The organism is Dechloromonas hankyongensis, from assembly GCF_022012295.1.
GTDB classification, from domain to species: Bacteria; Pseudomonadota; Gammaproteobacteria; order Burkholderiales; family Rhodocyclaceae; genus Azonexus; species Azonexus hankyongensis.
This window is the reverse complement of the sequence record NZ_JAKLTN010000001.1, coordinates 169998-281663: the sequence shown is the minus strand read 5'-3', so window position 1 is coordinate 281663 and position 111666 is coordinate 169998. Positions and strand designations below refer to the sequence as shown.

Genomic DNA, 111666 nt, shown 5'->3' with positions numbered 1-111666 from the left:
GGGGGTGACGATCCAGTCGGCGCCCCGGCCGATCGCCTCGCCGATGCCGGCCTCGATGCGGGCGCGGTTGCCGGCGATGTCGCCGGGCACGGCATCGAGATGCAGCAGGGCGAGACGCAGGGATTCCGGCGCCTTGGGCGGCGTTTCGGTGGTCGCCGCGAAGCGCTGGCTGCCGGGCAGGAACAGGCCGTTCTGCTTGCCGAGCGCGGCGATCACAGCCTCATGGCTGGCCTTGCCGATCAGTTCGCCGATCCGGCTGTGGCCGCCGGTGTAGCTGGCCTGCGGGCCCTGGATGCCGGAGACGACGATGATGCTGTCGGTGCCGGTCCCCGTCGCCTGCACCGCCGGGGTGTAGGTGCTCGCCACCTGGAGGTCCTGCAGGGCGGCGGTCTTGCCTTCGGTGACGGTGATCAGGGCGCGGGCCAGCGCGGCGTCGGTGAGCCGGATGTTGGTCAGGACCAGGATGTTGATGGTGCCGGCCGGCTCGCTGCCCTCGATGTAAGTGCCGGCGTCGACGCCGGTGCGGATGGCGTTGGATTTGGCCCCCGCGGTGGCCAGTACGGTCACCGTCAGCAGGCCGTGGCGCTTGGTGACCACTGCCAGGTTGTCCATGTCGGCGGCGGTGGCCATGTGGGCAACCGCCGATTTGGCGAGTTGCAGCTCGCGGGCCGTCCCGGTATGGATGTATTCGCCATAGGCCTTGCCGCCGCGGCCATCCCGGCCCATGAACTCGATCCCTAGCTTGTGCCAGAGCTGCGGGTGGCCGGCGTGGTTCAGCGCGGCCCGGGCGTCGAGCAGGCCGTCGGAGGTCGACAGCGTGCGCCGTGCCTCGGGGAAGCGGACGACCAGCCGCTTTTCCCAGTAGCTGTCGCGTTCGCCGCGCAGGATCTGCGCTTCGGCCCGGACGTCGGCTGGCAGGTCGATTTCGCCGGCGTGGGCGATGGCCGATAGCAGGAGGAGGCCGCACAGGGCCAGGCGGCGGAGGGCGTTCACCGGGAGCGGTCTCAGAATTCGAGGCCGGGCATGGCCTTGATGCCGCCCTGGAAGGCGTGCTTTTCCATGCCGATGTCGCTCACCGTGTCGGCGGCATCGCGCAGGGCTTGCGGCGCGGCGCGACCGGTGACGATGACGTGCTGCATGTGCGGCCGGGAGAGCAGCTTGGCGATGACGGTATCGAGATCGAGCCAGCCGTACTTGAAGGCGTAGGTCATTTCGTCGAGCACGACGAGGCCGATGTCCGGGTTGCTCAAATGGCCGCAAGCGACTTCCCAGGCGGCCTGCGCCGCCTTGGCATCGCGCTCCTTGTCCTGCGTTTCCCAGGTGAAGCCTTCGCCGCCGACGTGCCAGGCGACGTTCGGCTGCTGGCGGAAGAAGGCTTCTTCGCCGGTGTCCGAGCGGCCCTTGACGAACTGCACGACGCCGACCTTCAGGCCGTGGCCGAGCGCCCGGGCGACAACGCCGAATGCGGCGCTCGACTTGCCCTTGCCGTTGCCGGTGTTGATCACCAGCACACCGCGCTCTTCCTGCGAGGCGGCGATCTTGCTGTCGACGACGGCTTTCTTCTTCTGCATGCGTTGTTCGTGGGTAACGGTCATTGTTCTACTCCGGGATGAAACAGCGATGGCCACGGTCTTCGATCTGCCGCAGGCCGTAGCCGTAGAGTTCGGACAGCGTTGCCGCCGTCAGGATGTCGTCGACCGAGCCCATTTCGGTCCGGCCGTCGCCATGGACGAGCAGGGCGCGGTCGCAGAAACGGTGAGCCAGCGCCGGGTCGTGCAAGACCATGACGACGCCGGCGCCACAGTCGCGGGCCGCGCCGGCGAACAGTTCGAGGGCGGCCATCTGGTGGTTGAGGTCGAGATGGGACAGCGGCTCGTCGAGCAGGTAGAGCGGCGCCGCCTGGGTGAGCAGCGTGGCGATGGCCAGCCGCTGGCGCTCGCCGCCGGACAGGGTGTGGATCTGCCGCGCCTCCATGCCGGCCAGACCGACCGCCTGCAGGGCGCTGCAGGCCAGATCGGCGTCCTTGGTGCTTTCCCAGTCCCAGCGGCCGAGATGTGGGTGGCGCCCGGTCAGCGCGGTTTCCAGTACGGTCGAGCCGAAGGGGTCGTTCTGGAACTGCCCGAGCCAGGCTCGGCGCAAGGCAGCCTGGCGCGGGTGCAACAGGGCAGCATCTTCGCCATCCAGCAGGACGGCGCCAGCGGCAGGCTTGCGCAGGCCGGCCAGCACCGAGAGCAGCGTCGATTTGCCGGCACCGTTACGGCCGAGGATGGCCAAGCGTTCGCCGGCGGCCAGGCTGAGGTCGAGGCGGTCGATGATCGTTTTGTCGCCGATGGTGACGCGTAGTTGCCGGGCTTCGAGCAGGCTCATTTCGGTTGCCTCGACAGCAGGAAGAGGAAGACCGGCACGCCGATCAGCGCGGTCAGCACACCGACCGGCAACTGTTGCGGCGCGATCAGGATGCGGGCCAGCGTGTCGGCCACTACCAGAAGCGAACCGCCTGCGAGGACAGAGGCTGGCAGCAGCAGGCGCTGGTCGTTGCCGGTGGCGAGGCGCACCAGGTGCGGTACCACCAGCCCGACAAAGCCGATCGAGCCGGCCGTCGTCACCGACGCCGCCGTGGCCAGCGAGGCGAGCAGGTAGATCGCATAGCGCAGCCGGTCCACCGCCACGCCCAGTGCCTGGGCCTGCATCATGCCGCGCGACAGCAGGTTCAGCTCGCGGGCGAAGGGCATGGCCAGGGCCAGCGCCACGCCGAGGGCGAGCAGGGCCGGCCACCACTGGCTGCTCTGCCCGAGGTCGCCCATCAGCCAGAACAGCATGCCGCGCAACTTGTGCTCATCGGCGATGGCCAGCATCAAGGCGACCAGCGCGCCGCAGCCGGCGGCGACGATGACGCCGGTGAGCAGCAGGCGGGTCTGCGTCCAGCTGCCGTCGCCGTGCGCCAGCCCAAAGACGATGAACATGGCGCCGAGCGCCCCGACGAAGGCCAGCCCGTCGATGCCGAGCACCGGCAGGCCGATCAGGATGGCGAACATCGCCCCCACCCCGGCGCCGCCGGAAATGCCCAGCACGTAAGGATCGGCCAGCGGGTTGCGCAACAGCACCTGCATCAGCGCACCGGCCAGCGCCAGCAGGCCGCCGCAGGCAAAACCGGCGATGGCACGCGGCAGGCGCAGCTGGAGGACGATCTCGCCACCCCCGCCGTCGCGCCCGAGCAGTGAGGTGAATACATCGATGTAGGAAACCTTGAAGCTGCCGACCGTCAACGCGAACCCGAAGCTCGCCAGGGTGAGCAGGACGAGGCTGGCGAGGATCAGGAAGGCGCGGTGACGGGTGGGCATGGGGCTTATTTCGGGCTGTAACGAATACCGACGAAGGCGTTGAAGCCCGGTGTGCCAAAGTCGCCAACCAGTTCGTAATTCTTGTCGAACAGGTTGTTGACGCGGGCGAAGGCACTCCAGTCCTTGGCGAAATGATACGCGCCATAGAGGTTGGTCAGGCTGTAGCCGCCCAGTTTACGGGTGTTGGCATCCGTGTCGTAGCTGTGGTCGCGAGCTTGCCATTCAACACGCCATTCCCAGGGGCCGATTAGCTGTCCGACGTTTACGCCGCCGTAATTCTGGGCGCGGCGGGCCAACTGATTTCCGGTCGCTTTGTCGCGCGGGTCCAGATAGTTGTAGTTAGCACCCAAAATAAAGGAATCAACCTGCCCTTCGTAGGCCAACGTGTAACCTTCCAATTCCGCAGTGCCAACGTTCCCCGGCGTGGTGACGCCCGACCAGGAAATCAGGTTGGAGACCCGGTTCAGGAAGTAGGTTAATGACACATGGTGGCTGCCTGTTTCGAAGTGGATCGCCGCCTCCCGGTTATGGGCGAATTCCGGACGCAGGTTGGGGTTGCCCTGGAAGCCGAAGCTCAGGGGATAGTATAGGTCGTTGAACGACGGTGCCTTGAAGGCGGTGCCGTAGCCGATGTTGGCGCGCCAGTTTTGGGTAAAGCGATAGCCATAGGCTGCCGAACCGGTCGTCTTGCCGCCAAATTGCGAGTTGTCGTCGTAGCGCACATTGGTTTGCAGGCTGTGGCCTTGGAAGCTTGCATTCCAGCCGGCCAGAACGGAGTCGATGCTTCGGCTGCTGACGCGGAAATTGCCTGTCCCGCTGACATTCTGGTCCAGACGCTCGACGCCGAGCAGGAAATTGCCCACGCCGGTTTTCAGGTCGTTTTGCCAGAGATACTGGTCCTGGTCAGTACGGAACAGGCTGCTCTGTACGCCATTGGTCAGGTTCTTCGAGTCATCGGTGCTGTGGCCGAGACGTACGGTACTGGTCCAGTTTGAGTTGAACTGGTTCTTCAGGTAAGTGCTGAAGCTCGATAGGGAGAGCTGATTGCGATAATCCTTGGCAGCCGTAGCTCTTGATGAGCCGCTGTCGTACAGGTTCGTTCCATCGCTGTGAAAGAACTGCGCACCGATTTCATGCCCCTTGGCGATGTCGTAGGACAGGGCGCCGCTGACTGTCTGGAAATTGTAACCGTCACGATCGGGGTTGTAGGACGAATTGCGCGGATTGCGGATATTGCTGAAGCCGTCGGTGGTGTAGGCCGACACATCCAGCGCGTAGTGGAATCTGGCGACGCCGCCGGAAAAGCCGACGTTTCCTGCATAAGTGTCGTAGGTGCCGCTGCCGACTTCGGCATGGACGCGCATGGGGCCATCACCACGCCGGGTGAAAATCTGGATAACACCGCCGATGGCGTCGCTGCCATAGAGCGACGAGGCGGGACCACGCAAAATCTCAATCCGGTCGATCAGGCTGGCCGGAATCCGTGACCAGGAGGACATTTGGCCGAGGGACGCAGAACCGACTCGCATCCCGTCGATCAGGACCAGTGTGTGGCCGGAACTGGTGCCTCGCATCAGCACGCTGCCTGTGGCACCGTTGCTGCCGCTGGTCGAGAATTCGATGCCCGGCTGGCGCGACAGGATATCGCCGACAGTCGATTGGCCTGCCTGGCGGAGCTCTTCGCTTTCAATAACCGAGATATCGGAAAGCAGTTCGGAAGCCCGCATTGGTTGGCGCGTGGCGGTCACCATTACCGGGTCGAGACTGGCTAATTGCTGAGCGGTTGCGGAAATCGAAAAACAGAGGGGCAGCAGGGCTGCGAGAGGCTTGAGATGCGAATGCATGGCTTTCCTTCGTCCGGCAGGCGTCCCCGCATGCCGGTGGTTCAATGACAAGGAAGCGATGGGGAGAAAAAGGCCAAGATACAGGCGCCACCACCCCGTGGCACTTCCACTATTTGTCCCAGGCCGGTATCCGGGCTCGCAAGTCTTGACGTATCGCCTTCCCAGGTGAAAACCCAGTGGCTGTGTGATACGCCCGCACTTGCTTACCGTTGCGGGGGCAGCAGCGGAATGGTCTTGTTGGAGACGCACCGCTTTCCCGTTTAACTGCGCTTGGAGAGTCCGCACGCAGCACCTGACACGGCGCGCATTCTACATTCATCCGTGCTGCACTGCATCAGGGAACTGACGGCGAACTGCTATAAACCACTTTGAGAATAAAGGCTTAGTCCTTGACCATGCGGCGTTTTTGACTCTATAGTGCGCGCCATGAACGTCGAATTAGAATCGCTCGAAGCCAAGATCGAACAGGTCGTTGCCCTGGTGCACCAGTTGCGTGCCGAGAACGAGGTTTTGCGCAACCAGATGGCGGCGGCTGAGGCCGAACGCCTGCATCTGCGCCAGACGATGACCGCCGCGCGCGAGCGTCTCGAGGGCCTGATGGACAAGATCCCCGAGGATGCCTGAGATGAGCCTGGAGCCGAATTTTCTCGACGTGAAGATCATGGGCCGCGAATACCGCGTCGCCTGCGCGCCGGAAGAGCGTGATGCCCTGCTCGCCGCGGTCGATCTGGTCGACGGCAAGATGCGCGACATCGCCCAGCGCACCAAGAACACTATCGCCGAGCGCGTTGCCGTCATGGCCGCGCTCAATATCGCGCACGAACACCTGTCGGCCGCCGGCGAGGGGTTGCCGACAGAATTTGCGGAAGCGGTTGATACTTCCGAAACGAAGCGTAGAATCGGTGACATGGGAGCGCGGCTGGATGCCGTGCTGGCACCTCAGCAACGCTTGGACATCTGACCGGTCGTTGCGGGCGTCACCCGCCGAGTGTTCCCTGCGGTGTTTGTTAAGGCCATACATTCCTTGAACCAATGCTGATTGGCATCGGTTGCGGACCGTTGAAACCGTTGTTGTGCGCACTCTTCGCGAGCGTGCCTGAAGCGGGAGGAACGCAGCCACTCTGAACCCAGGTTCAGGATGCCGGCCTGACGGCACTTGCGGGGACCTTTGTTGTAAGCAACGGGTGGCAGATTCGTCTGCCACCCGTTTTTATTTCGAGAGGTACGGCGATGCACTACTGGCTGATGAAATCGGAACCCGACGAGGTATCGATCGACGATCTGGAAAAGGCCGGGACGGTGCCGTGGTTCGGCGTGCGCAACTACCAGGCGCGCAATTTCATGCGCGATGCGATGAACATCGGCGATCTGGCTTTCTTCTACCATTCCGGTTGCGCGGAGCCGGGCATCGCCGGCATCTGCGAGGTCTGTTCGGAGCCTTATCCGGACGCCACGCAGTTCGATCCGGCCAGCCCCTACCACGACCCGAACTCCACGCCGGAGCAGCCGCGCTGGCTGTTGCGAGACGTTCGCTTCGTCAGTAAAGGGCGTTATGTGGCGCTGGCCGAACTGCGCAGCCGGCCGGAACTTGCTAACATGCGCCTCCTCGCTCGCGGCAACCGGTTGTCGATCACCCCGGTGACGGCCGACGAGTGGGCTTCGATCAACCGCCTCATGGCAGAGAATTCATGACGATCTGGTGGCTTACCTACCCCTTGCTGGGCATTTTCGGCGGCTTCGTGGCCGGCCTGTTCGGGGTCGGCGGCGGCCTGACCCTGGTGCCCTTCCTGTACATGCTGTTCGTGGCCCAGGGCTTTCCGGCCGAACACGTCATGCACCTGGCGCTGGGGACTTCGATGGCCACCATCGTCTTTACGTCGATTTCCAGCATGCGTGCCCACCATGCCCACGGCGCAGTGCGCTGGGACATCGTGCGCAGCATGGCGCCGGGCCTCGTGCTCGGCACTTTCGGCGGTTCGCTGGTCGTCGGCCAGGTGCCGACCGGGCCGATGACGGCCATTTTCGTGATCATCGTCTACTACGCCTCGCTGCAGATGATGCTTGATTTCAAGCCCAAGGCGCATCGCCAGATGCCGGGCGATGTCGGGCGCTTCGCCGTCGGCGGCCTGATCGGCGTGGTGTCCAGCCTGGTGGCGGCGGGCGGCGGCTTCCTGTCGGTGCCCTTCATGCTGTTCTGCAACGTGGCGATCCACCAGGCCGTCGGCACCTCGTCGGCGCTCGGCTTTCCCATCGCGGTGGCCGGCGCCATCGGCTACATCGTCGCCGGCTGGAACGACGCCGGCCTGCCGGCCCATACCTTCGGCTACATCTACCTGCCGGCCTTCGTCGGCATCGTGGTGATGAGCATCACGCTGGCCCCGGTCGGTGCCAAGCTGGCGCACCGCCTGCCAGTGAAGAAGCTGAAGCGGATGTTCGGCGCCTTCCTGGCTTTCCTCGCCACCAAGATGCTGTTCAGCCTGCTCGGCTGAAATCGCTGACTACGCCGGCTCAGGCGCCGGCGTTGAAATCGCGCAGGGTGGCGACCAGGTCGGCGAAGCGTTCGCCCTGCACCGTCACGTGTGAGCGCAGCAGGGCGGAGGCCAGTTCGCTGTCGCCCTTGATAATGGCATCGACGATGGCCTGATGCTCGTTGAACGACGTGTTCATCCGGTTGCGCACGCGTAGCTGCAGGCGCCGGTAGGGGCGCAGCCGCCGATGCAGGGCGGTGGCCTGCTCGACGAGGAAGCTGTTGTGGCTGGCCTCGTAGATGCGCTGGTGGAAAACCTCGTTCAATTGGTAGTAGACATCCGGCTGGCCGGCATCCCGCGCCGTTTCGCAGGCGCGGTGGGCTTCCTGCAATTCGTGCTGTTCCGTCGGGGTGATTCGGCGGGCGGCCAGGCGGCCGCACATGGCCTCCATTTCGGCCATCAACTCAAACATTTCGCACACCCGATCGGCGCCCACTTCCGGCACCGTCGCGCCGCGCCGCGGCCGGATTTCGATCAGGCCGGCCGAGGCCAGCTGGATCAGCGCTTCGCGGACCGGGGTCCGCGAGACCCCGAAAGTGTTGGCCAATTCCTGCTCGTCGAGGCGAGTGCCTGGCGGATAGACCCCGGTGACGATGCGTTCCTCGATCTGCTCGCCCAGCCTTTCGGACTGGCGGGTGGCGGGGGGAAGTTCGGCGGGGTTGTTCATGATCGGAAATCCTGCAACGGGCGTTGATTGAATTATACGAAATTAGTTGACGAGTATTCAACAATTCCATATCTTGTATACACAACGGTGATATTTGAACACAAACAAGATGAGTCCTGTATTCCGCTTGCCCGGATGAGCAGACCAGCGAGGGTCACCGACGATTGCAGTGTCTATCCATCTGGAGGAGAAACCATGAATGAGACTCGCCGCAACATCCTGAAGGGCTTGGCAGCCGCCCCTGCCCTGGCCATGTCCCCCAACCCGCTGTGGGCGCAAGCCGCCGGCGAACTGAAGATTTCCCACCAATTCCCGGGCGGCACGGCGACCGAAGGCGACTTCCGCGACCGCCTGTGCCGCCGTTTCTCGGCCGAAATCGCCAAGCGCAGCAACGGCGCGCTGAAAGGCACGGTCTATCCCGGCTCCTCACTGATGAAGACCAACGCCCAGTTCAGCGCCGTGCGCAAGGGCGCCCTGGACATGACCCTGGTTCCCCTGTCCTACGCCGGCGGCGAAGTGCCGGAAACCAATATCGGCCTGATGCCGGGTATCGTCACCTCCTATGAGCAGGCGGTGAGCTGGAAGAAGGCCGAAATCGGCAAGGCGCTGAGCAACATCCTAGCTGACAAGGGCGTGCTGGTCGTCAGCTGGATCTGGCAGGCCGGCGGTGTCGCCAGCCGGGTCAAGCCCATCGTTGAGCCGGAAGACGCCAAGGGCCTCAAGGTCCGTGGCGGCAGCCGCGAAATGGACATGGTGCTGAAGGCAGCCGGCTCCACCGTGCTGACCCTGCCCTCCAACGAAATCTACGCCGCCATGCAGACCGGCGCCCTCGACGCAGCGATGACCTCGTCCACCAGCCTGATCTCCTTCCGCCTGGAAGAAGTCGGCAAGGCGCTGACCACCGGCCGCGGCAAGACCTATTGGTTCATGTTCGAGCCGCTGCTCATTTCGCGCGCCGTCTTCGAGCGCATGCCCAAGGCCCAGCAGGACCTGATCATGACCGTCGGCGCCGAGATGGAAGCCTTTGCGCTGGAAGGCGCCAAGGCCGACGACCAGGCGGTCGCCGCGGTGTACCAGAAGGCCGGCGGCAAGGCCTACGACATGACCGACGCCACCGTGAAGAAATGGCAGGCCATCGCCCGCGACACGGCGTGGAAGGACTTCGCCGGCAAGAACGAAAGCTGCGCCCGCATCCTGAAGCTGGCCGAGGCGACGCTATGAGCCACGGTTTCGAACTGGAAGGCGCCGTCAAGGCGCCCGAACTCCCGGTCGCCGGCCTCCTCGGCGGCATCAACCGCCTGCTGCAGGGCCTCAACACGGCGATCATGTTCCTGTCGTCGATCGCCCTGCTCGCCGCTTCGCTGATCCTGTGCAGCAGCGTCTTCCTGCGCTATTTCCTCAAAATCCCGACCGACTGGCAGGACGAAATGTCGGTCTTTCTCTTGGTCGGCGCCACCTTCATGTGCGCCGCCTATGTCCAGTCGCAACGCGGCCATATCGGCATCGAGGCGATCGCCAGCCTGTTGCCGCCGCTGGTCAACCGCATTCGCCTGATCTTCTGCGACCTGGTGTCCTTCCTGTTCTGCAGCTTCTTCTCGTGGAAATCGATGCTGCTGCTGCACGAAGCCTGGGTCGATGGCCAGACCACCTCGTCCGCCTGGGCGCCTCCGCTGTGGATTCCCTACGGCTTCATGACCCTCGGCATGACCCTGTTGTCGCTGCAGCTCCTGCTCCAGCTGGTCGCCGGCATCGTTCGCAAGGAGAACTGAGATGGCCGAATCCACCATCGGTATTTTGTACGGGCTGGGCACCCTGGTCGTGATGTTCTCCGGCATCCCGATCGCCTTCGCCCTCGGCACCATCGCCGTGCTGTTCATGTTGATGTTCATGCCTGCCGCCGCCACCGACACGATCACCCAGAACGTGTTCGAGGAAATGGCCAACATCACGCTGCTCTCCATTCCGCTGTTCATCCTCAAGGGCGCCGCCATCGGCCGCTCAAGGGCCGGCGCCGACCTCTACCTGGCGATCCACGCCTGGATGCACAAGATTCCGGGCGGCCTGGGCATCGCCAACGTCTTCGCCTGCGCCCTGTTCGCGGCCATGGCCGGCTCCAGCCCGGCGACCTGCTCCGCCATCGGCGGCGCCGGCATCCCGGAAATGCGCTCACGCGGCTATTCGCCGGGCTTCGCGGCGGGCATCATCGCCGCCGGCGGCACGCTGGGCATCCTGCTACCGCCGTCGATCACCATGATCCTCTTCGCAGTCGCCGCCGAGCAGTCGCTGGGCCGCCTGTTCCTCGCCGGCATCGGTCCCGGCCTGCTGCTCGTCGTCCTCTTCGCCGGCTATGCCGTGGTCCGTTTCCGCCAGGAATACAGCGAGGCGCTCGACGTCTGGCATTCGGGCGGCGCCAAGTCGGCCTACCTCGACGAAATGCGCATGACCCGCGCTGACAAGACCCGCATGCTGCCGCGCGTCATTCCCTTCGTGCTGCTGCTGATCGGCGTCATGGCCGCGCTCTACGGCGGCTACGCGACGCCGTCGGAAACCGCCGGTCTCGGCGGCATCCTGGCCCTCGCCCTGATCGCCGGCATCTACGGCGTGTGGCGGCCGAGCCAGCTGAAGCCGATCCTCAACAGCACGCTCAAGGAATCGACCATGTTGATGTTCATCATCGGCATGTCGCTGCTCTATTCCTACGTGATGAGCTACCTGCACATCAGCCAGTCGGCGGCCGAATGGATCGTCGCCATGCACCTGTCGAAGTGGCTGCTGCTCGCCGCCATCCTGGTCTTTGTCGTCGTGCTCGGCTTCTTCCTGCCGCCGGTGTCGATCATCCTGATGACCGCGCCGATCATCCTGCCGCCGCTCAAGGATGCCGGTTTCGACCTGATCTGGTTCGGCATCGTGATGACGGTAGTCATGGAAATGGGCCTCATCCACCCGCCGGTCGGCCTCAATATCTTCGTCATCAAGAACGTCGCGCCGGACATCCCGTTGAAGGACATCGTGTGGGGCGTCATGCCCTTCCTCGCCCTGATGTTCCTCGCTGTGCTGCTGCTCTGCATCTTCCCCGGCATCGCCACCTGGCTGCCCGACCTGATCATGGGCGCCGCGAGCACCTGAAAGGCCGAAGATCATGAACGCACCTCTCCATCGCGAATGGGACACCTTGCGCCAAAGCCGGGCGCGCCGCCTCGAACGGGCGGCGAGCCTGGGCTGCGGACGCGAAATCCCGGCCGACCGCATCATCGACCTGCTCGAAGCCGTCATCCAGCCCGGCGACCGCGTCTGCCTCGAAGGCAACAACCAGAAGCAGGCCGATTTCCTCGCCGAGTCGCTGGCCGACTGCGACCCGGCGCGTCTCCATCACCTCAGTCTGGTCCAGTCAGTCCTGGCTCTCCCCAGCCATGTGGACCTTTTCGAGCGCGGCCTGGCAAACCGCCTCGACTTTTCTTTCAGCGGCCCGCAAGGCGCCCGGCTGGCCAAGCTGGTCCAGGAGCAGCGCATCGAGATCGGCGCCATCCACACCTATCTCGAACTGTTCGGCCGCTACTTCCTCGACCTGACGCCCAACGTCGCGCTGATCGCGGCGCAGGCGGCGGATGCCGAGGGCAACCTCTACCTAGGGCCGAACACCGAGGACACGCCGGCCATCGTCGAGCCCACCGCCTTCAAGGGCGGCATCGTCATCGCCCAGGTCAATGAGCGCCTCGACAGGCTGCCGCGTGTCGACGTGCCGGCCGACTGGGTCGATTTCACGGTCAAGGCACCGCGCCCGAATTACATCGAGCCGCTCTTCACCCGCGACCCGGCACAGATCACCGAGGTCCAGGTGCTGATGGCGATGATGGCGATCAAGGGCATCTACGCCGAGTACGGCGTGACGCGCCTGAACCACGGCATCGGCTTCGACACGGCGGCGATCGAGCTGCTGCTGCCGACCTACGCCGCCGATCTCGGCCTGAAGGGCAAGATCTGCACGCATTGGGCGCTGAACCCGCACCCGACGCTGATTCCGGCCATCGAATCCGGCTTCGTCCAGTCGGTGCACAGCTTCGGTTCGGAAGTCGGCATGGAAGCCTATGTCGCCGCCCGCTCCGACGTCTTCTTCACCGGTGCCGACGGCAGCATGCGCTCCAACCGGGCATTCAGCCAGACGGCCGGCCTCTACGCCTGCGACATGTTCATCGGCTCGACCCTGCAGATGGACCTCGCCGGCAACAGCTCGACGGCGACGCTGGGCCGGATCACCGGCTTCGGCGGCGCGCCGAACATGGGTTCCGACCCGCATGGCCGCCGCCACGCCAGCCCGGCCTGGCTCAAGGCCGGGCGCGAGGCGGCCGGGCCGAACGCCATTCGCGGCCGCAAGCTGGTCGTGCAGATGGTCGAGACCTTCCGCGAGCACATGGCGCCGGTCTTCGTCGAGGAACTCGACGCCTGGAAGCTGCAGAAAACGATGGGTGCCGAATTGCCGCCGATCATGATCTACGGTGACGACGTCAGCCACATCGTGACCGAGGAAGGCATCGCCAACCTCTTGCTCTGCCGCACCCCGGAAGAGCGCGAACAAGCGATCCGAGGCGTCGCCGGCTTTACGCCGGTCGGCATGGCCCGCGACAAGGCGATGGTCGAGAACCTGCGCGACCGCGGCATCGTTCGCCGCCCCGAAGACCTCGGCATCGACCCGCGCCAAGCCAGCCGCGACCTGCTCGCCGCCCGTTCCGTCAAGGACCTGGTGCGCTGGTCGGGCGGCCTGTACGCCCCTCCTTCCCGCTTCCGCAACTGGTGACCGCCATGGAAACTCTTCAATTCCGTTTCGCTTCCCGACCGGGGGTCCGGCCTGCTGATCCCGCGCTATGCGGTGTGGTCGGCTCCGGCAACCTGGAAATCCTCGTCCAACCCGGCGCGCAAGCCGACCACTGCGAGGTGAACATCAAGACCTCGGCGCGCGGTTTCGCCACGACCTGGCAGGCCGTCATCGGCGACTTCGCTGCCAGCCACCCGGCCGGCGGGACCGCCATCGCCATCAACGACATGGGAGCGACGCCGGCCGTCGTCACGCTGCGCCTCGCCCAGGCGCTGGCCGAATACCAGGGAGGTGCCCGATGAGCCTGTCGCTTGCCAATCGCCATAGCTGGTTCGAGGCCACGGCCCGGGCCCGTATCGCCGGGCTGGTCGATGCCGGCAGCTTCGCCGAAATCCTGCCACCGGCCGCCTCGCAGCCCAGCCCGCACCTGGCACAGCTCGATTTGCCCGGCGCCTTCGACGACGGTGTCGTGATCGGCCGCGCCAAGCTCAGTGGTCAGCCAGTGCTGATTGCCGCCCAGGAAGGGCTGTTCATGGGCGGCGCCGTCGGCGAAATCCATGGCGCCAAGATCGTCGGCCTGCTACGTCGCGCCGTTGCTGAAAAGCCGGCCGCCGTGCTGTTCCTGATCGACTCTGGCGGCGTCCGTCTGCACGAGGCCAACGCCGGGCTGATCGCCATTTCCGAAATCATGCGCGCCGTGCTCGACGCCCGTGCTGCTGGCGTCCCGGTGCTCGCCCTGGTTGGCGGCAGCTGTGGCGCCTTTGGCGGCATGGGCATCGTCGCCAAGCTGTGCTCGGCGGTGATCATTTCCGAGGAAGGACGGCTGGCGCTGTCCGGTCCCGAAGTGATCGAAACGGTCGCCGGCGTTGAGGAATTCGACGCCAAGGACCGTGCCTTGGTCTGGCGTGTGACCGGCGGCAAGCATCGCTACCTGATGGGCGACTGCGCAGCGCTGGTCGACGACGACATCGCCGCCTTCCGCAACGGCACGATGGAATTCCTCGCTGCTTGGAGCGAGCCTGCCCCGGATGTCGCTACGCTGCGCGCTCGGCAACGGGTTCTGGAAAACCGCCTCGCCGCCCATGGCGCGCTGCGCGACGGCCTCGAGGTGTGGGCGGCGCTCGGCGTCGCCCGGCCGGAAAGCGTGCCGCTGCTCGACCGCGATAGCCTGGTCGCCCTCAAGGAAGGATTGCCGACATGAGCCTCAACGACATACTCGACGCGCTGTTTCCGGCCGGTCATACGGTCGCGGTTGCCGGCCAGGTGATTACCGGCGAAGCGCAGACCGCGCACGGCCCGGTCGCCGTGCTGGGCACCACCGACGCGGCGGCCATTGATCACGCCATGGCGCTGGCGCTGGCCGATTTCGTCCTCGACACCGTCGAGCAGCATCCCGGCCGGCCGCTGGTCTTTCTGGTCGACACCTGCGGCCAGGCCCTGTCGCGCAGCCAGGAACTGCTCTGCCTTAACGGCTCCCTGGCCCATCTTGCCAGTTGCGTCGACCTGGCGCGCCGCCAGGGACACGCCTCGCTCAGCCTGGTCACCGCCAACGCGGTCAGCGGCGGTTTCCTGTCGTTCGGGTTGATGGCCGACCGTGCCTATGCCCTGGCCGACGCCCAGGTCCGCGTCATGGACCTGCGCGCCATGGCGCGGGTGACCAAGATCGCCCACGAACGCCTGGTCGAACTGGCCGCCACCTCGCCGATCTTCGCGCCGGGTGCCGAGAGCTACGTGCGGATGGGCGGTATCGAGGCGATCTGGCCGGAACCGTCGGCGGCCCTGCTCGATGCGGCGCTCGTCGCCGCCCGGCAAGCTGCACCGGCGACCGACCGACGTATGGCGAGCGGGTTGGAGCGTGGCGGCCGCCTGCTGGCTGCCGGCATCATGCAAGCGGTCGGCGCCTAACACGATGCGCCGCCACGACCTCGTCTATCTCCAGCGCGATGCCGCGTTCGCGACGCCTTGTGCCGCACCGGGCGATGCGTCATGGCAGGCCGCGCGGGACTGGATTGCCGCTGGTCGGCCGCTGGTCGCCGCCCGCCAGCCGCCGGGCAGCGAGCGCCTGCATCTTGGCCTGAGTCTGCCGCTGACCCAGCAACGCAAAAGGCTGTCCATCGACGTCGAAGCCAAGGCCATCGCCCGCATCGAGCAGCCCTTGTCCGTCGCGCGCTGCTGCTCCCGGCTGCCCGCTGCTCAGGCCGCCGTGCTGACCCGCCTGGCTGAGCAAGCGACGGCCTGCGGTGCCGGCCTCGGCGTTTTCGGCTCGCTGGCCTGGGAGGTGCTGAGTGGCGAGGCTTACCGCCATGCCGATTCCGACATCGACCTGATCTGCGACGTGGCGACGGTGGAGCAGTTCGACACCATGCTCGCCGCGCTGCAACAGGCGGCCGGCGAACTGCCCTGCCGGCTGGACGGCGAATTGCGCTTTCCCGACGGTAATGCCGTCGCCTGGCGGGAAATGGCCGCCCAATACCGGCAGCCGTCGGCGCCGGTGCTGATCAAGGGGGAGCATGGCGTCGACCTGCAACCCGTGCAGGCCGTGCTCGCCGCCCTGGCGGAGGCGTGCTGCCATGCTTGAGCGCCGTCTCCCACGCTACCGGCCGGCGGCACCGGCCATCCCGGCCGACCAGGCCGCCGCCGAGCGTATCGGCCGGCTGGCCTTGCGCAGCCTGTATCGCGAAGTGGCGCTCGCTCCGAAGCCCGGCCTGGTCACGCCGGCCAGCCAGGGCAGCCATGGCGACATGGATTTCACGACCTTCCAGCGCAGCTTGCACTCCCTGCGCCCCTATTTCCCAGAGATCACCGTCTGCGGCCTGCGAGGTCCGGACTTCGCCACGCTGCAGAGCCTCGGCATCGCGGCGGAAGCCGAGATGCTGGCGGCGACCGGCGGCATCAACACCCATCGCGGCGCCATTTTCAATCTCGGCCTACTCTGCGCCGCCGCCGGCTGGCTGATCGCCGCCGGTGAAACGCCGGAAGCGGCGCGGGTCTGCCAGGTGGTCGCCGACAGCTGGGGAGACGACATTCGTGCCGGTCTGGCCAGCGTGCCGGCCACGGCGCCGCTCAGCCACGGCCTGGCCGTCGCCCGCCGCTACGGCAGCGGCGGTGCCCGGGCCGAAGCGGCGGCCGGCTTTCCGGCCGCGCGCGAGGTCGGTTTGCCGGCCTATCGTGCGGCGCTGGCCGCCACCGGCGATGAGGAACTGGCTGAAGTGCAGGCCTTGTTCGCGCTGATCGCCGAAGTCGACGATACCAACCTGCTGTGGCGCGGCGGCCCGGCCGGGCTGGCCCACGGGCGGCATGCCGCGGCGCAGTTCCTCGCCGCCGGCGGCGTGCTGTCCGATGACTGGCGGGCGCACGCCGCCGCCATCGACCGCGATTTCGTCGCCCGTCGCCTGAGTCCCGGCGGCAGCGCCGACCTGCTCGGCGTGACGCTCTTCCTGGCCGGACTAGGGGGGTAAGACAACCATGCGCCTCGCGCTCCTCTTCAGCGGCCAGGGCGGGCAAACGCCGGCTCACTGGCAGCAGGTGCGCGAGGGGGCCGACGGCGAGCTGGGCGCAGCGCTGGCCCGGGTGCTGCCCGCCTTCGCCGACCCGCTGTCCGCGCCGGCCCCGGAGCAACTGGCCACCAACAGAATTGCCCAGCCGCTGATCTTCGCCCAGCAGATGCTGCTTTGGGGCCGCTTGCAAAGCAGCCTGCCGAAGCCGATCTGCGCCGCCGGCTATTCGCTGGGTGAAATGGCGGCATGCAGCGCCGCCGGCGCCTTTGGCGCGGCCGAGGGCGTCGCCCTGTGTGCCGAGCGGGCGGCGGCGATGGATGGTGCGGCGCCCGGCGAACACGGCATGTTGGCCGTGCTCGGGCTAGACGATGAGCTGGTCTCGACGCTGGCCGCCGAAAACAGACTGGCCGTGGCCATCCGCAACGCGCCGCGCCACCTGGTGGTGGCCGGGCCGCGCGCCGGTATCGCCGCCGTGGTGCCGCGCTACGAGGCGGCCGGGGCGAGCCGCCTGGTCCATCTGGCGGTGCGCACGCCGTCGCACACTGCCTTGCTGACCGGGGCGGTGGCCGCTTTCAAACAGCGGCTGGACGTGCTGTCCGACCGCCGCCTGGCCTTTCCGGTGTTCAGCGCCATCGACGCCAGCGCGGCGCGGATGGCCCGTCCGGCGCTCGATGCGCTGGCCCGCCAGATCTGCACGCCGCTCGACTGGGCTGCCTGTCTGCAAGCGGTACGCGAGATGCAGCCCGACGCCGTGCTCGAAATCGGCCCCGGCAACGCGCTGGCACGCCTGTTCGGCGAACTGGCACCGGAGATTCCGGTCCGCGCCTGCGACGATTTCCGCAGCCCTGACGGCATCGTGCGCTGGCTCACCGCCGATAGCTGATAAAATTCAGCACTTGCTAATATTTAAGCCGTTCCCTCGCGCGTGATTCCCCTTGCAGCCATCGCGGCCTATTTGCTGACCGGCGCCGTCGCCGGTTTTTTTGCCGGCCTGCTCGGTGTCGGCGGCGGGGTCGTCGTGGTGCCGGTGCTGACCATGGTGTTCGCCGCGCAGGGCTTTCCTGCCAACGAGGTACTGCATCTGGCGCTCGGCACCTCGATGGCGACCATCCTGTTCACGTCGCTTTCCAGCCTGCGCGCCCATCATGCCCACCAAGCGGTACTGTGGCCGGTGATGCGCCGGCTGACGCCGGGCATCCTGGCCGGCACCCTGCTCGGCGCCCAACTCGCCGCCCGGATTTCGTCGCGCGCGCTGTCCATTTTCTTCGTTGCCTTCATGCTGATGGTCGCCTTCCAGATGGTCGCCAACCTGCGCCCGAAACCCACGCGCAGCCTGCCCGGTCGGGCCGGACTGGGCGTTGTCGGCGGATTGATCGGCGCCATCGCCAGCCTGGCCGCCATGGGTGGCGGGGCGCTGACCGTGCCCTACCTGATCTGGTGCAATGTGCGTCCGCATCAGGCGATCGGCACCTCGGCCGCGGTCGGCCTGCCCATCGCGCTGGGCGGCACCGTGGGCTATGTCTGGAACGGCTGGCCCCATCCCGAATTGCCGGCCGGCAGCCTGGGTTTTGTCTACCTGCCGGCGCTGGCCGTCATCCTGCTAGCCAGCGTGATGATGGCGCCGATGGGAGCGCGTCTGGCCCACCGTCTGCCGATCAAGGTCCTCAAGCGCATCTTTGCCGGCCTGTTGCTGCTGCTTTCCGCCAAGATGTTGTGGAGCCTGTACGGCTAAGGCCTTGCCCCGCGCTCAGCGCGCCTTGAAAACCGGTTTGCGCTTTTCGAGGAAGGCGGCCAGCCCCTCCTTGTAGTCCTCGGTGTCGAGGAAGGCGAAGGAGGCGGCTTTTTCGTCGTCAGTGAGCGGCCGGCCGTCGAGCAGGCGGGCGATCCACTGCTTGTGCCAGCCGGCAACCAGCGGTGCGCCGGCGCAGATGCGGCGGGCGGTGGCGTAGGCTTCGTCGGCGACCTGGGCATCGGCCACAACGCGGGTGAGCAGGCCTTTTTCGTAGGCTTCGCGGGCGTTCAGGATGCGCCCCTCGAGCAGGATTTCCTTGACCACCGCCGGCCCGACCAGGCGCAGCAGGCCTTCCATTTCGCCCGGGTACATCGAGAAGCCGAGGCGGTTGATCGGCGCGCCGAAACGCGAACTTTCGCCGGCGATGCGGAAATCGCAGACGCCGGCAATCTCCAGTCCGCCGCCGATGCAGGCGCCGCTGATCAGCGCCACGGTCGGGTGCGGGCAGTCGGCAATGGCGTTGAGCGCCTTGGCGACTTCGCCGTGGTAGTCCAGGGCCTGGGCCAGCGTGGCGCGGCCGGTGACGAATTCCTCGAGGTCGCCGCCGGCGGCGAAGGCCTGGTCGCCGGCGCCGCGCACGATGACGCAGCGGATGGCCGGGTCGGCGCTGAGTTGTCCGACTAGTGCCGACAACTGCTGCCACATGGCGCGATTGATGGCGTTCAGCTTGTCCGGGTTGTTCAGCGTCAGGGTGGCGATTTCGCCCTGCACGGCGAGGTCGATGTTGCTCATGTGCTTGCTTTCTTTCGGTTTAATACCAATTTTGTATGGCGTCGTTGTAGGTCTAATGTCTTCTATAAGATATAATTATGAATGCAGTTTGTACTAATTATTAATAAGGGAGATAAGCCATGAGCAGCGCGATGTATGAGCGGATGCGGGCAAATCCGAAGTTCCAGGACCTGGTTGCCCGCCGGGGGCGGTTCGCATGGACTTTGGCCTTCATTGTCTTGGCCATGTTCTATGGCTTCGTGATGGTGGTTGCCTTCAACCCGATGTCCCTGGGGCAAGCGATTGCCGAGGGGTCCAAATTGACGGTGGGGGTCGCCGTCGAACTATTCATGTTCATTTTCTTCTGGGTGCTGACCGCAGTCTACGTCAAGCGCGCCAACGGCGAATTCGATGCCTTGACGCAGGAAATCGTCAAGGAAGCCTGGAAGGAGAACAAATAATGAACCGTCTGACTCGCATCGCCTCGGTGGCCGGTCTTCTCGCCCTTGCCGCGACGGCCTTCGCCGGCGGTCCGCTCGAAGGCATCACCGAAAAGCAGGCCACCAACTGGCACGCCATCATCATGTTCTGCCTGTTCGTCGCCATGACCATGGGCATCACCTACTGGGCGGCTTCCCGCACCAAGTCGACGGCTGACTTCTACACCGCCGGCGGCGGCATCACCGGCTTCCAGAACGGTCTGGCGATTGCCGGCGACTACATGTCCGCCGCCACGCTGCTCGGCCTGACTGCCATGGTGTACACCCAGGGTTACGATGGCTACATCTACATGCTGTGCTTCTTCGCCGGCTGGCCGGTGATCCTGTTCCTGATGGCCGAACGCCTGCGCAACCTGGGCAAGTTCACCTTCTCGGACATCACCGCCTATCGCCTCGACCAGGGCAAGGTGCGCACCATGGCCGCGATCTCGTCGCTGACCGTGGTCTGCTTCTACCTGATCGCCCAGATGGTCGGCGCCGGCCAGCTGATCAAGCTGCTCTTCGGCCTCGACTACAACACGGCGATCTTCGCCGTCGGCATCCTGATGATGGTCTATGTCACCTTCGGCGGCATGGTCGCCACCACCTGGGTGCAGATCATCAAGGCCTGCATGCTGCTCTGCGGCGGCACGCTGGTCATGTTCCTGGCCTTCAGCGAGTTTGGCTTCTCCTTCAGCGCCCTGATGGAAAAGGCGACCAGCGTCCACAAACTGGGCGACAAGCTGATGTACCCGGGCGCCCTGCTCAAGGATCCGGTCACCGCCATTTCGCTCGGTCTCGGCCTGATGTTCGGCACCGCCGGCCTGCCGCACATCCTGATGCGCTTCTTCACCGTGACCGATGCCAAGGAAGCCCGCAAGTCGGTGCTCTACGCCTCCGGTTTCGTCGCCTACTTCTTCAATGTCATCTTCCTGATGGGCCTCGCCGGCATCCTGATCGTCGGCCAGAACCCGGAATTCTTCGAAGGCGGCACGGTCGGCGGCAAGCTGGTCGGCGGCGGCAACATGGTCGCCATGCACCTGGCCAAGGCAGTCGGCGGCAACATGCTGCTCGGTTTCCTGGCGGCCGTGGCCTTCGCCACCATCCTGGCCGTCGTTTCCGGCTTGGCACTGGCCGGCGCCTCGGCGATCTCGCATGACATCTACGCCCGCGTCATCATGAAGGGCCAGGCGTCCGAAGCCAGCGAAATCCGCGTCTCCAAGATCGCCACCATCTGCCTCGGCGCCGTGGCCATCGTGCTCGGCATCCTGTTCGAAAAGCAGAACATCGCCTTCATGGTCGGCCTGGCCTTCGGCGTGGCGGCTGCCGCCAACTTCCCGGTGCTCATCCTGTCCATGTACTGGAAGGGCCTGACGACGCGCGGTGCGCTGTGCGGCGGCTACGGCGGCCTGGTTTCCGCCGTGCTCTTCGTGCTGTTCTCGAAGTCGGTGTGGGTCGATGTGCTGGGCAACGCTGCCCCGCTGTTCCCGTACACCCAGCCGGCGCTGTTCGCCATGCCGATCGCCTTCCTGCTCGCCTACATCTTCTCGAAGACCGATTCCAGCGTCCGTGCCGGACAGGAAATCGAAGCCTACGAAGACCAGTATGTGCGTGCCCAGACCGGGTACGGCGCGGCATCGGCCAGTAATCACTAAAAAGTCTGACGCAAGCAGACCAAACCCCGGCAGCCAAAACTGCCGGGGTTTTTCTTTGTCTACCTTCCGTGCCACCGGTTTGCAAAAGTAACATTTGTGTTAAATTTGTAAATACAAGGAGACATTAATGAAAAGAGCGATTCAGCCGACCCAGGTTGAACGGAAAATGCGTGAAGACGACTTCATCGTTTCCAAAACCGACCCCAAAGGCATCATCACTTACGGCAATCCGATCTTCATCGAGTTTTCCGGCTATTCGGAAGAAGAATTGCTCGGCGTCCAGCACAACATCATCCGCCATCCGGACATGCCGCGTTCGGCCTTCAAACTGGCGTGGGATACCATACAGTCGGGGAAGGAGTTCTTCGCCTATGTCAAGAACATGTCCAAGGACGGCGGCTTCTACTGGGTATTCACCCATATCTCGCCCGACTTCGATGCCAGCGGGAAAATCGTCGGCTACACCTCGGTGCGGCGCTGCCCGCGTGCGGGAGCGGTAGCCAAGATCGAACCGGTCTATCGGGCGATGCTCGAAGCGGAAAGGGCGGCCGGCGCACGTACGGCGATCGAGGCCGGCACCGCGGTGCTGGTCGATATCATGAACCAGACCGGAATGGGCTATGAAGAACTCATCTTTTCACTTTAAGCGCCAGTGGCTGGTGGCGGTCCTGCTGCTGGTCGCGGCAGGGCTGGCCTTCGTCTCCCCGTGGGCGGTGGCCGGTGTGCTGGCCGGCGCGCTGCTCGTCCTGTTGTGGCCCGGTTCGGCAGCCAGTAGCGACCTCGGCAAGCTCGACGCCCTGCTGAAAAAGGTGGTCGGTGGAGAATTGGTCGCCCGCTTGCCGCATGCCATGGCCGACCCGACGCTGGAGTCGATCCGGGTCAATGTCAATTCGGTGCTCGACCAGACCGAGACGGCTTTTCGCGAAATCCTCGGCGCCCTCGAAGCCTCGTCGGCCGGGCGTTCGGGGCGTCGCCTGCAGTTGCCCGGCCTGCATGGCACCTTCCGTAACGTGCTCGAGCAGATGCAGGTCATCCTCGACCGCCTCGAAGGCGCCCAGGAATCGATCGCCCGCGAAGCCCTGCTATCGCGCATCTTCCTGCGCTCCGAGCGCGGCCTGTCGATGGCGATCGAGCACGTCAAGAACGCGCTGGGTGACGTCGGCGGCAATTCCCGAAGCTCGCAGCAATTGGCCGGCCATTTTGGGCAGTCGGCGACCGGGATGTCCAGTGCCGCCGAGCGCATGTCCGACGCCTTGGGCGGCGCGCAGCAGGCAGCCGAGGGCGGCGTCGTGGCGCTCGACGATCTGAATGCCAAGGCGGCAGACATCCAGTTGCTCACCGCGCGCATTGACGGGGTCGCCAAACAGACCAATCTGCTCGCCCTCAATGCGGCCATCGAAGCGGCGCGGGCGGGCGAGGCCGGGCGCGGTTTCGCCATCGTCGCTGACGAGGTGCGCAAGCTGGCTGATCAGGCGCAGGGCTCGGCCGAGGAAATCTCTGCGGCAATATCGGCCATGGCGGCGGCGATGCAGTCGGCCACGCAGCAGATTGGCCATTTGAAGCACTCGGTTGCCGAGGCGCGGCAAACGGCCCATGAATTCAGTGGCGAACTAGCCAGTTCGGCCGATCGGGCCAATCAGGTCTGCGAACTGGCGACGACTATAGAAAGCGGCGCCGGGTCGATGGAGTCGTCGATGCGCCTGGTTGCCACGGCGCAGAAGGCGCGTGCCGATGCGACGGCCATCCTGCATGGTGAGGTGATCAACGTGGACTCCTTGTCCGGGATGGAACAGGAAGTCGTGAAAATCGCCCGCTCGCGCAAATGGATCAAGGGCAGCGCCGACCGCGAGGCCCTGGTCTCGATCTACGACAGCCTGTTTGCCAACATCGAGAGCCAGATGCGCTAGCTTGGTGCTGCGCAACGTTGGTCAGCTAAAGGAACCCCCTCGCAATGGGGGCCTTGTCGCTATGCCGCCGGGCGCCGCACGCTGGATAATTGCATCACGACCAGAGTGCCCGGCGTGGTGTCTCAGGCTGCTTTGGCCGTCTTGGCGTCCATCCGGGCTAGCGCTTCGCGTCCCGACAACAGGTGGTCGTGCATCAGTTTCTCGGCCTTGGCGGCGTCGTTGGCAGCCAGCGACGCCATGATCAGGCGGTGCTCGTCGAGCGACTGCTGCAGCCGTCCCTCGAGGGACAGCGAGTGCAGGCGGGACAGCTTCAGAACCTTGCGCAAATCCTGAATGACCGACAGCAACCAGCGGTTGCCGGACAATTCCTGGATTCGCTTGTGGAATTCCTGATTGGCTTCAAAGAAAGCATCGATCCGGCCGTCGCGGGCAGCTGCCTCGAGGCGGCCATGAATGTCCTGCAGGCCGGCGATGTCGGCAGCCTTGGCATTGCGCACCGCCTCGGCGGCGCAGCGGCCTTCGAGCATCGCCATCAGCGGGAAGATGTCGTCGAGGTCCTGCCGGGAAATTTCGGTGACGTAGCAGCCGCGGCGTGGGCGCAGTTCGACCAGTCCTTCCGAGGCCAGCACTTTGAGGGCTTCGCGCAGCGGCGTACGCGAAATGCCGTACTCTTCGGCGAGCTTCTGCTCGTCGATCCAGGTGCCGGGAGTGAGTTCGTGGGCGAAGATGCGCTGGCGCAGTCGTTCGGCAACTTCCTGGTACAGCGCGGTGGGTGCGATACGGTTCATGATTTAGAGGTGTGGTCTCGGCGGGGCAAGATCAGTGCTTAGCTGACTTGCTTCCATAATTATGGATACAGTATTATGTGCGCCTTGGTATGTCAAGCTAGGTCCAAAAGCGTAGAATTTTGAATTCTGCATCATCGGCCTGAAAAAATCGAATTGTCGAGGGGTGTGCGTCATGTCTGAAAAGTTCTTTGATTCCAATAACCTGGATGCCTGGGAAAAGGCAGCCGCCAAGCAGTCTCCGGGCGGCGACGTCAATAATCTGGTGTGGAACACCCCCGAGGGGCTGGCCGTCAAGGCGCTGTATACGAAGAAGGACACCGAAAACCTCGAGTTCGCCGATACCCTGCCCGGCGTTGCGCCCTTCCTGCGCGGTCCGCAGCCGACCATGTATGCCGTCAAGCCTTGGACCATCCGCCAGTATGCCGGGTTCTCCACCGCCGAGGCTTCCAACGCCTTCTACCGCAAGGCGCTGGCTGCCGGCGGCCAGGGCGTGTCGGTCGCCTTCGACCTGGCAACGCACCGCGGCTACGACTCCGATAACGCCCGCGTCACCGGTGACGTCGGCAAGGCCGGCGTGGCGATCGACTCGGTCGAGGACATGAAGATCCTGTTCGACGGCATTCCGCTCGACAAGATTTCCGTGTCGATGACCATGAACGGCGCCGTGCTGCCCATCCTCGCCGGCTACATCGTCGCCGCCGAGGAGCAGGGCGTGGCGCAGCCCCAGCTGTCGGGCACCATCCAGAACGACATCCTCAAAGAGTTCATGGTGCGGAATACCTATATCTATCCGCCCAAGCCGTCGATGAAGATCATCGCCGACATCTTCGCCTACACGGCGCAGAACATGCCGAAGTTCAACTCGATCTCGATTTCGGGTTACCACATCCAGGAAGCCGGCGCCAACCAGGCGATCGAACTGGCCTTCACGCTGGCCGACGGCATGGAATACGTGCGCACCGGCATTGCCTCGGGTATGGACGTCGATACCTTCGCCGGCCGCCTGTCCTTCTTCTGGGCGGTGGGCATGAACTTCTACCTCGAAATCGCCAAGATGCGCGCCGCCCGTCTGCTCTGGCACCGCATCATGTCCGGCTTCAACGCCAAGAGCCCGAAGTCGATGATGCTGCGTACGCACAGCCAGACCTCCGGCTGGTCGCTGACCGAGCAGGACCCGTACAACAACGTCGTGCGCACCACCATCGAGGCGATGGCGGCGGTCTTCGGCGGCACCCAGTCGCTGCACACCAACGCGCTCGACGAAGCCATCGCGCTGCCGACCGAGTTCTCGGCCCGTATCGCCCGCAACACCCAGCTGATCATCCAGGAAGAAACCCACATCACCAACGTGATCGACCCGTGGGCCGGTTCCTACATGATGGAAAAGCTGACCCAGGACATGGCCGACAAGGCCTGGGGGATCATCCAGGAAATCGAAGCGATGGGCGGCATGACCAAGGCCGTCGAATCGGGCTGGGCCAAGATGCAGGTCGAAACCTGCGCCGCCGACAAGCAGGCGCGCATCGACTCGGGCAAGGACGTCATCGTCGGCGTCAACAAGTACAAGCTGGCCAAGGAAGACGCGATCGACATCCTCGATATCGACAACCACGCCGTGCGCGACGCCCAGGTCGCCCGCCTCAAGCAGATTCGCGCCACCCGCGACAGCGCGGCGGTCAATGCTGCGCTGGACGCCCTGACCAAGGCCGCCGAAAGCGGCGAAGGCAACCTGCTCGACCTGACCGTCAAGGCCATCCGCCTGCGCGCCACGGTCGGCGAGGTGTCGGATGCCATGGAAAAGGTGTTTGGCCGTTTCCGTGCCAACAACCAGACCATTTCCGGCGTCTATGGTGGCGTCGTCGAAGGTCAGGAAAGCTGGGAACAGATCAAGGCAGATGTCGCCAAATTCGCCGAAGAAGAAGGCCGCCGTCCGCGCATCATGATCGCCAAGCTCGGCCAGGACGGCCACGACCGCGGTGCCAAGGTTGTCGCCACCGCTTACGCCGACCTCGGCTTCGATATCGACATGGGGCCGCTGTTCCAGACCCCGGAAGAAGCCGCCCGCCAGGCCGTCGAGAACGACGTGCATGCCATCGGTTGCTCGTCGCTGGCCGCCGGTCACAAGACCCTGGTGCCGCAGATCATCCAGTCGCTGAAGGCGCAAGGCGCCGACGACATCATCGTCTTTGCCGGTGGCGTCATCCCTGCACAGGACTACGATGCACTCTATGCAGCCGGTGCCAAGGCCATTTTCGGCCCGGGCACCCGCATCGAGGATTCGGCCAAGCGCGTGCTGGAAGAGATCCGCAAGGCCCGCGCCTAAGCCCGGATGAAGTTGGACGAAGCGCCGGTGCGTGCCAATCTCCTGTCTGAAGTCGACCGGCAACTGGCCGACGGCGTGCTCGCCGGTCAGCGCCGTGCGCTGGCCAAGGCCATCACGCTGATCGAATCGACCCGCGCCGATCATCAGCAGCGGGCGCAGCAGCTATTGACCGCGCTGTTGCCGAACACCGGCAACGCCATCCGCATCGGTATCTCCGGCGTGCCGGGGGCGGGCAAGTCCACCTTCATCGAAGCGCTCGGCGTCTGGCTGATTGAACAGGGCAAGAAGCTGGCCGTGCTGGCCATCGACCCGTCGTCGTCGGTTACCGGCGGTTCCATCCTCGGCGACAAGACGCGCATGGAACTGCTCAGCCAGCGCGAGGAAGCCTTCATCCGCCCCAGTCCGTCGGCCGGTTCGCTCGGCGGCGTCGCCGAAAAGACGCGCGAAGCCATGCTGCTCTGTGAGGCGGCCGGCTACGACGTGATCATTATCGAGACAGTCGGCGTCGGCCAGTCGGAGACGACGGTGGCCGGCATGGTCGACATGTTCTGCCTGCTTCAGTTGCCGAACGCCGGCGACGATCTGCAGGCCATCAAGAAGGGCATCGTCGAAATCGCCGACCTGGTGGTCATCAACAAGGCCGACATCGACAAGCAGGCGACCGCCGTGGTCCGCGCCCAGTGGCGCAACGCGCTGCACATGCTGCGCCCGGCTTCGCCCAACTGGTCGCCGCCGGTCATCGCGCTGTCCGCCCTGCACAAGGAAGGCATCGTCGATTTCTGGGACCAGGTCGAAAAGTACCAGGCCGCTCTCAAGCCGACCGGCGAATTCTCTGCCAAGCGCCAGCACCAGGCCTTGTCCTGGATGTGGCAATTGATCGAATCCGGCTTGCACCAGTATTTCCGTCATCACCCCCGCGTGCAGGAAAGCCTGCCCGCCTTCACCCGTTCCGTCGAGGAAGGGCATACGACTCCGGCTGCTGCCGCGTATGCACTGCTCGACTACCTCAAACACCAGGCTTCAAATTAGTCGTAACTCAGAGGGAGTTTTTTTATGCACGACATCATTCGCCAGCTTGAAAAAAAGCGTGAACTGGCCCGCCTCGGCGGTGGCCAGAAGCGCATCGACAGCCAGCACAAGAAGGGCAAGCTGACGGCCCGTGAACGCATCGAACTGCTGCTCGATCCGGGCTCGTTCGAAGAATGGGACATGTTCAAGGAGCACCGCTGCGTCGATTTCGGCATGGACCAGGCCGAAAAGACCCCGGGCGACGGCGTCGTGATCGGCTATGGCACCATCAACGGCCGTCTGGTCTTCGTTTTCTCGCAGGACTTCACCGTGTTCGGCGGCTCGCTGTCGGAAACCCACGCCGAGAAGATCTGCAAGGTCATGGACCAGGCAATGAAGGTCGGCGCTCCGGTGATCGGTCTTAACGACTCGGGCGGTGCGCGTATCCAGGAAGGCGTTGCTTCTCTGGGCGGCTACGCCGACGTGTTCCAGCGCAACGTGATGGCCTCCGGCGTCGTGCCGCAGATTTCCATGATCATGGGCCCCTGCGCCGGCGGTGCGGTGTATAGCCCGTCGATGACCGACTTCATTTTCATGGTCAAGGACTCGTCCTACATGTTCGTGACCGGCCCGGAAGTGGTGAAGACCGTGACCCACGAAGACGTGACCGCCGAGGAACTGGGCGGTGCCGTGACCCACACCAGCAAGTCCGGCGTCGCCGACCTGGCCTTCGAGAACGATGTCGAAGCGCTGTCCATGCTGCGCCGCTTCATGAACTTCGTGCCGGCCAACAACAAGGAAAAGCCGCCGGTCACCCCGACCAACGATCCGGCCGACCGCATGGACCATTCGCTCGACACCCTGGTTCCGGACAACGCCAACAAGCCGTACGACATGAAGGAACTGCTGATCAAGGTCGTCGACGACAGCGACTTCTTCGAACTGCAGCCGGACTACGCCAAGAACATCATCATCGGTTTTGGCCGCATCGACGGCCATCCGGTCGGCATCGTCGCCAACCAGCCGCTGGTGCTGGCCGGCTGCCTGGACATCAAGTCCTCGATCAAGGCTGCCCGCTTCGTCCGCTTCTGCGACGCCTTCAACATTCCGGTCGTCACCTTCGTCGATGTGCCGGGCTTCATGCCGGGTACCACCCAGGAATACGGCGGCATCATCAAGCACGGCGCCAAGCTGCTCTACGCCTACGCCGAATGCACCGTGCCCAAGGTCACCGTGATTACCCGCAAGGCCTACGGCGGCGCCTATGACGTGATGTCCTCCAAGCACCTGCGCGGCGACGTCAACCTCGCCTGGCCGTCGGCTGAAATCGCCGTCATGGGCCCGAAGGGAGCAGTGGAAATCATCTTCCGCGAAGAGAAGAACGATCCGGAAAAGCTGGCCCAGCGCGAAGCCGAGTACAAGGAAAAGTTCGCCAACCCGTTCGTCGCCGGCGCCCGCGGCTTCATCGACGACGTCATCATGCCGCACGCCACCCGCAAGCGGATCGCCCGCTCGCTGGCCATGCTGCGCGACAAGAAACTCGACAATCCGTGGCGCAAGCACGGCAACATTCCTCTGTAAGCGTCAGGGAGAAAAAGGAATATGTTCACCAAGATTCTGATCGCAAACCGCGGCGAAATCGCCTGCCGCGTCATCAAGACCGCCCGCAAGATGGGCATCAAGACCGTTGCTGTTTACTCAGAGGCTGACAAGGATGCCTTGTTCGTCGATCTGGCCGACGAAGCCGTCTGCATCGGTCCGGCTGCGTCGAAAGAGTCCTATCTGGTTGCCGACAAGATCATCGCTGCTTGCAAGCAGACCGGTGCTCAGGCCGTCCATCCGGGTTACGGCTTCCTGTCGGAAAACGCCGCGTTCTCGCGTCGTCTGGAAGAAGAAGGCATCAAGTTCATTGGTCCGAAGCACTACTCCATCGCCAAGATGGGCGACAAGATCGAGTCCAAGAAGCTGGCCATCGAAGCCAAGGTCAACACCATCCCCGGCTACAACGATGCCATTGACGGCCCCGACGCCGCCGTGGAAATCGCCAGGAAGATTGGTTATCCGGTCATGATCAAGGCTTCCGCTGGCGGTGGCGGCAAGGGTCTGCGCGTTGCCTACAACGATGCCGAAGCGCACGAGGGCTTCTCGTCCTGCGTCAATGAAGCGCGCAACTCCTTCGGCGACGATCGCGTCTTCATCGAAAAATACGTGCTGGAACCGCGCCACATCGAAATCCAGGTACTCGGCGATTCGCACGGTAACTACGTGTATCTGAACGAGCGCGACTGCTCGATCCAGCGCCGTCACCAGAAGGTCATCGAAGAGGCGCCGAGCCCCTTCGTCGATCCCGAAATGCGCAAGGCGATGGGCGAACAGGCCGTGGCCCTGGCCCGTGCGGTGAATTACGAATCGGCCGGTACGGTCGAGTTCGTCGTCTCCGGCGCGACCAAGGAGTTCTACTTCCTGGAAATGAACACCCGCCTGCAGGTCGAACACCCGGTCACCGAACTGATCACCGGCCTCGACCTGGTCGAGCAGATGATCCGTGTTGCCTACGGTGAAAAGCTGCCGCTGACCCAGGCTGACGTCAAGATCGACGGCTGGGCCATGGAATGCCGGATCAATGCCGAAGACCCGTTCCGCGGCTTCCTGCCCTCCACCGGCCGTCTGGTCAAATTCCAGCCGCCGAAGGAAATTCCCGGCCAGGTGCGCGTCGATACCGGCGTCTACGACGGCGGCGAGATCTCGATGTTCTACGACTCGATGATCGCCAAGCTGATCGTGCACGGTGCGACCCGTGAGCAGGCGATTTCCCGCATGCGCGATGCGCTGAACGGCTTCGTGATTCGCGGCATTTCGTCGAACATCCCGTTCCAGGCCGCGCTGATGCAGCATCCGGTCTTCCATTCCGGTATTTTCGACACCGGCTTCATCCCCAAGCACTACCCGACCGGCTTCGACGCCTCGATGGTGCCGCACGATGACCCGGCCCTGCTGGTTTCCGTCGCCGCCTACGTCTATCGCGCCTTCACCGACCGTTCCGCCTCGATCACCGGCCAGTTGCAGGGCCACGAGCGTATCGTCGGCGACAACTGGTGCGTGGTTCGCCTGAGCCCGAACGGCAACGAGAACCACTCGGTTGTCGCCCGCCCGATTGACGGCGGCTATCACGTCGAATACCAGGGCAAGACCTACGAAATCCTGTCCGACTGGAAGCTGGGTGAATCGCTGTTCACCGGCACCTGCAATGGCGAGGAATTTACGCTGCAGGTCGAACGGCACAAGACCAAGTACAGCCTGTTCCACTGGGGCACCCGGGCCGATTTCATGGTCATGAGCGCCCGTGCCGCCGAACTGCTCGCGCTGATGCCCGAGAAGCCCGCGCCCGACCTGTCCAAGTTCCTGCTGTCACCGATGCCCGGCCTGCTCCGCGAAATCGCGGTCAAGGTCGGCCAGGACGTGAAGGCCGGCGAGAAGCTGGCGGTCATCGAAGCCATGAAGATGGAAAACATCCTCAAGGCCGAGCAGGACTGCAAGGTCAAGAAGATCTCGGCGGCGGTCGGCGAAAGCCTGTCGGTCGATCAGGTCATCATCGACTTCGAGTGATCGATACGGCCGCCTTCGGTGGCCCATCAATCCCCGGAAAGCCCGCCGCTCGGCGGGCTTTTTATTGCCGATTTATTGCCAGCTAACGGCGTAGCGCACGAAATCGACGCCGCGTTCGAGCACTTCGGTCGGCAGCAGATGGGCCAGGGCGGTGCCCTGGAAGCTGAGCCCGATGTCCAGGCGGACCGCCGCGTTGGCCGGCACCAGCAGCGAGTACTGCTTGCCCTCATGCATCAGGAACGCCGGAGTGACCGGCTGATTGCGCTCCTGGCCAGGCTTGCGTACCAAGCGGCCGGCTTCGACCGGATCGGCATACCATTTCAGGCTGGCGCTCAAGGTGCCGCTGGTCGTCGCCTGCAGGCCGAGCAGGACGCCCAGGCGCGGCTTGTCGCCGGCTATCGTCGCCACCAGGCAGGGGGCGAGGCGGCGGGCGCCCTCGGCATCGGCGGCGCGCACCGCCTTGCCATCGACCAGTATCCATTTCTCGCTCGGCACGTCCAGCCGCTTGACGCTGGTCGGCATGGTCGACACCCGGTCGAAGCCGAACATGGCAACGCGCTGGTGGGCCAGCGAGGCGCTGCCGGCTTCCAGGGAGGCCGCAGGGCCTAGTGCTTCACCGGTCAGCACATTGAAGGCATGCTCCGGGCCGAAGGCCAATTCGATTTCGCCTACTTCGGTCGACGGGGACTCGCTATGGATTTCCAGGCTGGCCTCAAGGTCGCGGAGCAGGCGAATACAGGCGGCACCGGACAGTTCGCGTCCGAGCTTGAGGGATTCGGGGGATTCGCCGGACTGCAGGGCGGCAATGCGCTGGTCGATCTTGCGCACCACCTTGCGCACTTCCAGCCAGCGCGGCACGCCTTCCGGCAGCGGGCCGCCGAACAGCGGTGTCAGGTCCACCGAATGCGCCTTCGGATCGTCGTCGGGCATGGACTGGAAACCGGTCAGTTCGCGCCAGCGGCTGATCGCCCGGTTGGCGACGGTGAGTTGCGCCGCCGACAGACGATAGGGGTCGATCAGGCGCAGCATGAAGGCCCAGGCCAGATGCCCGGCAATATTGGATTCGCCGAGGTGGCGAAAGTCCGGGTCGGGCAGGGCCTGGCGCAGCACGCCGCTGCTCTCGGCCTGATCGAGCACGCTGAACAGCAGGCGATCGATCAGCACCGGGCATTCGCGCGCTGCCTGGAAATGGCAATACTGGGCCATGCGGAAGGCGCAGGCGGCGCGATGCAGGGGCAGGCATTTGTCGGCCGGCGGAAAATGCGGGGCCAGGCGCAGATAGGCGACGCCGAGGCGCAGCCACAACTTCTGGGCGAGTTCGAAACAGCGTTCGTCGTCGGCGGGCATCGGCAAGGCTTTGCGGACGTAGCGCGATTCGATGGCGTTCTGGCCGGGAACGGCGGCCGTGCGCAACAGATTGAGCAGCTCGACGGCCAGCGCCGGGGGTAACATGGCGCCTTCGATGGCGTCGATCTGCTCGCCGATGGCGTTCAGCATGTGCGTCGGCTGCGTCTGTGGCTGGACGGCCAGCCAGGCTTTGGCCGAGGGCCGGTCATGGAAGGCCGGGGCGACGTCGGTGCGGGGCTCGGGCAGGGTTAACCATTGCATGTGAACATTCTCCGGGATAGCGGAAAAAATGAGCGGTTTCGAACATTATGATCGCGAATTACGCGAGTTAGACAACGAGATTCGTCACTATGCTGCGCTCTGTCGCGTCGATCTAGCCAACCGGCCCGAAGTCGAGGCCTGTCTGCGTCGGCATCACGACAATTGGGTCAACGACAAGGCACGCGAATCCCTGCACGGATTGCTGGTCCTGCGTATCAAGCTGGAAACGGAAATGGTCGAACTGGGGTTCGCGCCGCCGCCGCTGGTGCCGCCTGCTGCGACTACGCCCTAACTCTGAGCTGGCTGGCTGATGGTGATCGCCACCGTCGGGCAGGGCGCAACGCAGGCGCCGCAGCCGGTGCATTTGTCCGCATCGATTTCCGGTAGCGGGCTGCCGCCCAGGCGCGGCGCAAAGCGGATGGCCCGGGCATCGCAGAAATCGCCGCACACCCGGCATTCGACACCCTGGCGCGGCAGGCAGTCCTCGCCGATGGCGGCCTTGTAGGGCCATGCCGGCTGCCCGTCGTGGCGAACCAGCGCCTTGGGCTGGCAGGCCGTGACGCAGTCGCCGCAGAAGGTGCATTCGCCTTCGCGGAAATCGACGGTCGGGTAGCCGCCGTCGCCCGCGATCAGAATATGGGTCGGGCAGGCCGCGATGCACGCGTTGCAGCGCGTGCAGGCATCGATGAAGCCGGCTTCCGGCAAGGCCCAGGGCGGCCGTTTTTCGGCCTTCGGGCGCGGTCGGCCGCGAAAGAAGGCGCGGCGGGAAAGGTCGACCACGCGCCCGCTCCTTACTTCTCGGCCTTCATCTTGTCGATGCCGCTGCGCAGCATCTGGTCGATTTCCGAGCCGGGTTCGACCTGCGGCAGCAAGGCCTCCCAGTAGGCGATGCCCTTCTTCTTGTCGCCGCTTTCCATGGCGGCGGCGCCGGCCAGGAACAGGCTGTGGGCATGCTTGGGATCGATCTTCAGGGCTTTTTCGACCAGCTGCGCCGGCTTGCCCTTCAAACCCTTGCCTTCGGCCATGGCCACGGTTTCGGCGTAGTTCGCCAGCACGTCGGGGTTCTCGTCGACCAGCGGGCCACTGGCCTTGCCGTAGGCATCCGCCGCTTCGGCGTAGCGGCCCATGGACTTGTAGGAACGGGCCAGCATCAGCCAGCCTTTCGGGTCGTCAGGATTGGCTTTCAGGCGCTCGGCCAGCTTGGCGACCATGCCTTCGATCTGCTCCGGCGTGACTTGCGGTTGGGCGACCGTTTGCGTCGGGTCGAGGGCACGCGGATTGCCGAGGATGCCATAGCCGAGCAGGCCGATGATGGGCAGCAGGAGCAGCAGGGCAATGGCGGTCTTGCGGGTCGGTGCATGCGAGGCCGGCGTCGCTTCATCGGGGGCCGGCTCCACTTCCTCGAGCAGGCGGCGCTGCAGTTCGCGCTTGGCCTGGTCGAAATCGGCGTCGGCCAGCGACCCTTCGGTCTTTTCGCGTTCCAGTTCGGCCAGCTGGTCGCGCAGGATGGCCAGGTTGGCCGTCTTGCGATCGGCCAGGGCCTTTGGCGCACGCAGGCCGAGCCACAACGGCGGCAAGACGAAGGCGGCAACCACCACGATAAGCAGGGTGGCAAAAATGGCGAACTGGGTCATTTGTTATCGAGTTCCTTGAGCAGCGCCTCGGCGCGGCTGGCCTCATCGGCGGACAGCGGCTGGTCCTGGGCGGCGACGCGCTCCGCGCGGCGGCGCTGGTAGGCGACCAGGGCGACGATGCCGAAGATCAGTAGGGCGACCGGGCCGCCCCACAGCAGCAGGGTATTGCCCTGCACCGGCGGCCGGTAGAGGACGAAATCGCCGTAGCGGGTGACCATGAAGTCGATGATTTCCTTGTCGCTCTTGCCGGCCTTGATCATGCCGCGGATTTCGCGGCGCAGATCCTGGGCCAGTTCGGCGTTGGAGTCGGCGATGTTCTGGTTCTGGCAGACCAGGCAGCGAAGTTCCTCGGACAGGCCCTGCAGGCGCTTTTCGGCGACCGGGTCGTCGGCCAGCGCGGCTTCCGTGGCGGTGGAGGCGAAGGAGGGAGCGTTCAGTGCCAGTCCGAGCAGCAGGGCTACGGCCAGGCGCTTCATTTGTTCAGCTCCGCGAGCAGCGGCAGGATCTTCTGGGTCAGTGCTTCCGGCGTGATCGGGCCGGTGTGCTTCATGCGGATGATGCCAGCCTTGTCGATGACGTAGGTTTCCGGCACGCCATAGACGCCGTAGTCGATGCCGACGCGGCCGTCGATGTCCATGACGGTCAGCTTGTACGGATTGCCATGCTGTCCGAGCCATTGATTGGCGCGCTGGAAGGCGAGTTTCTTTTCGGCGTCGGCCGGCATCTTGCTCATGTCGAATTCGCCGTCGCCGCGCACTTCCTTGTAATTGAGGCCGATTAGCGGCACGTCCACCTTTTTGGAGAATTCGACGAGGACAGGGTGTTCCTGCCGGCAGGAAACGCACCACGAGGACCAGACGTTGAACAGCCAGACTTTGCCCTGCATGTCCTTGGGGCTCAGCGTCTTGTCCGCTTCGGCCAGCTGGTTCAGCGTGAATTCGGGAGCCGGCTTGCCGACCAGCGGCGACGGTACGTCGCGCGGGTTCAGGTTGAGGCCGACGGCGAGCAGCGCAACGAGGGCGGCAAAGCCGCCGAGGATCCAGTAATAACGGTTCATGCTTGTTGGGTTCCGGTGGGCAGGGTGGCGGCGGCGCGCGCCTTGACGCGGTAGCGACGGTCGAGCATGGCCAGCAGGCCGCCGAATGCCATCAGCACGCAGCCGCCCCAGATCCAGTCGACGTAGGGTTTGTAATAGACGCGGACGGCCCATTCGGCTTCCGGCTTGTCGCGATCAATCGGTTCGCCGAGCGAGACATAGACGTCGCGCAGGAAACCGGCATCGATCGAGGCTTCGGTCATCGGCATGGCCGACGAGTGGTAGTTGCGCTTCTCGGGATTCATCTTGCGCAGGAATTTGCCGTCCTTCGCCAGGTCGAAGTCGCCTTGGGCGGCAACGTAGTTCGGACCCTCGACCGCCTTCACGCCGTTGAAGGTGAAGTGGTAGCCGGCGACATCGACCGACTGGCCGGGGGCCAGCTTGATGTCCTTTTCGTCCTGATAGCTACCGACCATGGTGACGCCGACGACGAACACGGCGATGCCGATGTGCGCCAGGTGCATGCCGATGAAAGTGCGCGGCTGGCTGAGGACGGTAGCCATCAGGCCGCGACCGGCCCGGGTGTGCTGGACGCGTTCGATGAAATTGAGGGCGGCGGTGGCGACAACCCAGCCGGCGAGCAGCAGGCCGAGGGCGGTCATCGCATGCCAGGTGCCGTAGATCATTGGCAGGGCGACGGCGACGACGGCACCGACGGCGAGCGCCCATTTGACGGCCTTGGCGATTTCCGGAATCGACGCCTCCTTCCAGCGGGCGAAGGGACCGACCCCCATCAGGAACAGAATGGGCGTCATGACCGGCACGAAGACGGCGTTGAAGTACGGCGGGCCGACCGAAATCTTGCCGACGCCCAGTGCGTCGATCAGCAGCGGGTACAGCGTGCCGAGCAGCACGGTGGCGCAGGCGACGACGAGCAGCACGTTATTGGTGAGCAGCAGCGATTCGCGCGAAATCAGGCCGAAACGCCCGCCCAGGCCGACCTTCGGGGCACGGGCGGCGAACAGCGCGAGCGACGAGCCGATCACGGCGACCAGGAAGAGCAGGATGAAGATGCCGCGCCGCGGGTCGGTGGCGAAGGCATGCACCGAGGTCAGAACGCCGGAACGGACCAGGAAAGTGCCGAGCAGCGACAGCGAGAAGGCGGCGATGGCCAGCAGCACGGTCCAGTTCTTGAAGCTGCCGCGCTTTTCGGTGACGGCCAGCGAGTGGATCAGCGCCGTGCCAACCAGCCAGGGCATGAACGAGGCGTTCTCGACCGGGTCCCAGAACCACCAGCCGCCCCAGCCCAGCTCGTAATAGGCCCACCACGAGCCCATGGCGATACCCAGGGTCAGGAAAATCCAGGCGGCCATGGTCCACGGCCGCGACCAGCGCGCCCAGGCCGCGTCGAGCTTGCCGGAAAGAAGGGCGGCAATGGCGAAGGCGAAGGCCACCGAGAAGCCGACGTAGCCCATGTAGAGCAGCGGCGGATGGATGACCAGGCCCGGGTCCTGGAGCAGCGGATTGAGGTCGCGGCCTTCGGCGGCGCCCGGCAGCAGGCGCTCGAACGGGTTGGAGGTGACCAGGATGAAGAGCAGGAAACCGAAACCGACCAGACCCAGGGTGCCGAGGACGCGGGCGACCATGTTTTCCGGCAGCTGGCGCGACAGCATGGCGACCATGAAGGCCCACCAGCTGAGCATCAGGATCCACAGCAGCAGCGAGCCTTCGTGGCCGCCCCAGACGCCGGCGACGCGGTACTGGATGGGGAGCAGCGAATTGGAGTGCTGGGCGACGTAGACCACCGAGAAGTCATTGGCGACGAAGGCCTGAGTCAGGCAGGCGAAGGAAAAAGTGATCAGCAGCGCCATCGCCGTGGCCGCCGGGCGGGCGACGGCGACCCAGGTCATGCGGTTCTGGTGGGCGCCGATCAGCGGCAGGGTACCGAGGACCAGGGCGACCAGTGCGGCGAGGATGAGGGCGAAATGGCCAAGTTCGGGAATCATGCTCAGTAGCTCGCTTTCGGTTGGCTGACCGACGACGGCGAGACGTGCTTGGTCGCCGCTTTCTGGGCGTCGTCCACCGCCTTGGCAGCTTCCGGCGGCATGTAGTTCTCGTCGTGCTTGGCCAGCACTTCGCTGGCCGTGAAGCTGCCGTCGGCTGCCATCTTGCCTTGGGCGACGACGCCTTTGCCTTCCTTGAACAGGTCGGGGAGGATGCCCTTGTAATGGACGGTCATGTCCTTGGCGGTGTCGGTGACGACGAAGGCGATGGTGACGCCGTCGGCTTGCCGCGCCAGGCTGCCTTCCTTGACCAGGCCGCCGATGCGGAAGGCCTTGCCCTGCGGCGCCTTGCCTTCGGCGACGTCGGTCGGCGAAATGTAGAGGGCGATGTTGCTGTTCAGCGCATTGAGGACGAGCGCGGCGATGATGCCGACGATGGCCAGGGCGCCGCCGATCAGGGCGAGTTTCTTGTGACGTGATTTCATTCGCTGCTTCTGCTTTCTGCGCGGATCTGGCGCTTCAGACGGGCCTTGGTGGCCTTTTGATTGCGGGCGACGACGATCGGTTCAACGGCCATGATCAGCACATTGACGCCGAAGGAGCCCCAGACGTAAAGACCATAGCCGCCCATGGCCAGGAAGTCGGACAAACTGTTCCAGTAGATCATCGGGCGGCCCCTTCCAGTTCGGCCTTGACCCAGTCGGTGTGCCGCTCGCGGTCGAGCATGATGGTGCGCACACGCATGAAGGCGACAGCGACCGAATACATCCAGAAGCACAGGGCCATGAGCAGCATGCCGTAGAGCATGGTGGTGGCCATCGACGACTTGGTCAGGTTGACGCTGGAGCCCTGGTGCAGGGTGTTCCACCACTTGACCGAAAAATAGATGATGGGGACATTGACCACGCCGACCAGCAGAAGCAGGCCGCCGGCCTTGTCGGCCCGGCGCGGGTCGTCGATGGCGGCAGTCAGCGCCATGTAGCCGATGTACAGGAAGAGCAGGATCAGTTCGGAGGTGAGACGGGCATCCCACACCCACCAGGCACCCCACATCGGCTTCCCCCACAGGGCGCCGGTCCAGAGCGACAGGAAGGCCATCAGGGCGCCGGTCGGCGCCAGGGCCTGGGCCATCATGCCCGATAGCCGGGTGTTGAAAGCGAGTCCGATGGCAGCCCAGAAGGCCATGACCAGGTAGATGAACATCGACATCCAGGAAGCCGGGACGTGGATGAAGATGATGCGGTAGCCCTCGCCCTGCTGGAAGTCGGTAGGGGCGACCAGCATGCCGAGGTAGAGGCCGGCCAGGCCGAAGACGAGCGATGCGGCGGCGAACCAGGGAATCAGCTTGCCGGCCAGCGGGTAGAAGGTGGCCGGCGCGGCGTATTTGTAGAGATTGAAGCGGTCAGTCATTCGAGGGCGATCTTCAAGGCGGCGGCCGAGGCCCAGGGGGCGAAGCCGAGTGAAGCGAAAGTCATGGCGGCCAGCAACGACAGGTGTCCTTCCCCCCCGAGCCCGGACATCGTCGCGTCAACCGCGCCAGCGCCGAATATTAGCACCGGGATGTACAAGGGCAGCACGAGCAGCGACAGCAGCACGCCGCCGCCGCGCAGGCCGAGGGTCAGCGCGGCACCGATGGCACCGATGCCGGACAGCGCCGGGGTGCCGAGCAGGATGGCGCCGGTCAGCACCAGCAGCGCATCGTTCGACAAGTCGAACTGGATGCCGAGTACCGGTGCGATCAGGGCCAGTGGCAGGCCGGACACCAGCCAGTGGGCGATCACCTTGCCGGTGACCACCAGGCCGAGCGGGTGTGGCGCCAGGGCCAGTTGTTCGAGCGTGCCGTCGCGATGGTCGTCGGCAAACAGACGGGGCAGCGACAACATCGTCGCCAACAGGGCGGCCACCCACAGCACGCCGGGGGCCAGCTTGCGCAGCAGGTCGGCTTCCGGGCCGATGCCAAGCGGGAACAGGCTGACGACGATGACGAAGAAGAACAGGGCCGAAACGATGTCGGCCTGGCGGCGCATGGCCAGCTTGAGGTCGCGGCCGATGACGGCCAGGATGATTTTCAGCATGGCGGCGGCCTCAACTGAGCTTCAGTTCGCGCACGGTGCCGGCGGCGATGCCGACCAGCTGGTGCGTGGTCATCACGGCCAGGCCGCCGCGCTGCAGGTGGCCCGAAATGATGCCGGCCAGCCAGTCGACGGCGGCGACGTCGAGGGCGACGAAAGGCTCGTCGAGCACCCACAGGGGGCGGCGCTCCTTGACCAGGCGGGCCAGCGCGACGCGGCGCTTCTGGCCTTGCGACAGGTATTTGCAGGCAAGATCCTCGCGGCCGGCCAGGCCGACCTGCTCCAGCGCGTCGAGCGCGTCGTCCTCGGACAGCGTTTCGTCGGCGAGATGGGCCGCGGCGAGCAGGTTCTCGAGCGGAGTCAATTCTTCCTTGATGGCGTTCAGGTGGCCGAGGTAGCACAGGTCGGCGCGGAAATCCTCGCCGCTACTGCGGATGGACTGGCCCTTCCAGCGGATTTCGCCGGCTTCCGGCGGCAGCAGGCCGATGATCATGCGCAGCAAGCTGGTCTTGCCGGCGCCGTTGCGGCCTTGCAAATAGAGCAGTTCACCTGCGTCCAGCTTGAAGCCGAGGCCGGCGAACAGGCGGCGCTCGCCACGCACGCATTCCAGATTGTCAGCTTCGAGCATCAGGGAAAAACCGAAAGAAATCAGGCGCAAATTATGAACGCGCAAGTGTACCGGCAGATTGATGATCATCAAACAAAAACGGGCGAGAAAAACCGCCCCTTAGCGCCGACGGACCGGGGCGGCGATTAGCACTTCGGCCTGTATCTGCTGGAAGCATTCGGTCAGCTGGTCATTGGCGCTGCGCAGCGCCAGTTCCAGCGCCAGCAGGTCGGCGGTGCCGCCGATGCGCCGGCGATGCAGCAATTCGCGGGCGCTGTCGTGCACCTGGGCGTGCAGGGCGGGAATCTGCTGGAAGGCCGCGATGGCGGCGTAGCGCTGGTTGCCGGCATCGTTCAGCCAGTGGGCAAAACGGCAGGCGTCGGCGGCGACCGGCGGCGGGCTGGCGGTTCCCGTCGTATAGTCGAGGTAGGCGTACAGCGCGCGGGTCCACCGCTTGTGATCGACTTCGGCGATCAGCATGGGCAGGTCGTCGCGCGACCAGTTGAAGGCGGTCGCCAGGTTCCACAGCTCGTCGGGCTGGAACTGGCGCATCCAGGCCGGGATGTCGTCGGCCGGCATGGGCCGGGCGATGCCGAAGCCCTGTGCCATGTCGCAGCCGAGCAGGAGCAGCACCAGGCCGTGCTCGACGGTCTCCACTCCTTCGGCGATGACCGAGCGGCGGAAAGCCTGGGTCAGGCCGATGACGCCTTCGACGATGGCCAGGTCGTCCGGATTGTCCAGCATGTCGCGGACGAAGGACTGGTCGATCTTGAGCAGGTCTGCCGGCAGGCGGCGGAAATAGGTCAGCGACGAATAACCGGTGCCGAAGTCGTCGAGCGCGAAACTGACGCCCAGGGCGCGGCATTCGGCGAACAGGGCGGCGCTGGTGTCGATGTCCTCGAGGGCCGCCGTTTCGAGCACTTCCAGTTCGATCCGTTGCGGCGACACGCCGGGGTAGCGGGCGAGCAGCTCGCCCAGGCGTCGGCAGAAGTCCGGATGCTGCAGGTGATTGCCGGAAATGTTGATGCTGACCGCCAGATCGATGCCGTGCTGGTGCCGCCAGGTGTCGATCTGGCGCAGCGCTTCGTTGATCACCCAGTCGCCGATTTCGACGGCTGTCTCAGCGCCGTCCAGGAAAGGCAGGAAGGCATCGGGCAGGAGCAGGCCGCGCTCCGGATGTTGCCAGCGAATCAGGGCCTCGGCGCCGATGACGGTGCCCTGGCGCATATTGACCTTGGGCTGGTAGAACAGGCGGAATTCGCCGGCGGCGAGGCCCTGGCGGATGCGTCCGATTTCGTCGCGGCGGGCCTTGGCCCGCCGGTCGCTTTCCGGGTCAAACAGGTGGTAGCGGTTGCGCCCGGCCTGCTTGGCGGCGTACATCGCCTGGTCGGCGTGGCGGAGCAGGGTGTCGGAATCCGAGCCGTCATGCGGATAGAGGGTGACCCCGATGCTGGCCGAAATGGTCAGTTGCCGCTGCGACACGAGGAAAGGCTTGGCCAGGGTGCCGAGAACGCGGGCCATGGCATGCTCGCATTCGCGCAGGTCCTCGAGGTCGGACAGCAGCAGCACGAATTCGTCGCCGCCCAGGCGGGCGACCGTATCGCCCGCCCGCACGCAGCTCTTCAGGCGCTGGGCGACGTCGATCAACAGGTAGTCGCCGACGCCGTGGCCGTATTCGTCATTGATCGGCTTGAAATTGTCGAGGTCGAGGTAGCAGACGGCCAGCATCTTGCCGCTGCGCTCGGTCTGCGCCTTGGCCAGCTGCAGCCGGTCGCCGAGCAGCATGCGGTTCGGCAGCTGGGTCAGGGCGTCGAAATGGGCCAGGTGTTCGAGGCGTTGCTGGTGCTGCTTGATCAGCGTGATGTCGGAAAAGATGGCGACGAAGTGTGAAATGGCCCCTTCCCGATTGCGTACGCTGGAGATGTTGAGTTGTTCGACGAAAATCTCGCCCGATTTCTTGCGATTCCAGATTTCGCCGCGCCAGTAGCCGTCACGCCGAATCTGCTGCCACATGTCGTCGTAGAAGTTGGCTTCATGATGCCCGGATTTGAGCAGGTCCGGCGTCTGGCCAATGGCTTCGGCCCGCGAGTAGCCGGTCAGTTCGGTGAAAGTGCTGTTGACCTCGACGATCTTGCCGGCCTCGTCGGTGATCATGATGCCTTCGTGGGCATTGTCGAAGACGCTGGCCGCCAGGCGCTGCCGCTCTTCGGCCTGCAGGCGTTCGCTGATGTCCTGGGCGATGGCGATCAGCGCGGGTTTCTCGTCCCAGTAGCCGTTGGCGATCCGGATTTCGACCATGATCTGCTCGCCGTTGGCGCGCAGGATGGGCAGCGGACAGCTCAGGCGGCGGTCGGCGATCAGGTCGGCCATACTGTCTTCGGCCAGCTGGCGCAGATTTTCCGGGTGCACCGCGACAATCGGCTTGCCCTTCAGGATGTCCGGACCGTAGCCCAGCGTTTCGGCGGCGGCGCGGTTGTAGTAGAGGACGGTGCCGTCTACGTCGAGGATGAAGATGAAATCGGTCAGCGTATCGAAAATGCCGCTCAGGTTCTGCTGCAGGCGGCGGGATTCCGCCTGCGCCGCCAGGCGGTGCAGGGTTTGCCCGAAGTAGCTGCTGAGGATTTCCAGCGAGCGCAGGGTGGCCGGCGAAGTATGCGCAGTGAGCCTGCTGGCGAGGAGCAGGCAGGTGTCCGGCTGGCCGTCGCGCAGGATGGGCAGTTGCACGACGCTGCGGAAACCGTCCTGGTGCAGGGGCGAGGCGTCGATCAGGCCGCTGCCGGTCGGCAGGGCCTCGTCTTCGGCCGACAAGCAGGCCGGCCGGCCCAGGCTGGCCTGGCGGGCGAACGGGCTGTCGGCGGCAAAGAGCAGTGCCTGGTGGACGAATTCGGGCGACAGCCCTTCGTGGCTTAGCAGGCCGTAGCTGCCGTCGGGCAGGGCGCGATAGATGCCGCCGGCGCTGAATTCCGGAAAGCGCAGCATGGCCTTGAGCAGGACGCTGGTCAGGTGCTCGCGGTCGAGCCCGATGGCCAGGCTTTGCGCCAGGTCGTGCTCGATTTCCAGGCGCAGGGCCGTGTTCTTGCGTTCCGAAATGTCCTGTGCGAAGCCGACGGTGCCCAGCAGGTTGCCGGCCTCGTCGATGACGGGGGCCTTGTAGGTCTCGTGCCAGACGGCCTGATCGCCGACGACGATGGGTTCGACGACGATCTTGTTCTGGCGCGTCGCCATCACCTCCGTGTCGTCGCGGCGATAACGGGTGGCCAGGTCGAGCGGCCAGACGTCGAGGTCGGTCTTGCCGATCAGTTCGTCGGTGGTCGGCCGGCCCGAGGCTTCGGCATAGGCCCGGTTGGCGGTCAGGATGCGCGATTCGGTGTCCTTGAGCCAGACCAGGAAAGGGAAGTTGTCGAGTAGTGCGCGCTGGTAGCGCTCGCGGAGCGCCGTTTCTTCCAGTAGCTGCTCGCGAGACAGAGCCAGGGATTTGCGCTCGCTCAGCGCGCCATCGATCAGGTCGAGCTTGAGCGGGCTCATCAGGGCGTGTTCGGAGAGCAGGCCGACCAACTGGCCCTGGTCATCCACCACGGTCAGGTGGCGGATGCCGTGGTCGAGCATGCGCTGGGCGGCTTCGGACAGCGGCTGGTCGGCCCCGATGCTGACGGTCGGGCTGGTCATCACGGCGGCCAGCGACGGATTGTCGTCGCCGCTCAGGAAGAGGCGCACCACGTCGTGCTCGGTGACGACGCCCAGCGGCCGGCGGCCGTCGACGACCACGGCACAGCTGCCGTGCACGGCTTCCATGGCGATCAGCGCGTCGTCGAGCGCCGCGTCGGCCGGCAGGCGCGGGAAAGACTGCTCCATCAGGCTGTCGACATTGTTCAGGTGCATGAAGAAGTCGGGGCCGAGGTGCTTGCGGAAGTCCGATTCGTTGACGATGCCGAGCGGCCGGCCGGCTGGGTCGGTGACGACGATGCGCCGGATGTCGAGGCTGGCGGCCTGGCGGTAGGCTTCGCGGAAATCGGTATCGGCAGTGACGCTGTGCACCGGCCGGCTCATCAGGTCGCCGACGCTTTGTTCAGGCGAACCGTGCTGACGCATGACACGCAGCAGGTCGCGTTCGGTGATGATGCCGGCGGCGACCCCGCCGTCGACCACGATGACCGATGACGTGCCGGTCTGCAGCATGCGCGCCGCCACCTCGCGCAGGCTGACGCCGGGCGACACCTGGTCACTGTGGTTGCTGAGCAGCGCGATTATCTTGGGCACGCATTCCCTCCTCGAGGGGCATTCTAGAACCCCTGCCCCAGCCACGCGCTGACGCCGATCAAAGAAGCATGCGTGCCGGTGTCGGGGTGCTGGTGGAATGCTGGTTTGCAGGTTGGAAGGATGCTTTTCAGGCGCGGTCCTGGCGCGTCCTTCGCCATTGGTTGGTCTGTGTGTCGAATGCGCATTGATTTATATCAACAAATCTGCAGTTGGCGCGGGCGTGGCACACGCCTTGCGTTAGCGCTTCCCACCACGCGACAAAACGAACGGGGGAAAGACAAGTGACCGAGACATTCTATGAAGTGCTGCGCCGCCAGGGCATCACCCGGCGCAGTTTCCTGAAATTCTGCAGCCTGACGGCGACTTCGCTCGGCCTGGGCTCCGCCGCCGCACCGCGCATCGCCCATGCGCTGGAAACCAAGGCCCGCACGCCGGTCATCTGGCTGCATGGCCTGGAATGCACCTGCTGCTCCGAATCCTTCATCCGCTCGGCGCACCCGCTGACCAAGGATGTCGTGCTCTCCATGCTCTCCCTCGACTACGACGACACGCTGATGGCGGCCGCCGGCCACCAGGCCGAGGCGATCATCGAAGAGGTCAAGAAGAAGTACAAGGGCAACTACATCGTCGCCGTCGAGGGCAACCCGCCGCTCAACGAGGACGGCATGTTCTGCATCCACGGCGGCCGCCCATTCGTCGAAGTGCTGAAGGAAACCTGTGCCGACGCCAAGGCCATCATCAGCTGGGGGGCCTGTGCCTCCTACGGCTGCGTGCAGGCCGCCAAGCCCAACCCGACCCGCGCCACGCCGGTGCACAAGGTCATTTCCGGCAAGCCGATCATCAACGTGCCGGGCTGCCCGCCGATCGCCGAAGTCATGACCGGCGTCGTCACCTACATGCTGACCTTCGACCGCATTCCCGAACTCGACCGTCAGGGCCGGCCCAAGATGTTCTACGGCCAGCGCATCCACGACAAGTGCTATCGCCGCGGCCACTTCGACGCCGGCCAGTTCGCTGAAGCCTGGGACGACGAGGGGGCGCGCAAGGGTTACTGCCTGTACAAGATGGGCTGCAAGGGGCCGACCACCTACAACGCCTGTTCGTCGATGCGCTGGAACGGCGGCGTCAGCTGGCCGGTGCAGTCCGGCCACGGCTGTATCGGCTGTTCCGAGGAAGGCTTCTGGGACAAGGGCAGCTTCTACGACCGCGTGACCTCGATCACGCCGTTCGGTGCCGAAGCGAACGCCGACTCCATCGGCAAGGCCGCCGCCGGCACCGTCGGCGCCGCGATTGCCGCCCATGCCGCCGTGACGGCACTGGCCCGCGCCCGCCAGAAGGCCGGTGAGACAGAAGAAAAGAAGGGGGAATAATTCATGGCAGCTTACGAAACCCAAGGCTTCAAGCTCGACAACTCCGGCAAGCGCGTCGTCGTCGACCCGGTCTGCCGCATCGAGGGCCACCTGAGGGTGGAAGTGAACCTCGACGACAAGAACGTCATCCGCAACGCCGTATCGACCGGCACCATGTGGCGCGGTCTGGAAGTGATTCTCAAGGGCCGCGATCCGCGCGACGCCTGGGCCTTCACCGAACGCATCTGCGGCGTGTGCACAGGCACCCATGCGCTGACCTCGGTGCGCGCCGTCGAGGATGCGCTGAAGATCCAGATTCCGGAAAACGCCAACAGCATCCGCAACATCATGCAGCTCAACTTGCAGGTGCATGATCATCTGGTGCACTTCTACCATCTGCACGCGCTCGACTGGGTCGATGTGGTGTCGGCGCTGAAGGCCGATCCGAAAGCCACCTCAACGCTGGCCCAGAGCATCTCTAAGTGGCCGCTGTCGTCGCCGGGCTATTTCCGCGACATCCAGAACCGCCTGAAGAAGTTCGTCGAATCCGGCCAGCTCGGCCCCTTCATGAACGGCTACTGGGGTAACCCGGCCTACAAGCTGCCGCCGGAAGCCAACCTGATGGCTGTCGCCCACTACCTCGAAGCGCTCGATTTCCAGAAGGACATCGTCAAGGTCCATACCATTTTCGGCGGCAAGAACCCGCACCCGAACTGGTTGGTCGGCGGCGTGCCCTGCGCCATCAACCTGGAAGGTGTCGGTGCCGTCGGTGCCGTCAACATGGAGCGGCTGAACCTGGTCAAGAGCATCATCGACCGCTGCATCGAATTCACCGAGCAAGTCTACATCCCCGATCTGATCGCCATCGCCAAGTTCTACAAAGGCTGGCTGTACGGCGGCGGCCTGTCGTCGAAGAACGTCATGTCCTACGGCGACATCCCGGACAAGGCCAACGATTACTCGGCCGGCAACCTGATGCTGCCGCGCGGCGCCATCATCAACGGCGACCTCTCCAAGGTGCATGACGTCGATCTGCGCGACGTCGAGCAGGTACAGGAATTCGTCGCCCACTCCTGGTACAAGTACCCGGACGAGACCAAGGGCCTGCACCCGTGGGACGGCGTCACCGAGCCGAGTTTCGTACTCGGCCCGAACACCAAGGGGACCAAGACCAACATCAAGGAACTCGACGAAGGCGGCAAGTATTCGTGGATCAAGGCGCCGCGCTGGCGCGGTCACGCCATGGAAGTCGGCCCGCTGGCCCGCTACATCATCGGCTACGCCCAGAAGAATCCGGAGTTCAAGGAGCCAGTTGACGCCCTGCTCAAGGAACTCGACGTGCCGGTCACCGCGCTGTTCTCGACCCTCGGCCGCACTGCGGCGCGCGGTCTGGAATGCGGCTGGGCGGCGCACAAGATGTCCTACTTCTTCGACAAGTTGATGGCCAACCTGAAGGCCGGCGATCTGAATACGGCGAACATCGAGAAGTGGGAGCCGAGCACCTGGCCGAAGGAAGCCAAGGGCGTCGGCTTCACCGAAGCGCCGCGCGGTGCGCTGGGCCACTGGATCAAGATCAAGGACACCAAGATCGACAACTACCAGTGCGTCGTGCCGACCACCTGGAACGGCGGTCCGCGCGACCACAAGGGCCAGATCGGCGCCTTCGAGGCTTCGCTGATGGACACCCCGGTGGCCAAGGCCGACGAGCCGCTGGAAATCCTGCGCACCCTGCATTCCTTCGATCCCTGCCTGGCCTGCTCGACGCACGTGATGAGCCCGGACGGCCAGGAAATGACGTCGGTCAAGGTCCGCTGAGCGGTCCGGAAAGGAGGCTGAAATGCTCTCTCAACAGGACATGCTGGAGGCCGAACGGCACGGTAAACAGGTCCGTTCGATCTATGTCTACGAAGCCCCGGTGCGCTTGTGGCACTGGATCAACGCGCTGTGCATGGTGGTCCTGGCGGTGACCGGCTACTTCATCGGCAAGCCCCTGCCGACGGTGCCCGGCGAGGCGGCGGAAAATTTTCTGATGGGCTACATCCGTTTCGCCCATTTCGCCGCCGCCTACATCTTCGCCGTCGGGCTGCTCGGCCGCATTTACTGGGCCTTCGTCGGCAACCACCACGCCAAGCAGATCTTCAAGCTGCCGATCACCAATCCGCAGTGGTGGAGCGAGGTTTTCTTCGAGTTGCGCTGGTATCTCTTCCTAGAAAAGACTCCGAAGAAATACGTCGGCCACAACCCGATGGCGCAGCTGATGATGTTTTTCTTCTTCACGGTACTCGCTGTCGGCATGGTGTTCACCGGCTTCGCGCTGTACAGCGAAGGCGCAGGTGTCGGCAGCTGGCAGGACGCGCTGTTCGGCTGGGTGATTCCGGCGCTCGGCGGCTCCATGCAGACGCACAATTTCCACCGTCTGGGCATGTGGATCATGATGACTTTCGTGCTGGTGCATGTCTACGCGGCGATCCGCGAGGACATCATGAGTCGGCAGTCGCTGATCTCGACGATGGTCTCCGGCTGGCGGATGTTCAAGGAATGATGGCCATGCCTGTCGTGCGGTTGTCGCGCCGTCTGCGCCTGGCGTCAGGACGGGATTAAAGGTTTACCTTGCGTTTGCCCCGGCGTGCATTCCCATGTGCCCGGGGCGTTTTTTTCAGAGGTTGCGAATGAATACCAAACGCATACTGGTTCTCGGCATCGGCAACATCCTGTGGGCCGACGAGGGTTTTGGCGTGCGCTGCGTCGAGGCGCTCAATGCCGGCTGGTCGTTTCCGGACAACGTGACGCTGATGGACGGCGGCACGCAGGGCCTGTATTTGCTGCCCTACGTGCAGGAGGCCGACTGCCTGCTCGTCTTCGACGCCGTCGACTACGGCGATGCGCCGGGCGACCTGCGCGAGGTGGTCGGCGATCAGGTGCCGCGCTTCATGGGCGCCAAGAAAATGAGCCTGCACCAGACCGGCTTCCAGGAAGTGCTGATGGCGGCCGAGCTGACCGGCAAGCTGCCGAAAGAACTGGTGCTCATCGGCGTCCAGCCGGAAGAACTGGAAGACTACGGCGGCAGCCTGCGCGACATCGTCAAGGCGCAAATGGTGCCGTCTTTGAATCTGGCGCTCGACTGGCTGGAACGTTGGGGGGCCGAGGGGCGGATACGCCACGACATCGCCGCCGACCTGACCGACCGCGCCCTGGCCATCGACGTCTACGAAGGCGAGCGGCCGCCGGCCGATCAGGCCTACCGTCTCGGCGACGCCCGCTTCCTGAATCTCGAGGCCGCCTGATGTGCCTCGGTATCCCTGCCCGGGTCGTCGAATCCGGCGAACACTTCGCCCGCTGCGCCAGCCGCAACGGCGAGCTGCGCGTCGATCTCAGCCTGGTCGGCATCCAGTCGCCGGGCGCCTGGCTGCTGGTCTTTCTCGGTGCCGCTCGCGAAGTCATTGCGGATGAGCGGGCCGCCGCCATCAATGCCGCGCTCGATGCGCTCGACGCGGCCCAGTCCGGTGCCACCGATTTTTCCGCCTTCTTCGCCGATCTCGACCGCGAACCCCAACTGCCCGAATTTTTAAGGAGCCAAACATCATGAGCCTCCAACTGTCTCCCGGCCCGACCTCCCTCGATCGCCTGTACACCGCCATCGGCCGCATGCAGGTCAAACACAATTTCCGCTGCCTGACCGAAACCGATTCCGAATTTCCGGCTGGTCTGGCTGCCCTGCTGGTCACTGAAGATCCCCAGCGCAACCTTGAAGTCCTCGACGCTTGCGTGATCCTGCCCGAGGCGCTCAAGCCGCTCGGCGACCGGATTTCCCGCCTGGTCGCCGGGCCCGAAACGGCACCGGCCCTGATGCAGAAATACGGTATCGCCCGGGCGCCGGCCGTCGTCTTTCTGCGCGATGGCGAGTATGTCGGTTCGCTGAACGGCATCCGCGACTGGAACGAGTATCAGGTCGAGGTCGACCGCCTGCTCTCCGGGCCGGCCCAGCCGAAACCCATCGGCATTCCCGTTCGCGTCGCCACACAACAAGGAGCCTGCGCATGAACCCGTCCACGATGCGTCCTTTCCCGATTTCCGTCGTCGCCATGGGTCCCGGCTCGCAAGGCGAGGAAGCGCCCGATTACCTGCCCATGCCCAAGGGCATGGATACCTTCCACCAGCCGCGTCTGCCGGACAATGCGTCGCCCGAAGCCATCGCCCAGGCCGCCCGCCTGCTCGGCCTCTTCCTCGAAGGTGCTAGCCAGGCCGGCATGGCCGGCGGTGCTCGGCTCGACCTGCTCGGGCTGGAGGCCGGCGTGCGCGACGTCATCAACCAATCCATGGGTTTCGGCGAGGTGAGTGCCTTCACCACGGCCCCGGAGCACTGGCGCGTGCAGGAAACGGCCTTTGCCGGCATCTGGCGCGTGCTGAAGGTGGCCGACGACGGTGCGATGATCGTTGACCGACTGGAAACCGGCGCCATTCCCGAGGTGCTGACCGATGCCATGCAGCGCACAGCGGCCGGCGAGTTGCCGGCCCCGGACTACCCGGCCGGTTGCATGAACGCCCAGGCCCTGGTCGAGGAAATCCGCATGCAGGCGGCGGCTTACCGCGCCGGTCAGTCGGCACACATCATCAACCTGAGCCTGCTGCCGGTGTCCGACGCCGACCTCGATACCCTGTACGGCTGGCTCGGCCACCGCGAGGTTTCGCTGCTGTCGCGCGGCTACGGCAATTGCCGGATTACCAGCACGCGCCTGAAGAACGTGTGGTGGGTGCAGTACTTCAACAGCATGGATGCGCTGATCCTCAATTCGATCGAAGTTATCGGCATGCCTGACGTGGCGCTGGCCGCCGACGAGGATTTCGCTGACTCCGTTGAGCGCCTGAACGAATACCTCGACATGATGGCGGAGCCCGCCTAAGCTTCGTCTATGCGATTCGAAGGTTCACATCTCGGGGTCAAACCGGACGACCGGCTTGAATGCGGCATCTGCTGGTGGGTTTACGACCCAGAGCAGGGCGATGACGTGCGCGGCATTCCGCCGGGCACCTCGTTCGCCGACTTGCCGGACGACTGGTGTTGTCCGGGTTGCGATGCGCCTAAGCATAAATTCATGGTGACCGAATGAGCAGGGAGCAAGGCTCCAAGGCCTGCCTTGGAGTGCGACCGCCCGCGAATGAGGTCCGAGCCCTCCTGGGACCGTATTCTCCGATAGCTGATTCGCCGGAGATGTCGCGTGTTCATTGTGAGTGGAGGGCGGAATGAGCAGGAAGCAAGGCTCCAAGGCCGCTTGGCGTCCCGCAGCGAGGATAGCCGCATGAAAATCTGGACGGCCGACCCATCGTCCGAACTGGTCGCCGTGTTTTCCGATATTGCCCAAACCCGCATGCATGACGTGCCGATCTGCAATCCTGCCTTATGCGTCGAGGCTGTCGGGTTCCAGCGCACGCCGCACGGACATTGGGCTGGCGTGATGATCACGCCGTGGGCCATCAACCTGCTCTGTCTGCCTAGCGAAGCTGATGCTTGGCCAGCTCTGCTGGCCTGCGCCAAGTACGACTGGCATTTTGCGTCGGGCGATTACGAATTCACCGTCGCCGACGAAGAGCGCCTTGGCAACTACCACCTGTGTTCGCTGTTTTCGCCGGCCTTCGAGTTCCCGACCCAGGAGCAGGCGCGGCTGACGGCGCTGGCCGTTGCCCATGCCCTGCACGCCGAGCCCATGGCCGTGCCGGAACAAGTGCCTGCCGCTGCGGCACCCAGCCGCCGCGCTTTTCTCGGATTGGGACGATGACCTCGGCCGGCCAACTGCTCGTGCGCGCTACCTACGCCGACGAGGCCCTGCGCGATATCGTCGTCGACCTGCAGCGGCCGTCGGTAACCCGCCTGTTCATCGGGCAGCTGCCCGACGTGGTGATCAAGACGGTGCCCTACCTGTTCACGCTGTGCGCCCATGCCCAGCGGGTGGCGGCGCAGGCGGCGGTGAATGTGGCGCTGGGCGAGACGCCGCGCACCCCGGACCATGCCGAACTGTGGATCGAGGTGCTGCATGAGAACCTGTGGCGCCTGCTGCTTGACTGGCCGCCGGCCGTCGGCTTGCCGCCGGCCAAGGATGCTTTCATCGCCTGGCGGGGGAGCCGCAATGGCGACGAGGTGGTCGCCACTACTCGCCGTCTGACCGACGAGGTCGTCAAGCCGTTGGCCGCCGACTGCCTGGCCCTCCTGGAGGTGGCGGCGGGTGATGGCGATCAGCGTACCCAGCGGCCGGCGGTCCTGGCGCCGGAATCCTGGCTCGACTACTGGCAGGGCATGCGGGCGCAGATGCCTGCCCTGCCTTTGCCGGACTCCATTCCGGCCCTCTATCGGGCGCGCTTGGCCGAGGTCGATGGCGCGCTGGCCGCGCTGGTCGAGCATCGGCCCTTCCCCATTGCTTCCGCCGGCGGCGCCGGCTGGGGTGTCGGTCAGACCCTGACGGCGCGCGGTGTGCTCACTCATGCCGTTCATGTCGTCGATGGCGAAGTGGTCCGTTACCGGGTCCAGGCACCGACCGACAGCCTGTTCGCCGATGCCCGGCCGCTGGCGGGACTGCTCGCCAATCGCCGATTTGTTACGCTGGATCAAGCACGGCAGGGGATGGATCAGGCGATACTGGCGCTTGATCCTTGTCTGCCTTATACCGTGGAACTGCAAGATGCATGAAATGTCGCTCGCCGAAGGCGTGCTGCAACTGGTCGAAGATACCGCCAAGCGGGAGAGTGCCCGGCGGGTGAAGCTGGTGGTGCTGGAAATAGGCCGCATGTCGTCGGTCCAGCCCGAGGCCCTGCGCTTTTGTTTCGATGCCGTGACCCGCGACAGCATCGCCCAAGGGGCCGTGCTGGAAATCGTCGATGTGCCGGGGGTGGGCTGGTGCATGCCGTGCGCCGAGACGGTGCCGATGACCGAGCTGTATGGCGCCTGCCCGAAGTGCGGCAGCCATCAGGTGCAGGCGACCGGCGGGACCGAGATGCGGGTCAAGGAAATCGAGATCGAATAATCAGGAGACGGATATGTGTACGGTTTGCGGCTGCGGGGCGGGGGAAGTGAAAATCGAGGGCGGGGCGCACGAGCATACCCACGTCCATGAAGACGGCACGGTGCATACGCACAGCCACGGGCACGAACATGAGCACGCGCATAGCCACGATGGCGCGGCGCTGGCCGGCGCCCATGCCCACAGCCACACCCACGCCGATGGCACAGTCCATGTTCATGAGCACGTGCATCAGGGCGAACATGGCCATGTCCACGGCCATCAGCATGATCATGTGCACGCCGACGGCAGCACGCACAGCCATCCGCATGACCATGGCCACGAGCACGATCACCACCATCATCACCACGAGCACGCTGTCGGCGGCGACCTCGACTATGGCACCGGCCCGGCCCGTGCCCATGTGCCGGGCATGTCGCAGGCACGCATGGTGCAGATCGAGCAGGACATCCTGTCCAAGAACAACGCCTACGCCGATGCCAACCGTCAGTCGTTCGACGAGCGTGGCATCTTCGCGCTGAATCTGGTGTCCAGTCCCGGTTCGGGCAAGACCACGCTACTCTGCAAGACTATCGAATTGCTGAAGGGCAAGGTCGCCATCAACGTCGTCGAAGGCGACCAGCAGACGGCCAACGACGCTGAGCGCATTCGCGCCACCGGCGTCGCCGCGCTGCAGATCAACACCGGCAAGGGCTGCCATCTCGACGGCCACATGGTCGGCCACGCCATGCAGCGTCTGCAACCGGCCGACGAATCGCTGTTCCTGATCGAGAACGTCGGCAACCTGGTCTGCCCGGCCGCCTTCGACCTTGGCGAACACCACAAGGTCGCCATCCTGTCGGTCACTGAAGGCGAGGACAAGCCGCTCAAGTACCCAGACATGTTCGCCGCCGCCGACGTCATGCTGCTCAACAAGTGCGACCTGCTGCCCTACCTCGACTTCGATGCCGACCTGGCCGAAGCCAACGCCCGCCGCGTGAATCCCAACCTGACCGTTTTCCGCGTCTCGGCGACCAGCGGCGACGGTCTTTCCGCCTGGCTGGACTGGATTCAATCCGGCCTCGAGGCCCAGCGCGCCAAGCGCTCGGAATCCGTCGACGCCCTGAAGCGCCGCGTCGCCGAACTGGAACGTCAGCTGGCAGCACGGTAAGCAGCCGATGACCGGCCGTCTGCTCCGCATCCAGGGTCTGGTGCAGGGGGTCGGCTTTCGTCCCTACGTCTGGCGGCTGGCCAGCGAACTCGGCTTGCGGGGTTGGGTGCGCAACGATGCAGCGGGTGTGGTGGTGGCAATCGACGGTGAAAATGTGTCCATTTTCGTCGAACGTTTACCGATCGAGCTGCCTCGTCTGGCGCGCATCGATGCCATCGAGATTGAGTCAGCCGAGGTGCCGGACGCAGGCTTTGCCATCCTCGATAGCGCGGCTGGCGAGGTCAGGACGGCTATCGGTCCCGATGCCGCGCTCTGTCCGGAGTGCATCGCCGACCTGTGCAACCCGCAGGGCCGGCGCTGGCGCTATGCGTTCACTACCTGCACCCATTGTGGCCCGCGCTACACGGTCAGCCGGAAGATTCCCTACGACCGGGCGCACACCAGCCTCGCCGCTTTCCCGCTGTGCGCTCCGTGTGCCGGCGAATACGCCTACCCGGCTGACCGCCGCTTCCATGCCGAAACCACCTGCTGTCCGGATTGCGGTCCGCAGTTAAGCCTGCTTGATGCCGACGGTTTGCCTCTCGATGGCGACCCAATCGCTGCAACTTTGCAGCTGTTGCGTGCCGGTAGAATCGTCGCCATCAAAGGCCTGGGCGGCTTTCATCTGGCCTGCGATGCGCGCAATGCCGACGCCGTGGCCGCGCTGCGCGAACGCAAGCAGCGCGAGGAAAAACCGTTTGCCGTGATGGGCCTGAATGCCTTGTCGCTGGCCGCTTACGCCCGCATCGGCGACGCCGAGCAGGCGCTGCTCGCCAGCACGGCGGCGCCCATCGTGCTGTGCCCGAAGGCAGCTGCGGAGCTGCCGGGCGTGGCGCCCAAGCTGGCCTGGCTGGGGGCGATGCTGCCGGCCACCCCGGTGCATCTGCTGCTCTGGCACGAAGCCGCCGGCCGTCCGGCCGGCACGGCCTGGCTGGCTGAACACTCCGACCTGCTGTTGGTGATGACCAGCGCCAATCCGTACGGCGAGCCGCTGGTCATTGGCAACGACGAGGCGCTGGCCCGCCTGGTCGGTATCGCCGATGCGTATCTGGTGCACAACCGCGACATCGTCATCCGCTGCGACGATTCGGTAGTGCGCGCCGGCCCCGCCTTCGTCCGCCGGGCGCGCGGCTATGTGCCGGTGCCGATCCCGCTGGCCGATGACGGGCCGACTGTGCTGGCGCTCGGCGGCTATCTGAAAAATACGGTGTGCGTTCTGAAGGGGCGGCAAGCCTTCCTGTCGCAGCACATCGGGGGTCTCGACAATGTCGCCGCCATGGGTTTCCTCGACGAGGTGGTCGGCCATATGCTCGATATTCTCGAGGTGAAACCGGCGCTGATTGCGCATGATCTGCATCCCGATTTCCCGTCCTCCCAGCTGGCTCTGCGCCTGGCCGAAGAGCTGGGCGTTCCGGCGCTGGCGATCGGGCATCACCAGGCACATATTGCGGCGATCTGCGCCGAACATGGCGTCAACGAGCCGATTTTCGGCTTGGCGCTGGATGGGGTCGGCCTGGGGCCGGACGGCGCCGCCTGGGGTGGTGAACTGCTGCATCTGGCCGGCGGTGCCTGCCAACGCATCGGCCATCTCCAACCGCTGGCCATGCCCGGCGGCGACCGGGCGGCGAAAGAACCGTGGCGGATGGCGGTCGCCGCCCTGCATGGGGCTGGACTGGGCTATCGGGTCGGAGCATGGATCGAGCAATGCTGGCCGCAGCGCGATCCGGGGCCGCTGCTCACCATGCTTGCCCGCAATCTGCGTTGCCCGCCGACGACCAGCCTGGGGCGCTGGTTCGATGCCGCAGCCGGGCTGCTCGGCGTGCGCGATGCCATGTATTTCGAGGGGCAGGCGGCCATGGAACTGGAAGGCCTGGCCGCCGGCCACGGTCCGGTCGAGCCTTTGGCCGGCGGCTATGCCTTGCGCGACAACGGCCGGGTACTCGACCTGTCGCCCATCCTGCCGAGCTTGATCGAATGCCGGGACGCCGCCGCCTATGGCGCATCCTTGTTCCACGCGACGCTGGCCGCCGGCCTGGCCGAGTGGGCGATTGCCGTGGGCCAGCTGAGGCCCGGCGCCCGGCTGGCCGTCGGCGGCGGCTGCGCGATGAATGCGGTGTTGATGGCGGCGCTGCGCCAGCATCTGGCGGCAGCCGGGCTGGACCTGCTCGAAGCCCGCCAGGCGCCGCCCAACGACGGCGGTCTGGCGCTCGGCCAGGCCTGGGTGGCCCGCCGCCTGGCGACGGACGGCTGAAAAGGGGGGGCGGAGCGTCGGATGCCCCGCAGCGACCGAGGCTCCGCGCCGCGCCCGGTTCGTGGCTGGATCACACAGGGGTGGAATTAATTCTCCTCGCCGGCCCTTTACCCATACAGGATTGTTTTCGATTCGGTATGATCGGGTAAAAAAAGCATCAACCCTCTCCCAACGGGGCCGCAATGATCACCCGCTATCTTCTGGTGTTGTTGGTCGTCTTCGGCAATCTCGGCGCTGCCCGTGCAGCCGGCCCGGATTGTTCGCGCCCCTTTACGCTGGCGCTCCACGATCACGGCCTGCTCTATTCGGCGACCACCGATACCGGCATCGACAAGGATGTGGCCGACGAACTGATCCGCCGCTCGGGGTGCAAGGTGGTCGTCAGCCTGATGGCCCGGGCGCGCATCTGGCAACTGATCGAATCGGGCGCTCTCGATTTCAGCCTGTCCGGGATCAGCAATGCCGAGCGTGATCGCTTCGCGGCTTTTGCATGGTATTTCAGCAACAAATACTACCTGCTGATGCGCAAGGATACCGGGGCGGCCAGTCTGGCCGATTTCGAGCGCAATGAAAAACTCCAGCTCGGGGTAATTCGCGGCTTCCGTTACAGCGACAAGGCCAATCGTCTGGTCGACACCTTGCAGGCAGGCAATCGCGTTAGCCAGGCGAGCGGGTTGGCGCCCCTGTATCAGGCGCTGATGCTCAATCACATTCAGGGCATGATTATCGAGCCCTTCGATTATCCGACCTTGGACGAGAAGAAGATTCGTGACCAGACGGCGATCATCGAATTCAACGATCCGCCGGTTCCGCACGGCCTGATCATGTCGAAAAAAGCCTTGCCGCCGGCCGAACAGGAGCGCTGGCGAGTTCTGCTCAATGACATGCGGGCCGATGGCACCATGCGCCGCATTTTCGAGAAATATTTCAAGCTCGAGCTGGCTACGGCGCTCGTCGATTTTCCCACAGCACCGTGACGACCGAGCGGCAGCCCTTTTCCATGTCCCGGCTGCCCATGCTGCTGCCCTGGCTGATCCTGGTCATTACCCTGGGGGTGACGTGGCTGCTCTGGGATCATGAACGTCAGGTCAGCCGCAAAGAACTGCGGGCGCAATTCGATTTTGCGTTGCGCGACACGGTCAGCCGGGTCGAGCAGCGGGTCGCCGCGCACGAGCAGATGCTGCGCGGCGTACAGGGGCTGCTGGCGGCGACCGGCCTGTTCGACCGCCGGGCCATCCGGGAATACGTCGAGACCCTGCAACTGGATGCCAATTTCTCCGGCGTCCAGGCCATCGGTGTCGTCGAACTGGTCCCCGCCGGGCGCAAGGCGACGCATGAGGCGGCGATGCGCCGGCTCGGTTTTGCCGACTACGCCATTTATCCGGCCGGCGAGCGTCCGTTCTACGGGACGGTGATCCAGCGCGAACCGGGCGGCTGGCGTGACCCCTTGCCACTCGGACTCGATGCCCTGGCCGACCCGGCGCGTCGGCTGGCGCTGGAAACCGCGCGCGATTCGGGGATGGCGGCGATTACCGCCAAGGTGCGCCTGGCGGTCGATAAAAAGCCCGAAGCGCAGCCCGGATTCATCATGTACCTGCCCATTTTTTCCCCCGGCCAGGCGCGCGACAGCCTCGCCCAGCGCCGGGCCCATATCGTCGGCTGGGTATATGCCTCCTTCTACATGGACGACTTCATGGCCGGCCTGTACGGCAAGCAGGTGCCGGGCGTCGAACTGGCCATTTACGACGGTGCCGATCCGGTCGCCGGCGCCCTGATGTACCGCTCGGCAACGGCCGACAAAGCGACGCCGGCCGAACCCGACGAGATCCTCAGCGCCAACGAGTACATGGTCGTTGCCGGCAGCTCGTGGACGCTGCGGCTGACGACGCAAAGCGAATTCGCCGACCGCTTCGGGCGGGATGCGGCGCCCCTCATTGCCCTCGCCGGCATCAGCGTCAGCCTGACCCTGGCCCTGCTCGCCTGGTTCATGGTCACCGGCCGGGCTCGCGCCTTGCGTCTGGCTGCCGTGATGACCTCCGAGTTGCGCCACATGGCCCAGCACGACCCGCTGACCGGATTGCCCAATCGCGCCCTGTTCAGCGACCGCCTGCAGAACGAACTGGCGCGGGCCAAGCGGCACGGCGACCATTTCGCGATGATTTTCCTCGACCTCGATCGCTTCAAGCCGATCAACGACAGCTATGGCCATGCCGTCGGCGATCTGCTGCTCAAGCAGGTCGCCATGCGCCTGCAGCAGAGCGTGCGCGCCTCCGATACGGTCGGGCGCATCGGCGGCGATGAGTTCGTCGTGCTGATGCCGGCGCTGGCCGAAGGCGAGGCGGCGCGCGGACTGGCCGAAAAGCTGCGACACGCCATCGGCCAGCCGTTCATGGTCGATGGCCGCGAATTGAATATTTCGTGCAGCCTCGGCGTCGCCGTCTATCCGGACGACGGCGGTGACGATCTGGCCCTGAGCAACAGCGCCGACGCGGCGATGTACCGGGCCAAGGCCGGCGGCCGCGACAAGGTGCAGACGGCCCGCTGAATCCGGCCGCCAGTTGCCGTTGGCGCAGCGCTTTTTCCAAGTGACTAGTTCCTAGGTCTGATAAGCAGCTGACCAGCTAGCAGCGGAAAGTGGAAAGCCAGTGCCGTTGTTTTCGCCTGCTGCTGTTCGTTAATTTTCCGTAAGTGACGGTATTTAATGGGTTTTCAATTCTGGCCCGGCTGTTGCTATAGAACGGCGATAAAACTATTTCCAAAAAAGCAAGGCCCTCCCAGCAGAGAGAGGTTGTCGGTCATCGGTGACCGGCAATGAACAAACAAGGGGGATATAAATGGCCAACCAAAACCTGATTACGCTGGAACAGGACGAGCGCATCGAGGCTGCAGCCGCGCGCTTGTCGATGGATAGGCGCGAATTCCTGCAATTCTGCGCCGCGCTGGCGACGACACTGGGGCTGCCGCAAGGAGCGGACGCTGCGGTCGCCGAGGCGGTCGCCACCAAGAAGCGGCCGAGCGTCATCTGGCTGCATTTCCAGGAATGCACCGGCTGCACCGAGTCCATCCTGCGCGCCGAACATCCGACGCTCGAGAAGCTAATTCTCGACGTCATTTCGCTCGACTACCACGAAACGCTGTTCGCCGCCGCCGGCCACCAGGTCGAAGCGGCACGCAAGACGGCGATGGCCGAGAACAAGGGCAAGTACATCCTGGTCGTCGAAGGGGCGATTCCGACCAAGGATGGCGGCGTCTACTGCAAGATCGGCGGCAAGACGGCGATCGAACTGCTCAAGGAATGCGCGGCCGACGCGGCGGCGGTGATCGCCATCGGTTCCTGCGCCTCGTGGGGCGGCATGCCGTCGACGATTCCGTCGATTCCCGGGGCGACCTCCAGCCCCACCGGGTCCAGCGGCGTGGACAAGGTGCTCGGCAAGCCGGTGGTGACCATCCCCGGCTGCCCGCCCAACCCGTACAACTTCCTGTCCACGGTCGTCCATTTCCTGACCTTCGGCAAATTGCCCGAAGTCGATGACAAGGGCCGGCCGAAATTCGCCTATTCCCGCCTGATCCATGAAAACTGCGAGCGCCGTGCCCACTTCGACGCCGGCCGCTTCGCCATGGAATTCGGCGACGAAGGCCACCGCAAGGGCCACTGCCTGTACAAGCTGGGCTGCAAGGGGCCGGAAACCTACGCCAACTGCTCGGTCATCATGTTCGGCGACGCCGGCGCCGGGACCTGGCCGGTCGCCTGCGGCCACCCGTGCATCGGTTGTACTGAACAGGGCGTCGGCTTTGCCAAGCCGATCCATACCGTCGCCAAGCTGAAGAACATCGAGCCCTCTGCCTTCCTGCCACGCATCGTCGAGGAAAAAGGCGTCGGCGCCTCGCTCGGTTCGGCGGCCGTGCTGGCTGCCATTGCCGGCGCTGCTGCCGGGGGCGGAGCCATGGTCGCCAAGAATCTCGGTTTGTCGCATAAGGCCGAGGCGCTGGAAGAGGCGAAAAAGCGGGAAGAGGCCAAGAAGTCCGGCGAGAAAACGGAGGTCTGAGATGGCCACGAGACGCGATTTCCTGAAGGGCTGCCTGGCCGGCGGCGCAGCGGCGGCTTCGGCCGTGCTGCCCGAAACGGCCTGCGCCCGCGACACCCTGCAACGCCCGCCGGAAGCGCTTGGCCTGCTCTACGACGCCACGCTGTGCGTCGGCTGCCAGGCCTGCGTCGCAGCGTGCAAGCAGGTCAATGAGAACCCGGCTGAATTCACGGCGGTGGACAAGTTGTGGGACACCCCGCTCGACACCAGCGGCCATACCTTCAACCTGATCAAGATGTACCGCCACGGCACGATGGAAACGAAGGACGCCGAGGAAAACGGCTTCTCCTTCATGAAGACCTCGTGCATGCACTGCGCCGACCCGTCCTGCGTGTCGGCCTGCCCGGTGTCGGCGATGACCAAGAATCCGGTCACCGGCGTCGTCGGCTACGACGCGGACGCCTGTATCGGCTGCCGCTACTGCGTTGCCGCCTGCCCGTTCGGCATCCCCAAGTACCAGTACGATTCGCCGACCGGCAAGATCGGCAAGTGCGAGCTGTGCCGCCATCGCCACAAGGACGGCCATTACTCGGCCTGCGCCGAGGTGTGCCCGACTGGAGCCACGCTGTTCGGCCGCACCGAGGATCTGCTGGCCGAAGCCAAGCGCCGCCTGGCCGTCAAGCCGGGCGACAAGCTGGTGGTGCCGCGCGGCCGCCTGCCCAAGCCGGGCGAAACGGCCGAGGAAGCGGCGAAGTGGAAAGGTCCGCTCGACCAGAGCTATGAGGCGGTGGCCGGCTCCTACCTGCAGCATGTCTATGGCGAGAAGGAATACGGCGGCACCCAGGTGCTGAAGCTGTCGGCGGTCAATTTCCAGAAGGCCGGCCTGCCCGACTTGCCGCCGAAATCCTCGGCGGCGACTTCGGAAACCATCCAGCACACGCTGTACGGCGGCTTGATGATGCCGATCGCCGTGCTCGCCGGCCTGACCTGGGTCGCCAAGCGCAACGTGGTGCCGGAAGACGATAACCAGAAGGGAGGGCAGTCATGAGCGCCCATCATCCCGCCGCCCCGGTTGGCGGCAAGCTGTTCAACCTGCCGGTGATGATCTGCAGCCTGTTGATCGCGGCGATGATCGCCGTGCTCTTCGTCCGCTTCATCTTCGGGCTGGGTGCGGTGACCAACCTGAACGACGGCTACCCGTGGGGCATCTGGGTCGTCTTCGACGTGGTCATCGGTTCGGCCTTCGCCTGCGGCGGCTTCTCGGTGGCGATGCTGGTGTACATCTTCAACCGCGGCCAGTATCACCCGATGGTCCGCCCGGCGCTGCTCGCCTCGCTGTTCGGCTACACGCTGGCCGGCATCGGCGTGCTGTTCGACCTCGGCCGCTGGTGGAATTTCTGGCACATCCTGTGGCCGGGCTACGCCAATCCCAATTCGGTGATGTTCGAGGTGGCGCTGTGCATCTCGTGCTACATCATCGTCATGTGGATCGAGTTCTCGCCGGTCTTCATGGAACAGTGGGGCATGAAGGTGCGCAAGCAGAAGCTGGAGAAGGTCCTGTTCTTCTTCATCGCCCTCGGCACGCTGCTGCCGATGATGCACCAGTCCTCGCTCGGCACCCTGCTCGTGGTCATGGGGCCGCAGGTCAATCCGCTGTGGCAGACGCCGGCCGTGCCGCTGCTCTACCTGCTGTCGGCGGTGACCATCGGCTACGGCATTGTGCTTTTCGAATCCTGCGTCGCCGCTTCGGCCTACCGGCGCGAGATCGAAATGCACCTGCTGCAGCCGATGGCCAAGATCATGCTCGGCATGCTGGCGGTGTTCCTGACCGTGCGCTTCGGCGACCTGATCGTGCGCGGCGCGCTCGGCCATGCTTTCGCGCCCAGCCTGGAAGCCTTCTTCTTCTGGTTCGAAACCGCCTGCTTCGCGGCGCCATTCCTGATCGTCGGCACCGCGGCCGGCCGCCGCAACCCGGCCCGCCTGTTCCTCGCCGGCGTCGCGATCATGCTCGGCGGCGTGCTGCTACGCATCAACGGCTTCCTGATCGGCTACGACACCGGCCTCGGCGTCGACCATGGCTGGAGCTACTTCCCGAGCATCGCCGAAATGCTGGTCACCATCGGCATGTTCGCGCTTGAAGTGCTCGGCTACATCATCATCACCCGCCGCTTCCCCGTGCTGCCACGGGTCGAGGCTGCCCACTGAATTCCAGGGATAGGAGAACAACATGACTAAACGAGTAACCATCGACCCGGTCACCCGCATCGAAGGCCACCTGCGCGTCGACGTCGAGGTGGACGGCGGCCGCGTCAAGAAGGCCTGGGCCTCCGGCCAGATGTGGCGCGGCGTCGAGAACATCCTGATTGGCCGCGATCCGCGCGACGCGTGGGCGATCACCCAGCGCATCTGCGGCGTGTGCACCACGGTGCATGCCATCGCCTCGGTGCGTGCCGTCGAGAATGCGCTGCAGCTGGAAATCCCGGTCAACGCCCAGTACATCCGCAACATGATCATGCTGGCCCACGCCGTGCATGACCACATCGTCCATTTCTACCACCTGTCGGCACTCGACTGGGTCGACGTGGTCAGCGCGCTGAAGGCCGACCCGGGCAAGACGGCCAGCCTGGCGCAGAGCCTGTCCAACTGGAACGGCAACAGCAAGGCCGAGTTCGTCAAGGTCCAGGACAAGCTGAAGGGCTTCGTCGGCACTGGCCAGCTCGGCATTTTTACCAACGGTTACTGGGGCCACCCGGCGATGAAGCTGACGCCGGAAGTGAACCTGCTGGCGGTTTCCCACTACCTGCAGGCGCTGGAAGTGCAGCGTTACGCCAGCAAGATCGTCGCCGTGCTCGGCTCCAAGTCGCCGCACATCCAGAACGTCGCCGTCGGCGGCGTCGCCAATCCGCTGTCGGTCGATTCGCAGTCGGTGCTGACTGTCGAGCGCCTGCTGGCGGTCAAGGAATGGATGCTCAAGCTGGAAGACTTCGTCAAGAATGTCTATCTGGTCGATGTCGGCGCCATCGGCGGCTTCTACGCCGACTGGACCAAGTACGGCAAGGGCATTACCGAATACCTGTCGGTGCCGGACATCCCGCTCGACGGTAAGGGCACCCAGTTCGCGCTGCCCGGCGGCTACATCGAAGGCGGCAAGCTGGAAAGCTACAAGCCGATCAAGACTTTCAACGACAAGTATTTCATCGACGGTGTGTCCGAGGCGATCAAGCATTCCTGGTACAACTACAGCGGCGGCAACGACAAGTCGCTGCATCCGTACCAGGGCGAGACGACACCGAACTACACCGACTTCCAGGACGACGGCAAATACAGCTGGCTGAAGTCGCCGACCTTCTACGGCAAGCCGATGCAGGTCGGCCCGCTGCCGCGCGTCATGAACATGCTGGCCGCCGGCCACGAACCGACCAAGAAGTACGCCACCGCCGCCCTCGACCTGGTGTCGACGGTGGCCGGCGCCAAGGTCGGCGTCGATGCGCTGCATTCGACCATCGGCCGCCACGCGGCGCGGGCCGTCGGCTGCGCGGTGCAGGTCGACGAGCTGATCAACCAGTGGGACCTGCTGCTCGCCAACATGGGCAAGGGCGACCTCAAGACCTTCAACCGGCCGGTTTTCCCCAAGGGCGAACAGGTGGGCGTCGGTTTCCACGAGGCGCCGCGCGGCGTGCTGTCGCACTGGGTGGTCATCGATTCGGGCAAGATCAAGAATTACCAGTGCGTCGTGCCGACCACCTGGAACGCCGCGCCGAGGAACGAGAAGGACCAGCCCGGCGCCTACGAGGCCTGCCTGATCGACAATCCGGTGGCCGATCCGGAAAAGCCGCTGGAAGTGCTGCGTACGGTACACTCCTTCGACCCCTGCCTGGCCTGCGCCGTGCATGTCGTCGACCAGGAGAACAATCCGGTCGTGACGGTGAAGGCGGTTTGATCGGAAGCAATTCGTTTCTGCACCAGGGGCGCGACAATGTTCGCGCCCCTTTTTATCGGATAAAAGCATGCGCGTTGTAGTTCTGGGTATCGGCAACATCCTTCTGACCGATGAAGGCGTCGGTGTGCGCACCATCGAGGCGCTGGAGCGGGATTACACCCTGCCGCCGGAGGTCGAAGTCATCGACGGCGGCACCTGCGGCATGGAAATGCTCGAGCAGCTCGAAGATCTCGACGGCCTGGTCGTCGTCGATTGCGTGCGCTGCAGCCAGCCGCCGGCGACGCCGGTGCTGCTCAAGGGCGACGACGTGCCGGTCTTCTTCCGGACCAAGCTGTCGCCGCACCAGGTCAGCCTGTCCGACGTGCTGGCCAGCCTCGAATTCACGGGCCGGGCGCCGAAATCGATTGCCATCGTCGGCATGCAGCCGGTATCGATGTCGCTGGGCATGGAGCTGTCGCCGGAAGTGGCGGCGAAAGTGCCGGAACTGGTCGCCATGACGCTGGCCGAACTGACAGCGCTGGGCATCGTAGCCGAGGCGCGCGGCTGATGTGCCTGTCGATTCCGAAACGCATTGTCGAGTGGGAGGGCAGTGGCGACAATGCCGGAGATTTCGCCTGGGTCGAGCGTGACGGCCAGCGCGAACGCATCAACATGATGCTGATCGGCCCGCAGCCGGTCGGCACCTGGGTGCTGACCTCGCTCGGCCTAGCCCGCGAGGTGGTCGAGGATGAGCAGCGTTCGCTGATCGAGGATGCGCTTGCCGCCCTTGCCGCGTCGCTGGAAGGCGAATTCGACTCGTCGCTGCATTTCACGGACTTGAACCGCTCGCATGACTGAACGCATCCGCACCCCCGCCCTGGCGCCGCCGCCGATCCGCCCGGCCGTACCGCGCGCGGACGATCCGAGCGCCTTCCTCGAAGCGCATTACCGCCACGTCTGGCAGACACGCATGCACGACCTGCCCTTCGTCAATGCCGCGCTGACCGTCGAGGCCATCGGCTTTGCCCGCCACGAGGGCGACTGGCTGGGCGTCGTCATCACGCCGTGGTTCCTCAACCTGCTGCTGGTCTCCGGCGGCGGCCAGCTGTGGGGCGACATCCCGGCCGGCGAGCGGCGCTACCTGAACCTGCCTTGCGGCACGATGCAGTTCATCGCCGACGACGACCCGGACATCGGCCCCTACCAGTATTGTCCGCTGATCGCGCCGGTCGACCAGCTGCCCGACATGGCGACGGCGCGCCTGGTCGCGGCCGATGCAATCAAGACGGTGTTTGGCCCCCCGGCGAGCCTGGCCGAAACGCCGCCGGCGCCGGTAGCAGAAGAGAAAACGGAGGTATCCCGGCGCGGCTTTTTCCGCCGTCTGGCCGGCAAGCGAAATTGACCCCGGCAGGTTAGACTCTGCCTTATAAAAACGATATTGAGGAGCAACGCGGATGTGTCTCGCGATCCCCGCGCAGGTCGTTGAACTGCGCCCCGACGACAATGCCCTGGTCGATCTGGCCGGGGTCAAGAAGGAAATCTCGCTGGCCCTGCTCGACGGCGTGGCGGTGGGCGATTACGTGATCGTCCACGTCGGCTACGCGCTGAACAAGCTCGATCCGGAAGAGGCCGAGAAAACCCTGAAACTCTTTGCCGAAATGGGCCAGCTGCCGGCCGACGGCGATGTCACATTGCACTGAGCGATGAAGTACATCGACGAGTTCCGCGACGGCGACGTCGCCCAGAAGCTGGCGGCAGCTATCCGCGCCGAGGCCGATCCGGCCCGCAGCTACCATTTCATGGAATTCTGTGGCGGCCACACCCACGCCATTTCCCGTTACGGCGTGTCCGACCTGTTGCCGGCCAACGTCAAGATGATCCACGGCCCGGGCTGTCCGGTCTGCGTGCTGCCCATCGGCCGCGTCGACCAGGCCATCCGCCTGGCGCTCGAACAGGGCGTCACGCTGTGCACCTACGGCGACTGCCTGCGCGTGCCGGCCTCCGATGCTCTGTCACTGATGAAGGCCAAGGCGCGTGGCGGCGCCATCCGCATGGTTTATTCGAGCGCCGACGCGGTAACGCTCGCTCAGAAGAACCCGGACAAACAGGTCGTCTTCTTCGCCATCGGCTTCGAAACGACGACGCCGCCGACGGCGGTCGCCATCAAGCAGGCGGCGGCGCTCGGCCTGAAGAACTTCTCGGTGCTCTGCTGCCACGTGCTGACCCCATCGGCCATCTCCAGCATCTTGGAGTCACCGGAAGTTCGCCAGTGGGGAACAGTGCCGCTCGACGGCTTCATCGGCCCGGCCCACGTATCGACCATCATCGGCAGCCGACCCTACGAATTCTTCGCCGAGGAATACCGTAAACCTGTGGTCATCGCCGGTTTCGAGCCGCTCGACGTGATGCAGGCGATCAAGATGCTGATCCGCCAGGTCAACGAAGGCCGCGCCGAAGTCGAAAACGAATTCGCCCGCGCTGTCAGCCGTGACGGCAACCTGAAGGCGCAGCAACTGGTCGCCGAAGTGTTCGAGATGCGCAAGCATTTCGAATGGCGTGGTTTGAACGTTTTACCCTACTCGGCGCTGCGCATTCGCAGCCAATTCGCCGAATTTGACGCCGAAAAGCGCTTCCCGCTGGGTTATGCCTCGGTACCGGACCACAAGGCCTGCGAATGCGGGGCGATCCTGCGCGGGGTCAAGCGGCCGCAGGACTGCAAGATATTCGGGACGGTGTGTACGCCGGAGAATCCGGTCGGCTCCTGCATGGTGTCTTCCGAAGGGGCTTGTGCGGCGCACTATACCTATGGGCGGTATAAGGATGTGGCCTGAGGTCGGCCGCCTGTCATTCCTGCGGAGGCGGGAATCCAGGGGGTGCTGGCTGGCGGCGTCCTTTTCGGAGGAAGTGGTGCGCTCACGAGCGCTGCTTTCCGCCTTGAGGGCGGGCGTACTTTCTTTTGCTTCGCCAAAAGAAAGTAGCCAAAGAAAAGGCGACCCCGTGGTCGGCGCCCCTTCGGGGTACCTTCCGCTACTCGGCGAGCCGGGCGGCTTGCCTGAACTCGCCTGCGGCTCAGACAAGGCAAGCCGACTACTCCCGGCCCGCCTGCGTTGCTCAGCGCCTCTCAAGGGGACCCGAAAGGCGTCTCGGGATCGGGCGCCGTTCGAAAAGTCGAGTGCTGCGGCCGCCCAACAAAACTGCCAGAAACCAAACCCGCTGGCCGAGCCTCGCTGGTCTTCCGGGCCCCTTGAGAGGTGCCGAGCAACGCAGGGTCTGGCGGAAAAAGGGCGAGGACTGTCTGAGGCCCGCAGGGCCGAGTTCCGCAGCCCCCGCCAGTCCCGGGTCGCGCAGGGAACCGGCGTAGCCGGCACCGACCCAGGGTCGCCTTTTCTTTGCTTACTTTCTTTTGGCGAAGCAAAAGAAAGTAAGACGCCCCGCAAGGGCGGAACCCCCGCCCGCCCACGGCACCGGCGTTAGCAACAACCAACCTCACCCCTAACAAAATCCACAGCCCCCACCCCATGACCCAAACCCGCAAAAACTACGTCCGCCCCCTCGACATCAAGCACGGCCAGGTCGACATGGCCCATGGCTCCGGCGGCCGGGCGATGGCGCAACTGATCGAGGAACTGTTTGCCAAACACCTCGGCAACGAATATCTCGCCCAGGGCGACGACGGTGCTCTTCTACCGAACCCGGGCGAGGGCCGGCTAGTCATGGCCACCGACTCGCATGTCGTCTCACCGCTGTTCTTCCCGGGCGGCGATATCGGCTGCCTGTCGGTGCATGGCACGATCAACGACGTGGCGGTGATGGGGGCGAAGCCGCTCTATCTTTCTGCGGGCTTCATCCTGGAAGAAGGGTTCAAGCTTGCCGATCTGGCGCGCATTGTGCAAAGCATGGCGGCGGCGGCCAAGGAGGCGGGTGTGCCGGTCGTGACCGGCGACACCAAGGTCGTCGAGCGCGGCAAGGGCGATGGGGTGTTTATCACGACGACGGGTGTTGGCGTCGTGGCGCCGGGCAAGGAGTTGTCCGGTCGCAGCGCGAAACCGGGCGATGTCATCCTGGTTTCCGGCACGCTGGGCGATCACGGCATGGCGATCATGGCCGAACGCGAGAGCCTCGGTTTCGAGTCGCCCATCGTTTCCGACACGGCGGCCCTGCATGGGCTGATCGAGACGATGCGGGCGAGCGGTGCCGACATTCACGTGCTGCGCGATCCGACGCGCGGCGGATTGGCGACGACGCTGAACGAGATCGCCAAGCAATCCGGGGTCGGCATGATGTTGCAGGAAAAGGCTTTGCCGGTGACGCCGGCGGTCGAGGCGGCCTGCGAATTTCTCGGGCTGGACCCGCTGTATGTGGCCAACGAGGGTAAGCTGATCGCGATCTGCGCCGCCGCGGATGGCGAGAAACTATTGGCGGCGATGCGGGCCCATCCGCAGGGGGCGAATGCGGCCATTGTCGGCACGGTGCATCAGGACGAGCACCACTTTGTGCAGATGACCACGGCCTTCGGCGGCCGGCGCATTGTGGATTGGTTGAGCGGCGAGCAGTTGCCGCGTATTTGCTAAGCGCTCAGTGGCGCAGGGCAATCATGATCGAGCGCACGTCGCCCACTTCGGAAATGACCATTTCGCGCGCATCGTCCAGGCTGTCGGCGTTGCGGATGTGAAACTTCTCGTGGCGGCCATCAAGATAGCGGACGGCGGCGACGTATTCGGGACGCGGCGCGCGGCTGACACGGGGACTGCGTGCTTTGGTCGGTTTGCGTTGTGCTTGCATGGCTGTTTCCCTGAGCTTTTTTGTGTGACGCATCGTAGCCAGCCCCTGTTACGGAACAAATATCGCCAAAGTTATAGCGTTATGCTTCTAGAAAAATCAGTGCCTTGGAAGCCGCGAATTTCCTCATTAGATACCATTGGCATGTTTTGTAAAGAAATGTAAAAACATGAGAATTCTTTTTGTCACGCATAGTTTCAACAGCCTGGCGCAGCGCCTGTACTGCGAATTGACCCGGCGCGGCCACATGGTGAGCATCGAGTTCGACATCTCTGATTCGGTGACCGAGGAAGCCGTCGCGCTGTTCAAGCCGGATCTCCTTGTCGCGCCTTTCCTGAAGCGTGCCATTCCGCAGTCGGTGTGGTCGCGGCTGTCGTGCTTCGTGGTGCATCCCGGGATTCCCGGCGACCGCGGGCCGTCGGCACTCGATTGGGCGATTCAGCGCGGGCTGGGCGAATGGGGCGTGACGGTGCTGCAGGCCGAGGCGGAAATGGATGCCGGCCCGGTATGGGCGTCGGCCGGTTTTCCAACTGCGGCCGTGCGTAAGGCTTCGCTTTATCGCAACCAGGTGACCGAGGCGGCCGTGCGTTCCGTGCTGCTCGCGGTGGAGCGTTTCGCCGCTGGCGATTTCGTGGCGCAACGGGTGCCCGGTGCCGCCCATGCGCTGATGAAGCAGGGCGACCGCGCCATTGACTGGCAAACCGACCCCACCGCCCTCGTCCTCGCCAAGCTCAATGCCGCCGACGGCTTTCCCGGTGTAGCTGATGAGCTGTTCGGCCAGCCCTGCCATCTGTTCGATGCCTGGCCGGAAGCGACCTTGACGGGTAAGCCGGGCGAAGTGATCGGCCGGCGCGAGACCGCCATCTGCCGGGCGACGGTCGACGGCGCCGTGTGGATCGGCCATATCAAGCGTGCGGGCGGCGTCAAGTTGCCGGCGACGATGGCTTTCCCGGAAAGTGCAGCGCTGCCTGAGTTGCCGCTGGCGGGCTGGTGGAAGGCCGAGACGCCGACTTGGCAGGATATCGCCTACGAGGAAGCTGGCGGCGTGGGCTTCCTGAGTTTCGAGTTCTACAACGGCGCGATGAGCAGCGCCCAGTGCAGCCGCCTGAAAGAAGCCTTCCTGTGGGCTGCCGAGCGGGCGACCAAGGTCATCGTGCTGCGCGGCGGCAGCGATTTCTGGTCGAACGGCATCCATCTGAACACCATCGAGGCCGCCGACAGTCCGGCCGACGAGTCGTGGGCCAACATCAACGCCATCGACGACCTGGCCGAGGCCATTCTGCGCTGCGAGAAGCAGCTGACAGTGGCCGCGGTCGGCGGCAATGCCGGGGCCGGCGGCTGTTTCTTGGCGCGGGCAGCCGATTTTGTCTGGGTGCGCGACGGCGTGATGCTCAACCCGCACTACAAGAACATGGGCAACCTGTTCGGCTCCGAATTCTGGACCTATCTGCTGCCGCCGCGCGTCGGCGAGGAAGGCGCCAAGGCCATCATGCGCCACCGCTTGCCGATGACGGCGCCGGAGTCCGTCGAACTCGGCTTCTACGATGCCTGCCTGCCCGGGCCGGGATTCGCCGTCGATGTCGCCCGTCGCGCCGCCGAACTGGCCGCGGCCCCGGATATCGGCGAACGTCTGGCCGCCAAGCAGGCCAAGCGCCAGGCCGACGAGGCGGCCAAGCCGCTGGTCGCCTATCGTGACGCTGAATTGACCGAAATGCGCCGTAATTTCTACGGTTTCGACCCGTCCTACCATGTCGCGCGCTATCATTTCGTTTCCCGTTCGCCGCACTCGTGGACGCCCCGCCACCTGGCCCGCCACCGCGACATTGACTGGAAGATTCCTGAATGAGTGTGACCAGCCTGCGAAAACTGCCCGCCATCCTCGTCGTTGATGACGAGGTGCGCTCGCAGGAAGCGCTGCGCCGGACCCTGGAAGAGGATTTCGACGTGCTGTGCGCGTCGGATGCCGACGAGGGCATGGAGATACTCGAACGCGAGCAGTCGGTGACCGGCATCCGCATCGTGCTGTGCGACCAGCGCATGCCGGGAACGACCGGCGTGCAGTTCCTGCGCGAGGTACGCAATCGCTGGCCGGACATCGTGCGCATCATCCTGTCCGGCTATACCGACGCCGAGGACATCATCACCGGCGTCAACGAGGCAGGCATCTGGCAATACCTGCTCAAGCCGTGGCAGCCGGAGCAACTGCTGCTGACCCTGCAACGGGCGGCCGAAGTGTGGCGCCTGCAGCAGGAAAACCAGCGCCTGTCGCTCGACCTGCGCACCGCCGAGCCGGTGCTGAAACGGCATGTCGACACCAAGCAGGAGAAGGTGAAAAGCAGTTTCGGCCTGGGCAGCTTCATCCGCGCCGCCGGCAGTCCGATCAACGCGGTGTGCGACCTGGTGCACCGGGTGGCGCCCTTCGACCTGTCGGTGATGGTGACCGGCGAGTCGGGCTCCGGCAAGGAAATGATCGCCAAGGCCATCCACTACGAGAGCCGGCGCGCCAGCAAGGCCTTCATCACCGAAAACTGCGGCGCCCTGCCCGATACGCTGCTCGAATCCGAACTGTTCGGCTACAAGCGCGGCGCCTTCACCGGGGCGGTCGAAGACCGGGTCGGCCTCTTCCAGCAGGCCGACGGCGGCACGCTGTTCCTCGATGAAATCGGCGAAACCAGCCCGGCCTTCCAGGTCAAGCTGCTGCGCGTGCTGCAGGAAGGCGAATTCCGGCCGCTGGGCAGCAACCGGGCGGTGCATGTTGACGTCCGGGTCATCGCCGCGACCAATCGCGACCTCGAGGAAGACGTGCGCACCGGCCGTTTCCGCGAAGACCTCTACTACCGGCTGGCGACCATTTCGCTGCATGTGCCGCCGCTGCGCGAACGGACCATGGATTTGCCGCTGCTCGCCAACCGCCTGCTGGAGTCCAGTTGCCAGGCGCTCGGCAAGCCGGTCGAAGGTTTCACCAAGGAAGCGATGGCCTGCATCGCCGCCTACCGCTGGCCGGGCAATGTGCGTGAATTGCAGAACGAAATCCTGCGCATGGTGGCACTGTCCACGACGCCCCTGCTCGGCGCCGACCTCTTGTCGCCGCGCGTCCTGCGCACGCCGGTCGGCGATTTTGACGACAATCGGCCGGCTGACGAGCTGGCCTGGGCGTCCGGCCTGAACGGCGGCCTGAAGGAGCGCATGGACCAGTTGGAAATGCATGTCCTGAAGGAGGCGATGATCCGCCTGCGCTGGAACAAGTCGCGGGCGGCGCGCGAACTTGGCCTGTCGCGTGTCGGCCTGCGTGCCAAGCTGGTGCGCTACGGCCTGGAGCAGGCCGAATGAAGGTGCTCTGGCTGCAGAGCGGCGGCTGCGGCGGTTGCACCCAATCGCTGCTGTGCTCGGACCCGCGGTCGTTGTTCGACGAATTGCGCGATGCCGGCATCGAATTCCTGTGGCATCCCGGCCTGTCGGTGGAGAGTGGTGCCGAGGCGCTGGCCATCCTCGAAGATTGCGCCGAAGGGCGGCTGGCCTTTGATGCGTTGTGCGTTGAGGGCGCCATGCTGCGCGGCCCGAACGGCACCGGCAAGTTCCACCTGATGGCCGGCAGCGGCCGGCCGCTGACCGAGTGGGTCGAGCGCCTGGCGAAGCGGGCGAAATGGGTGTTCGCCATCGGTTCGTGCACAGCGTACGGCGGCTTCTCGGCCAATACGCCGGGCAATCCGTTGGAAGCCTGCGGATTGCAGTTCGACGAGCAGACGCCGGGCGGTCTGCTCGGCGCCGAATTCCGCTCGCCGGACGGCTTGCCGGTGGTCAATATCGCCGGCTGCCCGACGCATCCGGGCTGGGTGGTCGATACGCTGGAAAAGGCCGCCCTCGAAGGCTTGAAGCTGGAAGACCTTGACGAATTCGGGCGGCCGCTGCTCTACGCCGGCGGGCTGGTCCATCATGGCTGTGCCCGCAACGAGTATTACGAATTCAAGGCCAGCGCCGAAAAGCAGTCCGACCTCGGCTGCCTGATGGAAAACCTCGGCTGCAAGGGCACGCAGGCCCACGCCGATTGCAATATCCGCCCATGGAACGGCGCCGGCTCGTGCCTGCGTGGCGGCTTCGCCTGCATCGCCTGCACCGAGCCGGGTTTCGAGTCGCCCGGCCACGCCTTCCAGGAAACGCCCAAGCTAGCCGGCATTCCGATCGGCCTGCCGACCGACATGCCGAAAGCCTGGTTCGTCGCGCTCGCCGCGCTGTCCAAATCGGCGACGCCGAAACGGGTGCGCAACAACGCGGTGGTCGACCATCCGGTCATCCTGCCGGCCATCCGCAAGAAGGGGGGCGGCAAGTGACGCGCATCGTCGTCGGGCCGTTCAACCGCGTCGAAGGCGATCTCGAGGTCAGTCTCGATCTGGCTGCCGGCCGGGTCCAGGCCGCCTACGTCAATTCGCCGCTGTTCCGCGGCTTCGAGCAGATCATGATCGGCCGCGCGCCGCTCGATGCGCTGGCCATCGTGCCGCGCATCTGCGGCATCTGCTCGGTCGCCCAGTCGGCCGCCGCCGCCTCTGCGCTGGCAGACGCCATGGGCCTCGCGCCGACCCCGAACGGCCTGCTCGCCCGCCAGTTGATCCAGGCCACCGAAAACCTGGCCGATCACCTGACCCACTTCTACCTGTTCTTCATGCCGGATTTTGCCCGCCCGGCCTATGCCGAACGCCCTTGGCACGCGGCGGTCGCCCGGCGTTTCGCGGCGCTGCAGGGCGAAGCGGCGGCCGATGTGCTGCCGGCCCGCGCCGGTTTTCTCAAGCTGATGGGCTTTCTAGCCGGACGCTGGCCGCATACGCTGGCCATCCAGCCCGGCGGCAGCACCCGCGCCATCACGCCCGGCGAGCGCATCCGCCTGCTCGCCCAGTTACGCGAATTCCGCGGCTTCCTCGAAAAGCGCCTGTTCGGCGATGCGCTGGCCGCCGTGACCCGGCTGGCCAGCAAGGACGAGCTGTTGGCCTGGGCCGCCGGCCGGCCGGCCGATTTCCCCGCCTTCCTGGCGGCGGCGACCGATCTCGGCCTGGACAAGCTGGGGAGGGCCGGTGATGCCTTCCTGTCCTACGGTGCCTACGGCCTATTCCCGGCCGGTACCTGGCAGGCCGGCGCGGCAGGCGTCTTCGATCCGATCGCCGTTGATGAGGACACCACCCGGGCCTGGCTGTCCAATGGCCGGCCGCGCCACCCGACACAAGGCGAAACCATTGTCGATGCCGACAAGGACGGCGCCTACACCTGGTGCAAGGCGCCGCGCTACGCCGGCCAACCCTTTGAGGTCGGCGCCATGGCCCGCCAGGTCATTGCCGGGCACCCCTTGCTGCTCGACATGGTGCGCCGCGACGGTGGCAGCGTCATGGCCCGCGTCGTCGCCCGCCTGCTCGAACTGGCCCTGGTCCTGCCCGCCATGGAAAGCTGGGTGCACGCCCTGCAACCCGGCGAGGCCTTCTGCGCCCACGGCGCAATGCCCGACGAAGCCAGCGGCACCGGTCTGGTCGAAGCCGCCCGCGGCAGCCTCGGGCACTGGCTGAGCATCAAGCGCGGCCGTATCGAGCGCTACCAGATCATCGCCCCGACCACCTGGAATTTCTCGCCGCGCGACGGCAGCGAACAACCGGGACCGCTCGAGCAGGCGCTGGTCGGCCTGCCGGCCGGCGACGGCGCCCCGCCGACAGTGCAGCACGTCGTGCGCTCGTTCGATCCGTGCATGGTGTGTACCGTCCACTAGCTGGAGAGCGCCTGCTGGGGGGCGTTTTTGGCAGGGTTGCGCACCGTGCCGCCGACTGGGTTCGGAACGCGACGGGGAAATGCTCAGGAGGCTGGGCGGTGCAAGCTTCGCGCTTTTCGGGGCAGCCTTGTTAACCGCCAGGCAGTGATGCAAAATATACATTTTGCATCACTGCCGACGAGAGCTGGCAACCTTCACCTTCCGCGAGGCATCGATGATCAGAGTCAGTATCCTGTACCCGAACAACCCCGGTGCGCGCTTCGATGTTTCCTACTATGTCGAAACCCACATGCCTATGTCGATCAAGCTGCTGAGCGCTCATCCCGGCTTCCGGGAGGTATCCGTCGAGCGTGGCCTTGGCGGCGCGCTTCCCGGTTCGGCGCCGCAATACCTTGCCATGTGCCATTTTCTCTTCACTACGGTCGACGATTTCATGTCGGCCTTCATGCCGAATGCCGAGCTGTTGCAAGGCGACATATCGAACTACACCGACATCGACCCGGTCATTCAATTCAACGAAGTGCTTCTCGTGCAATGAACGACGCGAACGGGCAACGCCAAGCGCAAGGCGCGGTGGATCACCCGGCCACGCCGTCACAGCTGCTTTTTCTGCCGGTGCCCTTGGCCGAACCCAGCTGTGGGAGCCGATGGCTCAAGGGCTTGTCTGCACCGCCGAAAAGCGCCATGTCGGCTGGCCCGGGTTTGGCACGACACCATCCGACCCACGGATCCGTGGCATCGACGATCTCGTCGCCCGGGTGGCGGCCGGGATTGTCCAGCCGACGGCGCTGATTGCCCAGTCAATGGGCGGTGTGGTCGCACTGCGGGTGGCGCTCGCCAAACCCGATCTCGTCACCCATCTGGTCCTTGCCGCGACTTCCGGCGGCATCGACGTCGCCGGACTGGGGGGCGAGGATTGGCGCCCGGCATTTCTGGCGGCCAATCCGTCCCTGCCCCGCTGGTTCTCCACCAATCAGGAAGACCTGTCGCCGCGGCTGGCCACGCTGGCCATGCCGGTTCTCCTGTTGTGGGGCGACGCCGATCCGATCAGCCCCGTTGCCGTCGGCGAACGCCTGGCGGCGCTGTTGCCGAACACCGATCTGCACGTGGTGCCGGGCGGCGACCACGATCTGGCCGAGACGCACGCCGCCGCCCTGGCGCCGCTGATTGACGCTCATCTCGCCAAAATGGCCGGCTGTACGGCTCCTTAGGCGCCAACATACGACTCATGTTTTGCATCCGCGCTGCCCGCTTTCCCGCCGAACATCATGAGGTGGTCTCGATCTTTCGCGAGTACGTCGCCAGTCCGAGCGTGAGCCTCGATTTCCAGGGCTACGACAGCGAGTTCGCCGGCCTGCCGGGCAAGTACGCCGAACCGGACGGACGCATTCTGCTCGCCTGGCAGGGTGATGCCATGGTCGGCTGCGCGGCCTTGCGCTGGGTGGATGGCGTCACCTGCGAACTCAAGCGGGTCTATGTTCGTCCTGGCGCGCGGGGCAACGGCATCGGGCGCCAGCTCGTCGAGCAGATGATCGGCGCGGCGCGACACGAGGGATACGCCAGCATGTGCCTGGATGTCTTGCCGGAGTTTTTCGCTGCGCAGCGGCTCTATGACTCCCTCGATTTCCGGCCCGCCCCGGCCGTCAGCTATAATCCGATTGCCGGGACTCGATTCCTGGCGCTCAACTTGCGGGAGTCGGATACGGTTTGTACGTCAGGCTGAATTGCCGCGGAACTCGCGGCGGTAAGCCGACGGCGAGGTGTGCAGCACTTCCCCGAACAGCTGGCGCAAGGCCAGCGCCGAGCCGAAACCGGCCTGTGCGGCGATTGCTTCGATGGGCAGATCGGTCATTTCGAGCAGACGCTGGGCCATGGCCAGACGCTGGTGGCGGACCCAGTCGCTGACCGTCGTTCCGGTGGCTTGCTTGAAGCGGCGTGTGAAGGTGCGGCGGCTCATCCTGGCCCGTTCGGCCAGCGCATCGACGCCGAGCGCCTGGTCGAGATGCTGGCCGGCCCAGTCGAGCACCGGCGCCAGTCGATCGCCATCGCCCCGCGACGGAATCGGTGCCTCGATGTACTGCGCCTGCCCGCCCTGGCGGTGCGGCGGAACGACCATGCGGCGCGCCACGTGGCTGGCAATTTCGGCGCCGTGCCAGCGGCGCAGCAGATGCAGGCAGCAGTCGATACCGGCGGCTACGCCGGCCGAGGTCAGCACCTCGCCGTCATCGACGTAGAGCACTTCCGGCTTGACGTCGATGCGTGGGTAGCGGCGGGCGAATTCTTCCGCCGCCAACCAGTGCGTGGTCGCCGGGCGGCCATCGAGCACCCCGGCTGCCGCCAGGACGAAGGCGCCCAGGCACAGGCCGACCAGGCAGGCGCCGCATTCGTGGGCGGTACGTAGGGCGTCGAGCAGTTCCTGCGGCGGCAGTTCGCCGGGATCGCGCCAACTGGGGACGATGATCGTCTGCGCGTCGCGCAAACCGTCCAGACCATGCGGCGCGAACAGCGTATAACCGGCCGCCGTCGAAATGGGGCCGGCTTGCAGCGCGCAGATGCGCAGCTCGAAGCGCGGCACGCCGCCAGCACTGCGGTCGACGCCGAATACCTCGTGGGGAATCGCCAGATGGAAAGGATTGATGCCGTCGAAGGCGATGACGGCGATGGTGCGGTAGGTCATGGCAAGCAGGGTCATAGCATGAAATTGGCCCAATTCTATCGAAGATTGTCATTCGGGCCGCTGTCACCAGGGGGCGCTAAAGGAAACAATGAAGTCAGCGCTGTTGCAGAGCGCAGTTTTCCTTCACCAACCCAATTCGCAGGAGTCTCCGATGCGACCCAATCCCCGCCGTGCCCTCATTGTGATCGATGTGCAGAACGAATACGTGACCGGCCAGCTGCCGATCGAATATCCGGACATCAATCTTTCCCTCGCCAACATCGGCCGCGCCATGGATGCCGCACGTGCCGCCGGTATCCCCGTCGTCGTGGTCCAGAACAGCGCACCCGCCGGATCGCCCGTTTTCGCCAAGGGATCGGTGGGTTGGGAGCTTCATGCCGTGGTCAGTGAGCGGCCCCATGAGCACCATGTCGAGAAGACACTGCCCAGCGCCTTCGCCGGCACCGATCTGGCTGCATGGCTGAAGCGGAACGAGGTCGATACGATCACGATCGTCGGCTACATGACGCACAACTGCGACGATTCGACGGTCAGGGACGCGTTGCACGCCGGGCTGGCGGTCGACTTCCTGGCCGATGCGGCCGGTTCGCTGCCTTACGACAACCGGGCCGGCCACGCCACCGCCGAGGAAATCCACCGCATCTTCACCGTGGTCATGCACTCGCGTTTCGCGGCGGTGGCGACGACCGACGAATGGATCGCCGCGCTGCACAGTGGCGAGATGCTGCCCCGCGACAACATTTTTGCCTCCAACCAGCGAGCGCGCGGCCTGCTCGCTGCGCGGTGAATGATGGATACGGAAAATCCACCAATCCGTTTACGCCAACTCCTGCCGGCGGATAAGGCGGCCATAGCAAGCTGGCCGCCTTATCCCGACGCCTTCGCCGACCTCGATTACGCCTTGCGTCCCGGCGGCTGGCTCGATGAATTCGGCGACCGGCCGCAGGCCTGGCTTTACGCAGCCGAGCAGGACGGCGAACTGGTCGCTTTCAGCATCATCGCTGCGACGGAGGGCGGCGATGCCGAGTTCCGCATCGCCCTGCATCCGGAAAAGAACGGACAAGGTGTGGGCGCGCTGGTTGCTGCTCGCACCCTGGACGAAGCCTTCGCCCGCATCGGCCTACGGCGTCTCCACTTGATCGTGCGGCAAAACAACCCGCGGGCGATCCGTTTGTACCGGCGCTTGGGGTTTGCGCAGCGGGGCGCATGCCGCCAGGTGGTCAATGGCCGGCTGGTGGATTTTTTCCGGATGGACTTGCCTGGCGTTCGATGGCGGCCTGAGTGAAATCTGCCGCATCGACCGATATGGCAGCACCGGCTTGGGTTTGGTGGCCTGCCTTTGCTATCCTTTCGCCCGGGTTTGAGCGGAACGATGGATACGATGACGCAGAAAACGACTTATTACGATTTGCTGGGAGTTGCGCCGGAGGCTGATCTGGAAGCGATCAGCGCGGCCTACCTGCGGCTTTCCCGCGAAATCGCCGGCAGCGAGGAGCCGGAGGACGCGGTTCGGCTGCAAGTGATCAAGCGCGCCTTCGACGTCCTGTCCGACCCGGCGCGCCGGGCCGACTACGATGCCGGCCTGCGCGCCCAGCCCAACCTGACTTTCCGCAGCGAAATGCCGGGCGAGGTCGAGGCCATGCTCGGGCGCTCGAAGCGCAATCCGGTGCGCATGCTGCTGACCATCATCGCCACGCTGATGATCGTCGGCCTCGTTCTGCAGGTCGGCGTCATGTTCAACGCCTACAAGCGGCTCCATGACACGACGGGCGGCGATACCGTATCGTCCCCAGCGGCGGACAAAGTCTATTTGCAGGACTTCTACCAGACCTACGGCATCCGCGCCGCCAGCCGCGAGGAAGCGGAATTGCTGCTCGCCGACATGCGGCGCAAGGAGGCGGCCGGCCGCGACGCCGATAACCAGCGCCGCCAGCAGGAAGAGCAGGAGCGCAATCAGAAACGCTTCGAGGAAGAGTCACGCCGTCTCGGCGCCCAGGTTACGGCTGCCAACCAGTATGCCGAAGAGCAGGCCCAGCGCGCCCGGGAAGAAGAAGCCCGGCGCAAGGAAGCCCAGGAAAAGGCGCAGCAGGACGCCGAGCGCATGAAGCGCGAGTCGGAAATCGCCCGTTTCCGCGGCCGGGGCGTGCAGAGCGAGGAATGAGCGGCCGGCGGTTTGGGGCGTTGCGCGGGCTGTTGCTGGTCCTGGCCTGCATGGTGGCGCTGGCTGGGTGCAAGCGGACCAGTGAGCGCGATTTCGTCGGCAAGTGGCAATCGTCGCGGGCGGTGACGCCGATCCACCTGGCCGCCAACGGCGAGTGGGAAATCCGCCAGGACGACGGCACAGTGCTGCAATACGGCGTCTGGCGTTACGCCGACAAGACGCTGATCTGGAGCATCAAGCAGGGGGAGCGGATCATGGACGACCCGACCCCCGTGCTCTCGGTCGAGTCCGACCGGTTTACACTCAAGGAACGCAACGGCACGACGACGGTGTTCAAGCGCCTGCCGTAAGCGCCGGGCAGATATCTGCCCGGCTGCCCACTCAGAAGCCGATCTTCCGGCTGCGTCCCATGCGCGACTGCTCGAAATCCCTGCCTTCCAGCCAGTTGCGGCCGTCGAGCTTGGCCGTGCCGAGCGCGGCGAGCAGCCGTTTGCGCATGTCGCGCGGCGGCAGTGAACCGAGGCGTTCGAGGATGGCTTCGTCGGCTTCCGGCGGGAATCCCCAGTCGTGCTCGCCGACGATTTCCCGGTACAGCGCGGCGGCGATGCTGATCGCCGCATCGTGGTCCGGGCGCGGCACCTCATAGACGTTCATCCGGTTGAGGATGGGTTCCGGGATGTTGCGCTCGTCGTTGGCCGTGGTCACCCACAGGATGTGCGAGGCATCGATGTCGATATCGATGAACTCGTCCTTGAAGGCGCGCGCGGTGTCGTGCTCGAGCAGGCCGTACAGCGCGCCCATCGGGTCGTAGCGTGAATCGCCGCCGGCCTTGTCGATCTCGTCGAGCACCACGATGGGGTTGGCGTAGTCGCCATGCACCAAAGTGTGCGCCACTTTGCCTGGCTTGGCGTTGTTCCATTGCGCCGAAGCGCCGGACAGGATCCAGCCGGCGGTCAGCGAACTCATCGAAACGAATTCGTGGCCGGTGCCCAGCCGGTCGGCCAGTTCGCGGGCAAAATGGGTCTTGCCGATGCCCGGTTCGCCGAGCAGCAGGATGGGCGTGAAGCTCATCGGCTCGTTGCCGGCCACCGACAGCGCGACGTACTTCTTAAGGTCGTCGATGACTTCGCTGAAATTGGGGCAAGTATCGTACAGGTCGTCGATCATGTCGGCGCCGGTCGGCCGGATCAGGAAGCGGCCGCCACCGCGTTGCCGCATCTTGTCGTAAAGGGCGGCCAGGGCTTCGTTGCGGTTACCGGCAGCTTCTTCCATGGCGCGGTCGATGGCGGCCACGTCGTAGATGGTGCGTTCTTCGGCTACCGCGAGTCGGATGTCGGTATGGGCCATGATGACTTCCTCCTTGTGCTCGTAAATCCGTTAACGGATCGGACATGCTACGACTTGAGTCAAGCAGGTTTCATTCCCGGCGACGAGGCCAGGTAGCGATACGGAGCGCTGCCGTGCTGTGGCACGGCCGTACGGCAAGCCTCAGCAGGCTTCCGGATAGAGCAGGTCTTGTGCGGTTTCGAACAATTCGCGCTCTTCGAAGCGCACATGGTCGTGCAGCAGTGTAGCGAACGCCGACAGGGTCGCCGCATCCTCGGGGTCGCTTGCCAGGCGGCGGTTCAGTTCGCGCATTTGGGCATGCTCGTCCAGGGTGCGCTGGACAAGTTCGTGCTGCCCGATGGCTGCCAATTCGACGAGCAACCCCTGCTCCTCGCTCTGGAAGTGCGGCTCCAGCTTCTCGGCGAATTGTTCGACGATGGTCTGCGCCGCCTCGGCAATCGCTTCCGGCGACCCGGAGTCGACGGCAAAGCGGGCCAGGCGGGCCAGCTTCAGGCCGTAGTGGTGTTCGCGGGAGTGTTGGAGCAGGGCAGCGTGGCGTTTCATGATGGACCTCCCGGGGTCTTGCTGCGCACCAGCATCGCCAGCGTGGCGATGAAGACGAGCAGTACGAATCCGTTGGTAAGGGCGGCGTAGTGCCGCAGCGCAAAATTGTCACTCAGGCCACCGACAATCCGCACCGCCAGCGTCAGGTGGAGCAAGGCCAGCGGCAGGTAGAGGGCTGGGTGATAGGGAATCTTGATCCGGGTGACGGCCGGAAAGATGATAGGCGCATGGCCGAAGACCATGGCGAAAACGAAGCCGAGGCTGATCGCATGTAGAGCCGCATCGCGCCACGGATGGCCGGGAACGAGCGCGCCGTCCAGACCGAGCAGGCCGGCGACGGCCAGCCAGGCGTAGCCGGAGAGCAGGCAGCTGGCGATGAAGCGGGTCAGCCCGGAATTGCCGATATTGCGCCGGGCGATGTCGTAGCGCAGCAGCCAGCCGGCCAGGGCGATCGAGCCGCCGGCGAACAGGCGGTCGGCGCCCAGTGCTGCCGCAGCAAGCAACACGCCAACGATGGCGATGAACAGTTGGCGGGCGAGCGGCGGGGTGGGCAGGAAGCGCGTCAGTTCCAGGCGTTCGCCGGCGATGGTGAGGACTAGGAAGAGTAGCCACCACGGCACGGCGGCACCGATCTCACCGGCGCTCAACCAGACCAGATTGCCGACCAGCCAGCAGGCTGCGGCCATGCCGAGAACGACGGTGAAAACGGCTTTCTGGCGGCGCCAGGCGACGCTGCTGGCGGCCAGCAGGCCGAGAGCCGCCAGCAGGCCGAGCAACTGGCCGACAATCAGTGGGGCGCCGGCCAGTAGGGCGAGGCCGCCGGTGCCGGCCGCTGCCGGCGCCAGATAGGCCCAACCCTGACCGATGGCCACGGCGCGTTCCAGGCTGATCACGGTGCCGAAGAAGGCGGCGATCATCAGCGGGCCATGCACGCCCGCCGCCTGGGCGGCCGGCATCGGCACGTCCCAGCCGAGACGTGCGAGACCGGCCAGCACGCCACCGAGCAGCGACAGCATGCCGAAGAAGAGCAGGGGCAGGCGTTGGCCCGGCTTCAGGTCGGGCATTTCCTAATCCGCATCGCTGTCGCTCCAGCCCAGGCGCTCCCGGCACTGCTCGCTCATCATCGACGGTTTCCAGGGCGGTTCCCAGACCACCTGGATTTCCATCTCGACCTCCTTGGGCAGGATGCGCGCCAGTTCGGCGTAGGCGTCATCGACGATCATGCCGCCCATCGGGCAGGCCGGCGAGGTCATGGTCATGTCCACCCACAGCTTGCCGTTTTCGTAGGCGATGCGGTAGACCAGGCCGATGTCGACGATATTGGCGCCGATCTCGGGATCGGCCACCTTGCGCAGGGCGTCGCGGATTGCTTCGATATCGGGGGCTGCGGTCATCGGGGCGGGAAACGTTAGAATGTGGTGAAGGTCATCCTAGCAGCGGCAAAGCTGCCGGACTTTAGCAAGGAGCAAATTTCCGTGGAACGTTTCACTATTTCGCTCGATGAATCGCTGGCACGCCAGTTCGACCAGCTGATTGCCGGGCGCGGCTACAGCAATCGGTCGGAAGCTGTGCGCGACCTGATTCGCGGCGCCATCGAGAGCGACCGCCAGCGCGAAACCCCGGCCGGCCATTGCGTCGCCAACCTGTCCTACGTCTACAACCATCACGAGCGCGAGCTGGCCGAACGCCTGACCGGCTTGCAGCACGACCACCATGACCTGACGGTGGCCGCCATGCACAGCCATCTCGATCACGATAACTGCCTGGAAAGCGTCATCCTGAAGGGGGCGGCGGCCGATGTCCGGCATTTCGCCGATGCGCTGATGGCCGAACGCGGCGTCCGCCACGGCAAGCTCAACATCATCGCCCTCGAAGCTGAGCACCACCACGCCCACGACGAACACGGCGAAGCCCATGTCCACTACCGTCCCGCCCGCTGATTCCTTGCCCGATTCACCATTGCCGCCGGGCGGCGAAACGGCGTGGATCGAAGTCATCCAGAAAATGGACGAGGTCTACAACGACCTCCTGCAGTACGAAGTCGCCCTCGAAGAGAAGAACGCGGCGCTCGAGGAGTCGCACCAGTTCATCGAAAGCGTGCTCGCTTCGATGTCCGACATCCTGATCGTCTGCGACCGCAACGGCAGCATCGAGGAGGTCAATCCGTCGCTGCGCCACATTGCCGGGCGCAGCGCCGAGGAACTGGTCAATACGCCGCTCGTCGACCTGTTCGCCGACGAGGCGGAAAAGGCCAAGGTGCGCGACATCTTTGCCCGCCGTGGCCGGGAAGGGATGCATGACTGCGAGTTCTTCCTGCGCGCCGGCGACGGCTCGACGGTGCCGGTATCGATCAACTGCACGCCGCGGGTGTCGCAGACCGGCAAGCTGATGGGCATGGTGGTCACCGGCCGGCCGGTCGGCGAGCTGCGCCGGGCCTACTCGGCGCTGCGCCAGGCGCACGACGACCTGAAGCGCACGCAGGGCCAGCTGCTGCACGCCGAGAAAATGGTGTCGCTCGGCCGTCTGGTGGCCGGCGTGGCGCACGAATTGAACAACCCGATCAGCTTCGTGCTCGGCAATGTGCTGTCCTTGAAACGCTACGCCGGCCGGCTCGAAAGCTACCTCGGCGCCGTGCATGCCAGCACTGCGGCCGAGGATGGCGCCCTGCAGGCCATGCGCCAGGAGTTGCGCATCGATCGCATCCTGGCCGACATGCCGCACCTGATCGACGGCATGATCGAGGGGGCGGAGCGCACCCGCGACATCGTCGACGCCCTGAAGCGCTTCTCGGCCGTGGATAAGACGACGCCGGAGCAGGTCAATCTGAACGAGGTGGTCGAGCGCTCGGTGCGCTGGGTGGTGCAGAGCGCCTCGGCCAAGTTCGCGGTCGAGGTCGATCTGCCGGTTGGACTGGTGTGCTCGGGGTCTTCCGGGCAGTTGCAGCAGGTCGCCATGAATCTGGTCCAGAACGCCTGCGATGCCACCGCCCGGCAGACCGAACCGCGCCTGAAAGTGACGGGCAGTCGCGAAGGCCAAATGGCGGTGCTGCGTTTTGCCGACAACGGCCCGGGAATACCGGAAGAGCACCTGAGCCGGCTGTTCGAGCCCTTTTTCACCACCAAGCCGGTCGGGCAGGGCACCGGGCTTGGCCTGTCGATCAGCTACGGCATTGTTGAGCGCCACGGCGGCAAATTGAGCGCACGCAATCTGCCGGGCGGCGGAGCGGAATTCGAGTTGTCACTTCCGGTGGAAAGCCGCTAACCAGTTGGTGGTTTTTTCGGCCGCATGGCCGGCGGTGAAATCAATTCGAACAAGGACTTATTGTTCTGGCACGCTCCTTGTATGAAGATATTCAAAACATTCATACGGTGCCTATGGAAAACTTGCCTTCCGACTGGCTGTCGCTGCTGATCCTGACCTTCGTGCTCGGCATGAAGCACGGTTTCGACGCCGACCACCTGGCGACCATCGACGGCCTGACCCGCTACAACGCCCGTACCCGCCCTGGGCTGGCCCGTTACTGCGGCACGCTGTTCTCGCTCGGCCACGGCGCCGTAGTGATGGCCATTGCGCTGGGCGTGTCGGCGCTGGCCGGCCAGTGGGCGGTGCCCGAATGGTTCGGTACCTTGGGTGCCGTCATTTCCATCGGCTTCCTCGTCGCCCTGGGCAGCCTGAATCTGGCCGCCGTGCTGCGCGCCGAGCCGGATCAGGTGGTGCAGCCAGTCGGCGTCAAGGGGCGCCTGCTCGGCAGCCTGCGCCACGTCTCGCATCCCGGGCTGGTCGCCCTGGTCGGCGCACTGTTCGCCCTGTCCTTCGATACCCTGTCGCAAGCCGCCTTTTTCGCGCTGACCGCCACGCAATTCGGCGGCTGGCAGCACGCTCTGCTGCTCGCCGCGCTGTTCATGCTTGGCATGCTGCTCACCGACGGCATCAACGGCTTGTGGATCGCCCGGCTGATCGCCCGTGCCGACCAGGTGGCGCTGATCGCTTCGCGCGTCATGGGCTTGGTCGTTTCCGGCGTCAGCCTGCTGGTCGCCGCCTTCGGCGCCGCCAAGATGCTGTCGCCGGCCATCGATGCGTGGAGCGAGGGCAAGGAACTGGTGTTCGGCTTCACGCTGGTCGCCATCATCGCCCTCAGCTTCATCGCGGCCGTGCGTCTGACGCGCCGGCCGGCCCTGGCCTAAGCGCCTTCCGAGGGGGATGGTCGGATGCCGGCTTTTTAACGATGAAAATAAGAAGAAAATTAATTTATTCATATCTGTTGCTGGCGATGGCGGGTGCCGGCGCCCACGAGTCGGCCGAGTTGTCCGCCGTAGAAGTGCGCGCCCGGGCTGAAAATCTCGAAGGCATCGCCGCCGCTGGCAGCGAAGGCGTGGTCTCCAGCCAGCGCCTGCTCACCGTGCCTCTCCTGCGTCCTGGCGAGGCGCTGGAAATGGTGCCCGGCCTGATCGTCACCCAGCATGCGGGCGACGGCAAGGCCAACCAGTATTTCCTGCGCGGCTTCAATCTCGACCACGGTACCGATTTCGCCACCACCGTCGGCGGCGTGCCGGTCAACATGCCCACCCATGCCCACGGCCAGGGCTATACCGATCTCAATTTCCTGATTCCGGAACTGGTCGAACGCATCGCCTTCCGCAAGGGGCCGTATTTCGCCGAGGAGGGAGATTTTTCGTCGGCCGGCGCGGCGCATATCGACTATTTCCGCCGTCTGGATACCTCGCTGGCGCAAGTCACCCTCGGCGTCCATGGCTATGCCCGCAGCCTGCTCGCCGGCTCGCCGGAACTGGCGAGTGGCCATTTGCTCTACGGCCTGGAACTGTTCCACAACGACGGGCCGTGGGAAGTGGCCGAGAATTACAGCAAGTTCAACGGCGTGCTGCGTTACAGCCAGGGCACGCGCAACGACGGCTTTGCGCTGACCGGCATGGCCTACCGCGGTAAATGGATTTCAACCGACCAGGTCGCCCAGCGCGCCATCGACAGCGGCTTGGTCGGCCGCTTCGGCACGCTGGACCCTACCACCGGCGGCGAAACCAGCCGCTACAGCTTGTCCGGCGAATGGGCCAAGCGGTGGACCAATGCGCAAACCAAGGCCAACGTCTGGGCACTGAAGTCCAGCCTCGATCTGTGGTCCAATTTCCAGTATTGCCTGAACGATGTCGCCAGCACCGGCAGCTGCGCTACCGGCGACCAGTTCAAGCAGGGCGAGCGCCGGCAGGCCGGCGGCTTCGCGTTGTCGCATGCGGTGTTCGGCCGCTGGGCCGGTTTCGAGGTCGAGAACAGCATCGGCCTGCAGGGGCGGGCTGATCGCCTCGACCCGGTCGGCCTCTACGCCGCCTCGGCCCGCCAGACGGTGGGTACCGTCCGCGAGGACCGGGTGACGCAGCGCAGCCTGGGCTTGTGGGCGCAGAACGAAACGCGGTGGAGCGAGTGGTTCCGCTCCGTGCAGGGGCTGCGCGCCGATGCCTACGACTTCACCGTCGACAGCAATATCGCCGCCAACTCCGGCCAGGCCAGCGACCAGATGGTGACCCCCAAGCTGGCGCTGATCTTCGGTCCGTGGCGGAAAACCGAGCTGTACCTGAACTACGGCCACGGCTTTCATTCCAATGACGCCCGGGGAGCGACCATCAAGGTCGATCCGGCCGATGGCATGAAGCCGGTGCAGAACGTCAAGCCGCTGGTCCGCACTCGCGGCCACGAAGTCGGGGTACGCAGCGAACCGCTGCCCGGCTGGCAGTCTACGCTTGCCTTGTGGCAACTCAATGCCGCTTCCGAACTGCTTTTCGTCGGCGATGCCGGCACCACCGAACCGTCACGCCCGTCGCGCCGCTACGGCGTCGAATGGACCAATTTCTACGTACTGTCCGACTGGCTGGCGATCGACGCCGACCTCGCCTGGTCGCATGCCCGTTTCCGCGATCATGATCAGCTGGTTGGCGACTACATCCCGGGAGCGGTGACGACGACGGCCAATATCGGCGTCACGCTCGACCACCTCGGCCCATGGTTCGGCGCCTTGCGCCTGCGTTATTTCGGACCGCGCCCGCTGATCGAGGACAACTCGGTGCGTTCCGGCGGCTCGGCGCTGACCAACCTGCGCGTTGGCTACAAGTGCGATGCGCGGACCCAATTGGCGCTCGATGTCTACAACCTGTTCGACCGCAAGGTGAATGACATCGAGTACTGGTACGACTCGCAACTGCGGGGAGAGGCGGCCCCGACTGCCGACCGCCACATCCATCCCACCGAGCCGCGCAGCCTGCGCCTGACCCTGTCCTACCGTTTCTGAATCCCGAATTCAGGGCGGTAGATGCCTCCGTACGCGCATTTTTCCGGCGAGCCTGCGGAATACACGTAGATTTTTCCGTCATTCTTGCGCTTCACGGCGGCGACCCTTTGGAGTAACCTACAGGGTTTTCCCTAACCCGAACGCCAAGGAGATTTCGTGGAAAAGGATTTGCGCGAAGCCGCACTCGAATACCATCGCTGGCCCACCCCCGGCAAGATTTCTGTCCGCCCGACCAAGGGCCTGACCAACCAGCGCGACCTGGCGCTGGCCTACTCTCCGGGCGTCGCCGCGGCCTGCGACCTGATCGTCGAAGATCCGGCCACGGCGGCTGAAATGACTTCGCGCGCCAACCTAGTTGGCGTCATCACCAACGGCACCGCCGTGCTCGGCCTCGGCAACATCGGCCCGCTGGCCGCCAAGCCGGTGATGGAAGGCAAGGGTTGCCTGTTCAAGAAGTTCGCCGGCATCGACGTTTTCGACATCGAACTGGCCGAAAACGATCCAGACAAGCTGATCGACATGATCGCCGCCATGGAGCCGACGCTCGGCGGCATCAACCTGGAAGACATCAAGGCGCCGGAATGCTTCTACATCGAGGAGAAGCTGAAGGAACGGATGAGCATTCCGGTCTTCCACGACGACCAGCACGGTACGGCCATCATTTCCGCCGCCGCCATGCTCAACGGCCTGAAGATCGTCGGCAAGAAGATCGACGAGATCAAGGTCGTCTGCTCGGGCGCCGGCGCCGCCGCCATTTCCTGCCTGAACCTGTGGTGCGATCTCGGCGTCAAGCGCGAGAACATCACCGTCTGCGACTCCAAGGGCGTGATCTACGTCGACCGTCCGGGTGGCATGGATGCAACCAAAGCCCGTTACGCCCAGAATACCGACAAGCGCACCCTGTCCGACGCCATGGTCGGCGCTGACGTCTTCCTCGGCCTGTCCACCGCCGGTGTCGTCAAGCAGGACATGATCAAGACCATGGCCGCCAAGCCGATGATCTTCGCACTGGCCAACCCGACCCCGGAAATCATGCCGGAACTGGTCAAGGAAGTCTGTCCGGACGCCATCATCGCCACCGGCCGTTCTGACTACGTGAACCAGGTCAATAACGTGCTGTGCTTCCCCTTCATCTTCCGCGGCGCGCTCGATGTCGGCGCCACCCGCATTACCGAAGAAATGAAGATGGCCTCGGTGCGCGCCATCGCCGAATTGGCCGAAGCCGAAGTGACCGACGAAGTGGCCATGGCCTATCCCGGCCACGACCTGAATTTCGGCCCGGAATACCTGATTCCGAAGCCTTTCGACCCGCGCCTGATCGTCAAGATCGCCCCGGCCGTGGCGCAAGCCGCCATGGATTCCGGTGTCGCCACCCGGCCGATCACCGACTGGGCCGCCTACCGCGCCAAGCTGTCGGAATTCGTCTATCACACCGGTGTCGGCATGCGCGCCATTTTCCAGGCCGCCCGTCAGGCCAAGGGCAAGCGCATTATTTACACGGAAGGCGAAGATGAGCGCGTATTGCGTGCCGTTCAGGTCGTGATCGAGGAAAAATTCGCCCGCCCGATCCTCATCGGCCGTCCGGAAGTCATCGAACGCCGTCTGGAAAAAGCCAATCTGCGCATCCGTCCGGGCGCCGATTTCGACATCGTCAATCCGGAATCCGACGAACGCTACCGCGAGTGCTGGTCGGCTTACCACAAGCTGAATTCACGCCGTGGCGTCACGCCGGCCATCGCCAAGGAAGCCATGCGCCGCAAGCCGACCGTGATCGGCGCCATGCTGCTCAAGCTGGGCTATGCCGACGGCATGATCTGCGGCATGACTGGCCAGTACAGCCACCACCTCGGCGTGATCCGCGAAATCATCGGCAAGCGTCATGGCGTCAATACGCTGGCCGCCATGAACTACCTGATGCTGCCCGGTCGCTCGCTCTTCATCTGCGACACGCATGTGAACGAAAATCCGAGCGCCGAGGAAATCGCCGAAATGACCCTGATGGCGGCCGAACAGGTCAAACGCTTCGGCAGCCACCCGAAGGTCGCGCTGCTGTCGCACTCCAATTTCGGTTCCAGCAATTCCGAGTCGGCGCGCAAGATGAGCAAGGCCGCTGGGTTGGTTTCGGCCATGTCGGCCGGCGAGCTGGAAGTCGATGGCGAAATGCACGGCGATTCGGCGCTGAATGAAGACATCCGCCGTGAAGCCAATCCGGACTCCCCGCTCACCGGCGAGGCCAACCTGCTGGTCATGCCGAATATCGACGCGGCCAACATCTCGTACAACCTGATCAAGATGACCGGTGGCGAAGGCGTGACCATCGGCCCCATCCTGCTCGGCGCGGCGCGTCCGGTGCACGTGCTGACCTCGACCGCCACCGTGCGTCGTCTGGTTAATATGACGGCTCTGGCTGTCGTGGAGTCGATGGAACGCTGATTCCGTCCGGTAGTCGCCCAATGAAAAAAGCCGCCGGAATTTCCGGCGGCTTTTTTGTATGCGTCGTTCCCGCCTGCGCGGAATAGCGGTTGGTTTAATCCGCCAGGGCGTTCAGCAACTTGCCGTGGATGCCGCCGAAACCGCCGTTGCTCATGACCAGGATGTGGTCGCCCGGTTGCGCGGCCAGGGTGACTTGATCGACCAGGCGGTCGAGGTTTTCCTCGACGATGGCCCGTTCGCCCATCGGGGCCAGCGCTTCGCGGGCATCCCAGCCCAGGTTGCCGGCGTAGCAGAAAGCGGCGTCGACTTCGCGCAGGCTGTCCGGCAACTGGGATTTCATCGTGCCCAGCTTCATCGTGTTGGAGCGCGGTTCGAGCACGGCCAGGATGCGCGCCTTGCCGACCTTGCGGCGCAGGCCGGCGACGGTGGTGGCGATGGCGGTCGGGTGGTGGGCGAAGTCGTCATAGACGGTGACGCCGCGCACTTCACCGCGCACTTCCATGCGCCGTTTGACGTTCTCGAAGCGCGACAGCGCCTCCAGCCCCTGGGCCAGCGGCACGCCGACATGGCGGGCGGCGAGCAGCGCGGCGCAGGCGTTGGCGCGATTGTGTTCGCCAGACAGATTCCAGCGGCTGCGGCCAATGACCCCCTCCGGGCCGTGCAAGACCAGTTCGCCGCGCGCGTCGTCGCCGCTGACGCGATAGCCGGCCGGATCGTTGAAACGCTCGACCGGCGTCCAGCAGCCGCGCGCCAGCACACGCTCCAGGCTGGCTTCGGCGGCATTGGAAACGATGAGGCCGGATTGCGGCAGGGTGCGCACCAGATGGTGGAATTGCGTCTCGATGGCCGCCAGATCGCTGAAAATGTCGGCGTGATCGAATTCGAGATTGTTCAGCACGGCAGTCCGCGGCCGGTAATGGACGAACTTGGACCGCTTGTCGCAGAAAGCCGTGTCGTATTCGTCGGCTTCGATGACGAAGAACGGCGTGTCGCCGAGGCGGGCCGAAACGCCGAAATTGAGCGGCACGCCGCCGATCAGGAAGCCGGGCGCCATGTTGGCGTCTTCCAGTATCCAGGCCAGCATCGAGCTGGTCGTCGTCTTGCCGTGCGTGCCGGCGACGCCGAGTACCCAGCGTCCCTGCAACACGTTCTCGGCCAGCCATTGCGGGCCGGAGACGTAGGGCAGGCCCTTGTCGAGAATGGCTTCGAGCAGCGGATTGCCGCGCGACACCGCATTGCCGATCACGAAAATATCCGGGCTCAGGGCCAGTTGGTCGGCGGCGAAGCCTTCAATCAGTTCGATGCCGGCGTCGCGCAATTGGTCGCTCATCGGCGGATAGACGTTGGCGTCGCAGCCGGTGACCTTGTGGCCGGAGTCGACCGCCAGTTGTGCAATGCCGCCCATGAAGGTGCCGCAGATACCCAGAATATGAATGTGCATGTCACATAGACCCGTTAGAATGGGGGCGATTCTACCTTGATCGAGTCCGCCATGACCCGTCACGAAAGGCAACGCCCGAGCCACGGCACCCGGGCCAGCATCGCCAGCGCCGCCGCCCGCCTGATGGCCGAGGATGGCATTTCCGATTTCCATCTGGCCAAGAAGAAGGCGGCCCGCCAGTTGGGCCTGCCCGAGCATACGCAATTCCCTGACAACGCCGAGGTCGAGGCCGAACTGCGCGCCTACCGCAGCCTGTATCAAGGCGAAGAGCACGAGCAGATGTTGCTCGCCATGCGCCAGACGGCGCTTGACCTGCTCGAATTACTGGCGCCGTTCAATCCCTACCTGACCGGATCGGTGCTCGACGGCACGGCCGGTGAGTATTCGCATATCGACATCCTGCTCTTTGCCGACAGCGCCAAGGAGGTCGAGATTTTCCTGCTCAATCGTGGCATCGATGTCGATCATGTCGACCCGCGCAATGAGCGGGTCGAGGCGGTTCTGGTCATGGAAACCGACACAGCCGACGCCAACCTTGTTATCATGCCGCCGCATCTTGAACGGGTGGCCCTGAAGTTCCGCGATGGCCGGCCACGCGACCGCATCCGCGCCGATGCCCTGAGGGTCTTGATTTCGGAATAAGCTGGACAAAATGCTGCGATTTGCGGCAAACTTGCAGCTATGACGAAGCGAAAATCCACTTCCAAGTCAGCCGAAAAGTCCCGTATCCTGGTCCTGCACGGTCCCAACCTGAACCTGTTGGGCACCCGCGAGCCGGAGCACTATGGCAGCGTCACCCTCTCCGACATCGATATGGCTCTGGCCCGGATGGCCGAGCGGGCTGGTGTCGACCTGGAATCCTTTCAGAGCAATCACGAAGGCGCGTTGATCGAACGCATCCATGCCGCCCGCGAGCAGGGCGTGCGGGCGATCATCATCAATCCGGCGGCCTATACGCATACCAGCGTGGCGCTGCGCGATGCGCTGGCTGGCGTGGCCATTCCCTTCGTCGAAGTGCATCTGTCCAACGTGCATGCCCGCGAACCCTTCCGGCATCACTCGTATTTTTCCGACCTGGCCATCGGCGTTATCTGCGGCCTGGGTCACGAGGGCTATCGCCTCGCTCTCGAATACCTGCTCAACAAGCTTAATCTCGAATAGCCAGGCTTCGGCCGGCTGCTTTTGCGTTCTGCGAACGCAATCAACAGGAGTTCTTCATGGATCTGCGCAAACTCAAGAAACTTATCGACCTCGTTCAGGAATCCGGCATCTCGGAACTGGAAGTCACCGAAGGCGAAGAGAAGGTGCGTATCGCCAAGCATTACGGCGCCGTCGCCGCTGCCCCGATGCAGCAATACATGATGCCGGCAGCCATGCCGGTTGCCGGTGCTGCACCCGCCGCTTCGTCGGTCAATCTGGACGACGAGGATGAGCTTCCGGAAGGCCACATCGTCAAGTCGCCGATGGTCGGGACCTTCTACCGCTCGCCGTCGCCGGGCGCCGATGCCTTCGTGCAGGTCGGCCAGACCGTCAAGCAGGGCGAAACCCTGTGCATCATCGAAGCCATGAAGCTGCTCAACGAGATCGAAGCCGACGCTTCCGGCGTCGTCAAGGCCATCCTGCTCGATAACGGCGAACCGGTCGAATTCGGCGAACCGCTGTTCGTGATCGGCTGAGACAGCCGCCATGTTTGAAAAAGTCCTTATTGCCAATCGCGGTGAGATCGCCCTGCGCATTCAGCGCGCCTGTCGCGAACTGGGCATCAAGACGGTCGTCGTGCACTCCGAGGCCGACCGCGATGCCAAGTACGTCAAGCTGGCCGACGAATCGGTCTGTATCGGCCCTGCCGCCTCCTCGCTCAGCTATCTGAACGTCCCGGCCATCATTTCCGCAGCCGAAGTGACCGATGCCCAGGCCATCCACCCGGGCTACGGCTTCCTGTCCGAAAATGCCGATTTTGCCGAGCGCGTCGAGACTTCCGGTTTCGTCTTCATCGGTCCGCGCGCCGAAACCATCCGCCTGATGGGCGACAAGGTGTCGGCCAAGGATGCCATGAAGGCGGCCGGCGTGCCCTGCGTGCCGGGTTCCGACGGCGCATTGCCGGAAGACCCCAAGGAAATCGTCAAGATCGCCCGTGCCGTCGGTTATCCGGTGATCATCAAGGCCGCCGGCGGCGGTGGTGGTCGCGGCATGCGCGTCGTGCATACCGAAGCCGCGCTGGTCAATGCCGTCCAGCTGACCCGTCAGGAGGCCAACAGTTTCTTCGGCAATCCGGCGGTTTACATGGAAAAGTATCTGGAAAATCCGCGCCATGTGGAAATCCAGGTGCTGGCCGACGAATTCAAGAACGCCATCTACCTCGGCGAGCGCGATTGCTCCATGCAGCGCCGCCACCAGAAGGTGATCGAGGAAGCGCCGGCGCCGCATATTCCGGCCCGTCTTATTTCCCGTATCGGCGAACGCTGCGCCGAAGCCTGCCGCAAGATCGGTTACCGCGGCGCCGGTACCTTCGAATTCCTGTACGAGAACGGTGAGTTCTACTTCATCGAAATGAACACCCGCGTCCAGGTCGAGCATCCGGTGACCGAAATGATCACCGGTGTCGATATCGTCCAGGAACAAATCCGGGTGGCAGCCGGCGAAAAGCTGCGCTACAAGCAGAAGGACATCGCCTTCCGTGGCCATGCCATCGAATGCCGCATCAACGCCGAAGATCCCTTCACGTTCGTGCCTTCTCCCGGCAATATCGAGTTCTACCATCCGCCGGGCGGCCCGGGCATCCGCGTCGATTCCCATATCTACCAGGGCTATCGCGTTCCGCCGCACTACGATTCGATGGTCGCCAAGGTCATTTCTTATGGCGATACCCGCGAGCAGGCCATCCGCCGCATGCGTATTGCGCTGTCCGAAATGAGCATCCAGGGCATCAAGACCAACATCCCGCTGCACCAGGAATTGATGCTCGACGCGCGCTTCGTCGAAGGCGGCACCAGCATCCATTATCTGGAGCACAAGCTGGCCGACAAGAACGAGGTCAAGTCGTAACGATGTCTTGGCAAAATGTCAGCTTCCTGACCGATGTGTCGCACGCTGAACCGATGTGCGACGCCCTGCTTGAGGCGGGAGCGCTGTCGGCCAGCATCGAGGACGCCGATGCAGGTACGCCGGACGAGCAGCCGCAATTCGGCGAGCCGGGGTCGGTCAATACGCCGGGCTGGAATCGTTCGAAAGTCGTCGTGCTGCTCGAGCCGGATGCCGACGTGGCGGCTGTGCTCAGCGAGGCGGCCCAAATCATCGGACTGGCCGAAGTTCCGTTTTTTACCGTGGAACCGGTGGCTGAGCAGAACTGGGTGCAGTTGACCCAGTCGCAATTCGATCCGATCCGTGTTTCCGAGCGGTTGTGGATCGTGCCGTCCTGGCACGAGTCGCCCGATCCGGCGGCGATCAACCTGATTCTCGATCCCGGAATGGCTTTCGGCACCGGCTCCCATCCGACCACTCGGCTGTGCCTGGAGTGGCTGGAGCGCAACGTTGCCGATGGCTGTACGGTACTCGACTACGGTTGCGGTTCGGGCATCCTGGCCATCGCCGCTGCCCGTCTGGGCGCTGGCCATGTCGCCGGGGTCGATATCGACCCGCAAGCGGTCGAGGCCGCCAAGGCCAACGCCGAACGCAACGGCGTGACGGCACTTTTCGCCGACTCGGCCGTGCCGGTTGCCGGCGAGTATGATGTGGTCGTGGCCAACATTCTGTCTAATCCGCTGCGCGTCCTGGCTCCGGCCATCTGCGCCCATGTCCGCTCCGGCGGGTGGCTGGCCTTATCGGGCATCCTGCGCGAGCAGGTGGATGAAATCGTGGCCATCTATGCGCAATGGATTCCGCTGCAGGTGGCCGATGTACGTGAGGACTGGGTATGCCTGAGCGGGACCAGGCCCTGATGCGGACCCGCTGCCCGGAGTGCGGCACGATTTTCCGTGTCACCTCCGAGCAGTTGCGACGCAAGGCCGGCAAGGTGCGCTGCGGGCATTGTCAGGCCGTGTTCAATGCCTTCGACCAGTGGCAGGTCGACGGCGATGAAACGCTGGTTGCCGCCCCGATCGAGGAATCTCCCGTCGCTTTGCAGCCCGAACCGCTCGTTGAACCGGAGCTGGCTCCGATTTCGCTTGCTGGCGAGCCTGAGCCAGAGCCAGAGCCAGAGCCAGAGCCAGAGCCAGAGCCAGAGCCAGAGCCATTCGATCCGGCGGCGACCCTGGTGGCCGGGCGTGATTTTCACGATCCCGGGCTGTCTGATTCGCCAGCCATGCCTCTGGATGACAAGGCAGCGGTTCACGACGACGATCACGATGAAACGGATATTCCCGAGGTCATCCGCTTCGACGCGGCCGAAACCCTGATCGCCAGTCCGGCCGACCGCTGGGGAACGAACGGCGAGGGCCACGAAACCCCGGAACAGTCGACCTTGGCCGCCCGCGAAGCCGGGCTGGTCGCCGCGCGCGAGCTGGCCGAGGCCAACTCGTACAACCGCTGGGCTGCCGGCGCGCTTGCCGGTGACGGTCGCGGCGCCTTTGACGGCGAGTCGGCCAGGCGCGCCAAATGGCCTTTCGTGCTGGTGGCAGTGCTGCTGCTGATTGCCCTGTTGCTGCAAGTCGTGCACTACTACCGGACGGACATCGTGCTGCGCCTGCCGTTTGCTCAGTCGGCGTACAAACTGTTCGGTATCGATATCCCGTTGCCAAGAAATCCGGGGCTGGTTTCCATCGAAACCTCCGACCTGCAATCGGACAATGCCCGCGGCCTGTTCGTGCTGCAGGCCACGCTGAAGAATCGCGCGGCTTATCCGCAGGCCTGGCCGGCGCTCGAATTGAGCCTGACTGATACCAACGATGCGGTTGTTGCCCGGCGCGTCATGTACGCCGCCGAATATCTTCCTCCGGGCACCACTGCCGACGCTTTCCCGGCCAATGGCGACGTCGCCGTCCGCCTGTGGATCGAGGCCAAGGACGTCGGCGCCTCCGGTTATCGCCTTTACATTTTTTATCCCTGATACCCCATGACTACTCTCATCTGCGGTTCGCTCGCTTTCGACAACATTATGGTCTTCCCGGACCGCTTCAAGAACCACATCCTGCCCGAGCAGATCCACATCCTGAACGTGGCTTTCCTGGTTCCCGAAATGCGCCGCGAATTCGGCGGTTGTGCCGGCAACATCGCCTACAACCTGATGCTGCTCGGCGGCGACGCGACGATCATGGCGACGGTCGGCGACGATGCCGTGCCTTACCTCGACCGCCTGGACACGCTGGGCCTGCCGCGAAGCCACGTGCGCCAGGTGCCGGGCAGCTTCACCGCCCAGGCCTTCATCACCACCGACCTCGACGACAACCAGATCACCGCCTTCCACCCGGGTGCGATGAGCTTTTCGCACCTGAACAAGGTGGCCAAGGCCAACGCCAAGCTCGGCATCGTCGCGCCGGACGGCCGCGAAGGCATGATGCAGCACGCCCGCGACTTTGCCGATGCCGGCGTGCCGTTCATCTTCGATCCGGGCCAGGGCATGCCGATGTTCAACGGCGACGAGCTGCTCGATTTCATGCGTCTGGCCGATTTCGCCTGCTTCAACGACTACGAGGCCAAGCTGCTGTGCGACCGTACCGGCCGCAGCCTCGAACAGCTGGCCGGCGAGGTCAAGGCACTGATCGTGACGCGCGGCGGTGAAGGCTCGGAGATCTACGCCAACGGCCAGCGTTACGACATTCCCTGTGTCGAAGCCGAACAGATCGTCGATCCGACTGGCTGCGGCGACGCCTATCGTTCCGGCCTGCTCTACGGCATCGCCAACGGTTTCGACTGGCCGACCACCGGCCGCCTGGCAGCCGTCATGGGGGCGATCAAGATCGCCCATCGCGGCGGTCAGAATCACCAGCCCAGCCGCGAGGAAATCGGCGAGCGCTACCGCAAGGCCTTCGGCGCCCTGCCCTGGTAAGGCTTCGATTGTGCTGACACGGCGGCGTCACCTGCAGGCAACGCGCGTGTAACATGGCTGTTCCAGACTTGTTCTCCAGGAAACTAAGGAGAACAAGATGGAACATATCCAGAAGGGTGCCGGACGCGTCCGCCCCGAAAAGAGAAGCCTGGCCGTCGGTTTTGCCCGCAGCCAGAGCGACATCCTCGACGCCCAGCGCCTGCGCTATCGCGTCTTCGCCGGTGAGATGGGCGCCAACCTGCCCAGTCGCACCCCGGGCGTCGATCACGACATCTACGACCCCTATTGCGAACACCTCGTCGTTCGCGACACGCAGAGCGGCGAGATCGTCGGCACCTACCGCATCCTGTCGCCGGACAACGCGCGCCAGATCGGTTACTACTCGGAAAACGAGTTCGACCTGACTCGCCTGCAGCACCTGCGTTCGCGTCTGGTCGAAATCGGCCGCTCCTGCGTCCATCCAGACTATCGTACCGGCGCCACCATCACGCTGCTGTGGTCCGGCCTGGCGCAATACATGGTCGAGCGCGGCTACGACTACCTGATGGGCTGCGCGTCGATCAGTATGGCCGATGGCGGGCATGCTGCGGCCAGCTTGTATAATCGTCTGGCTGCCGATCACCTCGGGCCGCAGGAGTACCGCGTCTTTCCGCGCTGCCCGCTGCCCCTGGCGGCGCTACAGCAGGATCGTCCGGCCGAAGTGCCGCCGCTGATCAAGGGTTACCTGCGTGCTGGGGCCTGGATTTGCGGCGAACCGGCCTGGGATCCCGATTTCAATACGGCCGACCTGCCCATCCTGATGCCGATGGCCAAGGTGGCCGGACGTTACGCCAAGCACTACTTAGGGCAATCAGACTGAACCAAACCAACTTTGCGCTCCGCGCCTTTCGGATTTTTCGCCTTATCCTGCTCGTTTGCAGCGCGGTCATCGTCACGCTGCTGGCTTTTCCGATCTGCGGCGAAGCGGCCCGGCGGCGCCTGAAGGCGAGCTGGGCGGCGGCGCTGCTCGACGCGCTGGGCGTCGAAGTCGAGGCTGATCTGACCCACGCGGTTCCCGGCGCCCTGATCGTGGCCAATCACATTTCGTGGATCGACATCTACGTGATCAATGCCGCCTTGCCGGCGGCCTTCGTGTCCAAGGAGGAGGTCCGGCACTGGCCGCTGATCGGCTGGCTGGCGGCGAAGAACGACACCATCTTCCTGCGCCGTGGCAGCCGTGGCCACGCCAAAATCATCAATCAGGAAATTGCCGGCCTGCTCGACCAGGGGCGCCATGTCGCCGTCTTCCCCGAGGGCACGACGACCGACGGCCGTAGTCTGCTGCATTTTCACGCCGCGCTGCTGCAACCGGCGCTGAGTGCCGGGCACCCGGTGCTGCCGGTGGCTATTTCCTACTGGGAACTCGATGGCCAGCGCAGCCTGGCGCCGCGCTACGACGGCGATATTTCGCTGGGCCAATGCACGCGGGCCATACTGGGGCGCAAGCGCCTGATCGCCCGGCTGGTGACCACGCCCTTGCGCGGTTTGAACGGCGAGGACCGCAAGCAAGTCGCGGCTCAGGCCCGCGAGGCTATCGCTTTGGGGGCTGGGCTTCCGATGGTGAGCAATCCACCTGGAACACCCGCCGATCTTCCAGGCGAACTGCCGTCAAATGGCCGCCCCACAGGCAGCCTGAGTCGAGCGCGAGAAAGTTCGGTGTAACTTTCAGGCCGAGCGCCGACCAGTGGCCGGTGACCAGCACCGAATCGGCATACTGGCGGTTGGGCAAGTTGAACCACGGCAGGTGGTTTTCCGGCGCGTTGCTCAACTTGCCTTTGGCCTTGAATTCCATGGCGCCGTCCGGCGTGCAGAAACGCATGCGGGTCATGGCGTTGACGATGACGCGCAGGCGCGGCCAGCCGGTCAGATCGTCCGACCAGGCGGCCGGTTCGCTGCCCCACAGATTCAGGATAAATTCGTGGAAGTCCGGTCCTTGCAAGGCGGCTTCCACTTCCCGGGCCAGTTCGCGGGCGCGGGCAGCCGTCCATTGCGGCAGCAGTCCGGCATGCACCAGGCAATACGGGCCCTCGGTGTGGCACAGCGGCTGGTGGCGCAGCCAGTCGAGCAATTCGGCACAATCCGGGGCGTCAAAAATGGCTTGCAGCGTGTCGTCCTTGCCGCGGAACTTGGCGCCGCCTTCGGCGACCATCAGCAGGTAGAGATCGTGGTTGCCGAGGACCGTCATCGCCGCCGGGCCGAGCGACTTGATCAGGCGCAGCGTCTCCAGCGATTTAGGGCCGCGGTTGACCAGGTCGCCGACCAGCCACAGGCGGTCGTGGGTCGGATCGAAGGCGCACAGCGCCAGCAGCCTTTCCAGCGAGTCGTAGCAGCCCTGGATGTCGCCGATGGCGTAAGTGGCCATCGGGCTACTCTACGGTGACGGACTTTGCCAGGTTGCGCGGCTTGTCGACGTCAGTCCCTTTGACCAGCGCGGCGTGGTAGGACAGCAGTTGCAGCGGGATCACGTGCAGGATGGGCGACAGTTCACCGTAGTGCTCGGGCAGGCGCAGGATGTGCACGCCTTCCGATTCCGGGATTTCCGAATCGGCGTCGGCGAAGACGTAGAGTTCGCCGCCGCGGGCCTGGACTTCCTTCAGGTTGGACTTCAGCTTGTCGAGCAGCTGGTCGTTCGGGGCGACCGAAATGACCGGCATGTTGGCATCGACCAGGGCCAGCGGGCCATGCTTCAGTTCGCCGGCCGGATAGGCTTCGGCGTGGATGTAGGAAATTTCCTTGAGCTTGAGCGCACCTTCGAGGGCAATCGGGTAATGACGGCCGCGACCGAGGAACAGGGCGTGCTGCTTATCGGCGAAGCGCTTGGCCCAGACTTCGATTTCGTCTTCCAGTTCTAGCACTTTATTTACGGCGACCGGCAGGTGGCGCAGCTGGTCGATGAAGGTGCTTTCCTGTTCCTGAGCCAGCCGGTTCTTGACCTTGGCCATGACCAAGGTGAGCAGGAAGAGGGCGGCCAGCTGGGTGGTGAAGGCCTTGGTCGAGGCGACACCGATTTCCGGGCCGGCGCGGGTGATGAAGCGCAGGGCGCATTCGCGGACGATGGCCGATTCCGGCACGTTGCAAATGGCCAGGGTCTTGCTCTGGCCGAGCGACTTGGCGTGGCGCAAGGCGGCCAGGGTGTCGGCCGTTTCGCCGGACTGCGAAATGGCGACCACCAGCTGGCGCGGGTTGGCGACCGAGGTGCGGTAGCGGTATTCGCTGGCGATTTCGACGGTGCACGGCACGCCGGCGATGGCTTCGAGCCAGTAGCGGGCGGTGTAGCCAGAGTGGCTGCTGGTGCCGCAGGCCAGGATCAGAATGTGGTCGACATCGGCCAGCAGGTTGCCGGCTTCGGCCCCGAAAATACCCGGTTGTATGGTCTTGCTGCCGCCGACGATTTCCAGCGTATTGGCCAGGGCTTCCGGCTGCTCGAAGATTTCCTTCTGCATGTAGTGCCGGTAGTTGCCCAGTTCGACCGCGGCGGCGGAAAGCTGCGAGACATGGACCGGGCGTTCGACCGGCGTACCGTCGAGGCGGGTGATGCGGACCTGGTCGGCGCTCAGTTCGGCGATGTCGCCGTTTTCCAGATAGACCATGTTGCGGGTGACTTGGAGCAGGGCCGAGGCATCGGAGGCGGCGTAGTTGCCGCTGTCGGAAACGCCGAGCAGCAGCGGCGAGCCCTCGCGGGCGACGACGATGCGGCCAGGCTGGGCGTGATCGATGACGGCGATGGCGTAGGCGCCGACCAGGCGCTGGCAGGCGAGGCGAACGGCCTTGAACAGGTCCGGTTCGCTCTTCAGGATGGCCTGGACCAGGTGGGCGATGCTCTCGGTGTCGGTGTCCGAGGTGAAGACGTAGCCCTGGGCGGTCAGTTCGCTGCGCAGGGATTCGTAGTTTTCGATGATGCCGTTATGGACCACCGCGATGGAGCCGGAAACGTGCGGGTGGGCATTACGTTCGCAGGGAACGCCGTGCGTCGCCCAGCGGGTGTGGGCGATGCCGGTGACCGCCTGCGTGCAGGCCGAGGCGGTTTCCAGTTCGGCAACGCGGCCGACCGAACGCACGCGCTCAATGGCGCCGGCGCCGATGACGGCCAGGCCGGCCGAGTCGTAGCCGCGATATTCGAGTTTCTTCAAGCCCTCGACGAGGACGGGAACGATGTTGTTACCGGCTGCTGCTGCGACGATGCCACACATGACTGTTCCTTAAACCTTGTAGTAATCGCGATACCAGGCGATGAAGCGGCCGACGCCTTCCTGGACGGTGGTGCCGGGGACGAAGCCGACCCAGTCGTTGAGCAGGTCGGTGTTGGCGTAGGTGGCCGGCACGTCGCCGTCCTGCAGCGGCAGCAGGCGCTTTTCGGCCTTCTGGCCAAGGGCGTCCTCGATGGCGCCGATGAAGTCGAGCAGTTGCACGGGGTTGTTATTGCCGATGTTGAACACGCGGTAGGGCGCGTTGCTGGTCGCCGGGTCGGCCGAGATGGCGTCGTAATCCGGATTGGCCGCTGCATTCTTGTCGAGGACGCGGATGACGCCTTCGACGATGTCGTCCACGTAGGTGAAATCGCGCTTCATGTTGCCGTGGTTGAAGACGTCGATCGGCCGGCCTTCGAGGATGGCCTTGGTGAACAGGAAGAGCGCCATGTCCGGGCGGCCCCACGGGCCATAGACCGTGAAGAAGCGCAGACCGGTGGTCGGCAGGCCGTAGAGGTGGCTGTAGGTATGGGCCATCAGCTCATTGGCCTTCTTGGTCGCGGCGTACAGGCTGACCGGGTGATCGACGCTGTCGTGTTCCGAGAAGGGCATCTTGGTGTTGCCGCCATAGACGCTGGAGCTGGAGGCGTAGACCAGATGCTGGACCTGGTTGTGGCGGCAACCTTCTAGGATGTTGATGAAGCCGACCAGATTGCTGTCGACGTAGGCATGCGGATTCTGGATCGAGTAGCGAACGCCGGCCTGGGCGGCCAGGTGAATGACCTTGTCGAACTTTTCCTCGGCGAACAGTTTTTCCATGCCGGCGCGGTCGCCGACGTCGAGCTTGACGAAGCGGAAGCCGGGCAGGGCGGTCAGGCGCTTCAGGCGGTTTTCCTTCAGCGAGACCTCGTAATAGTCGTTCAGGTTGTCGAGGCCGACGACTTCGTCGCCGCGCGCCAACAGGCGCAGGGAAGTGGTCATGCCGATGAAGCCGGCGGCGCCGGTAACGAGAATTTTCACGAAACTACCTCGAAGAAATGATCACGATATTTTACCGCAGTGCAGCATCCGATTTTTGCCGCTCCAGCATCTTGGCATATTTGACGAAGCTGTTCATGCAACCGATGGCGATGTGGATGAGGCCGGGCAGTCCGTCGCGGAAGCCCTGGCGGATCACGTAGAACTTGATGAAGCGGACGACGGGGCTGAAGGCGATGCGCCCGAACGAAGCGCGCTTGCCCGCTTGCAGGGCCATGTCGGCAGCCAGCGTGGTGTAGCGGTTCTGCTTGGTCAGGTAGGCGGCCAGCGTTTCGGCCGAGTTGTGCAGCAGATCGCCGTCCAGCGTACCGACCGGGCCGTCGGCGACCACCTTTTCATGAACGGCATCGGTCGACCAGCGGCCTTGGCGGCGGTCGAACAGGCGCAGCGACCAGTCGGGATAGCCTTCACCGTGTTTCAGGTAGCGGCCGAGAAAGCGGTTGCAGCGCGGGAAGCGGTAGGCGCCATGGGCCGGCTGCCGGAGCGCGTTTTCGATACTGGTTTGCAGATCGGGCGAGACGCGCTCGTCGGCGTCCAGGCAGAGCACCCAGTCGTGCCGGGCGGCATCGACCGCAAACTGCTTCTGCGGTCCGAAGCCCAGCCAGTCCTGGGCGATGACGCGGGCGCCATAGCGCTCAGCCAGCGCCTGCGTGCCATCCGCGCTGCCGGAATCGACGACCACGATTTCGTCGGCAAAGCGCGCGCTCTTCAGGCAGTCCTCCAGTTGGGAGGCGGCGTTGAGGGTAATGATTGCAACGGAAAGCGGCTGACGCGTGGCTGGCATTTATAATTGCGGCTTCGAAAGCCGTGATTTTATCCGCCGATGCGCATTTTGATCGTGAAAACTTCCTCGCTCGGCGACGTCATCCACAATTTGCCGGCGATCAGCGACATTCGCTATCATTTTCCCGATGCCCAGATCGACTGGTGCGTCGAGGACAGTTTTGCCGCCATCCCGCGCCTGCATCCGGCGGTGCGGGCCGTCATCCCTGTGGCTATCCGCCGCTGGCGCAAGCAGCTAGCGAAGGCAGCCACTTGGCGGGAAATCGCAGCATTTCGCCGGCAGATCGCTGCGGCATCCTACGATGCGGTGATCGATACGCAGGGATTGCTGAAAAGCGCCCTGATTGCCCGCTGCGCCCAAGGGCCGCGTCTGGGATATGCCGCCGCTTCGGCCCGCGAGCCGCTGGCGGCGCGCTGCTATCATCGGCACTTTCACGTTTCCCGCGACCTGCATGCGGTGGTGCGCAACCGTCTGCTGGCAGCAGCGGCGCTGGGCTACAAGGCCGACGGCGAGCCGGATTACGGGGTCGATACGGCGCCCGGCGCCTTTCCGTGGTTGCCGCATCGCCCCTACGTGGTGTTTCTGACGGCAACCAGCCGCGACGACAAACTGTGGCCGGAAGCGAACTGGACAGCGCTCGGCCGCGCGCTGAACAGCATGGGCTTCAACGCGATTCTGCCCGGTGGCAGCGCCGTCGAGCGGGAGCGGGCGGCACGCCTGGCGGCGACCATTCCGAGGGCGCTGGCCGCCCCGCCGATGAGCATTCCCGAGTTGGCCGCGCTGCTCGCCGGCGCCCGGGCAGCGATTGGCGTCGATACCGGCCTGACGCATCTGGCGGTAGCCCTGAAGACGCCGACCGTGGCGATCTATACCGCTACCGACCCCGGCTTGACCGGCGTGTTGGGGACGGGTTTCCACCGCAACCTGGGCGGCAAGGCGCAAATTCCGGCGGCCGACGCGGTGCTCGGCGAATTGCAGGCGGTACTGGCCTGATGGCGCGCCTCGCCTACAGCCTGCTGCTTTATTTGATCACGCCGCTGATCTGGCTGCGCCTACTGTGGCGTGGCCGCAAGCAGCCTGAATACCTGCACCATCTCGGCGAGCGCTACGGGTTTTATGGCCAGCCGGCACCGGCCAGGCTGATCTGGGTGCATGCCGTTTCCGTCGGCGAAACGCGGGCTGCCCAGCCGCTCATCGACGGCCTGCTTGCCCGCTGGCCGGAGCATCGCATCCTGCTTACCGGCATGACGCCGACCGGGCGGGCCGCCGGGCGCGAGGTGTATGGCGAGCGGGTGATCCAGGCCTACCTGCCTTACGACTATCCCGGGGCGGTGGGCCGCTTCTTCCACCATTTCCGACCGGCCTTCGGGGTGTTGATGGAAACCGAAATCTGGCCCAATCTGCTGCTCACCGCCCGGCGTGCCGGCGTGCCGGTGGCGCTGGCCAATGCCCGGTTATCGGTGCGTTCGGCCCGCGGTTACGGCCGCTTCCGGGCGCTGGTTTCCCCGGCCTTTGCCGCCTTGTCCGGCGTGGCGGCGCAGACGGCGGGGGACGCCGAGCGCCTGGCCGGCCTGGGGGCGACGGTGGTCGAGGTGTGCGGCAACCTGAAATTCGATGTGCGTCCGCCGGCCGACAAGATCGACCTCGGACGCCAGTGGCGGCAGGCTGTCGGCGAGCGGCCGGTATGGCTGTCCGCCAGCACGCGCGAAGGCGAGGAAACGCTGGTCCTCGAGGCCTGGCGCCAGGTGGCGATTCCCGGCGCCTTGCTGGTCCTGGTGCCGCGCCATCCGCAACGTTTCGACGAAGTGGCGAAGCTGTTGCAGCAGTCTGGTCTGCGTTCGGTCCGCCGCAGCCAGGGGCTGCCGGCAGCGGACACCGAGGTCTGGCTGGGCGACAGCATGGGCGAGATGGCCGCCTATTTCAGCCTTGCCGACCTGGCTTTCATTGGCGGCAGCCTGTTGCCGCTCGGCGGGCAGAACCTGATCGAGGCGGCGGCCTGCGGCTGTCCGGTGCTCGTCGGGCCGCACACCTTCAACTTCCTGCAGGCGACCGACGATGCCATCGCGGCGGGCGCGGCGCAGCGGGTGGCCAACGCCGACGAGTTGGGGGCTGGTGTCGATGCGCTGCTGCGGGATGTTGGGCGTCTAGCCGCGATGCGGGCCGCTGCCGCTCAGTTCGCACACGCCCATCAGGGGGCGGCGGAACGGATGCTGGGTCTTATCGAACGGTGGACGGGTCGAGCAGGGCGTTGATCTGGGCGATGTCGTCGTCGCCCAGCGCGCCGGTCGCTGACTTCAGGCGCAGTTGCGCCATTAGCGTATCGAGCGTGGCCTTTGCCAGGTCGCGGCGGGTGACATAGACCTGGTTCTCGGCGTTCAGCACATCGATGTTGATGCGCACGCCGACTTCGTAGCCCAGCTTGTTCGATTCGAGCGCCGATTGCGACGAGATCAGGGCCGCTTTCAGCGCCTTGACCTGGGCCAGGCCATTGACGACGCCGAGATAGTACTGGCGGGCGCCGAGGGCAGCGCTGCGCTTGGCCCCTTCCAGGGTAGATTCGGCCGCGGCGCGGTTGGCGCTAGCTTCGCGCTGGCGCGACGCGGTCAGGCCGCCCGAAAAGAGCGGGATGTTGAGCTGGATGCCGACGTTCTGGAAATCGGTGTCGTAGCTGCCGAAGGCCGGCGTATAGCTCTTGGCATAGCCGTAATTGGCGACTGCATCGAGGGTCGGATAATGGCCGGCGCGCTGCTTGTCGACCTCGCGGGCGGCAATGTTGGCGTTGTATTGCTGGACCTGCACGTTCAGGCTGCCAGTTTCGGCGGCGCTGACCCATTCGTTCATGTTGCCCGGCTGTGGCGGCGTCAGTTCGGCTGTCTTGCGCAATTGGGCGAGCGCACCCGGCTCCTGGCCGACGATGGCCTGCAGCGTGCGCTGCCTGACTTCGAGGTCGCTTTCGGCGGCGATTTCCTGGGCGCTGGCCAGGTCGTAGCGGGCCTGCGCTTCGTGCGTATCGGTGATGGTCGCGGTGCCGACTTCGAAGCTCTTCTTGGCCAGTTCCAGTTGCTGGGCGATGGCCTGCTTGTTGGCCTGCACAGCGGACAGGCTTTCCTGGGCGTACAGCACATCGAAATAGGCTTGGGCGACGCGCAGGATGAGGTCTTGGCGGGCCAGCCCGAAATTGGCCTCGGCTTGGGCGACCTGCATTTTCGACTGGTCGTAGGCGATCCAGTTCTGCCAGCGGAACAGCGGTTGCGACAGGGTCAGCTGATAGCCGTTGGAGTTGTAGTTCGGTTTGGCGAAGGTGGCGCCGCCGTGCGTGGACAGCTCGTTCTCGTTCCACACCGTGTTGCCGGACAAGGTCAGGCTGGGCAGCAGGCCGGCACGTGTCTGCGGCTGCTTTTCCTGGCCGGCTTCGAAGGTGGAGCGGGCTGCGGCGAAGGTCGGATCGTTGCCCTGGGCGTCGCGATAGACCTGCATCAGATCGGCGGCGTGGAGCGGCGCAGCGATCAGGGGCGAAACGAGCAGCCAGGCGAGCTTTTTCATGCCATCCTCAGTAGCGACGCATATCAGGATCGATTTCCCCCGCCCAGGCATCGACGCCGCCGCTCAGGTTGAGCACCGAGTCAAAGCCCTGGCGCTCGAGGAACATTGCGACCTGCATGCTGCGGGCACCATGGTGGCAGATCACCACGATATCGCGGTCAGTGTCGATCTCTGCGCAGCGCATCGGCACCAGATGCATCGGGATGTGCTGGGAGCCTGCCAGCCGGCAGAGCTCCAGCTCCCACGGTTCGCGTACATCGAGCAGGACGGGGTCGGGCCGCTTGTCGTCGGCCAGCCATTCGGCGAGTTGCTGTACGCTGAGCTGCTGCATCAGAAGGAGAAACTGTCCTTGGCGTCGGCGCCGTCGAGTGCCGGAACGACGGTCTCGAACAGGTTGACGGTGTTGTAGACGCCATCGCCGGTGCACGTGATCAGCTGGGCTTCCATGACCGGGGCCTCGCCCGTGATGACAGCCAGACGGCCACCGACGCGCAACTGCTTGAGCAGGGCCGAGGAAACGGTCGGCAGCGAGCCGGAGACGACGATGGCGTCGTACGGGCCGCGTTGAGCCCAGCCGTCGATGCCGTTACCGACTTCGACCGTGACGTTGGCGACGCCGGCGCGTTCCAGATTGGCCTTGGCGGCCGCAGCGATTTCCGGACGGCTTTCGACGGTGACGACATGCTCGGCGCGGGCGGCCAGCAGGGCAGCCATGTAGCCGCTGCCGGTACCGATTTCGAGGACCTTGTCGGTCTTCTTGATGCCCAGCTCCTGCATCATCTTGGCTTCGATCTTCGGGGCCAGCATGACCTGGCCGCTGCCGATCGGGATTTCCATGTCGGCGAAAGCCAAGTTGCGATAGGCAGCCGGCGCAAAATCTTCGCGCTTGACGACGAAAAGAAGGTCGAGAACCTGCGGATCCAGGACATCCCAGGGACGGATCTGCTGTTCGATCATGTTGAAGCGCGCTTGCTCGATGTTCATTTGGGTCTCCGCAGGCATAATATTAGCACAAGCTAATATATTGATTCCGACAAATCAAAATTATACCCGACTCTCCTTTTCCGTCCCGCGCAAACCTTGACGCAGGAGGTCCATGTGTATCTGCAGGTAAAGCTGCGGATTGCTTTCGCCGCCCACGCAGCAACTCATCGAATAGCGCCAGATCAGCAGCATCAGGATGGGGGCGATGACCACATCGATGGTCGTTTCGACGTCCATGGCGCGGAATTCGCCGTTCGCCATGCCGCGCCGTAAGGCGCTGCCGACCAGGGCGCGACCGCGGTTGATGACGTTCTCGACATAGTAGCGGCCGAGTTCGGGGAAATTCCGGGCTTCGGCAACCATCAGCTTGGGAATGCCGGCGAAGGCCGTCTGGCCGATCTTGGTCCACCAGTTGGCGAGCAGTTTTTCCATCAGGTCGAAGCTGCTGCCGGTGTGCTGGGCGGCGATGGCCTCGTTTTCGACGATGACCGGGATGATGCCTTCCTGGATCACCGCTTTGAACAGCGCTTCCTTGTTCTCGTAGTAGAGATACAGCGTGCCCTTCGACACGCCGGCGCGGGTGGCGACATCTTCCAGCCGGGTGGCGGCGAAACCCTTCTCGACGAAGAGGTCGAGCGCGGCCGCCAGCAGCTCCGAGGGGCGGGCTTCCTTGCGGCGTTTGCGGGGAGGGGGGCTGAGCGACATGGCTAACTTAATGACTCTATGGTCATTAAGTTACCACTGCGTTCCGCCTCAGGTCAACGGCCTTCCTTGATCAAGCGGTTGCTGGAAGTCTGGATGGGGCGGGCGTTGTTGCGATACAGGCGGCTGAAGATGTTGATCTGGTCCTGCGAAACCTGCACCGGCTGCTTCATGACCAGCCACAGCACGCCTTCGGAACAGGGCGGCGTGGTCAGCGAGCCCATGTAGGTGTAGTAATTGCGCGAGGTGGGGAGCAGGCTGTTCAGGTCGACCGTGGTCGTCGGCGGCGCCACCGGCATGTTCTTTTCCAGCGGCATGTTGTTCCACAGGGTCTGGATGAACGGGTTTTCGTTGCCCCGTTCGAGCAGTACGGCGACAACGGCGAGCTGGCCTTCGTCGGACTTGTGCACCAGATGGACAACCATGTCGAAGCGCTGGCCATTGACCTTCTCCTCCGACGGGCGATGGAAGTGGAACTGGACCAGCTCATAGGTCTTGCCGGTCAGCGAAATGGAACCTTCCCCGACATTGACTTGAACGGTGTGGCCGTTGTCGACGATACGGAAGGTCGACGGCTGATACTTGAACTTGATCGGCTCGAGATCGACCTTTATGCCGTCCTTGATGTCGATCGGCGACTGGCGTTCGCCGACGGCGCAGAGCTTGTTCTGCGGATCGATCCGGCTCCAGTTCTCCGGGCCGCCCATGCCTTCGTAGTCCCAGTGGATGTGCGCATGCTGTACGGCCGGTTCGCTATGGGCCAGTTCGAGCATGTAGCCTTCCGACTTGGCTGCCTTTTTGGGTTTAGGCGCAGGGGCCGGGCTGGTGTGGACGACGATGGTCTGCGCCTTGGCTGGAGCGGTAGCCGGGGCCGGTACGGGCGGAGCTGGTGGCTTGACCGGCGCGGCGGCAGCGGGTGGCGGCGCTTCCCGGGTCGATTCGCGGGCCGCTTCGGCGGCGGCCTTCAGATTGGGGCGGATCGACGGGATGGGCGAATGTTCGGCTTCCTTGGCCGGTGCGTCGGAAGCCTTGATGGCGGCCGGTTTCTCGGTCTTGGCCATTTCCTTCTTGAGGGTCGCCTCGTTGGCCGCCTTCAATTGGCTGCCTGCCTCGTTGGCCTTTTGCGCCAGTTCGGCCGGGCTCTCCTTGGGCGGACGGCACACTTCGCGTAGCACCTTGTCGTCCAGAGTTCCGGAGCGTACCGGGAGTTCGACTCCCCGGATGTCTTCCTCACGGACGATATCCGATTCGTTTTTCTTGAAAATGCGCTTGATGGTGTTGGCGCTACGCGTCGTGCAATCGTAACGGGTGATCGCTTCGATGACGCGGTAGCCGGCACCGGACTTGCCGTCGATCAACTCCTTCTCGAGGACAACGCGACCTTGCGCCTGAACGGCGTTACCGTCACGTTTCAAGCTGGTGCGGTCGATCTCGATGCGCTTGCCGGGCTCGGATGAAATGACCTGCCAGGTCGGCGCCGCAGAGGCGCTCCAGGGCAGGGTGGCCAGCAGGCCGGCAATAATCAGTAAGCGCATCTTCGATTCCCCGTTTTTCTTTAGATTCCACGTCTTGTCGAAGATATTTCGGCTAATTTCTGAAAATCTTGAGCGGACTTTGTCGTTCCTTGCATTTTGCCTGTATTTCCAGTAACTTGCAGCCCACTCGTTAGGGGTGCCGGCGGACAAGCGGGCTGAGAAATACCCTTCGAACCTGACCGGGTCATGCCGTCGTAGGGAAACGAATACGGTTGTTGGAACCAGATCGCTCCCTGCTCGTCATATCCCGCTGATACACGCACGGAGCCTCCATGAACGTCAAAGAACAATTCCTCGCCGCCAATGCCCACGTCGACGAGGCCGCCATCCAGCCGCTGCCCAATTCCCGCAAGGTTTATATCGAAGGTTCGCGCCCGGATATCCAGGTCCCGATGCGCGAAATCAGCCAGTCCGATACGCCGACCGGCATGGGCGGCGAGAAGAATCCGCCGATCTACGTTTATGACTGCTCCGGCGTCTATTCCGACCCGGCCGCCAAGATCGACATCCGTTCCGGCCTGCCCGCCCTGCGCGCCCGGTGGATCGCCGAACGCAACGACACCGAGGAACTGGCCGACCTGACTTCCGACTACGGCCGCCAGCGCGCCACCGACACGGCCCTCGACGAACTGCGCTTCCCCGGCCTGCACCGCAAGCCGCGCCGAGCCAAGGCCGGCGCCAACGTGTCGCAGATGCATTACGCCCGTAAAGGCATCATCACGCCGGAAATGGAATACGTCGCCATCCGCGAGAACCTCAACCGCCGCGCCTACATCGAATCGCTGAAAGCCACCGGCCCGCTGGGCGACAAAATGGCCAAGCTGCTCGGCCGCCAGCACCCGGGCCAGAACTTCGGCGCCAGCATTCCGGAAGAGATCACCCCGGAATTCGTGCGCAGCGAAGTCGCTCGCGGCCGCGCCATCATCCCCAACAATATCAATCACCCGGAAAGCGAGCCGATGATCATCGGCCGCAACTTCCTGACCAAGATCAACGCCAACATCGGCAACTCGGCGCTCGGCTCCTCCATCCAGGAAGAAGTCGAGAAAATGACCTGGTCGATCCGCTGGGGCGGCGACACGGTGATGGACCTGTCCACCGGCAAGAACATCCACGAAACCCGCGAGTGGATCATCCGCAACAGCCCGGTGCCGATCGGCACGGTGCCCATCTATCAGGCGCTGGAGAAGGTCAATGGCAAGGCCGAGGACCTGACCTGGGAAATCTTCCGCGATACGCTGATCGAACAGGCCGAGCAGGGCGTCGACTACTTCACCATCCACGCCGGCGTGCTGCTGCGCTACATCCCGATGACGGCCAACCGCATGACCGGCATCGTGTCGCGCGGCGGCTCGATCATGGCCAAGTGGTGTTTGGCGCACCACAAGGAAAGCTTCCTCTACACCCACTTCGAGGAAATCTGCGAAATCATGAAGGCCTACGACGTTGCCTTCAGCCTCGGCGACGGCCTGCGTCCGGGCTCGATCTACGACGCCAACGACGAAGCCCAGCTCGGCGAACTGAAGACCCTGGGCG

The 111666-nt window shown here is 64.7% G+C and carries 112 protein-coding genes, 1 other RNA gene, 1 pseudogene and 2 riboswitches (2 of these 116 running past the window's edge); of the genes and pseudogenes, 78 read left to right on the top strand and 36 right to left on the bottom strand.

All coding sequences use genetic code 11. The annotated features are described in order from the left end of the window. The 5 genes in view from LZ012_RS01370 to LZ012_RS01350 are tightly spaced (at most 11 nt apart) and all read right to left on the bottom strand, a layout consistent with a single transcriptional unit that may run on beyond the window. Positions 1 to 993 carry the 5' portion of an adenosylcobinamide amidohydrolase gene (locus LZ012_RS01370; RefSeq protein WP_275706753.1) on the bottom strand. It extends 627 nt beyond the left edge of the window, so 993 of the gene's 1620 nt are visible here — the first part of the coding sequence; its start codon is at positions 991 to 993; the stop codon falls past the left edge of the window. 11 nt (positions 994 to 1004) lie between these two features. Continuing rightward, on the bottom strand, positions 1005 to 1595 hold the full coding sequence (gene cobO / locus LZ012_RS01365; RefSeq protein WP_275706751.1) for a cob(I)yrinic acid a,c-diamide adenosyltransferase: 591 nt from the start codon (positions 1593 to 1595) through the stop codon (positions 1005 to 1007). A 4-nt stretch (positions 1596 to 1599) separates the two neighbouring features. Further along, on the bottom strand, positions 1600 to 2367 hold the full coding sequence (locus tag LZ012_RS01360; RefSeq protein WP_275706749.1) for an ABC transporter ATP-binding protein: 768 nt from the start codon (positions 2365 to 2367) through the stop codon (positions 1600 to 1602). Then, positions 2364 to 3341 carry a FecCD family ABC transporter permease gene (locus tag LZ012_RS01355; protein WP_275706747.1) on the bottom strand — a complete coding sequence of 326 codons (978 nt, stop codon included), beginning with the start codon at positions 3339 to 3341 and terminating at the stop codon, positions 2364 to 2366. The genes LZ012_RS01360 and LZ012_RS01355 overlap by 4 nt, the downstream gene beginning before the upstream one ends. Positions 3342 to 3346: 5 nt before the next feature. Next, positions 3347 to 5185: a TonB-dependent receptor domain-containing protein gene (locus tag LZ012_RS01350; RefSeq protein WP_275706745.1), complete on the bottom strand. Its 1839-nt coding sequence runs from the start codon at positions 5183 to 5185 to the stop codon at positions 3347 to 3349. Between the two features lie 104 nt (positions 5186 to 5289). After that, positions 5290 to 5496: riboswitch (cobalamin riboswitch) on the bottom strand. Between the two features lie 115 nt (positions 5497 to 5611). Between LZ012_RS01350 and LZ012_RS01345 the strand changes: the two genes are divergently transcribed. From LZ012_RS01345 to LZ012_RS01325, 5 genes are all read left to right on the top strand, one after another. Next, a complete protein-coding gene (locus tag LZ012_RS01345; RefSeq protein ID WP_275706743.1) occupies positions 5612 to 5809 on the top strand; it encodes a hypothetical protein in 198 nt (65 codons plus the stop codon). A 1-nt stretch (position 5810) separates the two neighbouring features. Then, on the top strand, positions 5811 to 6146 hold the full coding sequence (locus LZ012_RS01340) for a cell division protein ZapA (RefSeq protein WP_275706741.1): 336 nt from the start codon (positions 5811 to 5813) through the stop codon (positions 6144 to 6146). A 28-nt stretch (positions 6147 to 6174) separates the two neighbouring features. Next, positions 6175 to 6354: non-coding RNA, 6S RNA (gene ssrS, locus LZ012_RS01335), on the top strand. A 76-nt stretch (positions 6355 to 6430) separates the two neighbouring features. After that, positions 6431 to 6877: an EVE domain-containing protein gene (locus LZ012_RS01330; RefSeq protein ID WP_275706738.1), complete on the top strand. Its 447-nt coding sequence runs from the start codon at positions 6431 to 6433 to the stop codon at positions 6875 to 6877. After that, on the top strand, positions 6874 to 7674 hold the full coding sequence (locus tag LZ012_RS01325; protein ID WP_275706736.1) for a sulfite exporter TauE/SafE family protein: 801 nt from the start codon (positions 6874 to 6876) through the stop codon (positions 7672 to 7674). The genes LZ012_RS01330 and LZ012_RS01325 overlap by 4 nt, the downstream gene beginning before the upstream one ends. A 19-nt stretch (positions 7675 to 7693) precedes the next feature. Here the strand turns inward: LZ012_RS01325 and LZ012_RS01320 are convergent, their stop codons facing one another. Beyond that, a complete protein-coding gene (locus LZ012_RS01320) occupies positions 7694 to 8380 on the bottom strand; it encodes a GntR family transcriptional regulator (RefSeq protein WP_275706734.1) in 687 nt (228 codons plus the stop codon). A 195-nt stretch (positions 8381 to 8575) separates the two neighbouring features. Between LZ012_RS01320 and dctP the strand changes: the two genes are divergently transcribed. The 11 genes from dctP to LZ012_RS01265 are packed head-to-tail and all read left to right on the top strand — an operon-like array spanning position 8576 to position 18419. Next, positions 8576 to 9601: a TRAP transporter substrate-binding protein DctP gene (gene dctP, locus LZ012_RS01315; RefSeq protein ID WP_275706732.1), complete on the top strand. Its 1026-nt coding sequence runs from the start codon at positions 8576 to 8578 to the stop codon at positions 9599 to 9601. Next, positions 9598 to 10149: a TRAP transporter small permease gene (locus LZ012_RS01310; protein WP_275706730.1), complete on the top strand. Its 552-nt coding sequence runs from the start codon at positions 9598 to 9600 to the stop codon at positions 10147 to 10149. Before dctP ends, LZ012_RS01310 begins: the two co-directional genes overlap by 4 nt. Before the next feature lies 1 nt (position 10150). Continuing rightward, positions 10151 to 11506, top strand: coding sequence for a TRAP transporter large permease (locus LZ012_RS01305; RefSeq protein WP_275706728.1), 1356 nt, complete (start codon positions 10151 to 10153; stop codon positions 11504 to 11506). 13 nt (positions 11507 to 11519) lie between these two features. Continuing rightward, positions 11520 to 13172, top strand: a complete 1653-nt coding sequence (gene mdcA / locus LZ012_RS01300) for a malonate decarboxylase subunit alpha (RefSeq protein WP_275706726.1) — start codon at positions 11520 to 11522, stop codon at positions 13170 to 13172. 5 nt (positions 13173 to 13177) lie between these two features. Continuing rightward, positions 13178 to 13492 carry a malonate decarboxylase acyl carrier protein gene (gene mdcC, locus LZ012_RS01295; RefSeq protein ID WP_275706723.1) on the top strand — a complete coding sequence of 105 codons (315 nt, stop codon included), beginning with the start codon at positions 13178 to 13180 and terminating at the stop codon, positions 13490 to 13492. Then, positions 13489 to 14391 (top strand): biotin-independent malonate decarboxylase subunit beta, encoded by a 903-nt coding sequence (locus LZ012_RS01290; RefSeq protein WP_275706721.1) that lies wholly within the window; start codon positions 13489 to 13491, stop codon positions 14389 to 14391. The genes mdcC and LZ012_RS01290 overlap by 4 nt, the downstream gene beginning before the upstream one ends. Continuing rightward, entirely contained in the window at positions 14388 to 15095 is a 708-nt protein-coding gene (mdcE, locus tag LZ012_RS01285) for a biotin-independent malonate decarboxylase subunit gamma (RefSeq protein ID WP_275706719.1), read from the top strand. The genes LZ012_RS01290 and mdcE overlap by 4 nt, the downstream gene beginning before the upstream one ends. A 4-nt stretch (positions 15096 to 15099) precedes the next feature. Beyond that, complete coding sequence (gene mdcG / locus LZ012_RS01280; RefSeq protein WP_275706717.1) at positions 15100 to 15768, top strand: malonate decarboxylase holo-[acyl-carrier-protein] synthase; 669 nt, start codon at positions 15100 to 15102, stop codon at positions 15766 to 15768. After that, complete coding sequence (gene mdcB, locus LZ012_RS01275) at positions 15761 to 16648, top strand: triphosphoribosyl-dephospho-CoA synthase MdcB (protein ID WP_275706715.1); 888 nt, start codon at positions 15761 to 15763, stop codon at positions 16646 to 16648. Before mdcG ends, mdcB begins: the two co-directional genes overlap by 8 nt. Positions 16649 to 16655: 7 nt before the next feature. Continuing rightward, positions 16656 to 17570 carry a malonate decarboxylase subunit epsilon gene (gene mdcH / locus LZ012_RS01270; RefSeq protein ID WP_275706713.1) on the top strand — a complete coding sequence of 305 codons (915 nt, stop codon included), beginning with the start codon at positions 16656 to 16658 and terminating at the stop codon, positions 17568 to 17570. A 42-nt stretch (positions 17571 to 17612) separates the two neighbouring features. Further along, positions 17613 to 18419 carry a sulfite exporter TauE/SafE family protein gene (locus LZ012_RS01265; protein WP_275706711.1) on the top strand — a complete coding sequence of 269 codons (807 nt, stop codon included), beginning with the start codon at positions 17613 to 17615 and terminating at the stop codon, positions 18417 to 18419. 15 nt (positions 18420 to 18434) lie between these two features. Here the strand turns inward: LZ012_RS01265 and LZ012_RS01260 are convergent, their stop codons facing one another. Then, positions 18435 to 19211, bottom strand: a complete 777-nt coding sequence (locus LZ012_RS01260) for an enoyl-CoA hydratase/isomerase family protein (RefSeq protein WP_275706709.1) — start codon at positions 19209 to 19211, stop codon at positions 18435 to 18437. A 119-nt stretch (positions 19212 to 19330) separates the two neighbouring features. On the opposite strand from LZ012_RS01260, the gene LZ012_RS01255 reads away from it, so the two are divergent. The 4 genes from LZ012_RS01255 to LZ012_RS01240 all read left to right on the top strand — a co-directional run bounded on the left by LZ012_RS01255 (position 19331) and on the right by LZ012_RS01240 (position 23231). After that, a complete protein-coding gene (locus tag LZ012_RS01255) occupies positions 19331 to 19651 on the top strand; it encodes a DUF485 domain-containing protein (protein WP_275706707.1) in 321 nt (106 codons plus the stop codon). Continuing rightward, positions 19651 to 21324 (top strand): cation acetate symporter, encoded by a 1674-nt coding sequence (locus LZ012_RS01250; RefSeq protein ID WP_275706705.1) that lies wholly within the window; start codon positions 19651 to 19653, stop codon positions 21322 to 21324. Before LZ012_RS01255 ends, LZ012_RS01250 begins: the two co-directional genes overlap by 1 nt. Positions 21325 to 21451: 127 nt before the next feature. Beyond that, the gene (locus LZ012_RS01245; RefSeq protein WP_275706703.1) at positions 21452 to 21970 is read left to right on the top strand and encodes a PAS domain-containing protein; all 519 of its coding nucleotides are present in this window, start codon (positions 21452 to 21454) and stop codon (positions 21968 to 21970) included. After that, positions 21945 to 23231 (top strand): methyl-accepting chemotaxis protein, encoded by a 1287-nt coding sequence (locus LZ012_RS01240; RefSeq protein WP_275706701.1) that lies wholly within the window; start codon positions 21945 to 21947, stop codon positions 23229 to 23231. The genes LZ012_RS01245 and LZ012_RS01240 overlap by 26 nt, the downstream gene beginning before the upstream one ends. A gap of 122 nt (positions 23232 to 23353) precedes the next feature. Here the strand turns inward: LZ012_RS01240 and LZ012_RS01235 are convergent, their stop codons facing one another. After that, positions 23354 to 24019 carry a GntR family transcriptional regulator gene (locus tag LZ012_RS01235; protein WP_275706699.1) on the bottom strand — a complete coding sequence of 222 codons (666 nt, stop codon included), beginning with the start codon at positions 24017 to 24019 and terminating at the stop codon, positions 23354 to 23356. A gap of 172 nt (positions 24020 to 24191) precedes the next feature. On the opposite strand from LZ012_RS01235, the gene scpA reads away from it, so the two are divergent. The 4 genes from scpA to LZ012_RS01215 are packed head-to-tail and all read left to right on the top strand — an operon-like array spanning position 24192 to position 30956. Then, a complete protein-coding gene (scpA, locus tag LZ012_RS01230; protein ID WP_275706697.1) occupies positions 24192 to 26342 on the top strand; it encodes a methylmalonyl-CoA mutase in 2151 nt (716 codons plus the stop codon). Positions 26343 to 26348: 6 nt separating this feature from the next. Beyond that, positions 26349 to 27371, top strand: a complete 1023-nt coding sequence (gene meaB, locus LZ012_RS01225) for a methylmalonyl Co-A mutase-associated GTPase MeaB (RefSeq protein ID WP_275706694.1) — start codon at positions 26349 to 26351, stop codon at positions 27369 to 27371. Positions 27372 to 27395: 24 nt separating this feature from the next. Next, positions 27396 to 28931, top strand: a complete 1536-nt coding sequence (locus LZ012_RS01220) for an acyl-CoA carboxylase subunit beta (protein WP_275706691.1) — start codon at positions 27396 to 27398, stop codon at positions 28929 to 28931. Positions 28932 to 28952: 21 nt separating this feature from the next. Beyond that, entirely contained in the window at positions 28953 to 30956 is a 2004-nt protein-coding gene (locus tag LZ012_RS01215) for an acetyl-CoA carboxylase biotin carboxylase subunit (protein ID WP_275706688.1), read from the top strand. A gap of 72 nt (positions 30957 to 31028) precedes the next feature. On the opposite strand, the gene LZ012_RS01210 is transcribed toward LZ012_RS01215, so the two are convergent. Then, positions 31029 to 32564, bottom strand: a complete 1536-nt coding sequence (locus LZ012_RS01210; RefSeq protein ID WP_275706686.1) for a hypothetical protein — start codon at positions 32562 to 32564, stop codon at positions 31029 to 31031. A gap of 28 nt (positions 32565 to 32592) precedes the next feature. On the opposite strand from LZ012_RS01210, the gene LZ012_RS01205 reads away from it, so the two are divergent. After that, positions 32593 to 32856, top strand: a complete 264-nt coding sequence (locus tag LZ012_RS01205) for a hypothetical protein (RefSeq protein ID WP_275706684.1) — start codon at positions 32593 to 32595, stop codon at positions 32854 to 32856. Here LZ012_RS01205 and napF read toward each other — a convergent pair. The 11 genes from napF to LZ012_RS01150 form a co-directional block, all read right to left on the bottom strand. Next, positions 32853 to 33344, bottom strand: coding sequence for a ferredoxin-type protein NapF (napF, locus tag LZ012_RS01200; protein ID WP_275706682.1), 492 nt, complete (start codon positions 33342 to 33344; stop codon positions 32853 to 32855). The two genes, LZ012_RS01205 and napF, sit on opposite strands and share 4 nt — an antisense overlap. An 11-nt stretch (positions 33345 to 33355) precedes the next feature. Beyond that, positions 33356 to 34198, bottom strand: a complete 843-nt coding sequence (ccmI, locus tag LZ012_RS01195; RefSeq protein ID WP_275706680.1) for a c-type cytochrome biogenesis protein CcmI — start codon at positions 34196 to 34198, stop codon at positions 33356 to 33358. Then, positions 34195 to 34674, bottom strand: coding sequence for a cytochrome c-type biogenesis protein (locus LZ012_RS01190; protein WP_275706678.1), 480 nt, complete (start codon positions 34672 to 34674; stop codon positions 34195 to 34197). The genes ccmI and LZ012_RS01190 overlap by 4 nt, the downstream gene beginning before the upstream one ends. Beyond that, on the bottom strand, positions 34671 to 35255 hold the full coding sequence (locus LZ012_RS01185; protein WP_275706676.1) for a DsbE family thiol:disulfide interchange protein: 585 nt from the start codon (positions 35253 to 35255) through the stop codon (positions 34671 to 34673). The genes LZ012_RS01190 and LZ012_RS01185 overlap by 4 nt, the downstream gene beginning before the upstream one ends. Continuing rightward, the gene (locus LZ012_RS01180) at positions 35252 to 37240 is read right to left on the bottom strand and encodes a heme lyase CcmF/NrfE family subunit (protein WP_275706674.1); all 1989 of its coding nucleotides are present in this window, start codon (positions 37238 to 37240) and stop codon (positions 35252 to 35254) included. Before LZ012_RS01180 ends, LZ012_RS01185 begins: the two co-directional genes overlap by 4 nt. A gap of 2 nt (positions 37241 to 37242) precedes the next feature. Continuing rightward, positions 37243 to 37722, bottom strand: coding sequence for a cytochrome c maturation protein CcmE (gene ccmE, locus LZ012_RS01175; protein ID WP_275706672.1), 480 nt, complete (start codon positions 37720 to 37722; stop codon positions 37243 to 37245). Further along, positions 37719 to 37904 (bottom strand): heme exporter protein CcmD, encoded by a 186-nt coding sequence (ccmD, locus tag LZ012_RS01170; RefSeq protein WP_275706670.1) that lies wholly within the window; start codon positions 37902 to 37904, stop codon positions 37719 to 37721. Before ccmD ends, ccmE begins: the two co-directional genes overlap by 4 nt. After that, positions 37901 to 38647 (bottom strand): heme ABC transporter permease CcmC, encoded by a 747-nt coding sequence (ccmC, locus tag LZ012_RS01165; protein ID WP_275706668.1) that lies wholly within the window; start codon positions 38645 to 38647, stop codon positions 37901 to 37903. The genes ccmD and ccmC overlap by 4 nt, the downstream gene beginning before the upstream one ends. Next, entirely contained in the window at positions 38644 to 39312 is a 669-nt protein-coding gene (gene ccmB, locus LZ012_RS01160) for a heme exporter protein CcmB (protein ID WP_275706666.1), read from the bottom strand. Before ccmB ends, ccmC begins: the two co-directional genes overlap by 4 nt. Positions 39313 to 39322: 10 nt before the next feature. Further along, the gene (gene ccmA, locus LZ012_RS01155; protein WP_275706663.1) at positions 39323 to 39937 is read right to left on the bottom strand and encodes a cytochrome c biogenesis heme-transporting ATPase CcmA; all 615 of its coding nucleotides are present in this window, start codon (positions 39935 to 39937) and stop codon (positions 39323 to 39325) included. A gap of 99 nt (positions 39938 to 40036) precedes the next feature. Beyond that, positions 40037 to 44173, bottom strand: a complete 4137-nt coding sequence (locus LZ012_RS01150) for an EAL domain-containing protein (RefSeq protein WP_275706661.1) — start codon at positions 44171 to 44173, stop codon at positions 40037 to 40039. Positions 44174 to 44454: 281 nt separating this feature from the next. Between LZ012_RS01150 and LZ012_RS01145 the strand changes: the two genes are divergently transcribed. The 25 genes from LZ012_RS01145 to hypE all read left to right on the top strand — a co-directional run bounded on the left by LZ012_RS01145 (position 44455) and on the right by hypE (position 68487). After that, the gene (locus LZ012_RS01145) at positions 44455 to 45543 is read left to right on the top strand and encodes a hydrogenase small subunit (protein WP_275706659.1); all 1089 of its coding nucleotides are present in this window, start codon (positions 44455 to 44457) and stop codon (positions 45541 to 45543) included. Positions 45544 to 45546: 3 nt separating this feature from the next. Beyond that, complete coding sequence (locus LZ012_RS01140; RefSeq protein WP_275706657.1) at positions 45547 to 47337, top strand: nickel-dependent hydrogenase large subunit; 1791 nt, start codon at positions 45547 to 45549, stop codon at positions 47335 to 47337. A gap of 22 nt (positions 47338 to 47359) precedes the next feature. Beyond that, positions 47360 to 48064 (top strand): Ni/Fe-hydrogenase, b-type cytochrome subunit, encoded by a 705-nt coding sequence (cybH, locus tag LZ012_RS01135; protein ID WP_275706655.1) that lies wholly within the window; start codon positions 47360 to 47362, stop codon positions 48062 to 48064. A gap of 127 nt (positions 48065 to 48191) precedes the next feature. Beyond that, the gene (locus LZ012_RS01130) at positions 48192 to 48806 is read left to right on the top strand and encodes a HyaD/HybD family hydrogenase maturation endopeptidase (RefSeq protein ID WP_275706654.1); all 615 of its coding nucleotides are present in this window, start codon (positions 48192 to 48194) and stop codon (positions 48804 to 48806) included. Next, positions 48806 to 49108: a HypC/HybG/HupF family hydrogenase formation chaperone gene (locus tag LZ012_RS01125; RefSeq protein ID WP_275706652.1), complete on the top strand. Its 303-nt coding sequence runs from the start codon at positions 48806 to 48808 to the stop codon at positions 49106 to 49108. Before LZ012_RS01130 ends, LZ012_RS01125 begins: the two co-directional genes overlap by 1 nt. Further along, positions 49105 to 49563: a thioredoxin domain-containing protein gene (locus LZ012_RS01120; protein WP_275706649.1), complete on the top strand. Its 459-nt coding sequence runs from the start codon at positions 49105 to 49107 to the stop codon at positions 49561 to 49563. Before LZ012_RS01125 ends, LZ012_RS01120 begins: the two co-directional genes overlap by 4 nt. Continuing rightward, a complete protein-coding gene (locus tag LZ012_RS01115) occupies positions 49560 to 50423 on the top strand; it encodes a hydrogenase expression/formation protein (protein ID WP_275706647.1) in 864 nt (287 codons plus the stop codon). The genes LZ012_RS01120 and LZ012_RS01115 overlap by 4 nt, the downstream gene beginning before the upstream one ends. 9 nt (positions 50424 to 50432) lie before the next feature. Continuing rightward, positions 50433 to 50630 carry a rubredoxin gene (locus LZ012_RS01110; protein WP_275706645.1) on the top strand — a complete coding sequence of 66 codons (198 nt, stop codon included), beginning with the start codon at positions 50433 to 50435 and terminating at the stop codon, positions 50628 to 50630. Between the two features lie 189 nt (positions 50631 to 50819). Continuing rightward, positions 50820 to 51296, top strand: coding sequence for a [NiFe]-hydrogenase assembly chaperone HybE (hybE, locus tag LZ012_RS01105; RefSeq protein WP_275706643.1), 477 nt, complete (start codon positions 50820 to 50822; stop codon positions 51294 to 51296). Further along, complete coding sequence (locus LZ012_RS01100; RefSeq protein WP_275706641.1) at positions 51293 to 52201, top strand: hypothetical protein; 909 nt, start codon at positions 51293 to 51295, stop codon at positions 52199 to 52201. Before hybE (LZ012_RS01105) ends, LZ012_RS01100 begins: the two co-directional genes overlap by 4 nt. Next, complete coding sequence (gene hypA / locus LZ012_RS01095) at positions 52194 to 52535, top strand: hydrogenase maturation nickel metallochaperone HypA (RefSeq protein WP_275706639.1); 342 nt, start codon at positions 52194 to 52196, stop codon at positions 52533 to 52535. Before LZ012_RS01100 ends, hypA begins: the two co-directional genes overlap by 8 nt. Positions 52536 to 52548: 13 nt before the next feature. Continuing rightward, positions 52549 to 53682 carry a hydrogenase nickel incorporation protein HypB gene (gene hypB / locus LZ012_RS01090; protein WP_275706637.1) on the top strand — a complete coding sequence of 378 codons (1134 nt, stop codon included), beginning with the start codon at positions 52549 to 52551 and terminating at the stop codon, positions 53680 to 53682. Positions 53683 to 53689: 7 nt separating this feature from the next. Beyond that, positions 53690 to 55972, top strand: a complete 2283-nt coding sequence (gene hypF, locus LZ012_RS01085) for a carbamoyltransferase HypF (protein WP_275706635.1) — start codon at positions 53690 to 53692, stop codon at positions 55970 to 55972. A gap of 182 nt (positions 55973 to 56154) precedes the next feature. Beyond that, entirely contained in the window at positions 56155 to 56949 is a 795-nt protein-coding gene (locus tag LZ012_RS01080) for a substrate-binding periplasmic protein (RefSeq protein WP_275706632.1), read from the top strand. A 23-nt stretch (positions 56950 to 56972) separates the two neighbouring features. Beyond that, positions 56973 to 58517, top strand: coding sequence for a CHASE domain-containing protein (locus LZ012_RS01075; protein WP_275706630.1), 1545 nt, complete (start codon positions 56973 to 56975; stop codon positions 58515 to 58517). Positions 58518 to 58806: 289 nt separating this feature from the next. Beyond that, positions 58807 to 60018, top strand: a complete 1212-nt coding sequence (locus LZ012_RS01070) for a hydrogenase small subunit (RefSeq protein ID WP_275706628.1) — start codon at positions 58807 to 58809, stop codon at positions 60016 to 60018. Position 60019: 1 nt separating this feature from the next. After that, positions 60020 to 61045 (top strand): hydrogenase 2 operon protein HybA, encoded by a 1026-nt coding sequence (hybA, locus tag LZ012_RS01065; RefSeq protein ID WP_275706626.1) that lies wholly within the window; start codon positions 60020 to 60022, stop codon positions 61043 to 61045. Next, positions 61042 to 62202, top strand: a complete 1161-nt coding sequence (gene hybB, locus LZ012_RS01060; protein ID WP_275706623.1) for a Ni/Fe-hydrogenase cytochrome b subunit — start codon at positions 61042 to 61044, stop codon at positions 62200 to 62202. Before hybA ends, hybB begins: the two co-directional genes overlap by 4 nt. Before the next feature lie 22 nt (positions 62203 to 62224). After that, positions 62225 to 63937 (top strand): nickel-dependent hydrogenase large subunit, encoded by a 1713-nt coding sequence (locus tag LZ012_RS01055; RefSeq protein ID WP_275706621.1) that lies wholly within the window; start codon positions 62225 to 62227, stop codon positions 63935 to 63937. A gap of 67 nt (positions 63938 to 64004) precedes the next feature. Continuing rightward, positions 64005 to 64484 (top strand): HyaD/HybD family hydrogenase maturation endopeptidase, encoded by a 480-nt coding sequence (locus LZ012_RS01050; protein ID WP_275706619.1) that lies wholly within the window; start codon positions 64005 to 64007, stop codon positions 64482 to 64484. Further along, positions 64484 to 64774 (top strand): HypC/HybG/HupF family hydrogenase formation chaperone, encoded by a 291-nt coding sequence (locus LZ012_RS01045; RefSeq protein ID WP_275706617.1) that lies wholly within the window; start codon positions 64484 to 64486, stop codon positions 64772 to 64774. The genes LZ012_RS01050 and LZ012_RS01045 overlap by 1 nt, the downstream gene beginning before the upstream one ends. Further along, entirely contained in the window at positions 64767 to 65318 is a 552-nt protein-coding gene (hybE, locus tag LZ012_RS01040) for a [NiFe]-hydrogenase assembly chaperone HybE (RefSeq protein WP_275706615.1), read from the top strand. The genes LZ012_RS01045 and hybE (LZ012_RS01040) overlap by 8 nt, the downstream gene beginning before the upstream one ends. Positions 65319 to 65370: 52 nt before the next feature. Beyond that, positions 65371 to 65616, top strand: coding sequence for a HypC/HybG/HupF family hydrogenase formation chaperone (locus LZ012_RS01035; RefSeq protein ID WP_275706613.1), 246 nt, complete (start codon positions 65371 to 65373; stop codon positions 65614 to 65616). A 3-nt stretch (positions 65617 to 65619) separates the two neighbouring features. Beyond that, complete coding sequence (hypD, locus tag LZ012_RS01030) at positions 65620 to 66747, top strand: hydrogenase formation protein HypD (RefSeq protein ID WP_275706611.1); 1128 nt, start codon at positions 65620 to 65622, stop codon at positions 66745 to 66747. 687 nt (positions 66748 to 67434) lie between these two features. Continuing rightward, the gene (hypE, locus tag LZ012_RS01025) at positions 67435 to 68487 is read left to right on the top strand and encodes a hydrogenase expression/formation protein HypE (protein ID WP_275706609.1); all 1053 of its coding nucleotides are present in this window, start codon (positions 67435 to 67437) and stop codon (positions 68485 to 68487) included. 4 nt (positions 68488 to 68491) lie between these two features. Here hypE and LZ012_RS01020 read toward each other — a convergent pair whose 3' ends face one another. Beyond that, positions 68492 to 68698 carry a hypothetical protein gene (locus tag LZ012_RS01020; RefSeq protein WP_275706607.1) on the bottom strand — a complete coding sequence of 69 codons (207 nt, stop codon included), beginning with the start codon at positions 68696 to 68698 and terminating at the stop codon, positions 68492 to 68494. Positions 68699 to 68864: 166 nt separating this feature from the next. On the opposite strand from LZ012_RS01020, the gene LZ012_RS01015 reads away from it, so the two are divergent. The 7 genes from LZ012_RS01015 (at position 68865) to LZ012_RS00985 (ending at position 76161) form a co-directional block, all read left to right on the top strand. Then, positions 68865 to 70541, top strand: coding sequence for a hydrogenase maturation protein (locus LZ012_RS01015; RefSeq protein ID WP_275706604.1), 1677 nt, complete (start codon positions 68865 to 68867; stop codon positions 70539 to 70541). Continuing rightward, positions 70538 to 72025: a sigma-54-dependent transcriptional regulator gene (locus LZ012_RS01010; protein WP_275706602.1), complete on the top strand. Its 1488-nt coding sequence runs from the start codon at positions 70538 to 70540 to the stop codon at positions 72023 to 72025. Before LZ012_RS01015 ends, LZ012_RS01010 begins: the two co-directional genes overlap by 4 nt. After that, positions 72022 to 73023 carry an NADH-quinone oxidoreductase subunit B family protein gene (locus LZ012_RS01005; RefSeq protein WP_275706600.1) on the top strand — a complete coding sequence of 334 codons (1002 nt, stop codon included), beginning with the start codon at positions 72022 to 72024 and terminating at the stop codon, positions 73021 to 73023. Before LZ012_RS01010 ends, LZ012_RS01005 begins: the two co-directional genes overlap by 4 nt. After that, the gene (locus LZ012_RS01000; protein WP_275706598.1) at positions 73020 to 74438 is read left to right on the top strand and encodes a nickel-dependent hydrogenase large subunit; all 1419 of its coding nucleotides are present in this window, start codon (positions 73020 to 73022) and stop codon (positions 74436 to 74438) included. Before LZ012_RS01005 ends, LZ012_RS01000 begins: the two co-directional genes overlap by 4 nt. Before the next feature lie 214 nt (positions 74439 to 74652). Next, positions 74653 to 74976: an EthD family reductase gene (locus tag LZ012_RS00995; protein ID WP_275706596.1), complete on the top strand. Its 324-nt coding sequence runs from the start codon at positions 74653 to 74655 to the stop codon at positions 74974 to 74976. A 109-nt stretch (positions 74977 to 75085) separates the two neighbouring features. Then, positions 75086 to 75649 carry an alpha/beta fold hydrolase gene (locus tag LZ012_RS00990; RefSeq protein WP_275706594.1) on the top strand — a complete coding sequence of 188 codons (564 nt, stop codon included), beginning with the start codon at positions 75086 to 75088 and terminating at the stop codon, positions 75647 to 75649. A 17-nt stretch (positions 75650 to 75666) separates the two neighbouring features. After that, positions 75667 to 76161, top strand: coding sequence for a GNAT family N-acetyltransferase (locus tag LZ012_RS00985; RefSeq protein WP_275706593.1), 495 nt, complete (start codon positions 75667 to 75669; stop codon positions 76159 to 76161). Here the strand turns inward: LZ012_RS00985 and LZ012_RS00980 are convergent. Next, entirely contained in the window at positions 76153 to 77130 is a 978-nt protein-coding gene (locus LZ012_RS00980; RefSeq protein WP_275706592.1) for a GlxA family transcriptional regulator, read from the bottom strand. The two genes, LZ012_RS00985 and LZ012_RS00980, sit on opposite strands and share 9 nt — an antisense overlap. A 136-nt stretch (positions 77131 to 77266) precedes the next feature. On the opposite strand from LZ012_RS00980, the gene LZ012_RS00975 reads away from it, so the two are divergent. From LZ012_RS00975 to LZ012_RS00960, 4 genes are all read left to right on the top strand, one after another. Continuing rightward, on the top strand, positions 77267 to 77902 hold the full coding sequence (locus LZ012_RS00975) for a cysteine hydrolase family protein (protein WP_275706591.1): 636 nt from the start codon (positions 77267 to 77269) through the stop codon (positions 77900 to 77902). After that, positions 77903 to 78400, top strand: a complete 498-nt coding sequence (locus LZ012_RS00970; RefSeq protein WP_275706589.1) for a GNAT family N-acetyltransferase — start codon at positions 77903 to 77905, stop codon at positions 78398 to 78400. Between the two features lie 96 nt (positions 78401 to 78496). Then, positions 78497 to 79276 carry a J domain-containing protein gene (locus LZ012_RS00965; protein ID WP_275706588.1) on the top strand — a complete coding sequence of 260 codons (780 nt, stop codon included), beginning with the start codon at positions 78497 to 78499 and terminating at the stop codon, positions 79274 to 79276. After that, entirely contained in the window at positions 79273 to 79626 is a 354-nt protein-coding gene (locus tag LZ012_RS00960; protein ID WP_275706586.1) for a hypothetical protein, read from the top strand. Before LZ012_RS00965 ends, LZ012_RS00960 begins: the two co-directional genes overlap by 4 nt. Positions 79627 to 79657: 31 nt before the next feature. Here the strand turns inward: LZ012_RS00960 and LZ012_RS00955 are convergent, their stop codons facing one another. The 4 genes from LZ012_RS00955 to LZ012_RS00940 all read right to left on the bottom strand — a co-directional run bounded on the left by LZ012_RS00955 (position 79658) and on the right by LZ012_RS00940 (position 82560). Further along, a complete protein-coding gene (locus LZ012_RS00955) occupies positions 79658 to 80623 on the bottom strand; it encodes an AAA family ATPase (protein WP_275706585.1) in 966 nt (321 codons plus the stop codon). A 141-nt stretch (positions 80624 to 80764) separates the two neighbouring features. Then, complete coding sequence (locus LZ012_RS00950) at positions 80765 to 81166, bottom strand: hemerythrin domain-containing protein (protein ID WP_275706584.1); 402 nt, start codon at positions 81164 to 81166, stop codon at positions 80765 to 80767. Further along, entirely contained in the window at positions 81163 to 82230 is a 1068-nt protein-coding gene (locus LZ012_RS00945) for a hypothetical protein (RefSeq protein ID WP_275706583.1), read from the bottom strand. Before LZ012_RS00945 ends, LZ012_RS00950 begins: the two co-directional genes overlap by 4 nt. A gap of 3 nt (positions 82231 to 82233) precedes the next feature. Then, positions 82234 to 82560: a metal-sulfur cluster assembly factor gene (locus LZ012_RS00940; RefSeq protein ID WP_275706582.1), complete on the bottom strand. Its 327-nt coding sequence runs from the start codon at positions 82558 to 82560 to the stop codon at positions 82234 to 82236. 81 nt (positions 82561 to 82641) lie between these two features. On the opposite strand from LZ012_RS00940, the gene nikR reads away from it, so the two are divergent. From nikR to LZ012_RS00915, 5 genes are all read left to right on the top strand, one after another. Beyond that, positions 82642 to 83106 (top strand): nickel-responsive transcriptional regulator NikR, encoded by a 465-nt coding sequence (nikR, locus tag LZ012_RS00935; RefSeq protein WP_275706581.1) that lies wholly within the window; start codon positions 82642 to 82644, stop codon positions 83104 to 83106. Beyond that, positions 83081 to 84427 carry a sensor histidine kinase gene (locus LZ012_RS00930; RefSeq protein WP_275706580.1) on the top strand — a complete coding sequence of 449 codons (1347 nt, stop codon included), beginning with the start codon at positions 83081 to 83083 and terminating at the stop codon, positions 84425 to 84427. The genes nikR and LZ012_RS00930 overlap by 26 nt, the downstream gene beginning before the upstream one ends. Before the next feature lie 113 nt (positions 84428 to 84540). Beyond that, on the top strand, positions 84541 to 85350 hold the full coding sequence (locus tag LZ012_RS00925) for a HoxN/HupN/NixA family nickel/cobalt transporter (RefSeq protein ID WP_275706579.1): 810 nt from the start codon (positions 84541 to 84543) through the stop codon (positions 85348 to 85350). A gap of 41 nt (positions 85351 to 85391) precedes the next feature. Further along, positions 85392 to 87461 (top strand): TonB-dependent receptor, encoded by a 2070-nt coding sequence (locus LZ012_RS00920; protein WP_275706578.1) that lies wholly within the window; start codon positions 85392 to 85394, stop codon positions 87459 to 87461. A gap of 156 nt (positions 87462 to 87617) precedes the next feature. Continuing rightward, positions 87618 to 89894 carry an NADP-dependent malic enzyme gene (locus LZ012_RS00915; RefSeq protein ID WP_275706577.1) on the top strand — a complete coding sequence of 759 codons (2277 nt, stop codon included), beginning with the start codon at positions 87618 to 87620 and terminating at the stop codon, positions 89892 to 89894. 94 nt (positions 89895 to 89988) lie between these two features. On the opposite strand, the gene mpl is transcribed toward LZ012_RS00915, so the two are convergent. Further along, on the bottom strand, positions 89989 to 91335 hold the full coding sequence (gene mpl, locus LZ012_RS00910; RefSeq protein WP_275706575.1) for a UDP-N-acetylmuramate:L-alanyl-gamma-D-glutamyl-meso-diaminopimelate ligase: 1347 nt from the start codon (positions 91333 to 91335) through the stop codon (positions 89989 to 89991). A gap of 51 nt (positions 91336 to 91386) precedes the next feature. Here mpl and LZ012_RS00905 point away from each other — a divergent pair, with 51 nt between their 5' ends. From LZ012_RS00905 to LZ012_RS00865, 9 genes and pseudogenes are all read left to right on the top strand, one after another. Further along, complete coding sequence (locus tag LZ012_RS00905; RefSeq protein WP_275706574.1) at positions 91387 to 91977, top strand: hypothetical protein; 591 nt, start codon at positions 91387 to 91389, stop codon at positions 91975 to 91977. A gap of 39 nt (positions 91978 to 92016) precedes the next feature. Next, on the top strand, positions 92017 to 92496 hold the full coding sequence (aroQ, locus tag LZ012_RS00900) for a type II 3-dehydroquinate dehydratase (protein ID WP_275706573.1): 480 nt from the start codon (positions 92017 to 92019) through the stop codon (positions 92494 to 92496). Between the two features lie 56 nt (positions 92497 to 92552). Then, the gene (gene accB, locus LZ012_RS00895) at positions 92553 to 93011 is read left to right on the top strand and encodes an acetyl-CoA carboxylase biotin carboxyl carrier protein (protein WP_275706572.1); all 459 of its coding nucleotides are present in this window, start codon (positions 92553 to 92555) and stop codon (positions 93009 to 93011) included. Between the two features lie 10 nt (positions 93012 to 93021). Next, on the top strand, positions 93022 to 94380 hold the full coding sequence (gene accC / locus LZ012_RS00890) for an acetyl-CoA carboxylase biotin carboxylase subunit (RefSeq protein ID WP_275706571.1): 1359 nt from the start codon (positions 93022 to 93024) through the stop codon (positions 94378 to 94380). 2 nt (positions 94381 to 94382) lie between these two features. After that, positions 94383 to 95273 carry a 50S ribosomal protein L11 methyltransferase gene (gene prmA / locus LZ012_RS00885; protein ID WP_275706570.1) on the top strand — a complete coding sequence of 297 codons (891 nt, stop codon included), beginning with the start codon at positions 94383 to 94385 and terminating at the stop codon, positions 95271 to 95273. Next, complete coding sequence (locus LZ012_RS00880) at positions 95249 to 96379, top strand: DUF3426 domain-containing protein (RefSeq protein WP_275706568.1); 1131 nt, start codon at positions 95249 to 95251, stop codon at positions 96377 to 96379. The genes prmA and LZ012_RS00880 overlap by 25 nt, the downstream gene beginning before the upstream one ends. A 6-nt stretch (positions 96380 to 96385) precedes the next feature. Further along, on the top strand, positions 96386 to 97318 hold the full coding sequence (locus LZ012_RS00875) for a carbohydrate kinase family protein (protein ID WP_275706567.1): 933 nt from the start codon (positions 96386 to 96388) through the stop codon (positions 97316 to 97318). 97 nt (positions 97319 to 97415) lie between these two features. Further along, positions 97416 to 98177 carry a GNAT family N-acetyltransferase gene (locus tag LZ012_RS00870; RefSeq protein ID WP_275706566.1) on the top strand — a complete coding sequence of 254 codons (762 nt, stop codon included), beginning with the start codon at positions 97416 to 97418 and terminating at the stop codon, positions 98175 to 98177. Next, a pseudogene (locus LZ012_RS00865) lies at positions 98063 to 98698 on the top strand (lysophospholipid acyltransferase family protein); the annotation flags it as partial. The gene LZ012_RS00870 and the pseudogene LZ012_RS00865, both read left to right, overlap by 115 nt. Positions 98699 to 98888: 190 nt before the next feature. Here LZ012_RS00865 and LZ012_RS00860 read toward each other — a convergent pair. From LZ012_RS00860 to LZ012_RS00845, 4 genes are read right to left on the bottom strand one after another with little or no spacing between them, the layout of a single operon-like run. Next, positions 98889 to 99719, bottom strand: coding sequence for a symmetrical bis(5'-nucleosyl)-tetraphosphatase (locus LZ012_RS00860; RefSeq protein ID WP_275706564.1), 831 nt, complete (start codon positions 99717 to 99719; stop codon positions 98889 to 98891). Positions 99720 to 99723: 4 nt separating this feature from the next. Then, positions 99724 to 101547: a glutamine--fructose-6-phosphate transaminase (isomerizing) gene (glmS, locus tag LZ012_RS00855; RefSeq protein WP_275706563.1), complete on the bottom strand. Its 1824-nt coding sequence runs from the start codon at positions 101545 to 101547 to the stop codon at positions 99724 to 99726. Positions 101548 to 101556: 9 nt separating this feature from the next. Then, positions 101557 to 102564 (bottom strand): NAD-dependent epimerase, encoded by a 1008-nt coding sequence (locus LZ012_RS00850; RefSeq protein WP_275706562.1) that lies wholly within the window; start codon positions 102562 to 102564, stop codon positions 101557 to 101559. A gap of 31 nt (positions 102565 to 102595) precedes the next feature. Beyond that, the gene (locus LZ012_RS00845; protein ID WP_275706561.1) at positions 102596 to 103366 is read right to left on the bottom strand and encodes a glycosyltransferase family 2 protein; all 771 of its coding nucleotides are present in this window, start codon (positions 103364 to 103366) and stop codon (positions 102596 to 102598) included. 54 nt (positions 103367 to 103420) lie between these two features. Here LZ012_RS00845 and waaC point away from each other — a divergent pair, with 54 nt between their 5' ends. Together waaC and waaA are read left to right on the top strand one after the other, a co-directional pair. Then, positions 103421 to 104359, top strand: coding sequence for a lipopolysaccharide heptosyltransferase I (gene waaC, locus LZ012_RS00840; protein ID WP_275706560.1), 939 nt, complete (start codon positions 103421 to 103423; stop codon positions 104357 to 104359). Beyond that, the gene (gene waaA, locus LZ012_RS00835; protein WP_275709587.1) at positions 104356 to 105618 is read left to right on the top strand and encodes a lipid IV(A) 3-deoxy-D-manno-octulosonic acid transferase; all 1263 of its coding nucleotides are present in this window, start codon (positions 104356 to 104358) and stop codon (positions 105616 to 105618) included. Before waaC ends, waaA begins: the two co-directional genes overlap by 4 nt. Here waaA and LZ012_RS00830 read toward each other — a convergent pair. From LZ012_RS00830 to LZ012_RS00810, 5 genes are read right to left on the bottom strand one after another with little or no spacing between them, the layout of a single operon-like run. Continuing rightward, positions 105584 to 106909 (bottom strand): TolC family outer membrane protein, encoded by a 1326-nt coding sequence (locus LZ012_RS00830; protein WP_275706559.1) that lies wholly within the window; start codon positions 106907 to 106909, stop codon positions 105584 to 105586. The genes waaA and LZ012_RS00830 overlap by 35 nt on opposite strands. Positions 106910 to 106916: 7 nt before the next feature. Continuing rightward, positions 106917 to 107240, bottom strand: coding sequence for a rhodanese-like domain-containing protein (locus LZ012_RS00825; protein ID WP_275706558.1), 324 nt, complete (start codon positions 107238 to 107240; stop codon positions 106917 to 106919). Further along, positions 107240 to 107893: a protein-L-isoaspartate O-methyltransferase family protein gene (locus LZ012_RS00820; RefSeq protein WP_275706557.1), complete on the bottom strand. Its 654-nt coding sequence runs from the start codon at positions 107891 to 107893 to the stop codon at positions 107240 to 107242. The genes LZ012_RS00825 and LZ012_RS00820 overlap by 1 nt, the downstream gene beginning before the upstream one ends. A 60-nt stretch (positions 107894 to 107953) precedes the next feature. Beyond that, positions 107954 to 108598: a TetR/AcrR family transcriptional regulator gene (locus tag LZ012_RS00815; protein ID WP_275706556.1), complete on the bottom strand. Its 645-nt coding sequence runs from the start codon at positions 108596 to 108598 to the stop codon at positions 107954 to 107956. Positions 108599 to 108651: 53 nt separating this feature from the next. After that, complete coding sequence (locus LZ012_RS00810; protein WP_275706554.1) at positions 108652 to 110130, bottom strand: carbonic anhydrase; 1479 nt, start codon at positions 110128 to 110130, stop codon at positions 108652 to 108654. Between the two features lie 122 nt (positions 110131 to 110252). Then, positions 110253 to 110348: riboswitch (TPP riboswitch) on the top strand. A gap of 54 nt (positions 110349 to 110402) precedes the next feature. Here LZ012_RS00810 and thiC point away from each other — a divergent pair. Continuing rightward, positions 110403 to 111666, top strand: partial view of a phosphomethylpyrimidine synthase ThiC gene (thiC, locus tag LZ012_RS00805; protein ID WP_275706553.1) — the 5' portion only. 653 nt of this gene lie beyond the right edge of the window; the window shows 1264 of its 1917 coding nt (coding positions 1-1264); it begins with the start codon at positions 110403 to 110405; the stop codon falls past the right edge of the window.

Bases quoted from the DNA above. Each gene is read 5' to 3' on its own strand.
- LZ012_RS01360 (WP_275706749.1), bottom strand. From the start codon at position 2,367: ATGAGCCTGCTCGAAGCCCGGCAACTACGCGTCACCATCGGCGACAAA.
- LZ012_RS00960 (WP_275706586.1), top strand. From the start codon at position 79,273: ATGAGCGGCCGGCGGTTTGGGGCGTTGCGCGGGCTGTTGCTGGTCCTG.
- LZ012_RS00930 (WP_275706580.1), top strand. From the start codon at position 83,081: ATGTCCACTACCGTCCCGCCCGCTGATTCCTTGCCCGATTCACCATTG.
- LZ012_RS00845 (WP_275706561.1), bottom strand. From the start codon at position 103,366: ATGCCAGCCACGCGTCAGCCGCTTTCCGTTGCAATCATTACCCTCAAC.
- glmS (WP_275706563.1), bottom strand. From the start codon at position 101,547: ATGTGTGGCATCGTCGCAGCAGCAGCCGGTAACAACATCGTTCCCGTC.
- LZ012_RS01180 (WP_275706674.1), bottom strand. From the start codon at position 37,240: ATGATTCCCGAACTTGGCCATTTCGCCCTCATCCTCGCCGCACTGGTC.
- LZ012_RS01070 (WP_275706628.1), top strand. From the start codon at position 58,807: ATGGCCAACCAAAACCTGATTACGCTGGAACAGGACGAGCGCATCGAG.
- LZ012_RS01125 (WP_275706652.1), top strand. From the start codon at position 48,806: ATGTGCCTCGGTATCCCTGCCCGGGTCGTCGAATCCGGCGAACACTTC.
- LZ012_RS01080 (WP_275706632.1), top strand. From the start codon at position 56,155: ATGATCACCCGCTATCTTCTGGTGTTGTTGGTCGTCTTCGGCAATCTC.
- mdcC (WP_275706723.1), top strand. From the start codon at position 13,178: ATGGAAACTCTTCAATTCCGTTTCGCTTCCCGACCGGGGGTCCGGCCT.
- LZ012_RS01220 (WP_275706691.1), top strand. From the start codon at position 27,396: ATGCACGACATCATTCGCCAGCTTGAAAAAAAGCGTGAACTGGCCCGC.
- LZ012_RS01120 (WP_275706649.1), top strand. From the start codon at position 49,105: ATGAGCCTCCAACTGTCTCCCGGCCCGACCTCCCTCGATCGCCTGTAC.
- LZ012_RS01290 (WP_275706721.1), top strand. From the start codon at position 13,489: ATGAGCCTGTCGCTTGCCAATCGCCATAGCTGGTTCGAGGCCACGGCC.
- LZ012_RS00970 (WP_275706589.1), top strand. From the start codon at position 77,903: ATGATGGATACGGAAAATCCACCAATCCGTTTACGCCAACTCCTGCCG.
- mdcB (WP_275706715.1), top strand. From the start codon at position 15,761: ATGCTTGAGCGCCGTCTCCCACGCTACCGGCCGGCGGCACCGGCCATC.
- LZ012_RS01190 (WP_275706678.1), bottom strand. From the start codon at position 34,674: ATGAAGCGCCTGGCCGTAGCCCTGCTGCTCGGACTGGCACTGAACGCT.
- LZ012_RS00905 (WP_275706574.1), top strand. From the start codon at position 91,387: ATGACCCGTCACGAAAGGCAACGCCCGAGCCACGGCACCCGGGCCAGC.
- cobO (WP_275706751.1), bottom strand. From the start codon at position 1,595: ATGACCGTTACCCACGAACAACGCATGCAGAAGAAGAAAGCCGTCGTC.
- LZ012_RS00920 (WP_275706578.1), top strand. From the start codon at position 85,392: ATGAAAATAAGAAGAAAATTAATTTATTCATATCTGTTGCTGGCGATG.
- LZ012_RS01250 (WP_275706705.1), top strand. From the start codon at position 19,651: ATGAACCGTCTGACTCGCATCGCCTCGGTGGCCGGTCTTCTCGCCCTT.
- LZ012_RS01055 (WP_275706621.1), top strand. From the start codon at position 62,225: ATGACTAAACGAGTAACCATCGACCCGGTCACCCGCATCGAAGGCCAC.
- cybH (WP_275706655.1), top strand. From the start codon at position 47,360: ATGCTCTCTCAACAGGACATGCTGGAGGCCGAACGGCACGGTAAACAG.
- LZ012_RS00985 (WP_275706593.1), top strand. From the start codon at position 75,667: ATGTTTTGCATCCGCGCTGCCCGCTTTCCCGCCGAACATCATGAGGTG.
- LZ012_RS01205 (WP_275706684.1), top strand. From the start codon at position 32,593: ATGAGCGGTTTCGAACATTATGATCGCGAATTACGCGAGTTAGACAAC.
- LZ012_RS00965 (WP_275706588.1), top strand. From the start codon at position 78,497: ATGACGCAGAAAACGACTTATTACGATTTGCTGGGAGTTGCGCCGGAG.
- LZ012_RS00925 (WP_275706579.1), top strand. From the start codon at position 84,541: ATGGAAAACTTGCCTTCCGACTGGCTGTCGCTGCTGATCCTGACCTTC.
- LZ012_RS01130 (WP_275706654.1), top strand. From the start codon at position 48,192: ATGAATACCAAACGCATACTGGTTCTCGGCATCGGCAACATCCTGTGG.
- LZ012_RS01050 (WP_275706619.1), top strand. From the start codon at position 64,005: ATGCGCGTTGTAGTTCTGGGTATCGGCAACATCCTTCTGACCGATGAA.
- ccmE (WP_275706672.1), bottom strand. From the start codon at position 37,722: ATGAAATCACGTCACAAGAAACTCGCCCTGATCGGCGGCGCCCTGGCC.
- LZ012_RS01305 (WP_275706728.1), top strand. From the start codon at position 10,151: ATGGCCGAATCCACCATCGGTATTTTGTACGGGCTGGGCACCCTGGTC.
- LZ012_RS00860 (WP_275706564.1), bottom strand. From the start codon at position 99,719: ATGGCCACTTACGCCATCGGCGACATCCAGGGCTGCTACGACTCGCTG.
- LZ012_RS00870 (WP_275706566.1), top strand. From the start codon at position 97,416: ATGGAACATATCCAGAAGGGTGCCGGACGCGTCCGCCCCGAAAAGAGA.
- LZ012_RS01320 (WP_275706734.1), bottom strand. From the start codon at position 8,380: ATGAACAACCCCGCCGAACTTCCCCCCGCCACCCGCCAGTCCGAAAGG.
- LZ012_RS00955 (WP_275706585.1), bottom strand. From the start codon at position 80,623: ATGGCCCATACCGACATCCGACTCGCGGTAGCCGAAGAACGCACCATC.
- LZ012_RS01310 (WP_275706730.1), top strand. From the start codon at position 9,598: ATGAGCCACGGTTTCGAACTGGAAGGCGCCGTCAAGGCGCCCGAACTC.
- LZ012_RS01340 (WP_275706741.1), top strand. From the start codon at position 5,811: ATGAGCCTGGAGCCGAATTTTCTCGACGTGAAGATCATGGGCCGCGAA.
- LZ012_RS01210 (WP_275706686.1), bottom strand. From the start codon at position 32,564: ATGCAATGGTTAACCCTGCCCGAGCCCCGCACCGACGTCGCCCCGGCC.
- mdcH (WP_275706713.1), top strand. From the start codon at position 16,656: ATGCGCCTCGCGCTCCTCTTCAGCGGCCAGGGCGGGCAAACGCCGGCT.
- hypD (WP_275706611.1), top strand. From the start codon at position 65,620: ATGAAGTACATCGACGAGTTCCGCGACGGCGACGTCGCCCAGAAGCTG.
- hybE (WP_275706615.1), top strand. From the start codon at position 64,767: ATGACTGAACGCATCCGCACCCCCGCCCTGGCGCCGCCGCCGATCCGC.
- LZ012_RS00995 (WP_275706596.1), top strand. From the start codon at position 74,653: ATGATCAGAGTCAGTATCCTGTACCCGAACAACCCCGGTGCGCGCTTC.
- mpl (WP_275706575.1), bottom strand. From the start codon at position 91,335: ATGCACATTCATATTCTGGGTATCTGCGGCACCTTCATGGGCGGCATT.
- LZ012_RS01235 (WP_275706699.1), bottom strand. From the start codon at position 24,019: ATGAACCGTATCGCACCCACCGCGCTGTACCAGGAAGTTGCCGAACGA.
- LZ012_RS00875 (WP_275706567.1), top strand. From the start codon at position 96,386: ATGACTACTCTCATCTGCGGTTCGCTCGCTTTCGACAACATTATGGTC.
- LZ012_RS01100 (WP_275706641.1), top strand. From the start codon at position 51,293: ATGACCTCGGCCGGCCAACTGCTCGTGCGCGCTACCTACGCCGACGAG.
- hypA (WP_275706639.1), top strand. From the start codon at position 52,194: ATGCATGAAATGTCGCTCGCCGAAGGCGTGCTGCAACTGGTCGAAGAT.
- mdcA (WP_275706726.1), top strand. From the start codon at position 11,520: ATGAACGCACCTCTCCATCGCGAATGGGACACCTTGCGCCAAAGCCGG.
- hypE (WP_275706609.1), top strand. From the start codon at position 67,435: ATGACCCAAACCCGCAAAAACTACGTCCGCCCCCTCGACATCAAGCAC.
- hypB (WP_275706637.1), top strand. From the start codon at position 52,549: ATGTGTACGGTTTGCGGCTGCGGGGCGGGGGAAGTGAAAATCGAGGGC.
- LZ012_RS01260 (WP_275706709.1), bottom strand. From the start codon at position 19,211: ATGAGCAACATCGACCTCGCCGTGCAGGGCGAAATCGCCACCCTGACG.
- LZ012_RS01035 (WP_275706613.1), top strand. From the start codon at position 65,371: ATGTGTCTCGCGATCCCCGCGCAGGTCGTTGAACTGCGCCCCGACGAC.
- LZ012_RS01010 (WP_275706602.1), top strand. From the start codon at position 70,538: ATGAGTGTGACCAGCCTGCGAAAACTGCCCGCCATCCTCGTCGTTGAT.
- LZ012_RS00980 (WP_275706592.1), bottom strand. From the start codon at position 77,130: ATGACCCTGCTTGCCATGACCTACCGCACCATCGCCGTCATCGCCTTC.
- LZ012_RS01240 (WP_275706701.1), top strand. From the start codon at position 21,945: ATGAAGAACTCATCTTTTCACTTTAAGCGCCAGTGGCTGGTGGCGGTC.
- LZ012_RS00815 (WP_275706556.1), bottom strand. From the start codon at position 108,598: ATGTCGCTCAGCCCCCCTCCCCGCAAACGCCGCAAGGAAGCCCGCCCC.
- LZ012_RS01045 (WP_275706617.1), top strand. From the start codon at position 64,484: ATGTGCCTGTCGATTCCGAAACGCATTGTCGAGTGGGAGGGCAGTGGC.
- LZ012_RS00945 (WP_275706583.1), bottom strand. From the start codon at position 82,230: ATGCCCGACCTGAAGCCGGGCCAACGCCTGCCCCTGCTCTTCTTCGGC.
- LZ012_RS01005 (WP_275706600.1), top strand. From the start codon at position 72,022: ATGAAGGTGCTCTGGCTGCAGAGCGGCGGCTGCGGCGGTTGCACCCAA.
- LZ012_RS01345 (WP_275706743.1), top strand. From the start codon at position 5,612: ATGAACGTCGAATTAGAATCGCTCGAAGCCAAGATCGAACAGGTCGTT.
- LZ012_RS00940 (WP_275706582.1), bottom strand. From the start codon at position 82,560: ATGACCGCAGCCCCCGATATCGAAGCAATCCGCGACGCCCTGCGCAAG.
- LZ012_RS01115 (WP_275706647.1), top strand. From the start codon at position 49,560: ATGAACCCGTCCACGATGCGTCCTTTCCCGATTTCCGTCGTCGCCATG.
- LZ012_RS00810 (WP_275706554.1), bottom strand. From the start codon at position 110,130: ATGCGCTTACTGATTATTGCCGGCCTGCTGGCCACCCTGCCCTGGAGC.
- accB (WP_275706572.1), top strand. From the start codon at position 92,553: ATGGATCTGCGCAAACTCAAGAAACTTATCGACCTCGTTCAGGAATCC.
- dctP (WP_275706732.1), top strand. From the start codon at position 8,576: ATGAATGAGACTCGCCGCAACATCCTGAAGGGCTTGGCAGCCGCCCCT.
- LZ012_RS01355 (WP_275706747.1), bottom strand. From the start codon at position 3,341: ATGCCCACCCGTCACCGCGCCTTCCTGATCCTCGCCAGCCTCGTCCTG.
- accC (WP_275706571.1), top strand. From the start codon at position 93,022: ATGTTTGAAAAAGTCCTTATTGCCAATCGCGGTGAGATCGCCCTGCGC.
- hybB (WP_275706623.1), top strand. From the start codon at position 61,042: ATGAGCGCCCATCATCCCGCCGCCCCGGTTGGCGGCAAGCTGTTCAAC.
- LZ012_RS01350 (WP_275706745.1), bottom strand. From the start codon at position 5,185: ATGCATTCGCATCTCAAGCCTCTCGCAGCCCTGCTGCCCCTCTGTTTT.
- ccmD (WP_275706670.1), bottom strand. From the start codon at position 37,904: ATGATCTACTGGAACAGTTTGTCCGACTTCCTGGCCATGGGCGGCTAT.
- scpA (WP_275706697.1), top strand. From the start codon at position 24,192: ATGTCTGAAAAGTTCTTTGATTCCAATAACCTGGATGCCTGGGAAAAG.
- LZ012_RS00880 (WP_275706568.1), top strand. From the start codon at position 95,249: ATGCCTGAGCGGGACCAGGCCCTGATGCGGACCCGCTGCCCGGAGTGC.
- LZ012_RS00975 (WP_275706591.1), top strand. From the start codon at position 77,267: ATGCGACCCAATCCCCGCCGTGCCCTCATTGTGATCGATGTGCAGAAC.
- LZ012_RS00950 (WP_275706584.1), bottom strand. From the start codon at position 81,166: ATGAAACGCCACGCTGCCCTGCTCCAACACTCCCGCGAACACCACTAC.
- hybE (WP_275706643.1), top strand. From the start codon at position 50,820: ATGAAAATCTGGACGGCCGACCCATCGTCCGAACTGGTCGCCGTGTTT.
- hybA (WP_275706626.1), top strand. From the start codon at position 60,020: ATGGCCACGAGACGCGATTTCCTGAAGGGCTGCCTGGCCGGCGGCGCA.
- LZ012_RS01185 (WP_275706676.1), bottom strand. From the start codon at position 35,255: ATGAACCGTTATTACTGGATCCTCGGCGGCTTTGCCGCCCTCGTTGCG.
- hypF (WP_275706635.1), top strand. From the start codon at position 53,690: ATGACCGGCCGTCTGCTCCGCATCCAGGGTCTGGTGCAGGGGGTCGGC.
- LZ012_RS01255 (WP_275706707.1), top strand. From the start codon at position 19,331: ATGAGCAGCGCGATGTATGAGCGGATGCGGGCAAATCCGAAGTTCCAG.
- LZ012_RS01110 (WP_275706645.1), top strand. From the start codon at position 50,433: ATGCGATTCGAAGGTTCACATCTCGGGGTCAAACCGGACGACCGGCTT.
- ccmC (WP_275706668.1), bottom strand. From the start codon at position 38,647: ATGACTGACCGCTTCAATCTCTACAAATACGCCGCGCCGGCCACCTTC.
- LZ012_RS01325 (WP_275706736.1), top strand. From the start codon at position 6,874: ATGACGATCTGGTGGCTTACCTACCCCTTGCTGGGCATTTTCGGCGGC.
- LZ012_RS01140 (WP_275706657.1), top strand. From the start codon at position 45,547: ATGGCAGCTTACGAAACCCAAGGCTTCAAGCTCGACAACTCCGGCAAG.
- ccmB (WP_275706666.1), bottom strand. From the start codon at position 39,312: ATGCTGAAAATCATCCTGGCCGTCATCGGCCGCGACCTCAAGCTGGCC.
- mdcG (WP_275706717.1), top strand. From the start codon at position 15,100: ATGCGCCGCCACGACCTCGTCTATCTCCAGCGCGATGCCGCGTTCGCG.
- mdcE (WP_275706719.1), top strand. From the start codon at position 14,388: ATGAGCCTCAACGACATACTCGACGCGCTGTTTCCGGCCGGTCATACG.
- LZ012_RS00830 (WP_275706559.1), bottom strand. From the start codon at position 106,909: ATGAAAAAGCTCGCCTGGCTGCTCGTTTCGCCCCTGATCGCTGCGCCG.
- LZ012_RS00820 (WP_275706557.1), bottom strand. From the start codon at position 107,893: ATGAACATCGAGCAAGCGCGCTTCAACATGATCGAACAGCAGATCCGT.
- LZ012_RS00825 (WP_275706558.1), bottom strand. From the start codon at position 107,240: ATGCAGCAGCTCAGCGTACAGCAACTCGCCGAATGGCTGGCCGACGAC.
- LZ012_RS01245 (WP_275706703.1), top strand. From the start codon at position 21,452: ATGAAAAGAGCGATTCAGCCGACCCAGGTTGAACGGAAAATGCGTGAA.
- ccmA (WP_275706663.1), bottom strand. From the start codon at position 39,937: ATGCTCGAAGCTGACAATCTGGAATGCGTGCGTGGCGAGCGCCGCCTG.
- LZ012_RS01020 (WP_275706607.1), bottom strand. From the start codon at position 68,698: ATGCAAGCACAACGCAAACCGACCAAAGCACGCAGTCCCCGTGTCAGC.
- meaB (WP_275706694.1), top strand. From the start codon at position 26,349: ATGAAGTTGGACGAAGCGCCGGTGCGTGCCAATCTCCTGTCTGAAGTC.
- LZ012_RS01215 (WP_275706688.1), top strand. From the start codon at position 28,953: ATGTTCACCAAGATTCTGATCGCAAACCGCGGCGAAATCGCCTGCCGC.
- aroQ (WP_275706573.1), top strand. From the start codon at position 92,017: ATGACGAAGCGAAAATCCACTTCCAAGTCAGCCGAAAAGTCCCGTATC.
- ccmI (WP_275706680.1), bottom strand. From the start codon at position 34,198: ATGACCCAGTTCGCCATTTTTGCCACCCTGCTTATCGTGGTGGTTGCC.
- LZ012_RS01330 (WP_275706738.1), top strand. From the start codon at position 6,431: ATGAAATCGGAACCCGACGAGGTATCGATCGACGATCTGGAAAAGGCC.
- prmA (WP_275706570.1), top strand. From the start codon at position 94,383: ATGTCTTGGCAAAATGTCAGCTTCCTGACCGATGTGTCGCACGCTGAA.
- LZ012_RS01075 (WP_275706630.1), top strand. From the start codon at position 56,973: ATGTCCCGGCTGCCCATGCTGCTGCCCTGGCTGATCCTGGTCATTACC.
- LZ012_RS00990 (WP_275706594.1), top strand. From the start codon at position 75,086: ATGGCTCAAGGGCTTGTCTGCACCGCCGAAAAGCGCCATGTCGGCTGG.
- LZ012_RS01015 (WP_275706604.1), top strand. From the start codon at position 68,865: ATGAGAATTCTTTTTGTCACGCATAGTTTCAACAGCCTGGCGCAGCGC.